This window comes from Bradyrhizobium sp. SEMIA (assembly GCF_014844175.1).
Classification (GTDB): domain Bacteria; phylum Pseudomonadota; class Alphaproteobacteria; order Rhizobiales; family Xanthobacteraceae; genus Bradyrhizobium; species Bradyrhizobium arachidis.
The window spans coordinates 4937762-5053104 of record NZ_CP046601.1 but is presented as its reverse complement, the minus strand read 5'-3'; the positions used below and the strand labels follow the sequence as shown (position 1 = coordinate 5053104).

Genomic DNA, 115343 nt, shown 5'->3' with positions numbered 1-115343 from the left:
CGAGGGGAGCCGCAAATGCCCGTACCGCAACACGTCTTTGAGCCGCCGTTCAACATCATCCGCTCCAGCCACGTCGTGCTCGACGTGACCGATCTGAAGCTGAGCCGCGAGTTCTACGAGTTGACTGTCGGCATGCATGTCGAGGACGCCGACGACAAGGTCGTCTACCTGCGTGCCGCCGAGGAGCATCAGCATCATTCGCTGGTGCTGCGGAAAGCGGCCGTGCCGGCCTGCAACCGGCTCGGCTTCAAGGTCGGCAACGAGAAGGATCTCGACAAGGCCGCCGCGTTCCTCTCCGAGAACAGTCTTGGCTATTCCTTCGTCGACCAGCCCTTCCAGGGCCGCACGCTGCAGTTCACCGATCCCTTCGGCTTCCAGATCGAGCTCTACGCATCGATGGACCGCCGGCCGCATCTGTTGCGCCGCTATGATCTCTACCGCGGTTGCCACCCGCAGCGGCTCGACCATTTCAACGTCTTTGCCGCCGAGGTGCAGGACACCGTCGATTTCTATGCGCGGCTCGGCTTCCGCCTCACCGAATATGCCGAGGAGGACGGGCCGAACGGCCGCATCGCCGCGGCCTGGATGCATCGCAAGGGCAACGTCCACGATTTCGCCATCACCAACGGCAAGGGCCCGCGGCTGCACCATTTTGCGTACTGGACGCCGACGGCGATGAACATCATCCATCTCTGCGACGTCATGGCCTCGCAAGGGTTCGTGAAGAACATCGAGCGCGGCCCCGGACGCCACGGCATCTCGAATGCGTTCTTCCTTTACGTGCGCGATCCCGATGGCCACCGCCTCGAGCTCTACACCAGCGATTACTTTACCGGCGATCACGACCATGAGCCGCTGCGCTGGTCGCTGCGCGATCCGCGCCGCCAGACGCTGTGGGGCGCACCGGCGCCGCGCTCCTGGTTCGAGCAGGGCTCGCCGTTCACAGACCAGGCCGTGCGCGAGCCGAAGTTCGTGGCCGACGTGCTGGTGGCGGACTGATGCTGACAGACAAAGCCTCTCTCCCCGTCGTCCCTGCGAAAGCAGGGACCCATAACCACAGGGCGGAGTTTGGCGAAGACCCGTTGTTCGGTACTCCTGCCTCATCCAATCGATAGATTCCGCGGTATGGGTCCCGGCTTTCGCCGGGACGACAGAGAGATAGATCGCCAATGAAACTCCCTCGCCTCACCACCTATTCCGTCAAGGGTGATGTCAGCTACGGCGCCGTCCTGGAGGGCGGCATCGTCGATCTCTCCGCGCGCTACGCAAGAGACTATCCGACGCTGCGCGAGGTGATCGCGGCCGGAAAGCTCGCAAGCCTTGCGGAAGAAGCCGCCAGCCGCGCGCCGGATCACGCGCTCGGCGATATCACCTGGCTGCCGCCGATCCCTGCACCGGAAAAGATCATCTGCATCGGCGTCAACTATCCTGATCGCAACGCCGAGTACAAGGACGGCCAGGACGCGCCGAAATATCCGAGCATGTTCATGCGCTCGCCCCGCTCCTTCGTCGGCCACGACACGCCGCTGGTACGTCCGCGCGCCTCACACCAGCTCGACTATGAAGGCGAGATCGTGCTGGTGATCGGCAAGCCCGGGCGGCACATTGCGGAAAGCGCCGCGCTCGACTACATCGCCGCGCTGACGCTCTGCAACGAAGGCTCGGTGCGCGATTGGCTCCGCCACGCCAAATTCAACGTCACGCAGGGCAAGAATTTTGATTCCAGCGGCAGCCTAGGGCCGTGGCTCGTGCCTTACACAAAGGAATCCCAGATCGCCGACATCCGCCTCACCACGCATGTCAACGGCGAGCTGCGCCAGGACGACCGCACCAGCCGGCTGATGTTTCCGTTCCGCTACCTCATCAGCTATATCTCGACCTTCGCAACGCTCGTTCCCGGTGACGTCATTGTGACAGGCACGCCGACCGGCGCCGGTGCACGGTTCGAACCGCCGCGTTACCTCAAGCCGGGCGACGTGATTGAAGTCGCGGCCGAGGGCATCGGCTCTTTACGTAACGGTGTCGTCGACGAAGCCTGAACAACAATGGAAGTGGAATAGTGCAATGACCACCCTCACCGGCGGCGAAGCGATCGTCAGCGGCCTTGTCGCTCACGGGGTCGACACCGTGTTCGGCCTGCCCGGCGCGCAGATCTACGGCCTGTTCGACGCATTCCACCAGGCCCAGCTCAAGGTGATCGGCGCGCGGCACGAGCAGGCCTGCGGCTACATGGCGTTCGGCTATGCGCGCGCAAGCGGCCGGCCCGGGGTGTTCAGCGTGGTGCCCGGCCCCGGCGTGCTCAACGCCAGCGCGGCGCTGCTCACCGCCTATGGCTGCAACGAGCCGGTGCTGTGCGTCACCGGCCAGGTGCCGACGCAGTTCCTCGGCAAGGGCCGCGGCCATCTGCACGAGATGCCGGACCAGCTCGCGACCTTGCGCACCTATGTGAAATGGGCCGACCGCGTCGAGACGCCCGGCAACGCGCCGACCACGGTGGCGCGCGCCTTCCAGGAGATGACCTCAGGCCGGCGTGGCCCTGCCTCGGTCGAAATGCCCTGGGACGTCTTCACCCAGCGCGCCGACACCTGTGCCGCACAGGTGCTGGAGCCGCTGCCCGCGCCGCTGCCTGATCCCGACACGATCAAGCAGGCGGCCGCGCTGATCAAGGCCAGCAAGGCGCCGATGATCTTCGTCGGCAGCGGCGCGATCGATGCGGGCGCGGAGATCCTCGAGCTCGCCGAGATGATCGATGCGCCTGTGGTCGCCTTCCGCAGCGGCCGCGGCATCGTCTCCAATGCGCATGAGCTCGGCCTCACCATGGCCGCCGCCTACAGGCTGTGGCCGAACACGGACTTGATGATCGGCATCGGCACGCGGCTGGAGCTGCCGACCATGTCGCGCTGGCCGTACCGGCCCGACGGGTTGAAGAGCATCCGCATCGACATCGATCCCGTCGAGATGCGGCGCTTCATCTCCGACATCGCCATCGTCGCCGATGCCAGGGCCGCCACTGCCGATCTCGCCGCCGCCGTCAGCAAGGCCGGCTACAGCAAGACCGCCGGCCGCCGTGCCGCGATCCGTGAGGCCACTGCCGCCGCGCAAGCCGATATCCAGCGCGTCCAGCCGCAGATGGCGTATCTCAACATCCTGCGTGAGGTGCTGCCGGCGAACGCGATCGTCACCGATGAATTGTCGCAGGTCGGCTTTGCCTCCTGGTACGGCTTTCCGATCTATGAGCCGCGCACCTTCATCACGTCGGGCTATCAGGGCACGCTCGGCTCGGGCTTCCCGACCGCACTTGGCGCCAAGGTCGCCAATCCCGACAAGCCGGTCGTCGCGATCACCGGCGATGGCGGCTTCATGTTCGGCGTGCAGGAGCTTGCCACCGCCGTGCAGTTCAACATCGGCGTGGTGACGCTGGTGTTCAACAACAACGCCTATGGCAATGTCCGCCGCGACCAGCGCGAACGTTTTGATGGTCGCGTGGTGGCGTCGGATTTGGTCAATCCGGATTTCGTCAAGCTCGCGGAGTCCTTTGGTGTGGCGGCGGCGCGCGTGACGGCGCCGGAGCAGTTCAAGGCGGCGATGGAGAAGGCGCTTAGCCACGGTGGGCCGTATCTAATCTCGGTCGAGGTGACCAGGGATTCGGAAGTCAGCCCGTGGGCGTTCATTCATCCGCCGAAGCCGTAGTTTCTGTCATTCCGGGGCGCGCGTAGCGCGAGCCCGGAATCCATAACCACGATCGGGAGTATGGATTCCGGGCCTGCGCCTTACGGCGCATCCCGGAATGACGGAAAAGCTTCACCGCGTCCTGCGAAACGTCAGATTGATCCGCTTCCGTCCAAGCAGCGCATGCTCGCCCTCGGCGAGCGGCGCGACGCCGTGATAGGCGAGCCTGCTGGCGCCACCCCACACCACGACATCGCCGTGGACGAGGCGGAAGCGGCGCGGCTTGTCGCTGCGGGCGAGGCCGCCGAACAGGAAGGTCGCGGGCAGGCCCAGCGAAACCGAGACGATCGGCGCCGAATAATCCAGCTCGTCCTTGTCCTGATGCAGCGACAGCCGCGTGCCGGGCTCGTAGCGATTGACGAGGCAGGCATCGGGCGCGAAGTTCTGGAAGCCGCCCTGCTCCGCCGCGTTGCGGGCGAGATCACGGAGCACTTGCGGCATCGCCGGCCACGGCGCGCCGGTCCGCGGATCGATCGGATCATAGCGATAGCCGGTGTGGTCGGTGATCCAGCCGCGCTCGCCGCAATTGGTCATCGCCACCGACATCAAATGGCCGCCGGGCGTGGTCATCCGCCGGAACGGCGATTGCGCCACGATGGCGCGCACGGCGTCGATCAGCTCACTCTCGATCGGCTTGACGAAGCCGCGCAGCAGCACGGCGCCGTCGGCGATCTCCTCGCGCGACGGCTGCGCCTCGGCAACGCTGTCGAACAGATCACCAATCAATCGTAGCGCTCATTTGGCATCATGGAAGATCACACCCACCGTGTGGCGCTGCCCCGAACGAAGCCGGCTGACGCCGTGGCGCAGATTAACGCGATAGGTGCCGCGTGTCCCCTGCACCGGGCGGTGATGCACAGCGAAGGCAACCGCGTCGCCCTGCGTGAGCGGAACCACCTCGGCGCGCGACTGCATGCGCGGCCGCTGCTCTGTCAGCACAAACTCGCCCCCGGTGAAGTCGCGGCCCGGCTCGGACAGCAGGATCGCGACCTGGAGCGGGAAGACGTGCTCGCCATAGAGGTCCTGGTGCAGGCAATTGAAATCGCCGGCTTCATATTGCAGCAGCAGCGGCGTCGGCCGCGTCTGGCCGGCCTCATGGCAGCGCTTCAGGAATGCCGGATGGCTCGCGGGATAGCGGATGTCGATCCCCATCGCCTCGTTCCAGCGATTGGCGACGGCTTGAAGATGCGCGTAGAGCGCCGGGCGCAGCTGCGCGATCAGGTCGGCAGCGGATAGGAGAAATATTTGTACTCGCCGCGGCCAAAGCCGTGGCGGCCCATGACGATGCGGCTGCGGAAGTGCGCGTCGTCCGGATAGAGCGCGGCGACGGCGCCGCATTGGTCCGGCGTGAGCAGGCCCTTCAGGACGGCGCAGCCCTGGCTGTCGAGCTCGGCGGTGATCTGCGGCCAGTCGAGGGTGTCGACGTGGGCGGTGAGGTCGGTCGCGTCATCGACAGCGGCGGAAACACGTTTCGCGATAGCCATTAGCGCTCATCCTATCCACTCCGTCATTCCGGGGCGCGCCACTTGGCGCGAGCCGGATCCGATCACTCCACTCGTGGTTATGATTCCGGGCTCGCGACTACGTCGCGCCCCGGAATGACAGGAGTGGGTGTGGCAGATCGCGGCAGCCACAGCCACCCGATTTCCGGATGGGAGCTAGCCCCGCACCGGCAGCGTCAACACGTCGTAGCCGTGCCTGATCGTCCGCTTCAGCACGGGGTCCTCCAGCTCGAAGTCGAAGCGATCAGCCGAGCGGATGCCGCCCTTGGCGGCAAAGGTCCCGCCAAACATGGCGCAGCCGTCGGGCAGCTTGCCGCCCTCGAAACCTCGCGCGATGAGGTCATTCACCGGCAGCATCGCGTCCAGCGTGCCCTCCTGGTAGAGCACGCGCTCGCCCTTGATGGTGGCGTAGGAGCGCAGGATCATCTTGTCCCAGTGGCCGAGCACGTCCTCCAGCTCCCACAGCGTGGAGGCGACCGGCTTGTCGCACATCTGCTTGGAGACCGTGACGTTGTAGGCCTCGACCTTGCGGTCGGTGTGGTCGGAGCCGCAGCCGACGAAGATGCGGCCCTGCCAGCCGATCAGCACGAACTCGACCTCGCCCGAGGAATCGCCGCCGGTGCATTCGATGCGGTCTTCCATGGTGAGCCGCCGCGCCGAGGCGCGGTAATAGATCGGCGTCGAGGCCGGCGGGGCGATGCCCATCTCCTGCAACTCGGCGATGTGCTTGTCGCGCGCGACGGGATCGCGGCCGGTCCAGCCGGCGATGACCATTTGGTCGATCGCCAGCGTCAGCGGCGTGGTGGTGTCCTGGGCGTCGACGGTGAAAGTGAGATCAAACACGAATGACGGCCTCCATGCCGGCAGCAAGTTCAAAGATACGGCGATCGGAACCGCCCGCCCCCGCCAGCATCAGACCGACGGGAATGTCGCCCTCGCGATGACACGGCAGCGAGATGGCGCAGCCGTCGATCATGTTGATCAGGGTGCAGTTGCGCAGCGCGCGCAGATTTTGCGTGGCGAACGCCTTGTCGTCGGCCAAATCTGAAATCTTCGGCGGCGTGTTGGCGGTGGTCGGCAGCACCAGGGCGTCATAGGGCGCGATGCGCGCGTTGACGCGGGCGATCAGCGAGCGGCGCTCGTTGAGGAGATCGATGTAATCGGCCGCGCTCTGCGCCTCGCCGCGCATGATGCGCACGAAGACCCTGGGATCGTAGACGTCACCCTTGGCGGTGATGAGATAGCGGTGCCAGGCGTAGCTCTCGGAGGCGGCAAAGCCGCCCTTGGCGTTCATCGGCCCGACGTCGTGGAACTCCGCCATCTCGATGCGCTCGATGCTGGCGCCATGATCAGAAAGTGTCTTCAACGCGCGCTCGAAGGTCCCGGCGACAGCCGCATCGAGATCATCGAGCGCGACCGTGGTGGGCACCGCGAGCCGCATGCCCTTCACCAGGCGCGGCTTGAGCGGAACGATCGGCTCGTTCGCGAGCACCGCATCGAGAATGGCACAGCAGCTGACCGATCGCGCCAAGGGCCCAATGCTGTCGAGCGAGTACGACAGCGGCACGGAGCCGTCGAGCGGCACCCGCCGCTGCGTCGGCTTGTAGCCGACGATGCCGTTGAAGGCCGCCGGAATGCGGCAGGAGCCGCCGGTGTCGGTGCCGAGCGCGCCATGCGCCATGCCGTCGAGCACGGACACCGCCGCGCCCGAGGACGAGCCGCCGGGCACATGGCCCTCGGCCCGGTTCCAGGCGCCCTTCGGCGTGCCGTAGTGCGGATTGATGCCGATGCCGGAATAGGCGAACTCGGTCATGTTGGTGCGCCCGATCAGCACGAAGCCGGCGTGGCGCAGCCGCGCGACCGCCGCCGCGTCGTGCTCCGCCGGATCGGAATCGTCGAGCGCACGGGAGCCGGCGCGCGTCGTCTGCCCCCTGATGTCGAAGAGATCCTTGATCGAGATCGGGATACCCGCATAGGGCGACGGCGCCGCCTTGACCTTGCGCAAGGCGTCCATCGCATCCGCGGTCGCGAGCGCGGCGTCCTTGTCGACATGGATGAAGGCACGCTGGCCCTCGCCGGCGGGGTCGGCGATTTTGGCGATGCACGCCTCGACCAGCTTGCGGGAGGTGGTGCGGCCGCTTTCGAGGTCTTCGGCCAGTTTCGCCAGTGTCGGAAAATCGGGCATGTCTGTCTCACGGAATATTGGCGCGCGCAATCTATAGCGCTGGCTCAGTTCGACACAAGCATTGTGCGCATGATGGCATGCATGCGCATTGCTGGACCGTTGACGCGCCATGGTCGATTGTCGCATCAAGACCGAAACAGGCGGGCGTCAAGCCTGCCCTTGTCAAAAGAAATCCTGGGAGGGCGTTCCGAGATGGCCGAACCGCAGCGCGCGCGACCGAAACCGACGCCGGAAACCCAGCATTTCTGGGACGGCACGAAAGCCGGCGAGCTGCGGCTGCAGCGCTGCGACGCCTGCGCGCATGTCTATTTCCCGCCGCGCCCGTTCTGCCCATCCTGCGCCTCGCGCAAGGTCAGCATCTTCAAGGCGAGTGGCAAGGGTTTCCTCTACAGCTACGTGATCAACCACCGGCCCGCCGCGCCCGGCTTCACGCCGCCTTACGCCATCGCGGTGGTCGAGCTCGACGAGGGCCCGCGGATGATGAGCAACATCATCGACTGCCCGCAGACGCCGGAGGCGCTCGAGCTCGACATGAAGCTCGAGGTCGCGTTCCAGGAGCTGGACGACAAGATCACCCTCCCCGTCTTCCGTCCGGCGAAGGGGTAAGACCATGCGCAAGAACCAGGTTGCCGTCGTCGGCGCGGCCGAGACCACCGAGCTCGGAATCATCCCCAATATGTCGCAGCTCCAGCTGCACGCGGATGCGGCGCTCAATGCCATCGCCGATGCCGGGCTGAAGCTCTTGGACATCGACGGTTTCGCCACCGCGGTCGAAACGCCGCAGCAGGTCTGCCACTATCTCGGCATCAAGCCGACCTGGGTCGACGGCACCTCGGTCGGCGGCTGCTCGTTCATGCTGCATGTCCGCCACGCGGCCGCAGCGATCGAGGCTGGTCTCTGCAAGACCGTGCTGATCACCCATGCCGAAAGCGGCAAGTCGATGATCGGCAAGCAGCCACGTTCGACGCCCGCGGACAGCCTCAACGGCCAGTTCGAGGCGCCCTATGGCGTCTACGGCCCGCCGAGCATGTTCCCGATCCCCGTGCTGCGCTTCATGAAGACCTACGGCATCACGCACGAACAGCTCGCCTCGGTGGCCGTGGTGCAGCGCGAATGGGCGGCGAAGAACCCGCGCGCGATGATGAAGGACCCGATCACGGTCGCCGATGTCCTCAATTCGCGCATGATCGCCTATCCGTTCCGGCTCCTGCAATGCTGCCTCGTCACCGACGGCGGCGGCGCGCTGATCCTGACTTCGGCCGACCGCGCCAGGGATTTTCCAAGGAAGCCTGTCTACATCATGGGTACCGGCGAGAGCGTGGAAACGCCGATGGTCAGCCAGATGGAGACGTTCAATTCCTCGCGCGCGTTCAAGACCGCGGGGCCGCTGGCCTTCAAGGAGGCCGGTATCGCCCACGGGGATGTCGATCATCTCATGATCTACGACGCGTTCGCGCATCTACCGCTGTTCGGGCTCGGCGACCTCGGCTTCATGCCGTATGAGGAAACCGGCAAATTCATCGCGGACGGCAATACGCGACCCGGCGGGAAGCTGCCGCTCAACACCAATGGCGGCGGCCTCTCCTACATGCATTCGGGCATGTACGGCATGTACGCGCTCCAGGAGAGCGTGCGCCAGATGCGCGGGATCGCACCGGCGCAGGTGGCTGGCGCGAAGATTTCGGTGTGCCACGGCGTCGGCGGCATGTTCGCGGCGAGTGGCACGATCGTGTTTACGAACGAGAGGTAGTGGCTGTCATTCCGGGATGCGCCGTCAGGCGCAGGCCCGGAATCCATAACCACGATCGGGAGTATGGATTCCGGGCTCGCGCCAAGAGGCGCGCCCCGGAATGACGGCGGAAATTGGAACGGCTAGCGGAGAACCCACATGAGCAAATCACTGCAGGACAAGGTCATCATCGTCACCGGCGCAGGCCGTGGCATCGGGCGCGAGATCGCGCTGCTCTGTGCCGCCGAAGGCGCCAAGGTCGTCGTCAACGATCCCGGCGGCGCCGCCGACGGCGCCGGCACCAGCGCCACCCCCGCGGAAGAAGTGGTCGAGGAGATCAAGAAGCGTGGCGGCATCGCAGTCCCCAACTTCGAGTCGGTGGCAGAAGCCGTGCCCGCCAGCAAGATCGTGAAGACCGCGACCGATCATTTCGGCAAGCTCGACGGCGTCGTCAACAATGCCGGCATTTTGCGCGACATGATCTTCCACAAGATGAGCGTGGAAGCGTTCGAGGCCGTCATCAAGGTGCATCTGATGGGCTCGTTCTATGTCAGCCATGCCGCGGCGCGCATCTTCCGCGAGCAGGAGAGCGGCTCCTTCGTGCACTTCACCTCGACCTCGGGCCTGATCGGCAATTTCGGCCAGGCCAATTACGCCGCCGCCAAGCTCGGCATCATCGGGCTGTCGAAGTCGATCGCGCTCGACATGGGCCGCTTCAACGTCCGCTCCAACTGCGTCTCGCCGTTCGCCTGGACCCGCATGATCGGCACCATCCCGACCGAGACCGAAGCCGAGAAGGCGCGCGTCGAGAAGATCAAGCAGATGGGGCCGGAGAAGATCGCGCCGATCTGCGCCTATCTGCTCTCCGATGCCGCCAAGGACGTCACCGGGCAGATCTTTGGCGCGCGCATGAACGAGCTGTTCCTGTTCAGCCAGAACCGCCCGCTGCGCTCGGTGCACCGGAGCGAAGGCTGGACGCCGCAGTCGATCGCGGAACACGGCATGCCGGCGCTGAAGGGCTCGTTCTACAAGCTCGACCGTTCCGCCGACATCTTCCCCTGGGACCCCGTGTAAGGATTTCCGTCTAGCCACATTTTTGGCATCCCTGCGCTGCGATCCCTGGTTGTCTTGTCCAGAGATCGCCCCGTTTTATGCCTGAATGCGGGCGAATGGTGTCCTCCCAACAAACTTTGGGAGGAAACCATGACAAGAATACTGACCAACTCCGACGACACGATTGCAACCGGCGGTCTCGGTCGCCGCACGCTCCTCAAGGGCGCGGCGACCGTCGCCGCAACCACACTGCTCGCCTCGAAGGCCGACGCCCGCGACTTCGGCGCCAATGCCGAGCCGCAGCGCTATCCCGACCCCGACATCCTCGTCATCGACCCCAAACGCTTCAAAGCCAAGGTCGGCAACACCACGATCAAGCGGCTCTACACCGGCTGCCTGTGGGCGGAAGGACCGGCATGGAATGCGCAGGGGCAATATCTCGTCTGGAGCGACATCCCCGCCAACCGGCAACTGCGCTATCTCGACGACGACGGCCACATCTCCGAGCAGTTCCACAAGCCGTCGAACGAGGCCAACGGCAACTCGTTCGACACCGAGGGACGCCAGATCACCGCAGAGCGGACCCGCCTCGTCCGCTACGAGCACGACGGCGCGGTGACGACGCTGGCCGAGCAAGCGAACGGCAAGCCGCTCAACGGCCCGAACGACATGGTGGTGCATCCCAACGACAAGGCGATCTGGTTCACCGATCCCGGCTATGGTGCGATCAGCATCTACGAGGGCAAGCTCGCCAATACCGGCTCGCTCCAGCCGTACCAGAAGGAAGCGGTCTACCGGCTAGACGCACAGACGGGGCAAGTCGCGAAAGTCGCCGACGAGCCGTTCAAGCCGAACGGCATTGCGTTCTCTCACGACTACAAGAAGCTCTATGTCTGCGACACCGGCATCACGCATTATCCGCAAGCGGAGAATGTCGTGTGGTCCTACGACATCGACGGACCCAAGCTGTCGAACCCGAAGAAGCTGATCGACATGAAGCTCGAGGGCAAATCAGGCTTCCCGGACGGATTGCGCGTCGACACCGAAGGCAACATCTGGGTCGGCGCCGGCTGGGTTGGCCCCGGCTATGACGGCGTGCAGGTGTTCTCGGGGGCCGACGGCGCGCGGATCGGACAGATCCTCTTGCCGGAGACCTGCGCCAACCTCTGCTTCGGCGGCAAGAAGCGCAACCGCCTGTTCATGACCGCGAGCCAGTCGCTGTATTCGGTCTATGTGGAGACGCAGGGGGCGCATTTCTGTTGAGTGAGGCGAATGGTGAGTAGCGAATGGCGAGTGGACTCCATTCGCTATTCGCCATTTCGCTATTCGCCCTACCCCGTATTCCTTAGCCCCGCCGAGATGCCGTTGATGGTGAGCTGAATCCCGCGCAGCACCTGCTCGTCCGGGTTCTGCGCGCGGTGCTCCTTCAAAAGCTCGACCTGCACGTGGTTGAGCGGATCGAGATAGGGGAAGCGGTGGCGCACCGAGCGCTCCAGCAACGGATTGCCTTGCAGCAGGCGGTCCTGCCCCATGATGTCGAGCAGCGTCTCGATGCAGGAATGCCATTCACGGCGGATGCGGCCGAAGATCTTTTCGCGCAAGCCCTCGTCCGGCACCAGCTCGGCATAGCGCGAGGCGATCGCGATCGAGCTTTTCGCCAGCACCATGTCCATGTTCGACAGCAGCATGCGGAAGAACGGCCATTCCTTGTAGAGCTCTTTCAGGAACGGCATGCCCTGTTGCGGATGCGCCGCGATCCACTGCTCGACCGCGCTGCCAAAACCGTACCAGCCCGGCAGCATCAGGCGGCATTGCGCCCATGAGAACACCCAGGGGATGGCGCGGAGGTCCTCGATCGCGCGGGTCTTCTTGCGCGAGGCCGGACGGCTGCCGATGTTCAGCGTCGCGATCTCGTTGATGACAGTCGAGGCCCAGAAGTAATCGACAAAGCCCTCGGTCTCGTAGACGAGGCCGCGATAGGCCTTGAACGCAAGGTTGGAAAGTTCGTCCATCGCGGCGAGATATTCGCGGCGCGGCGCGCTCTGGCGCGGCTGCAGCAGGCTCGCATCCAGCGTGGCGGCTGCGAGGATCTCCAGATTGTTGCGGCCGACTTCGGCGTTGGAATATTTCGACGAGATGATCTCGCCCTGCTCGGTGATGCGGATCTGGCCGTTCACCGCGCCGCCGGGCTGCGCGACGATGGCATCATAGCTCGGACCACCGCCGCGGCCGACTGAGCCGCCGCGGCCGTGGAAAAGACGAAGGCGCACGTGATGGCGCTCGAACACCTCGACGAGCCCGATCTCGGCCTTGTAGAGCTCCCAGCCCGAGGTGACGAAGCCGCCATCCTTGTTCGAGTCGGAATAGCCGAGCATGACCTCCTGCACGCTGCCGCGGCTGTCGACCAGGCGCCGGTAGTCGTGCAGCGACAGCATCCGGTCCATGATGCCGGAGGAAGCCTGCAGATCCTCGATGGTCTCGAACAGCGGCACGACGTTGATGGCGCTGCGCCCGGAGGGATGGACGAGCCCCACTTCCTTGAGCAGGACCGCGACCTCGAGCATGTCGGACATGCCCTTGCACATCGAGATAATGCATTGGGGAATCGCGTCCGAGCCGAACTTCGCATGCGCTTCGGCGGCGGCATGGAAGACGTTGAGCTCGCCCATGGTCTCGTCGCTGTATTTGACGAAGGGCGAGACCAGTGCGCGCGTCGAGCGCAGCTCATTGGTGAGCAGCGAGATGCGGGCGTCCTCGCCGAGCGCGAGATAGGACATGCCGGGGTTGGCGGCGTCCATCAGCTCGGCGATGGTGCGCTCGTGCACAGCCGAATTCTGGCGGATGTCGAGCCGCGCCAGATGGAAGCCGAAGCAGTCCACCGCGCGGCGGAGCAGCCGCAGCCGGCCGCGGGCGATGACGCGGGCGTTGTTGGAGATCAGGGAGCGATGCAGCACGTCGAGATCGGCCTGCAATTCCCTGACGCTCTCGTAAGGCTTGCCCTTGCCGACCGGCCGGCGCGTGATCTCGACCTCGAGCTTTTCGGCCGTGGCTGTCAGGCGCGCATAGATGCCGGAGACTGCGAGACGATAGGGCTCGCCGCTCCGGTGCGGCGAGGTGTCCGGCGAGCGCTCCGCGAGCGTACGCAGCTCCTCGGAGACGTCGGCGAGATGCGCCGCGATCGACAGTTCCGAGCCGAGCACGTGCAGCTCGTTCAGATAGAACTGCATCACCCGGCTCGACTGCAGCCGCAGCGTGCCGCGCATCACGTCGGCGGTGACGAAGGGATTGCCGTCGCGGTCGCCGCCGATCCAGCTGCCCATGCGCAGGAACGAGGCGAGCTCGCTCGCGGCCGCCTCGCCGCCCTCCTCCAGCCGGTCTTCCAGCACGTTGACCAGCCGCGGCACCTCGCGCAGGAAGGTGTAATCGTAGAATGACAGGCCGTTGGCGACCTCGTCGAGCACGGTGAGCTTGGTGCGGCGGAGCAGATTGGTCTGCCACAGCGTCAGCACCTCGCGGCGGAGCTGCTCATCGCTGGCGGCGGCCTCGTCCGCGGTCAGCGCGACCCGCTCGCGGCGGTCGAGCAGCGCGGCCACCTCCATCTCGCGGTCCATGGTGCTCTTGCGGCGGACCTCGGTCGGGTGCGCGGTCAGGACCGGGCTGACCAGCGCACTCTTGAAGAAGCTGCGCAAGGTGTCGGAGTTGATGCCCGCGGCCCTGGCATGGGCCAGCGTCTCCGCCAGCACACCGGAGCCGCCGCCCTTGCCGGCGCGCATCTGGCGGATGTTGTTCTGGTCCTCGGCGATATTGGCGAGGTGGGAAAAATAGCTGAAGGCGCGGACGATCCGCACCGTCTCGGAGGTCGACATGCTGTCGAGGATCTGCTCGAGCTCGCGGCGGGCAAGCCGGTCCTCGTCGCGGTGGAACCGGATCGAGGTCTGCCGGATGCGCTCGACCAGGTCGAACACGTCGGCGCCCTCCTGGTCGCGCACGGTGTCGCCAAGAATGCGCCCGAGCAGGCGGATATCGTCGCGCAGCCGCGCGTCCGCCTCCAGCGCCTGAACGTCCTCAGGGCGGTTGGAGCGGTGATCAGGCGCGTCGGATGGTATGGTCTGGAGGGACATTGGCTCGCTCCCCTTAAGTAGAGCTCCCTATGGCTCCCCGGCTGACCGAGTGTGCAAGTTTTTTGCCGCAGCGCAAGACGAAGTTGGGGGCGGCGCACACCTAGAGGGCTAGAGCGCGAAGATAATCGTCCTCGCGCTCTAGGTCGTTGTTTAGGCATGATCTTTTCGGAAAAACGCGTCGCACTTTTCCGGATCATGCCCTAGGCCGGCACGATGACCTTGCCGATCGGCCAGAGCGCGATGCCGGCGAGCTTCAGATGGGCCCATGCGAAGGGGATGCCGATGATGGTGATCGCCAGCACCAGCGCGGTCACGAGGTGGCCGAGCGCCAGCCACCAGCCCGCGAGCACGAACCAGATGATGTTGCCGATCACCCCGAGCGGGCCGGTGCCGATATCGCTCTCGCCGGTGACGTCGTAGCGATTGACCGCGCGCGAGCCGAACGGCAGCAGCGTGTAGACGGCGATGTTGAACGCCGCCCGCGCCCAGGGCAGGCCGATGATGGTGACGGCCATGATGACCGCAGCCACCAGCCAGCCGAACGCCATCCAGGCGCCGCCGATGAGAATCCAGAGAATGTTGAGCAGGATGGAAACGGGGGACATGGCTTTATCCGCGGGTCGATGACCCCGCCTATATAGGTGCGAAAGTCATCGCTGCGAAGACATTGCCTCAAAACGCGTCACCCGCTCTCGCTTCATTGAATTGACGCACGTAGCGCCCAGAATGGCACGCCGCTTGAAACATTCGGCAGGCGATGGCGTTGGCGTCGCGGCCATCGGGGCCTGGGGATTCACATGTCCGATTTCATCATCGAGGAAGGCCTGCCTTATCCGCTGGGTGCGCATTGGAGCGGCAGGGGCACGAATTTTGCGGTGTTCTCCGCCAACGCCACCAAGGTGGAGGTCTGCCTGTTCGACGGCGAGCGAGAAACACATCGCTTCGAGCTGCCGGAATATACCGACCAGGTCTTTCACGGCTACATCGCCGGCATCGGTCCCGGCACCTTCTACGGCTACCGCGTCTACGGGCCCTATCAGCCGGACGGCGGTCATCGCTTCAATCCGAACAAGCTGCTGCTCGACCCCTATGCCCGCGCGCACGCCGGGAGCCTGAACTGGAATCCGGCGGTGTTCGGCTACAAGATGGAGAGCGGCGACGACCTCACCTTCGACGAGCGCGACAGCGCGCCGTTCATGCCGAAATGCGTCGTAGTCGATCCCGATTTCGACTGGCAGGCCGAAGCGGCGCGGCAGAACGTCCATTGGGACGAGACCATCGTCTACGAAACCCATGTCAAAGGCTTCACGAAGAAGCACCCGGGTGTGCCGGAGAACCTTCGCGGCACCTATGCCGGTTTCGCTGCGCCTGAGCTGATCGCCTATCTGACTTCGCTCGGCATAACCTCGATCGAGCTGCTGCCGATCCATTCCTTCGTCAACGACGACAATCTGCTGAAGAAGAACCTCGTCAATTACTGGGGCTACAACACCATCGGCTTCTTCGCGCCCGATCCGCGCTATGCCTCCGATGTGCCGAACAGCCTGCGCGAATTCAAGGAGATGGTGTCGAAGCTGCACGGCGCCGGGCTCGAGGTGATCCTCGACGTCGTCTACAACCACACCGCCGAAGGCAACGAGCTCGGGCCGACGCTGTCCTTCAAGGGCATCGACAATGCGAGCTACTATCGCCTGCTGCCGGACCGTCGGCGCTACTACATCAACGACACCGGCACCGGAAACACCGTCAATCTCTCCCATCCGCGCGTGATCCAGATGGTGATGGATTCCTTGCGCTACTGGGCCGGCCACATGCATATCGACGGCTTCCGCTTCGACCTCGGCACCATTCTCGCCCGCGAGGTCTACGGCTTCGACGAGGAGAGCGGCTTCCTGAAGGCAATGGACCAGGATCCGCTGCTGTCGACCGTCAAGCTGATCGCCGAACCCTGGGATTGCGGACCCGGCGGCTACCAGGTCGGCGGCTTCCCGCCCGGCTGGGCGGAGTGGAACGACAGATTTCGCGACACCGCGCGCGACTATTGGCGCGGCGAGGCGCCGCCCTCCGCGCTCGCAACGCGGCTGCTTGGCTCCGGCGATATCTTCGGCCGCTGGGGCGGCCGCCGCTCCTGGGCCAGCGTCAACTTCATCACGGCGCATGACGGTTTCACGCTGAACGACTGGGCGAGCTACAACGACAAGCACAACGAGGCCAATGGCGAGGGCAACCGCGACGGCAATTCCAACAACCGTTCCTGGAATTGCGGCGTCGAGGGCCCGACCGACGACAAGAACGTCATTGCGCTACGCGAACGGCAGAAGCGCAATATGCTGGCAACCCTGCTGCTGTCGCAGGGCACACCGATGCTGCTCGGCGGCGACGAGTTCGGCCGCACCCAGCGGGGCAACAACAACGCCTATTGCCAGGACAGCGACATCTCCTGGTTCGACTGGAGCATGGGCGAGGATTCGCAGAAGCTGCTCGCCTTCACCAAGCGCGTGATCCAGCTCCGCCGTGACTATCCGATCCTGCGCCGCAGCCGCTTCCTCACCGGCGTGCACGACACCAAGCTCGACATCCGCGACGTGGTCTGGGTCAATGCCAATGGCAGCGAGATGTCGAGCGCGGACTGGCAGACCGGCTGGCTGAAATGCTTTGGCGTCGTGCTCGACGGCCGCGCGCGAAAAACCGCGATCCCGCGCCGCGGTGAGGACGACAGCGTGCTGATCATCCTCAACAGCTATGAGGGCGAAGTCGACTTCAAGCTGCCGCACACTTCGGCCGGCCCGTGCTGGTCATTGCTGCTCGATACCAATGTCGGCGACGGCGGATCCGGGGCACGGTTCGAGTTCGACAGCATCTACAAGGTGCCGGGGCGGTCGTTCCTGCTGTTCGTGGGCGGGGAGCTGGTTTAGGGGCGCCGGGCACGGCCCTCGCTCCTGTCGCCTGCGCCAAATCTTCCGTCCCGCCTTCTCCCAATAGGGATCGCGCAGTCTCGTAGGGTGGGCAAAGGCGCGCTTGCGCCGTGCCCACCATCTGTCTCCGTAAGCGAATTTGGTGGGCACGCTTCGCTTCGCCCACCCTACGGGTTCTCGTTGAATTGTCAGATCTTCCGCCCGGCCTGCTCCCAGTAGGGATCGCGCAGGCGGCGCTTGAAGATTTTTCCGGAGTCTTCGCGCGGCAGCCCGCTGCGGATCTCGATGTGCTTGGGCACTTTGTAATCGGCGAGCGAGGTCTTCAGCCGTGCGCGGACATCGCCGGCATCGAGCGCGACGCCAGCCTGCGGTTCCACCACCGCCATCAATGCCTCGCCGAACTCGGCATCGGGGATGCCGAACACCGCGCAATCATGCACGCCGGGCACGGCATGCAGCACGGATTCGATCTCGGCCGGGTAGATGTTGACGCCGCCCGAGATCACCATGTCGCGCTTGCGGTCGCAGATGAAAACGTAGCCGTCCTCGTCGATATAGCCGACGTCGCCCGAGGTGATGAAGCCGCCGCGATCGATCTCGGCGCGTTTGTCCGGCTTGTTGTGGTAGGTGAAGTCGGCTAGCTCCGCCATGCGGGAATAGATCTCGCCGATCTCGCCGACGCCGCGCTCGCTTCCGTCCTCGCCGATGAAGCGCAGCTCGGCGCCGGGCGAAATCTTGCCGACCGTGCCCGGCTTCCTCAACGCGTCCTCGGAAGTCGCGAAGGTGACGGCGCTCGATTCCGTCGAGCCGTAGAATTCGTAGATCACCGGCCCCCACCATTCGATCATGGCGCGCTTGACGTCGGCCGGGCACGGCGCGGCGGCGTGGATGACATGGCGGAGCGAAGAGACGTCGTATTTCCTGCGCACCTCTTCTGGTAGCTTCATCAGGCGGATGAACATGGTCGGCACCGTGAAGATGGTGTCGATCTTGTATCTCTCGATCAACGCGAGAAACTCCTCCGCCTCGAAACGCGGCATCAGCACCAGCGCGCCGCCGAGCTTGCCGGCGCGGACGCGAACGAGTTCGGCGCGGAATGATAGAGCGGCCCCGGCAGGATCGCGCGGGCGCCGAGCTTCAGCCCATAGATCATCGCGCGCATGCGCTCGCCGGCGGCCTGCTGATCCGGCGTCGGCGCGTTGCGCCGCACGCCCTTGGGATGGCCTGTCGTGCCTGACGTGTAGATCATGTTCATCGGCTGCGGCACGACCGGACCCTCATAGGGCTGGAATTGCGCGAGCCAGGGTTCGAAATCGATGGCGAAGTCCGGCGTCTTGAGGTGATCGGGATCGATCTTGTAGTTGGACAGGATCTCCGGCGGCGTCGGCACGCTGAGCACGGTGACGGCTTTCGGAACCGCATCGCGCAAGGCGTGCAGCATGTCGGCATGCCCGATCAGCACGGAGGTGCCGGTGTCATCAAGGATGTAGTTGATCTCCTCCGGCTTGAAGTGCCAGTTGATCGGCACGCCGTAGGCACCCAGCCGCATCGCGGCGTAGGCGGCTTCCAGGAAGGCGATGTCATTGCGCATCAGCATGCAGACGCAATCGCCCTGTCGGACGCCGATTTTGGCAAGGCCGGAGGCGATGCGGTCGGCGCGATTGGCGACTTCGGCGTGGCTGCGACGACGCTCGCCGGAGACGATGCCGAGGAATGGGGACGTTTCGCTCATTATTGTTTTCCGATCTTTCGTCGGGTTAGAACAGTAGCCACAACCACGCTCGTCATTCCGGGATGCGCCGAAGGCGCAGGCCCGGAATCCATAACCACGAGGCCGGGTTATCGGATTCCGGGCTCGCCGCTCACGCGGCGCCCGGAATGACGGGAGACTAATCCGCATACTTCGCCGCGCGCTTCTCCAGATTCGACCGCACCGCCTCGGTCTGGTTCGCGCTGCCGATCAGCTTCTGCTGCTCGACGGACTCGGCGAGCAGCGCAGGACCCGGATCGACCGAGAGGTTGTTGAACAGGCGCTTCGCCGCGCGGATCGCATCAGGGCTCTTGCCGGCGATCTCGCGCGCGACTTCGAACGCGGCAGCGCGCGGATCGTCGCAGATGCGCGTCGCGAGACCGTAAGCCATCGCCTCCTGCGCGGAGAAGATGCGACCGGTGAAGGTGAGATCTCGCAGGATATCATCGCGCACCAGCGAAGCGAGGATCGGCGTGCCCGCCATATCGGGGACGAGGCCCCATTTGATTTCCATGATCGACATGCGCGCATCTGCGCTGAGGAAGCGCATATCTGCACCGAGCGAAAGCTGGAAGCCGCCGCCGAAGGCAACGCCATGCACGGCCGCGATCACCGGAACCGGAAGCTGGCGCCATCCCCACACCGCCTGCTGCGGAAAGTTCGCCTGGCCATGAGTCCGCTTGGTGAGATCGCGATTTTCGCCACCCGGAATTCCGTTGCCGCCCTTCTCCTTCATGGCGGCAAAACGCCCCATGTCGAGACCGGCGCAGAAGGCGCGGCCTTCACCCGACAGCACGACGACGCGCAGGCCTTTTTCCTTCGAAAGCCGCTCGGTTGCCGCGACAAGGGCCTCGAACATGGCCTGATCCAGCGCATTCATCTTGTCCGCGCGCACCAGCCGCACGTCGGCGACGCCTTCCGAGATCGAAATCGAGACGCGCTCTTCCATGGACGAATTCTCCCCTGTTCTTGTTCAGTGCCGCTTTACAGGAAGCTGGCGGCCGGATTTAGTCAATCGACCAATTAACTGACAATCCGTACGGGAGAAACAGCCATGTTCAAGGAAAATCTTCTGGCCGGGCGGCGCATTCTCGTGACCGGCGGCGGCACCGGGCTCGGCAAGTCGATGGCGGCGCGCTTCCTCCAGCTCGGCGCCGAGGTGCATATCTGCGGCCGGCGCAAGATCGTGTGCGACGAGACCGCGACCGAGCTGATGGCCGAGTATGGCGGCCGCGTCACCAGCCACGGCGTCGACATCCGCAACGCGCTCGCGGTCGAGGAGATGATCGAGAACATCTTCCGCGACGGACCGCTGACCGATCTCATCAACAACGCCGCCGGCAATTTCATCTCGCGCAGCGAGGAGCTGTCGCCGCGCGGTTTCGATGCGGTCGCCAACATCGTCATGCACGGTACGTTCTACGTCACGCATGCGGTCGGCAAGCGCTGGATCGCCTTGAAGCAGCCCGGCAATGTCGTGTCGATCACGGTGACCTGGGTGCGCAACGGCTCGCCCTACGTGGTGCCGTCGGCGATGAGCAAGTCGGCAATCCATGCCATGACGATGTCGCTCGCCACCGAATGGGGCCGCTACGGCATCCGCCTCAACACCATTGCGCCGGGCGAAATCCCGACCGAGGGCATGAGCAAGCGCATCAAGCCCGGCGATGAGGCCGGTGCACGGACCAAGGCGATGAACCCGATGGGCCGCGTCGGCACCATGGAGGAATTGCAGAACCTCGCGGTGTTCCTGATCTCCGGCGGCTGCGACTGGATCACCGGCGAGACCATCGCCATGGACGGCGCGCAGGCGCTCGCGATGGGCGGCAATTTCTACCAGCTGCGCGACTGGAGCGACGACGACTGGAAAGCCGCGCGCGAGAGCATCATGGCGCAGAACGAGAAGGACCGGGCGAAGCGGGGGTAGATGTGCGAAAGCTTGTAAGTGGCTGACACTTTCGCCCCACCCGCAATTGTCGTCCCTGCGAAAGCAGGGACCCATAACCACAGGGAAGAGTTGTAGTGCGAGACAGGCAACTGCGAGTCTTCGCAAAACCACTCCCTGTGGTTATCGCGACGAGCGCAAGCGCTCGCGCGGAGGTCCCGGATCGGCGCGCGCTAAGGCGCGCTTGTCCGGGACGACAGTGCGGCCCATCTTGTCTTCGCCCGCGGATGACGCCACACTCGGCGGCATAAAAAACAAAACGCCACGGGAGAAACATGTCCACACAGCCATTGGCGAACCTCGCCGACATGGTGCGCGAGCGCGCGACGAGCCGCGGCGATGCCATCGCCTATGAGTTCGAAGGCCGTATCACCAGCTTTGCCGAGTTCGACATCAAGACCAACAAGGTCGCCAACGCGCTTCTCGCGATGGGCGTGAAGAAGGGTGACCGCATCGCCTATCTCGGCAAGAACAGCGATCTCTATTTCGAGCTTCTAATGGGCGCGATGAAGGCGGGCGTCGTGATGGCGCCGGTGAACTGGCGGCTCGCCGGGCCCGAGGTCGCCTTCATCGTCGCCGATTGCAAGGCGCCGGTGCTGTTCGTAGGACCCGAGTTCATCACACTGGTCTCGCAGATCAGGGACCAGATACCAGGCGTGCGCACGGTCATCACGACCGAAGGCGGCTCGCCGGAATGGCAGGATTTTACAGCCTGGCGGGATGCGCAGAGCGGCACCGATCGGAAGGTGCCGATCGACACCAAGGACATCGCGATCCAGCTCTACACCTCGGGCACCACGGGCAAGCCGAAGGGCGCGATGCTGAGCCACGCGAACTTCCTCAACCTCGTGCAAACTGGCAATGCCGAGGACAAGCCGGAGTGGAACCGGTGGTCGACCGACGATGTCTCGCTGGTCGCGATGCCTATCTTCCATATCGGCGGGTCGGGCTGGGGCGTGATGGGCCTCTATCACGGCGCGCGCGGCGTCATCGCGCGCGAGTTCGATCCGACCAAGGTGCTGGATTTCTTCGAGCAGTCCGGCATCACAAAGCTGTTCATGGTGCCCGCGGCGATGCAGTTCGTGGTGCGGCAGCCGCGCGCGAGGATGGTCGATTTCTCCAGGCTGAAATACATGCTGTACGGCGCCTCCCCGATTCCGGCGGCGCTGCTGAAGGAATGCATCGAGGTCTTCAAATGCGGCTTCGTGCAGATGTACGGCATGACGGAGACCACCGGCACCATCGTCGCGCTGCCGCCGGAGGATCACGTCGAGGGGCTTGAGCGGATGCGCTCGGCCGGCAAGGCGCTGCCGGGCATCGAGATCGCGATACTTGATGCGAACGGCAGGCCACTGCCGCCGCGTGAGGTCGGCGAGATCGCGACGCGCTCGGGCTCTAACATGGCCGGCTACTGGAATCTGCCGGAGGCGACCGCCGCGACGCTGCGAGGCGACGGCTGGCTGCGCACGGGTGATGCCGGCTACCTGGACGAGGACGGCTACCTCTACATCCACGACCGCATCAAGGACATGATCATCTCCGGCGGCGAGAACATCTACCCCGCCGAGGTCGAGAGCGCGCTGTGCGATCACCCTGATGTCGCGGAAGCTGCCGTGATCGGCGTGCCCGACGATAAATGGGGCGAGGCAGTGAAAGCCGTCGTGGTGATGAAGCCGGGCAAGCAGGCGAGCGCCACCGACATCATCAACTTCACCCGCGAGCGCATCGCCGGCTACAAGACGCCGAAGAGCGTGGAGTTCTTGCCGGCCCTGCCGCGCAATCCGTCAGGCAAGATTTTGCGCAGACAGTTGCGCGAGCCGTATTGGGCGGGGAAGGATCGACGGGTGAATTGATCCCCGCTGTCGTCCCGGGGCGCGCGCAGCGCGAACCCGGGACCCATAACCACAGGATCGGGTTTTGCGAAGACTCGGAGTTACCATCTCGCCTCAAACTTCTCGCTGGGGTTATGGGTCGCCGCGTTCGCGGGGACGACTCGGGAGAGATATGTGCGCAATCCCGTAGGGTGGGCAAAGGCGCAACGCGCCGTGCCCACCATCTCGTTCCGTATTCGAGGGATCGTGGGCACACTTCGCTTTGCCCACCCTACGGCACCGGTGCAAGTCTCAGTGCTTGTTCGGCCCCATATAGCCGAACAAGAACCCCGCCACTTTCCGCATCTGGATCTCCTCGCTGCCTTCGGTGATCCGGTAACGACGGTGGTGGCGGTAGATGTGCTCGAACGGCTTGTGGCGTGAATAGCCCATGCCGCCATGGACCTGCATGGCGCGGTCGGCGGATTCGCAGCAGAGGCGGTTTGCCCAGTAGTTGCACATCGAGACGCGGTCGGAGAGCGTGCGCTCGACTTGCTCCTCGGTGAGCTGGTCCATCTCCCAGGCGGTCTTGCGGATCAAGAGGCGCAGCATCTCGGCTTGCGTGGCGAGCTCGACCAGCGGAAACTGGATCGCCTGGTTCTCGGCGAGCGCCCGGCCGAACGGCTTTCGCTCGCGCGCGTATTTGACGCTCTCGTTGATGCAGTAGACGGCGGCACCGAGCGAGCTCGCCGCCTGGCGGATGCGGTTCTGGTGGACAAAACATTGCGCCAGCGACAGGCCGCGGCCAACCTCGCCGAACTGCGCATCCTCCGGCACGAACACGTCGGTGAAACTGACGCGCGGATGGTCGGTCGGCATATTGAAGGTCCACATGTACTCTTCGACCTTCACGCCGGGGCTCTTGGCCGGCATGAGAAAGCAGGTGATGCCGCGGGCATCGCCGTCATTGCCCGACGTGCGTGCAAACAGCGCGCAATGCGTGGCGACGTGCATGCCTGTGGTCCACATCTTCTCGCCGTTGATGATCCAGCCCTTGACGTTGTCGCGGGTCGCCGGCACCGCGCGTGTCTCCATGTGGGTGGCATCCGAGCCGTGATGCGGCTCGGTCAGGCCAAAGGTGATGCGGTACTTGCCCTTGATCGACCCGTCGATCATCGCCTTCTGATCGTCGCGACCGTAGCGGTCGAGCATGGTGACGACGGGGAAGTTGCCGACGATGGAGTGCTCGTTCTGGAGATCGTTGTGCAGGCCGAGGCCCTTGGCGGCAAAATGCTCGCGGATCACGGCCATCCAGAGGTTGGAGCCGTCCTTGCCGCCATATTGCTTCGGCACCGGAAAACGCAGATGGCCGGCGGCGTCGGCGAGATCCTTGGCCTTGCGCAGCAACGCTTCCCATTCATGGCGCGGCAGACCGCCATTCTCGAAATCGGTGCGCGCCCATTCGCGGCGATGATCGAAGAAGCGGATGTTGTCGTCGGCCTCCTCCAGCGGCTTGATCTCACGTTCGATGAAACGGTCGAGCTCTCCGAGATAGGCGACGAGATCGGCAGGCAATGAGAAATCCACAGGTTCTCTCCCGGATTGATTTTATCGTTTTGTGTTAAGGCGCTAGGCGCGATCTTGCTTCGCACGATTAAGGTGAGAAGAGCGGGCTCAAGTCAAGCAAGCAGAAATCAAGCAAGGCGAGACGTGCCAGATGCGCAAGGCGTGCCCGCGCAATTCGATGGTGCTCTGGCGCCAACGCGCGGTAGTATGACGCCAATATTCATTTCAGAAGAAAATGCGGGAGCGCGCGATGGAGCTGAAATTTTCGAAAGTGGAACGCAAGGGGCCGATCACGATCATCACGCTGTCGCGGCCGGAGGTCTACAATGCGCTGCATACCGATGCGCATTTCGAGCTGCAGAAGGTCTTCGACGATTTCTCCGCCGATCCCGATCAGTGGGTCGCGATCGTCACAGGCGCCGGTGACAAGGCGTTCTGCGCCGGCAACGATCTGAAGTGGCAGGCGGCCGGCGGAAAGCGCGGCTGGGACAAGGGCGGCTTCGCCGGCCTCACCTCGCGGTTCGATTGCGACAAGCCGATCATCGCGGCGGTCAACGGCGTCGCCATGGGCGGCGGCTTCGAGATCGCGCTCGCCTGCGACCTCATCATCGCCGCGGAGAATGCGACCTTCGCCCTGCCCGAGCCGCGCGTCGGCCTTGCCGCGCTCGCCGGCGGCCTGCACCGGCTGCCGCGCCAGATCGGCCTGAAGCGCGCCATGGGCATGATCCTCACCGCCCGCCATGTCAGCGCCAAGGAAGGCCATGAGCTCGGCTTCGTCAACGAGGTGGTGCCGCAGGGCGAAGCACTCACCGCCGCGCTGCGCTGGGCGGAGATGATCACCAAGAATTCGCCGATGTCGATCCGCGCCTCGAAGCAGGCCATCCAGCGCGGGCTCGGCGTGTCGCTGGAACAGGCGATCGCGGAGCAGCGCGACTATCCGGCCGTGCAGGCGATGGCGGCCTCGCAGGATTACATCGAGGGCCCGAAGGCGTTCTCGGAGAAGCGGCCGCCGAAATGGATGGGGAAGTGACCGCGCTTTTGCGCGGTCATTCCGGGGCGCGCCCACTTGGCGCGAACCCAGGATCGATCGAGCGTCAGTGAAAATGGATGAATGGATTCCGGGCTCGTCGCTACGCGACGCCCCGGAATGACGGAGGATAGAGTGCGTAGGATGGGTAGAACGCAGCGAAACCCATCGATGACAGCGCAAGGTGCGAGATGATGGGTTTCGCTGCGTTCTACCCATCCTACGGATTGCGGCCAAGCTCCCGCTTGTAGGACGCGTAATTCGGCTGATCGACGGCGAGCTTGTCCATCGTGGTCGCCCACAGGTGCTCGGCTAGCCCCGGCGTGGCGAGATCGACCTCGCCCTTTGCAATACGCTCGGCGAGTACGCGGTTGAGCTCCGTGACGGAGCCATCCATGCCGAGCAGCGCGCGCAGCCGCTCCGCCTCCGCAGCATCGCTCCCCTCTTCCCGCGTCAGTTGCCGCGTGACGAGATCGAGGATGTTGATGGCGACGCGCAGCTTGAAGGCCTGGTGGCCGGAGATCAGCGGCGTGATGTCGCTCCGGAGGAAATCGGCGACCGCCTTGGTCAGCTCGATCGGCGTCGGTTCATCCTGCATCTCTCAGCTCCCGCGCGGCGCCAGCAGCCGCAACAGATCGATCTCGGTCTCGGAGGCGCGGCGGCCGATCATGGCGCGCTCCATGGAATGGTCCGGCCCCTCGCGGAACCGTTGCATCATGCCGCCGCACATGATGCCCCAGCGCAGCGTCCCCATCACTTCCCAGAATTTGACGCGCGCCGCATCGACCTTGCGGCCGGCGGCCTCATAGCCCGCGAACAGCTCCTCGCGCGAACCAAAGCCGCCGACGGGCTTGTCGATCTCACCGAACCGCCAGGAATTGACGCAGACCCAGCCGAGATCCTCCATGGGATCGCCGAGATGGGCGAGCTCCCAGTCCAGCACCGCGCGGACACCATCAGATCCGATGATGAGATTGCCGTTGCGGAAATCGCCATGCACCAGCGTGGTCTCGACTGACGGCCCAGGATCGTGGTCGCGCAGCCAGCGCAGCGCCAGCTCGAATACGGGCTTTGGCCAGTTCAGACTGCGATAGTCGCGCTCGAACTCGGAGATCTCCTGGGTCGCGCCGCGGCTGCGCAGCTCAGGCAATTTATCCTGCGGCAACCGATGGAGGCCGGCGAGCACGCCGCCGATCTGCCGCGCGAGCAGCGGCCGCGCCGCTGCGAACTCATCATCGCGAAGGATCTTGCGCGCGATGGTCTCGCCCTCGACGCGCTGCATGATGAAGCCGGTGCCGAGGTCTTCGTCCGGCGTCAGCACATGCATCACGCGCGGCGACGGCACGCCGGCCTCGTAAGCGAGCTGCATCAACTGCGCCTCAGCCGCGAGACCCGCCGCACGCGTGGGAGCCGCGCCATAACCTTTCGGCGAGCGGCGCAGGATCGCACCGATCGGCCCGTCAGGATGCGTGATGTCGAAGCGCCAGGTCTCCTGACTGGCGCCGCCCGACAGTTTTGCCGCGCCGGTGACGCCGGTCGCGCCCTTACACCAGCGCGCGACGCTGCGCGAAAGCTCCGCCTCGATCATTTGCCTTTGAACTGCGCGGGGCGCTTCTCCAGGAACGCGCCGACGCCCTCACGGAAATCCTGGGTGTCGCCGGCACGCAGCTGGCACTGGAATTCGAGATTGAGCTGGTCCTCGAAGGAATTTTCCGGGCTGTCCCAGTAGAGCTTGCGGATCAGCGACAGCGCCACTGTCGGCCCGCTGGCGAGATCGCGCGCGAGCTTCATCGCCTCCTCCATCAGCACGCCGTCGTCATAAACGCGATTGACGAGGCCCCATTCCAGCGCCTTCTCGGCCGGCAGCCGCTCGCCCATCAGCGACAATTCGATCGAGCGCGCCCGGCCGACGAGGCGCGGCAGCAGCCAGGTCGAGCCGCAATCCGGCACCAGGCCGATGCGGCGGAACGCTTGCAGGAAATACGACGAGCGCGCGCAAAGGATCATGTCGCCGAGCAGAGCGAAGCTCATGCCGGCGCCCGCCGCCGGCCCGTTGACCGCGGTGACGATCGGACAGTGCAGATTGCGGATGCGGCGGAGGAAGGGATGAAAGCCGGTCTCCAGCGTCAGGCCGGCCTTGGTCTTCTTCGACTGGTTGTTGCGCCCTTGCAGATTAGCACCCGTGCAGAACGCCCGCCCCGCGCCGGTTAGCACGACGCAGCGCACATCGTCCTTCTTCTCCTCGATCGCGTCGAGCGCCTCGGCAAGGCCGCCCAGCATGTCCACGGAGACCGCGTTCATCACCTCCTGATGGTCGAGCCGGAGGATCGCAACCGAGCCATCGAAATCGAGCGTGACGTGTTTGAACTGCATGGTTTCCTCGTCAGTTGCGGACCGCGCCAGTTTCGCAGACCGGAATTTAGTTTTGCCGGGGCGCATATTTGATTTTTGTCGCGGCCTTGTCCATGGTGATCACAGCATAGCAAGCAATCTTGTGCGCAGCGGCTGATGCGCCTCATATCAAGAACAGGAAACGCGCCATGAACATTTTCGACCTCACCGGACGCGTCGCCGTGATCACCGGCGGCAATGGCGGCATCGGGCTCGGCATCGCGCAGGCCCTCGCCGGCCAGGGCTGTAACGTCTCGATCTGGGGCCGCAATGCTGACAAGAACAAGGCCGCTGCCGCGAGCATGGCGGGGCTATCAGGCAAGGTCGATAGCCGCGTCTGCGACGTCACCGATCCCGCCTCGGTCAACGCCGCGATGAAGGCAACGCTCGACACGTTTGGCCGGGTCGACGGCTGCTTCGCCAATGCCGGCATCGGCGGCGGCGGCCGCAGGTCTTTCATCGAGCGCACCGAGGACGAATGGCGCACGATGTTCGCGACCAATCTCGACGGCGTGTTCCACGCGTTCCAGGCCGCCGCAAAGCACATGACCGACCGCGCCAATGCCGGCGATCCGTTCGGCCGGCTGGTTGCCACCTCGAGCCTCGCCTCGATCTTCGGCACCGCGCGCAACGAACATTATGCCGCGACCAAAGCCGCCATCAACGCATTGGTGCGCGCGCTCGGTGTCGAGCTCGCCCGCCACGGCGTCACCGCGAATGCGATCCTGCCCGGATGGATCAAGAGCGACATGACATCAGGTCTCATGGCCAACGAAAAATTCGTCGCCAATGTGATGCCGCGGATTCCGGTAAGGCGCTTCGGCGAGGCCTCCGATTTCGGCGGCATCGCCGTGTATCTGATGAGCAAGGCGTCGTCGTATCACACTGCGGACACGTTCGTGATCGACGGCGGCTATACCGCGTTTTGAGATTTCGTAGGGTGGGCAAAGGCGCGCCTGCGCCGTGCCCACCAGAAGCATTTTTCATTGTCGTGGTGGGCACGCTGCGCTTTGCCCACCCTACGGTTTTCCGAGTTTGTAAGCGCAGAGGGGAACAGGGCAAATGTTTTCACACGTGATGATCGGCACCAACGATCTGGACAAAGCCAAGGCGTTCTACGACAGCCTACTGAGCACACTCGAGGTGCGGCCGGCCAGGGTCGACGGGCACCGCATCTTCTACATCACCAAGACCGGCGTGTTCTCGGTGACGAAGCCGATCAACGGCGAGCCGGCGACCTGCGCGAACGGCGGCACCATCGGCTTTGCCGCCAACTCGCCTGAGCAGGTCGACAAGTGGCACGCCGCCGGCGTCGCGGCCGGCGGAACGCCGATCGAGAATCCGCCCGGCATCCGCGAGGGCGCGGGGAACAAGCTCTATATCGCCTATTTGCGCGATCTCGACGGCAACAAGATCTGCGCGATGCACCGGATGCCGAATTGATTTAGCGGCAACCACTGTTGTCATGCCCCGGCTTGACCGGGGCATCCAGTACGCCACGGCTTCTCTGTGAATCACCGCTGTCTCTGGAATACTGGATCGCCCGAACAAGTCGGGCGATGACAGCGGAGAGTGACGCACGCGCCCGCCGTCTCTCGCCCGCCTCCCATTCAAACAACATTTCAAACGCCCTCGCGAAATTCCATCACATGGCATGGCTCGCGTGAGAAAATACGCGCTCGCACTTTGGCGTCGCTGCGACTATTGTTGCGGCCAACACGATCTCAGCGCCTTCGGGAGGAACAATGACAAAGCACGCCTACATTCCCCGCACCACCAACTACACCCTCAATCCCGGCGACGAGCTGAACGACCTTCGCATGTCGGACCAGGTCCGGCCGCTCTATGATCACGTCAAGAAATTCATCCGCGACACCGTCGAGCCGATGTCGATCGAGTTCGCCAAGGCCGGCGAAGGCAAGGAGGATCGCTGGAGCTTCACGCCGAAGCAGCTCGAGGTGCTGGAGAAGGCCAAGAACAAGGCCAAGCAGGAAGGCCTCTGGAATTTCTTCCTGCCCGATGACGAGACCGGCCAAGGCCTAAAGAATCTCGACTACGCCTATATCGCCGCCGAGCTCGGCAAGAGCCCGCTGGCCTCCGAAACCATGAACTGCTCGGCGCCCGACACCGGCAACATGGAGGTGCTGGAGCGCGTCGGCACCAAGGAGCAGAAGGAGAAGTGGCTCAAGCCCCTGCTCAACGGCGAGATCCGCTCGGCCTACGTCATGACCGAGCCGAACGTCGCCTCCTCCGACGCCAAGAACATCTCGACCACCGCAAAGCTCGTCGGCGACGAATGGGTCATCAACGGTGAGAAGTATTACATCTCGGGCCTTGGCGATCCCCGCTGCAAGATCCTCATCGTGATGGTGAAGACCAATCCGGATGCGGCGCCGAGCAAGCAGCAGTCGCAGATCCTGGTGCCGCGCGACACGCCCGGCGTCGAGGTGCTCGGGCCGATGTACGTGTTCGGCCAGGACCATGCGCCGCGCGGCCACATGCACATGCGCTTCAACAATGTGCGCGTGCCGAAGGAGAACATGCTGCTCGGCGAAGGCCGCGGCTTCGAGATCTCGCAGCTCCGCCTCGGACCGGGCCGCATCCATCACTGCATGCGCACCATCGGCAAGGCCGAGAAGGCGCTCGACCTGATGGTGCAGCGTGGCCTCACCCGCGAAGCCTTCGGCAAGAAGATCGCCCATCTCGGCGGCAACATGCAGATCATCGCGCAGGCCCGCTGCGAGATCGAGGCGATGCGGCTGATGGTGCTGAAGGCGGCGAAGGCGATGGACGTGCTCGGCAACAAGGAAGCCCGCGTCTGGGTCTCCATGGTCAAGGCCATGGTGCCCGAGCGCGCCTGCAAGATCATCGACCAGGCCATCCAGATGCACGGCGCCACCGGCATCTCGCACTGGACCCCGCTCGCGGAGATGTATCAGGACGTGCGCCATCTGCGCTTCGCCGACGGTCCGGACGAGGTGCACTGGATGGTGGTCGGCCGGCACGAGCTGAGCATGGCGTGAAGACTCCCTCCTCCCCCTCTCCCCGTTCTTACGGGGCCGCGACGAGCTTCGCTCGCGCTGAGAGGGTTGACCGAGCCGGCTCACGGCGTCAAGCGCCAAGGACCCAACGGCTTCCCGCCCAACCTATCCTGACAGACTTCCAAGACACAGGGACCCATAACCCCGGGGAGCGGTTTGGCGAAGACTCGGAGTTATCAGCTTCGCGCAACAACTACTCCCTGGGGTTATGGGTCCCCGCCTTCGCGGGGACGACAACTGAGCGAGCAACAAAAAAGCCCCGGCTTTCGCCGGGGCTCTGATGTCAGCAAAACGAACGTTTCGCTTACTTGCTGTCGCGGTTCTTGAGCGCGGTGCCCAGGATGTCGCCGAGCGTCGCACCCGAATCGGAGGAGCCGTACTGCGCGATGGCTTCCTTCTCTTCGGCGACTTCGAGCGCCTTGATCGACACCTGGACCTTGCGGGCCTTCTTGTCGAACTGGATCACGCGGGCATCGACCTTCTCGCCGACGGCGAAGCGTTCGGCGCGCTGGTCGTTGCGGTCACGCGCGAGCTCCGAGCGCTTGATGAAGGTGGTGAAGTCGGTACCGGCGATCTTCACCTCGATGCCGCTCTCCTTCACTTCGAGCACTTCGCAGGTCACGACCGCGCCCTTCTTGACATCGCCCGGCTCGGCGAAGGGGTCGCCTTCGAGCTGCTTGATGCCGAGCGAGATACGCTCCTTCTCGACATCCACATCGAGCACCACGGCCTTCACCATGTCGCCCTTCTTGTAGTTGTCGATCACCTGCTCGCCCGGAAGCTTCCAGTCGAGATCGGAGAGATGGACCATGCCGTCGACGTCGCCCTCGAGACCCAGGAACAGACCGAACTCGGTCTTGTTCTTGACCTCGCCCTCGACCACCGAACCGGTCGGGTGACCTTCGACGAAGACCTCCCAGGGGTTGCGCATGGTCTGCTTGAGGCCGAGCGAGATGCGGCGCTTGACGGAATCGACTTCCAGCACCTGCACGTCGACTTCCTGCGAGGTCGACACGATCTTGCCGGGATGCATGTTCTTCTTGGTCCACGACATCTCGGAGACGTGGATCAGGCCTTCGATGCCCGGCTCGAGCTCGACGAACGCACCGTAGTCGGTGATGTTGGTGACACGGCCGGTGAAGCGGGCACCCAGCGGGTACTTGGCTTCGATGCCCTGCCACGGATCGTCCAGCAGCTGCTTCATGCCCAGCGAGATGCGGTGCGTCTCGTGGTTGATCTTGATGATCTTGACCTTCACGGTCTGGCCGATCGAGAGCACCTCGGTCGGGTGGTTGACGCGGCGCCACGCGATGTCGGTGACGTGCAGCAGGCCGTCGATGCCGCCGAGATCAACGAACGCACCGTAATCGGTGATGTTCTTGACCACGCCGTCGATGACCTGACCCTCTTCGAGGTTCTGCACCAGCTCCTGGCGCTGCTCGGCGCGGGTCTCTTCGAGAACCGTGCGGCGGGACACCACGATGTTGCCGCGGCGGCGGTCCATCTTGAGGATCTGGAACGGCTGCGAGTTGTTCATCAGCGGCGCAACGTCGCGGATCGGACGGATGTCGACCTGCGAGCGCGGCAGGAACGCCACGGCACCGTCGAGGTCGACGGTGAAGCCGCCCTTGACCTGGTTGAAGATGACGCCGTTGACCTTCTCGTTGTTCTGGAACGCCTTCTCGAGCTTGCCCCAGCTCTCCTCGCGGCGCGCCTTGTCGCGCGACAGCACGGCTTCGCCGAGGGCGTTCTCGATGCGATCGAGGAACACTTCCACCTCGTCGCCGACCTTGAGTTCAGAGTCACGGCCGGGGCCGGAAAATTCGCGCAGGGCCACGCGGCCCTCGGTCTTCAGGCCGACGTCGATGACGGCCATGTCCTTTTCAATTGCAACCACCTTGCCCTTGACGACGGAGCTTTCCTGCAGGTTGCCACCTGCGAAGGACTCGTCGAGCATCGCGGCGAAATCATCGCGCGAGGGGCTATAGGTATCAGCAGAAGTCGAAGCCATTTGTTCTCCAGTTGCGGATGTCTTGCCGGCCGTTGGGTTCAAGGGCGCATCGCACACGCAGTGTCGGAAGGTCCGCAAAACCTTCGAGCGACCGCTCGTTGCCCGGGCCTTGCGGCCAGAACAACGGAAACGGGCCGGCTGAGGCCCGCGCATTCGATACGTGGAATTCTTGTGTCCGGAGCCTGGATCGCGCCGGTCCCCAAACCAGGGACCGAGGGTATCGACCTCAAAGAGCGGGAGCGGGCACTTCCTCCAATGACGGCGGCGGCTTAACCCCGCGACCGGCCCGCTCGGACAGCCTCGATAATGTCGATGGCGGCCCGGACGCCGCCTTCTATATCCAGTTGGGAGTTATCTAGCAAGTAAGCATCCGGGGCCGGTTTTAAAGGCGCAATCGGCCGGTTCTTGTCGCGTTCGTCGCGCTGGATGATGTCGGCAAGCACGGCCGCCTCGTCCGCGTCTTCGCCCCTCGCCCTTGCCTCCATGGTCCGTCGCCGCGCACGGACCTTGGGGTCGGCAACCACGAAGATCTTCACGTCGGCATGCGGGCAGATCACGGTTCCAATGTCCCGGCCGTCCAGCACCGCACCGGGCGGATCGGCGGCAAATTGCCGCTGGAAATTGAGCAGGACTTCGCGAACCCTGGGAATGGCCGAAACAATGGACGCGCCCTCACCGGCCTCCTGGGTCTTCAGCGCGGGGTTGCCGAACTTTTCGGGGTCGAGTTCCAGCGCCGCCTGCACCGCCGCTGCCTCATCCCGGAGATCATGACCCGACTGCATCAAGGCATAGGCCACCGCGCGATAGATCACGCCGGTATCGAGATGACGGTAGCCGTAATGATGGGCAAGGCGCTTGCCGAGCGTCCCCTTGCCCGAGGCGGCGGGCCCGTCGATGGCGATGATCATGAAAACTCGGCCCCTAGCGAACGCATCATGGAATGAAATCCGGGAAACTGGTGGCGATGAACGCGGTGTCGTCGACCGTCACGGGCTGGTCGGAGGCGCAGCCCATCACCAGCGCGGACATCGCGATGCGATGGTCCATATGGGTCGCGACTGTGCCGCCGCCGGGGACATGGCCGCGGCCCTCGACGATCAGATCGTCGCCGGCGATTTCGACCTTGACGCCGTTGACGCGGAGCATGTCGGCGGTGGCCTCGAGACGGTCGGACTCCTTGACGCGCAGCTCCTGCAGGCCGCGCATGATGGTCGTGCCCTCGGCGAAGGAGGCCGCCACGGCCAGCACGAGATATTCGTCGATCATCGAGGGCGCGCGTTCCGGCGGTACCTCGACGCCGCGCAGTTTCGACGCGCGCACGCGCAATTGCGCCATCGGCTCGCCGGCATCGCCCCGCACGTCGCTTTCCTCGATCGAGGCGCCCATTTCGCGCAGCGTGGCGAACAGGCCGGTGCGCAGCGGATTGGTCATGACGTCCGACAGCACGATGTCGGAGCCTTCGACGATCAGCGCAGCGACGATCGGGAATGCCGCAGAAGACGGGTCGGCGGGCACCACGACGTTGGCACCATGCAGCTCGGGCTGACCGACGAGCGTGATGCGGCGGCCATGCTGGCCTTCCTGCACCGAGGTGATGTCGGCGCCAAAATGCTTCAGCATCAGCTCCGTGTGGTCGCGGCTGGCCTCGCTCTCGACCACGGTCGTAGTGCCCGGCGCGGCGAGGCCCGCCAGCAGCACGGCCGATTTGATCTGGGCCGAGGCAACCGGGGTCTTGTAGGTGATCGGCAGCGGATCGCGTGCGCCCTGGACGGTCAGCGGCAGGCGGCCACCCTCGCCGCCGGAGACGACCCTGGCGCCCATCTTTTCCAGCGGATCGAGGATCCGGCGCATGGGGCGGCTGCGCAAGGAGGCGTCGCCGTCGAAAATCGCCGAGATCGGGCAGCCGGCGACGGCGCCCATGACCAGCCGGCAGCCGGTGCCTGAATTGCCGAAATCCAGCGCCGCCTTGGGCTGGGCAAAGCCTCCGACGCCCACGCCCTGGACCTTCCAGGCGAAATCGCCGGTGCGCTGGACCTGGGCGCCGAGCGCCTGCATGGATTTGGCGGTGTTGAGGACGTCCTCGCCCTCGAGCAGGCCCGAAATCCTGGTCTCGCCGACCGCGAGTGCGCCCAGGATCAGGGCGCGGTGGGAGATCGACTTGTCCCCGGGCACCCGTACTTTCCCGGTCAGTGGACCGCTGGCGCGCGACCGAAGGGGCGTCGGCTTGTCGGAATGGGTCACGTTATGTCCTTGGATTGGCCCGAAATATCCCTGCGGGGCTCGCGGGGCAGGTACCACATGGTCTCCCCGCCGTCACGGGCATGTCTTTCTCCCGTAATGCGCTATTGACAGCGGGCCGCCAACTAGCCAAGTGAAGCACCGCTTTTCAGACATTCCCAGGATTCCTGCCGTGGCCAAGTCCGAACTCGGAACCAAACGTATTTGCCCGACCACGGGCAAGAAGTTCTACGACCTCAACAAGAATCCGGTGATCTCGCCCTATACCGGCGAAGTGGTTCCGATCGCCCCGGTTGCCCCTGCTCGCGCGCCCCGTGGCGCAGAAGCCCGCAGCATGGCCCAGGACACCGCGCCGGAGCCGGCCGAAGCCGAAGAGATGGTCTCCCTCGAGGAGGCCGATGCCGAGGAGAACACCGGCAAGGTCAAGGCCGTGGTGCCCGAATCGGAGGACGATATCGAGGTCGACGAGACCATCGATGACGACGATGACGATGATTCGACCTTCATTGCCGACGAAGAAGAGGGCGATGAGGACGTGACCGACATCATTGGTGATGTCGGAGGTGATGAAGAGACTTGAGATCAGCCCTGATCTGTGAAAAAGGGTGCACCGCGCGAGTCGCAAGGCTCGCCGGTCGGGAGTGATCCCCCAGGATCATCCCAGGACTTAAGGGGCCATAGCTCAGCTGGGAGAGCGCTTGCATGGCATGCAAGAGGTCGGCGGTTCGATCCCGCCTGGCTCCACCACGCTTCGCCCTTCGGGCTACGCGTGGCGCAGCCACGACGGAGCCTGAAGGGCGAAGCGTGGTGTCCGGCGTAGCCCGAAGGGCGAAGACGGACAGGTGACATTCCCGATCAAACTATCGACGATCCAGTTGGAAGCCGCCAATATAGCGCGCTGGCTTGTTCGGGCTACGCGTGGCGCAGCCACGACGGAGCCTGAAGGGCGTGGTACGTCTACATCATCCAAAGCATCGAATTCCCCGATGAGGAATACATCGGCGCGACCGAGAATTTGAAGCGACGGCTTCCTGAGCACAATGCCGGTAAATCGGCTCACACCGCCAAGTTCAAGCCATGGAAGCTGATCTGGTACTGCGCTTTTCCCGACAAGATGAAGGCCTTGGCATTCGAGAAATATCTCAAGTCACACTCAGGCCGCGCTTTCTCGAAAAAACGGCTCTGCTAACCCCTACTCCCCGATTACCGCATTCAGCCGGTCCCTCAGCGCGACGATCTCGTCCTTCATTGCGACCAGCTCCGACACCGAGCAGTCCGACGCTGCCAGGATCGACTGCGGCACGCTGCGCGCCTTGTCCTTCAGCGCGTGGCCCTGCGGCGTCAGGGCGATCAGCACTTGCCGCTCGTCCTCGCTGGAGCGGGTGCGTCTGACGAGATGCGCGGCCTCTAGCCGCTTCAGGAGCGGCGTCAGCGTGCCCGAATCCAGGAACAGCTTCTCGCCGATGTCCTTGACCGGCACGTCGTCGCGCTCCCACAGCACCAACATCACCAGATATTGCGGATAGGTCAGTCCGAGCCGGTCGAGCAGCGGCTTGTAGACGCGGTTGAAGGCATGCGCGGCCGAATAGACCGCAAAGCAGATCTGATTGTCGAGGCGCTGCGGGTCCAGCGCCGGTATCTTCCGAGGCATAACGAATCTCACGAGGTTTTTCCCATTCTGGGGCCGGCCGGCGGCATATTCAATTGCGGACAATTAAATGTGAGGCCGCGTAATTTCAATTGCGCACAATCTAATTGTCTGCGATATGGACCGGGTCCTAACCCGGAACCCCCAAGGGAGACGAAAATGTCCGTAAACGTCCTCTACAAGACCAGCGCAAAAGCCACCGGCGGCCGCGACGGCCATGCTGCGACCCTCGACGGCGCGCTCGACGTCAAGCTGACCACGCCGAAGGAGCTCGGGGGTGGCGGCGGCGCCGGCAACAATCCCGAGCAGCTGTTCGCGGCCGGCTATGCCGCCTGCTTCATCGGCGCGATGAAGTTCGTGGCCTCGCAGGGCGGCCCGAAGGTTCCGGCTGACGCCTCCGTCACCTCGACCGTCGGCATCGGCCCGCGCTCCGAGGGCGGCTTCGGCCTCGACATCGACCTCGCCGTCTCGCTCCCGGGCCTTGCCCGTGCGGAGGCCGAGGCGCTGGTCGCGAAGGCGCACCAGGTGTGTCCGTACTCCAATGCCACGCGCGGCAATGTCGACGTTCGCCTGACGGTCGTCTGATCCAATGGCGGATTGGCTGGCCCGGGATCCCCCTCGGGCCGGCCGCTTCCGCTTGATTTGCCACCCCGCGGGATTGCCGCGCGGCAGTGCATGCGGCCCTACGCCCGGCGCCATTGCTGGCGCAAACAAACCTCGCTAGGCCTGTGATCAAACGACCGACACAGGGGAAGCGAAGGCATGACTGAAGCAGCATTGGGCGCAATGAGCGGACTGCGCGTCATCGATCTCACGCGCGTGCTCGGCGGTCCCTACTGCACCCAGATCCTCGCCGACCACGGCGCCGACGTGATCAAGGTCGAGCCGCCCGCAGGCGACGAGGTGCGCGAATGGGGCCCTCCCTTCCACGAGGAGGATGCGGCCTATTTCGTCGGCATCAACCGCAACAAGCGTTCAATCGGCCTCGACCTCGCCTCCGAGGGCGGCCGAACCGTGCTGCTCAAGATGCTGGAGACGGCCGACGTCCTGATCGAGAATTTCAAGCCGGGCACGCTGGAGAAATGGGGCATCGGCAACGAGGTCTTGCGCGAAAAATTCCCGCGCCTCGTGCATTGCCGGATCTGCGGCTTCGGCGCCGACGGCCCGCGCGGCGGCAATCCCGGCTATGACGCCATCATCCAGGCCATGACCGGCATGATCGCGGCGACGGGATCGCCCGAGAGCGGACCGATGCGGATCGGCGTGCCGCTGGTCGACATCACCACCGGGCTTTATGCCGCGATCGGCATCCTGATGGCGCTCTCCGAGCGGCAGCGCTCCGGCAAGGGCCAGTTCCTGGAAACGACGCTGTACGAGACCGGGCTTGCCATCATGCATCCGCACACCGCGAACTATTTCATGCATGGCAAGCCGCCATCGCTCACCGGCAACGAGCACCCGAACCTCGTGCCTTACGCGATCTTCCCGACCAAGACCGACAACATCTTCATCGGCGTCGGCAATGACGGCACCTTCCGCAAGCTCGCCAAGGAGATCGGCAAGCCCGAGCTCGGCACCGATCCGCGCTTTGCCCGCAACAAGGACCGCATCGCCAACCGCGAGGCGCTGCGCGCCGAGCTGGCCGCGGTGTTCAGCCAGCACGAGGCCGAGCCGCTGTGCAATCGCCTGCTTGCGGCCGGCCTGCCCGCAGGTCCCGTGCAGAAGATCGACCAGGCGTTGACCAACCCGCATACGATCGCGCGCGGCGATGTCATCGAGAAGGACTGGTACAAAGGCGTCGCCTCGCCGATCCGGCTCGATCGCAGCAAGCCAAGCCTGCGCCGCGTGCCGCCGAAATTCAGCCAGCACGCGGCCGAGGTGCTGGGCGAGTTCGGCTATTCCAAGTCCGAGATCGACGCGATGGTCGAGAAGGGCACCGTCTGCGGCCCCGAGCGGAAACGCTAGCGCAAGCTGAGATCAAGCGCATTTGCACGTCGCAATGGCGGTGCGCTCCCTCCCCCGCTTGCGGGGGAGGGTTGGGGAGAGGGTGTCTCCGCAGTGAGACTCCCCCAGAGGATGGAGCCCTCACCCGGATCGCTTCGCGATCTCCCGCAAGCGGGAGAGGCTAAGGGAGCCCGGAGCCGCATCCGTTCTACCCAACTCCATTCCGCGCTGACGGTGCTCTCCTTCCCTCATCATCCAATGCCGCACTGCGGCGCGAGGCGTGCATGCGCACCGGCCGTCCGTGGCGCGTTCGCCTATTTGACGACTTCCCTTTTGGCCGCGCTTGCTGCTTTCGTTTCTCCCGCTTACACAGTCATGTGAACGTCATATGGCGCTGCTAGCGCAAGCGCCTCTTCATTGACGGGCAAGGGAGGTTTTCTTGATGGCTCTTCGACACTTTGGCGCGGCTGCCGCTATTGCAGTCACGGTTGGCATGACGGCTTCGCCGGCCCTGGCCGTGACGGAAATCCAGTGGTGGCACGCGATGACCGGCGCCAACAACGACGTCATCGTCAAGCTCGCCAACGACTTCAACGCCGCGCAGAGCGACTACAAGGTGATCCCGACCTACAAGGGCAACTACGCCGACACGATGAACGCCGGCATCGCCGCGTTCCGCGCCGGCAACGCCCCGCACATCATGCAGGTGTTCGAGGTCGGCACCGCCACCATGATGGCCGCGACCGGCGCCGTGAAGCCGGTCTACAAGCTGATGGCCGAGACCGGCGAGAAGTTCGATCCCAAGGCCTACCTGCCCGCGATCACCGGCTACTACTCGACCTCGAAGGGTGAGATGCTGTCGTTCCCCTTCAACTCGTCGTCGACCGTGATGTGGGTCAACCTCGACGAGCTGAAGAAGGCCAATGTCGAGATCCCCAAGACCTGGCCCGAAGTGTTCGAGGCCGGCAAAAAGCTGAAGGCCGCCGGTCACGACACCTGCGGCTTCTCGGGCTCCTGGGTCACCTGGGTCAATCTCGAGCAGCTCTCGGCCTGGCACAACACGCCGCTCTCCAGCAAGGCCAACGGCCTCGACGGCTTCGACACCGTGCTCGAATTCAACGGCCCGCTCCAGGTCAAGCATCTCGAAAACCTGGTCGAACTGCAGAAGACCAAGGTCTACGACTATGCCGGCCGCACCAACACCGGCGAAGGCCGCTTCACCTCGGGCGAATGCCCGATCTACCTGACCTCGTCGGCGTTCTTCGGCAACGTCAAGGCGCAGGCCAAGTTCGCCTTCACCGCGGTGCCGATGCCCTATTATCCCGACGTCAAGGGCGCACCGCAGAACTCGATCATCGGCGGCGCCTCGCTCTGGGTCATGGGCGGCAAGTCGGCCGACGAATACAAGGGCGTCGCGAAGTTCCTGACCTTCCTCTCGGACACCGATCGTCAGGTCTACATCCACAAGGCCTCGGGCTATCTGCCGATCACCAAGGCGGCCTATGAGAAGGCCAAGGCGGAGGGCTTCTACAAGGATCAGCCCTATCTCGAGACCCCGCTGCTCGAGCTGACCAACAAGGAGCCGACCGAGAATTCGCGCGGCCTGCGCCTCGGCAACATGGTTCAGCTGCGTGACGTCTGGTCGGAAGAGATCGAGCAGGCGCTGGCCGGCAAGAAGACCGCCAAGCAGGCGCTCGATGCCGCCGTCGAACGCGGCAACACGATGCTGCGGCAATTCGAAAAGACCGCCGTAAAGTAAGGCGATCAGCGGCAGGCCGGTCGCCCGGCCTGCCGCTCCCCGGGGCATCATGCAAAAGCAAGCCATTTTCCAGTCAAAGCTATTGCCCTACGCGCTGGTTGCCCCGCAACTCGCGATCGTCCTGATTTTCTTCTACTGGCCGGCCCTGCAGGCGGTGATCCAGTCATTCCTGCTCCAGGACGCCTTCGGCCTGTCGTCGAGCTTCGTCTGGTTCGACAACTACATCGAGCTGTTCAAGGACCCCGCTTATTTCGCGGCGATCGTCCGGACCTTCTTCTTCTCGTTCGCCATCGCAATCTCGTCGCTGTCCTTCGCGCTGCTGCTCGCCGTGATGGCAGACAAGCCGCTGCGCGGCTCGATGCTCTACCGCACGCTGCTGATCTGGCCCTATGCGGTGGCGCCGCCGGTCGTCGGCGTGCTCTGGATCTTCATGCTGCATCCCTCGCTCGGCGTGCTCTCGCGCTACCTGCGCGGCCTCGGCATCGACTGGAATCCGCTGCTCGACGGCAACCAGGCCGCGGCGCTGGTCATCCTCGCCGCCGCCTGGAAGCAGATCTCCTATAATTTCCTGTTCTTCCTCGCCGGCCTCCAGAGCATCCCCAAAAGCGTGATCGAGGCCGCCGCGATCGACGGCGCGCGTCCGATGCGGCGGTTCTGGACCGTGATCTTCCCGTTGCTGTCGCCGACGATCTTCTTCCTGCTGGTGATCAACATCGTCTACGCCTTCTTCGACACGTTCGGCATCATCGACACCATGACCCGCGGCGGTCCCGGCACGTCGACCGTCACGCTGGTCTACAAGGTCTATTCCGACGGCCTGCTCGGCGGCAATCTCGGCAGCTCCGCGGCGCAATCGGTGATCCTGATGATCATGGTCATCGTGCTCACGGGAATCCAGTTCCGCTTCGTCGAACGCAAGGTGACCTACTGATGGTCGAGGAAGAGGGCTTTCGGCGCTACGTCGCGCACATCATCCTCTGGATCGGGATCGCGATCGTCGCGTTCCCGGTCTACATCGCCATCGTCGCCTCGACCCAGGACAACGCGCTGATCGCCAACGGCCAGATGTCGCTGCTGCCGGGCGGACACTTCTTCGAGGTCTACTACCAGACCATCTTCGTCGGCACGAGCGGCTCGACCCGCGAGCCGGTCGGCAACATGATGCTCAATTCGCTGGTGATGGCGCTGGCGATCGCAATCGGCAAGATCGCGATCTCGATCATCTCGGCCTATGCGATCGTGTATTTCCGCTTTCCGTTCCGGATGGCGATATTCTGGATCATCTTCATCACGTTGATGCTGCCGGTCGAGGTACGCATCTATCCGACCTACAAGATCGTCGCCGACCTGCACATGCTCGACAGTTATGCGGGCCTGGCGCTGCCGCTGATCGCATCGGCCACCGCGACGCTGCTGTTCCGCCAGTTCTTCATGACCGTGCCGGACGAGCTGCTGGAAGCCTCGCGCATCGACGGCGCCGGTCCCTTGCGCTTCTTCTGGGACACGTTGCTGCCGCTGTCGCGCACCAACATGGCGGCGCTGTTCGTGATCCTGTTCATCCTCGGCTGGAATCAATATCTCTGGCCGCTCTTGATCACCACGCGCGACGACATGCAGACCATCCAGGTCGGCATCCGCAAGATGATCACCACCACCGACGCGCTGACCGAATGGCCCATCGTGATGGCGACCGCCGTGCTGGCGATGCTGCCGCCGGTGTTCGTCGTCGTCGCCATGCAGAGATTGTTCGTGCGCGGCCTGGTCGAGACGGAAAAGTGAGAGGGCGAATGGCGAATTGCGAATGGCGAACGGTTCGCCGGCGGTCGAGCGGCGCTGGCATGCCCGCTTGTTCAACTACTCACTATTCCCTACTCGCCATTCGCGCGAGCGGAGCTCGCAATGGCTAACGTCACCCTGCGCAACGTCCGCAAGACCTATCAAGGCGGCTTCGAAGCAATCAAAGGCGTCAACGTCGACGTCGGCGACGGCCAGTTCTGCGTGCTGGTCGGCCCCTCCGGCTGCGGCAAGTCCACGCTGCTGCGCATGGTCGCAGGGCTCGAGACCGTCACCGGCGGCGAGATCGACATCGGCGGCCGCGTCGTCAACCAGGTCGAGCCCGCCGATCGCGACATCGCGATGGTGTTCCAGAACTACGCGCTCTATCCGCATATGAGCGTCTTCAACAACATGGCCTACGGCCTACGCAACCGCGGCATGGCCGAGGCCGAGATCAAGACCCGCGTCGAGCAAGCCGCGCGCGTGCTCGAGCTCTCCGCCATGCTGGAGCGCAAGCCGCGCCAGCTCTCCGGCGGCCAGCGCCAGCGCGTCGCCATGGGCCGCGCCATCGTGCGCCAGCCGAAGGTATTCCTGTTCGACGAGCCGCTCTCGAACCTCGACGCCAAGCTGCGCATCGCGATGCGCGTCGAGATCCGCAAACTGCAGCGCCGGCTCAACACGACGTCGATCTACGTCACCCACGACCAGCTGGAAGCCATGACGCTCGCCGACGTTCTCGTCGTGATGAATGGCGGCCAGGTCGAGCAGGTCGGCAATCCCCTCGCGATCTACGAGAAGCCGGCGACGACCTTCGTCGCCTCCTTCATCGGCGCACCGCCGATGAATCTGATGTCGACGCGTCCCGAGGAGATCGAGTCGCAGCTCGGCGGCAGCGCAGACGGAGTCGGCATTCTGGGCATCCGCCCGGAGGATTTCCTCATCACCGACGAGACACCAGCCGGCGGCGTGGCGCTGCCGTTAACGGTCGAGGCCATCGAGCGCGTCGGTGCCGAGACCTTCGTCTACGGCTCGCGCGAGCAGGACGACCAGCGCGTCGCCGCCACCCCTGGTGAGCTGCCCCCCGGCGAGGTCATCGTCCGCATCCCCGGAACCGAGGCGCCCGCCATCGGCGCGAGGATCCGCGTCGCGGCGGTCCGGGCGAAGCTGCATTTGTTCAGCGGCGACGGGCGGACGCGGATCGAGGCCTGACGGGTTCCGAGGGCCGCCTGATCAAGACCGCGAAAACAACCCCATGCACAGTAGAGGGGGTCCCTGTTTTCATTGAGATAAATCGCCTGCCAATTCGTCATGCCTGCGCCCCCGCGGCTATGACGAATTGTAAGCATTTTATGCGATGGCAGGGCCGCGGGCGGCAGAACGCCCCATCCACAGCCCCCCGCTACGTCCTTGAACCGACACGGGGATATGACCATATTGCTGACCAAGGGGTGCCTTGATCGGGCCCCGAAGCACCAAAGTCGCTTCGAGAGGACTTTGTAAACTATGTCTCGTGTTCCCACGCTTTCCAGTCCGTTCCTTCTGGGCTTCGACGAGATCGAGCGCGTGCTCGACCGCGTCGTCAAAGGCGCCGACGGCTACCCTCCCTACAATATCGAGAGGTGCGGCAGCGCGGACGGCCAGCCCGAGCGGTTGCGCATCACGCTGGCGGTCGCCGGATTCACCCGCGACCAACTCGATGTAACCATTGAGGAAAACCAGCTCGTGATCCGCGGGCGGCAGCAGGACGACAAGGCCCGGCAATACATCCATCGCGGCATCGCCGCGCGCCACTTCCAGCGCACCTTTGTGCTGGCGGAGGGGATGCTGGTGCTGGGTGCGGATCTGAAGAACGGGTTGTTGTCGATCGACCTGGCCCGGCCTGAACCGGAGAGGATCGTTAAGACAATCGCTATCAATGAGCACGAATAATGGAACGAGTAGCGGACTCGACCGCTTAGTTCGTTAGAGGAGTCGAGACCATGAGTGAAGGTCACGTTGCGTTCGAATACGAAGCCAAGAATGTCTCCCCGGAGACGCTGGCAACCCTTGGCGAAGGCCATATCGCCTATGTGAAGCAGATCCGCTCCGAGGATGTTCCGGGCCTGTTTCCCGAGGCGCCGAAGATTGCGCCGGGCCTCAAGCTGTTCGCCCTCCACGCCGCCGACGGCACGCCGATCATGCTGACCGACAGCCGCGAAGCCGCGATCGCTAACGCCTGGAGCAACGAGCTGCAAGCCGTCAGCGTGCACTGAGCGCGCGCGTCGCACGAAAAGAGTTTTGCGGGCATGCCTTCAGACGAAGGCATGCCCGTTTTCATTTGTGAGGTGCTGCTGCTAGACGGTGGTCATGGACCAGCACATGCCCATCCCGATTGCGATATCCGAGTTGTCATCCGGCGAAGCGCTGGCCGAGACGATGCTGTCTCTCAACAACAACCATGCAGAGGAATTGTCGTGGCTTGAGCGCGAGCGGCTGCAAGACCTCGTCGCGCAAGCGTTCTACGCCTGCAGGATCGGCGACCTCGATGCTTTCCTGATCGCACTCGATCAAGACGGGCAATACGACAGTCCGAACTTCCTGTGGTTTCGATCCCGCTACGCGCGCTTTGTCTACGTCGACCGGATCGTGGTCGCAGCATCCGCGCGCGGCATGGGATGCGCGCGCCGGCTTTACGCCGACCTGTTCGATCGCGCGGCCGAGGCCGGACACGATCGCATCGTCTGCGAGGTCAACCAGCATCCTCCGAACCCGGCGTCAGACGCTTTCCATGCCGCCCTCGGATTTACCGAGGTCGGAAGCGCGAGCATTCACGACGGAAGCAAGACGGTCCGCTATCTCTCGCGCCGGCTGTAGACAGACGAAACGGCCGCCGCTCTTACCACGCGTAGCGCACCACGCCCTTGCCGGCAAAGCTGCGCGTAACGTTCGAGAATTCTCCTTCGAACGTTGCAGCAGCGGCCCAGCCGTTCAGCCATGTCTTTTCGACGGACGCCGTCACGAGCACGGAGTCGGCGGCTTGCGCCGCGCCGTTGACGACGAAGCTCGAACCGGGCAGCGCCTGGAAGGTCGCGCCGATCGCGCGGTCGGGATTGAAATCATGGGCCCAGGCGAGGCGGCCGCGCAGCGTGGTGATGCCGTCGGCCATGGCGAAGGATTGGTCGGTGCGCAGGCCGAGCTCGCTCCGGGTGTCGGTGACGCTCCTGGCGCCGTAAGTCAGAGCAAACGCGTTGTTGCCGGTGATCGCCTGCTCCGTATAGGCCGGCAGATCGAACGTGGTGAACTGCGCGGCCGCATAGGGCGTGAAGCCGATGCCGCCGATCGCGGGCGTAACGAAGCGATAGCCACCTTCCAGCGGCCGGAATACGCATTCGCGTTGAAACGCGCCTGGAGATGATCGAGGCCTGCAATGGTGACATTGCGATCGGTGGTGATGTCCTGCCAGCCATAGGCAAGTGCGCCCGCGACATAGGCGGCGCCTGCATTGTGGCGCACGAAGGCGCCGGCCTGGAACAGGTCGGAGCGGCCGGTGCCGCCATTCGCCACCGAGAAGCTTGTGCCACCGCCGGCGAGCGCGAAGCCAGCCACGGTGTTCGGCGAGAACCAGTAATCGGCGCCCGCGGTCGCACCCGCAATGCGGCTGGTAGCGGCGTTGGCGCCGAGCGTTGCGTTGGCATCGGTGGTTTGCGAGCCGCCGAAGCCAGCAGCCCACACATTCCAGCGCTGCTCGAAGGCCTGCACCGGAGCTTTACGATAGATCGCGGCGTAGGCGTCACGCTCGGCGCCGGTGCGCTTGCGGCCGGCGGCATAAGCGAGCGCGTCGCTGTCCTCAGCCGCATAACCCGCAGCGCCACTGGGCGAACGCGGATCGCCGCGACCGGCGACGAACGGATCGGTCAGCACGCCCATGAACATGTTCATGGCGTTGAACGTGGTCTGCTGCGTGCCGGTCGCCGTCTCGCCCGAGACCTGCGTCAGCGCATTGAGCAGAGGGGTGCCCGACAGCGCGAACAGGGCATTGAAGCTAGCCGACATCGCAGCGCCGCCGAGCAGCGCACCGTCGATTCCGGCCGCGACGCTCCTCTGATTGATGTTGGCATTGCCCGGCAGCGAGGGCGAGAGCGTGCCGGCATCAAGCGTCAGCAGCACGTCGCTGCCGACATAGCTCAGCCGCGCGTTACGGGCAAAGCTGTTGGCGGTGAGGAATTCGGCGCCGGTGAAGCTGCCGCTCACCGAGCCCGCGCTCATGATCGTGTAGGTCGTCGTCGCCGACACCCGCGTCAGCGGATCCACCACCACCTTGCCATTGATGCTGGCGACGCCCGTGACGATGGTCTTGTCGGAGGTCGCGCCGGAGACTTGCACCAGATAGGTCGAGGCCGCCGTCATGGTCAGGCTCGCCGTGGTCAGCGTGCCGATCGAATTGCCCGGCGCCAGCGTGCCGCCATTGATGGCGACGGCACCGAGAATGCCGTTGCCACCGAGCGTGCCGCCTGCATTCACCGCGAGGCTGCTGACTGAGGAGAGATCGCCGTTCACCGCCAGCGTGCCGCCGTTCACCGTCACCGGTCCGGCATAGGTCGCGGCGCCCGTGAGCGTCCAGCTCGACGACCCCGTCTTGTCGAGCAGCGCCCAACCGGTCGAGATCTGGCTGACGTCGAAACTGTTGCTCCCGCTGCCCGCGAAACGGAAGGTGTCCGTGCCATGGCCGATCGCGAGGCCGACGAGCTTTGCGTTCGGCCCGTCCATCACGAGAAGGTTGTTGCTGCCGGAACCGAAGCGCACCGCGGTGCCGGTGAGGCCCGTGATGCTGCCGGCATTGATGACCGTCGAGACGCCGGCCGTGAGCGTGCTGACACCAACCACGTTACCGATGATCGTGCCGCTGTTCGCGATCGTGACATTGCCCGTCGAGGAAAATGCTCCAATGCCGACACCGCCGCCACTGTTCCATGTGCGCAAGGTCGCGCCCGATCCGATCGTGACGTTGATGTCGCCGCTGCTCGACCCCACACTGATGGCGTTCGAGCCGGGAAAGTTCGAGCGAACCGTGCCGCTGGTGACGGTCACCGTATTGGTTCCGGCTTGCGTGATGGCCAATACGCCTTCGCCAGCGCTCGACGTCACGTCCCTGGAGGTGGTCACGGTCGACGTACCCGCACCGACGACCGACGTCACGATGGCAATCCCGCCGGAGGAGATGACGCCGTCACGTGCGATCACGATGTTGCCGTTGCCGCCGGATGCGGTCGCGTGAATGCCCTGGCCGCCCGCCGTGATGTTGCCGCTTCCGGTCACCGTCACGTCGCCGCCACCGGTTGCTCCTGCACTGATGCCGAGGCCCGACGTCACGTTGCCGCTGCCGGTGACGGTCACACCGCCGGTGCCGCTGGTCGCAGCGTCAATGCCGATGCCCCCGGCGCCGGTGGTCACGCTGCCGTCGCTCGTGACAAGCACGGAGCCGCTGCCCGTATTCGAGGCACTGAGGGCCGTGCCAGCGGCCGTGTTGATGACGCTGCCGCCACCCGAATAGCTGACGGCCCCGCCGTTGCCGACAAGGCCGATTGCGGAGACGGCCGCCTGGTTCGTCGTCACGACGCCGTTGTTGGTCATCGTGATGGTCCGGCCGGAGCCGGTCGGAGCAAGCTGAAGACCGAACCCGTTGACGGTGGTGTTGGCGGTGACGGTGCCGATCGTATCGGCATTGAACGATTGCACCCGGTCGTTGGTCGCGGCGTTCGGGCTGGTGCTGTTGGTCGTATTCGCGGTCGTGATCGTGCTGCCGGGCGCGTCGCACAGCACGATGACCGGGCTGGAGCCGCTGGTCGAGCAGGATTGCGCCAGCGCGCTCCCCGGATAGCCGGCGATCGCTGCAACGAACACGCCTGCAAAGGCCGTGCTCGCGAGCAACGAGCCACGCCGCTTCGGCGCATCAAGATCAATCGGCGATGAAAGGACGCGCGGCGCGCCATGCGCCGGAATCTGTTTCGACATGCCCCCACCAACTTTTTTGCCGCCGTATCGGCTGAATATTGGAGGCCTTGCCGGCAGATCACTGGAGATTGCAGGGGGCGCATGACGCCCGCAAGGTGTGCCGCCAGCTCCGCCACCAATTCACTTTTTCTGTGTCCGACCGGACACAGTGTTACCGGCGCGCGTTCGTCCGGGGGCGGCGCATTCCAGGTGGCGGCCAGCCTTTGCCCTAAAGCGCGATGAGATTGGGATGAATCTTCATCGCGCTTTAGGTTGTTGTTTGCGCATGATCTTTTCGGAAAACCGCTGCGCACTTTTCCGGATCATGCTTTAGACGTGCGTAGCCCGGTGCTTATTCCCAACTCACGAAGTCGTTTTCTATTTGACTGAGGCGCGTGCAATCGTCGCAAATACGAGCCGGAAGGGCGGATTCGACGGCCCCGCATCGAACGTGACCAAGAATTCAGTCGGGCCGCTCGTGACCTCTGCTCCGGACAGGGCAGCTGGCGATCACGGAGCGTTCGACCCGCATCAGCTTCACACCAGCTTCGCGCCAGAAACTGCCGCAACGGGACGCTACGGCCGTACTCGGTGGATTCCGCACACATAGCGCGGTCAGCAATTTTTACCTGGTTCCTTCTGGTCACCACATGAATCGCCAAGAGCGCCGGGCTGCGGCCAAGCAACAGTTAAAAACGGTCGCACCACGAGCCTTGCCGCAGCATTTCGAGGCCTTGAAGCAAGGCCAATCGCTGTTTCATCTCGGCCGCTACGCCGAAGCGCTGGAATGCTTCGACCTGTTCGAGCGGCACAATCCTGGCATCGCGCCGCTGTATCAGACGCGCGGGCTTTGCCTGCAGCGGCTGGGCCGGTTCGCGGAGGCGCAGGCCGATTTCGAGCGGTCGATTGCGCTCGCCCCCCTCGAGGCGGAGACGCACAAGAACCTCGGCACTCTTCATTCGCGGCTGGGCCGAATGGAGCAGGCCTTTGCCTGCATCGATCGCGCAATCGCGCTTCGTCCGAATTTCCCCGCAGCGCTGACCGAAAAGGCGCGGGCGCTGTGGAGCATGCAATTGCTGGACGAAGCTTTCGCGGCCCTCGGCGCGGCGCTTTCGGCCGATCCGGTCAATGCGCACACGATCTGGCATCTCGCGCTGCTCCAGATGCTGACCGGAGATTTCGAGCGGGGCCTGTTGGGACGCGAGGCGCGCTGGAAAGCCTCGCTCGGCCTCGTCGATCGCGGCTTTTCCGCACCGCTCTGGCTTGGTGACACGCCGATCGCAGGCAAGACCATCCTGCTGCATGCCGACGAGGGATTCGGCGATTCGATCCAGTTCGCGCGCTATGCGCCGATGGTGGCCGCACTCGGGGCTCAGGTCATCCTGGAGGTGCCGCCGCCGATCCAGCCGCTTCTGCAAGGCATCAGCGGTGTCGCAGCATGTATCGGCCGATCGGCCGCGGCTTCGACCGCGTTCGACCTGCACTGTCCGCTTGGAAGCCTGCCGCTGGCGCTCGCAACGCGGCTCGACACGGTTCCGTTCGCGGACGCTTACCTTCCTGCCCCGCCGGCGGCGCGGGTGAGGGCGTGGGAAGACCGGCTTGGCGCCCGCGATCGCCTCCGCGTCGGCCTCGTCTGGTCGGGCAATCCGGATCACAACAACGATCACAATCGATCGATCGCGTTCAACACGCTCGCGCCCCTGCTCGACTGCGACGTCCAGTTCGTCTCGCTGCAAAAAGGCGTCCGGGATCAGGACCGGGCCTTCCTCGCCGAACGCGGTGATATCTTTGACCTGACGGATCATCTCACGGATTTCAGCGAAACCGCGGCGCTGATCGGCTGTCTCGACCTAGTGATCGCAGTCGACACCAGCGTCGCTCACCTCGCCGGCGCGCTGGGCGCGCCGGTCTGGACCATGCTGCCCTTCAACCCGGACTGGCGCTGGTTGCTCCATCGCGACGACAGCCCGTGGTACCGGTCGATGCGGCTGTTCCGACAGCCGAAGCGGGATGACTGGGCCAGCGTCGTGGACTGCGTTCGGCGCGAGCTCGATGGGCGGGTTTCCGAATGGCGGTCGGAAGCACGGCAACTCCAGAGCAAGGCCCCGATCGCCAAACCGCTGGATGCAGTCGTCGCGAACTACCTCGGCCATATGCACCGGCAACACGGGCGCACGGACGAGGCTGTGCTGCACTTCCAGCGGGCATTACAGCTGTATCCGCAATATCTGGAAGCGGCGAACAGCTGCGGACGCCTGTTGTTCAGTCTCGGACGGTATGCGGAAGCGCTCGAATGCCTTGATGTAGCCGGGAAGCCGGACCCGAATTTCGCACTCCTGCATCAAATTCGCGGCGATTGCCTCCAGGAGATGAAGCGGTTCGAGGAAGCGGAGGCCGCCTACGAAACGTCCATTGCGCTCGACGCCAGCCTGGCGGACACGCACAACAAATTTGGCGTGCTTCATGTGAAGCTCGGCCGAATGGACCAGGCCTTGGCGTGTTTCGATCAGGCGCTCGAGCTTCAACCGGCTTTTTCCGGAGCCCTTTCCAACAGGGCATTGGTATTGCTGAATCTGCAATTGCTGGATGAAGCTTTCGCGACCTTTGGCAGATCGCTGACGGTCGACCCGGGCAATGCGGTGGCGACCTACAATCTTGCGACACTACAGTTGCTGACGGGGGACTTCGAGCAAGGCTGGCTTGGACGCGAAGCGCGCTGGAAACTTCCTGTCGGTTTGCTCAATCGTGGTTTTTCCCAACCTGTTTGGCTTGGCGACCAACCGATCGAAGGCAAGACCATATTGCTTCATGCCGACGAGGGATTCGGCGACGCCATCCAGTTTGCGCGCTATGTCCCCATGGTGGCCGCGCTCGGAGCACGGGTCATCCTGGAGGTCCAGCCTCCGATCCAGCAGCTGCTGGCCGAGGTCTCCGGCGTCGCAATGTGTGTCGGCCGACCGTCCGCGGCGTCGCTGCCGTTCGACCTCCACTGTCCCCTTGGAACCCTGCCATTGGCGCTCAAGACACGGCTTGATACGATCCCGAGCCCGGAGCCGTACCTTCCTGCGCCCCCCCTGGCGCGCGTGAAAGCGTGGGAAGACCGGCTTGGCGGGCGCAATCGCTTCCGCGTCGGTCTCGTCTGGTCGGGCAATCCGGCGCACAAGAACGATCACGACCGATCGATCGCACTCGAGACGCTTGCTCCCCTCCTCGATTGCGATGTTCAGATCGTCAGCTTGCAGAAGGGCCCCCGGGATCGGGACAAAGCCTTCCTCGACGAACGTCCTGATATCGTCGACCTCACGGATCATCTCACGGATTTTTGCGACACAGCGGCGCTGATCGGCTGTCTCGATCTGGTGATTACGGTGGACACCAGCGTCGCTCACCTCGCCGGCGCGCTTGGCGCGCCGGTCTGGACCATGCTGCCTTTCAACCCGGACTGGCGCTGGCTGCTCCACCGCGACGACAGCCCGTGGTACCGCTCGATGCGGCTGTTCCGGCAGCCGAAACGAGACGACTGGGCCAGCGTCGTGGACAGCGTTCGGCGCGAACTGGAGCACCTGGCGTCCGCGTGGCGCAGCCGCGACGTAGCGAACGACGAAGGGCTAAAGCATGATCCGGAAAAGTGCGAAGCGGTTTTCCGGAAGGATCATGCGTAAACAACAACCTAAAGCGCGATGACGATTCATCCAAATCTCATCGCGCTTTAGCTGCACGCGCAGCCCTCAGCCCTCCACCCGGTACAGCCGCCACCGCTCCGGCACGCCCTTGAGCTGATGGCTGCCATGATCCCTGAAGCGGATCGTGGACGGCGTCTTCATCAGGTCCTTGACCGCGCTCGACACCAGGACTTCGCCGGCGCGCGCCTTGGCCGCGACGCGCGTGCCGATGTGGAAGGCGAGACCGACCATCTCGCCGCCGCTAATGGTGTACTCGCCGGCATGCAGCCCCACCCTGATCTCGAGGCCCAGCGTGCGCACGGCCCTCTGGATCGCGGTCGCGCAATTGATGCCGGCGGCCGGCGCCTTGAAGGTCGCGAGCACGCCGTCTCCGGTCGTCGTCACCTCCTTGCCGCGCGAGCTCTTCAGCTCCTTGCGCACCGCGGCGTAATAGTGGCCCATCACCTTGGTCCAGCGGGCATCGCCGAGCTTTGCTGCTTTCGCGGTTGAGCCGACGATGTCGACGATCAGGATGGTGGCGAGCGCCTGCTTGAGCTCGGGGCTGGACGCGGCCGATCGGGGACGGTTCGTGATGGACCCGCTGAGCGGCTCATAGCGATGGCTGCGGCGCCGCGCGATCGCGGATTTCGCGTAATCCTGGGCGCGCTCTGCGCTGCCGCAACGGACCGTCTTCTCCTGCGGCGTACGGCTCCAGTAGACCTTGCGCCCCTTGCCAGCGCCGTCCACCTCCACCGCGCCCCATTTCAGGAAGATCATCGAGCCGACGCGCCTGACACACCACGCCTTCGACGTGTACCCGGAGACGTTCGACTGATGGAGACCGATGCGAAGGAATTTTGGCATGACCATGCGGCCGATCGCAGGAACGTCTGGCTGACCTGGGCCAAAACGTAATCGGACATTGCCGCGTTGGCAACGGTGCTTGCCGGCACGCTGCTCGGGTCTCCGCAGCCTAGGCTCCCTTGCCGTCGCCTCGCCCGCCGATCGTGCAGCGCCAGGCGGCCAGACGTTCGGCCGGGTGCTGCGCCATCCATTCGGCGAGCTGCGGCGCGCCCATCAGGCAGGACTGCATCGTCACATCGGCGAAGTCCGAGGTCGTGACGATCTGTTCATGGCAGTCCGCCGGAGAGGCAAGACGACAGAGCACGGCAATGATCCGGATCATCTCACGCGAGCTCCTTCGACCAGTCGTACCCGCTTCTGGCGGCCGAGCGCGTCACCGGCCGCGCTGCATCGGCGGTCGAAGCCTTTTCGGCGCGGCGCTGATAATCCTCGGCCAGCATCTTCAGCCGTGCCGCAACCGCATCGTCAGTCATGCTGCGGGCCGCGCGGAGCAGGCTCTGCGCCGTTTCCATATATTCCTTGCCTCGTCGTGACATCTGGAGCGTCATGGGATCCTCATAGGGTTTTCTGCAGGCCTGCCGAAGGCGATCGGGAAACGGCCCACCCAGTTTCGATCATCCTGACGGCGCGCCGCGAAACGTTCGACGCACCTCTTCGAGCAAAGAGGCCTGTGCCACGCGTAGTACCGGACGAGGCCGAATTTGCCGTCGCAGACTGCGCATCGCCCGGTTCGACTGTGAAGGGTTTCGGAGCAGGTTGGCATTGAAGCCTCCTCTGTTGTCACGCCGGATGTCGCCAACGAAACCACCTTAGGAGTCCTGCGCGGCAATCTCTTTCAACCGGGCCTCTCCATTTGCCCATCCGCACGACGTGCCGCCTCGCTGATGAAGGGCGAGCCGTGCAAGCGTGCGTTTGCGCAACCGGCAGAGCAGAAAACGCCCGGCGTCCGGATTTTCGTTCGATCTCGGAAAATGCCGCGACAAGGCAGGCCTGATCGCGGGCGCAGGCATTCAAGCCGGCCCTGACCGAACATGAAGATAAGTGAACGAGGACCGGCCCGACCTCGCGCGTGTCAGCCGGGAAACGCGAACAGCTCGATCGGATCGCTGAAGCCGCGCACCTCGTATTTGCCGACGCGCTCCAGCTCGAATTTCGGCTGGACCAGCTCGGCGAAGTCGCGCGAGAGCAGCACGCTTCGCCCGATCTGCTTGGTCAGCGCTTCCAGGCGCGAGGCCATGTTGACGGCGGGGCCGATCACGGTGAAGTCGAGCCGGCTCATTGATCCGATATTGCCGTACATGACATCGCCGACATGGACGCCGATACCGTAGTTCAGCGGCGCGCGGCCGGTGCCGTTGTTGCGCGCGTTCAGCGCGGCCATGGCGTCGCGGGCTTCGTTGACGGCATGCAGCAGGTTGGCGCAGGCACCAGGCTGGCTGAGCGGGAAGATCGCGAGCAGGCCGTCGCCGATAAATTTCAGGATCTCGCCGCCGTGCTTGGCGATCGGCTCGGACATCGCGTCGAAATAATCGTTGAGGAGGTCGATGACGTCGTCGCGCGGCCAATTGTCGGAGATCTTGGTGAAATCCCGCAAGTCGCAGATCATGATCGCGGCGCGCACCGTGGTGCCGGTGCCGCGCCTGGTGGCACCGGCGAGGATCAGCTCGCCGGCATGGGAGCCGACATAGGTCTCGAGCAGCGTTCGCGCCAGGCGGTTCTTGATGCGGATCTCGCTGACCAGCGCCAGCACCGGCAACACATTCTTCAAGGCCGCGACATGCGCGTCGTCGAAACCGCCGGGCCGGTCGGTCGCGAAGGTGACGAAATGTCGCTTGCCAAGGGTGTGATGGAGCGGCCAGACGACATAATCGGTCAGGCCCTTCGCGCGCATCTCGTCATAGATCGCATGCTTGCGGCCGAGCGACGGATCGCCCTCGAGCCTTTCGCGTAGCTCGGTCGCGCCGTCGATCATTTCATTGATGGGGCTACCGATGAACTCGGATCGCTCGACGACGTCGAAGTCCACCCGCGTGATCGTCGCCTCACGCATGCCGTCCGACCACAGGAAGCCGGCGCCGAGCCATTGCGGATGCTGTATCCGGACGTGCATCGTCGCCCGCTTGAGCGGAATGCCCGCCTGCTGCAGGCGGATGCACATCTCGGCGAAGATGTTGTCGATAAAGCGCTGGTCGCGCGTGCCGTTGATCAGCCAGTCGACGACGCCGTCGGACAACGTGGCGGAGGGTTTTGTGTCTGGCGCGCTCATATCCTGCCCTTCGCGGCGATCCTGCATCAGGGCAGATATCGTGCTCCGGCGACGCGGCGTCAACCTGGCCAGTTGCGTAGATTGTACGCAGCGGCCGGGGCGCTGGCCGTTCAGCCGACGAGCTGGATCGACGCCAGCACCGCAAGTCCCGACACGAAGGCCAGCCTGGCCGCCCTGGTCAGCTCGACCTTCAGCGTGCAGCCCCCAGGGATGACGAAATCCTCGCTATTGAGACGAATGCCGCAATCGCCGGAAACCGCGTAAACCAGATGCGTGCCGGCGGCAAGCTCGCGTTCGCCGGGTTCCCTGAGCGCCACAAGCGCGATCTCCGCCGCACCGCGCCGCGCCATCAGATTGACGACTTCGACGGGCCCCGCCTCGAGCGCGGTGACGATCTCGAGCTCACCGGCGAAGCGCACGGTCGTGAAGGGTTCACGCTCGTCGAACTCCTGCCCCGGTGCTTTCAGCACCAGGCCGCGTCCGGCGACCACCATCTGCAAGCGGTCGATGCCGGGCATGTAGGAGAAGGGACCGGGCGCCACGATCGGCGTCGAGGCGAAGCGCCACAGCAGGCTGCTCCAATCCTTCACCGGCGCGTCGGTGCGGTGCGCCCCCGCGATGTCGGTGAAGATGCCGCCGCCGTTCTTCCAGGGCGAGCGGGTATAGTCTTCGGAGGTCAGCAGCGTGGTTTTCATGGGGTGAAGCTGTCTTGGAAAAGCGGGTGAGCCGATGTCATCCGCGCACCATGCGCGGTGAAACTCTCAACCCGCTATAGGCGCAACTCGCCCTACGGACAAGGCGTGCCGGCGCTGCCCCACTCCTCAATGAGCTTGCCGAGCTGCTCCGCCGAATAAGGCGGCCTTCGCACCGGCTCCACCGTCCATGCCCAACGTACCAGAGGCTCCGTCGTGACGTGATGAACGAGATCGGCGATCGTCTTGCGATCGCCGTTGCTCTCGGGGTCCTTGAATTGCTTGCAGATCTCGGCACTCGACTTGCCGAACCACTGCATCTTGACCGGCGCGAGCTGCCACTCCGCCTCGCCCTTTGGGCTCGTGGCCCCCGGCGGACCGTGCGGCGTCAGCGAGTTTTGCTTCGAGTGGCACGTCGTGCAGGCGAGATAGTTGATGCCGTCGTCGCCGCCTTCGGCACTGATGTGCATGCCGTGCGGCCGCGGCGCGGCTCCGTATTCAGGCCCGGACCACATCGGCACCCGATCGGGTCCGACGTGACAATTGGCGCAGCGCGGGTGCGAGAACACCTCGTGGATCTTGCCCCAAAGCGCGAGGCCAGGCGCGGACTCCTCGGCCAGCGCCTGCGCGGGACCCGCAACCAGCAGGATGGCGAGCGCGTAGCGGATCATCGGCCCCTCCCCTCAGACGAACCTGATCTTCGGATGCCTGATCAGCGGCAGCTCGTACGCCCGGTTATTGGTCGCGGCGAAGATGGCGTTGGCAAGCGCGGGCGCGGCCGGCGGAACGGCCGGCTCGCCGATGCCGCGGATGTGTTCGAGGCCGGTGTTTTCCAGCGGCTTGACCTCGATCTGCGGCGCCTGATAGAGGCGCATGCCTTCATATTGGTGGTAGTTCGTTTGCATCGCCTGGCCGTCCTCATAGGTCAGCTCGGCATTCATGGCGTGGCCGAGCGCCCAGATCACGGCGCCCTCGACCTGGTTCGTCAGATTGTCGGGGTCGAGCACCTTGCCGACCTCGGCGGCGACGAAGACGCGCCTGATCGCGATGGCATCGCCAACCTTCTCGACCTCGACCACTTCGGCAACCGGCACGCCGAAGGACAGCGTGAAGGCGAGCCCGCGGGCGCGGTTGGCGCCGGGATTGCTGCCCCAGTTCGACATCTCGCCGACGGCCTTGAGCACCTTGTGCGATGGCGCGTACACAGGATTGTTCGCGCACAGCCGCAGCCGCTCCTCCAGCGGATCAGCGCCCGCGGCATGGATCAGCTCGTCGAGGAAGCACTCGTGCATGAAGGCGTTGCCGGACGCACCGACCGAGCGCCAGGAGCTGACCGGCACCAGCTCAGGCACGCGATAGCCTCTCACACGGTAATTCGGGATCGCGAACGGCTGATCCCAGGCGCCCGCCACGATCGCCGCATCGGGCAAAGGAAACGGCAGGTTCAGCCGGCTGAATTGCGAGGCGTTCACGGACGGCGCGGCGATGGCGAGATCATAGGCCTCGACCTGGCGATTCTTCACCGTCCCGCGCATGCGCGCGACGGCGAGCGGCCGCGGGAGGTCGTGGGTCATGTCCTCCTCGCGCGTCCATGTCATCTTGATTGGCGGCCCCTGATAGGCCATCGCGAGCTCAATGCTCTGGCGCACATAATCGTCCTCGAGGCGGCGGCCGAAGCTGCCGCCGCAGAGCTGCGCGTGAACGTGAATGTCGTCTTCCGGCAGCCCGGTCATCTCCCGCGCGGTCTTGACCAGGAACGCCGGAATCTGCGTCCCCGTCCAGATGTCGAGGCGACCGCCCCTGAGCTGGACCACGGCATTCATCGGCTCGAGCGGGGCGTGGGCGAGATAGGGCACGCGGTATTCGGCCTCGATCGGCTTGACGGCGGCGAAAGCAGCATCGACGTTGCCGTCGTTCCTGGAGATGATCAGGCGGCGCTCCGGGACGAAGGACGCCCGCACCGCGTCGAACATCGCCGCGCTGCTGGCCGGATAGGGCGCGTTGCCCCAACGGCATTCGATCTGCCTCGCAGCCTCGAACGCGCGCCAGGTGTTGTCGGCGATGACGCCGACGCCGCCCTTGACCGGCACGATCTTCAGCACACCCCTCGCCTTCAGAGCCTTCGAATCGTCATAGCTGCGCAGGACGCCGCCGAGGCGCGGATTGGTGCAGACCGTGGCGTAGACCATGCCGGGCAGGCGGATGTCGATACCGAAGGTCGCGGTGCCCGTGCACTTGGCCATCATGTCGATCCGCTGCATCGGCTTGCCGAGATAGCGCCAATCCTTCGGATCCTTCGGCACGATGCCGGACGGCACCTCGATCGTCGCCGCCGTCTCGGCGAGAGACGCGTAGCTGAGCGCGCTTCCGTCCGGCAGGATCACCGTGCCGTCCCGCGTCGCGAGCTTGGCTCTCGCAACGCCAGTCTGCTTCTCAGCCGCAAGCAGCAGCACCTCGCGCGCGGTCGCGCCGGCCACACGCAGCTTCTGACAAGCGTCGGCGACGGTCGATGAGCCACCCGTCAGTTCGAGACCCAGAATCTTGCCGGCACCCTGGCCAATGATCTCCGCAACGGAATTGAAATGACCGAGCACCGAGAACGGCACGCCCTCCCGGACCACCGTGGTATTGGCATAGGCCGAGCTCGGCGCGCCCGGATCGACCTTGATGTCGTTCCAGGCGATGTCCAGCTCCTCGGCAAGCAGCGCCGCCTGCACCGAATAGGCGCCTTGGCCGAGATCGGCGCGCGGCGTTATGAGGGTGACGCCGCTCTGGTCGATCCGCACATAGGGCGTCAGCATGTGCTCGCCCTTTTTGAGGCCGTTCGTGAGGCGCCGGTTCACGCGGAACGGCTCGGTATAGTAGAAGCCGAACACGAGGCCGCCCGCCACGCTGGCCGCTCCGAGTAGCGCAAGGCGCCGCGAGATCGTACCGCGCGCGCGCTTCACGACTTTTGTCCTTGCAGCCGGGCGGCAGCGGTCCTGATCGCCGCGCGGATGCGCGTGTAGGTGCCGCAGCGGCACAGATTGGCCGACATCACGTGATCGACCGTCACGTCGAAATCCTTTTCGGCGAGCGGCGGATTGCCTTCGACCAGCCTGGCCTGCAGCAGGGCGGCCGCGGCCATGATCTGCCCGGGCTGGCAATAGCCGCATTGCGCCACCTGATGCTCGATCCACGCCGCCTGCACCGCATGAAAGGCCTGCGTGTCCAGCCCGGCGATCGTGGTGATCTCGGCGTCGTCCTTGACGTCGCCGATCCTGAGCGAGCACGACCGCACCGGTCGGCCACCGACATGCACCGTGCAGGCGCCGCACGTCGCAATGCCGCAGCCATATTTCGGGCCGGTTTTGCCGAGCTCGTCGCGCAGCCACCACAACAGCGGCATGTCGCCCTCGACATTCACATCATGCGGCTTTCCGTCCACCTTCAGCTGGCGCATGACCGCTCCGGAAAACAGATGGTTCTGACGAAATCAATCGCCGGCTAACCGGCGTAGCTCAACTTCAGGCTTCAATATGCGGGTCATTATCGCGCGGGATGGACTCCCTGGCAAGACGTGGCTTGGTGGTCTTTCACGCTGAATTCACGCGAGGTGCGGGGCGCGGCTCACTCCTTCCCGCCCTTCAGCTTCGGCAGGGTCTCCACGATCTTCTGCTTGCCGTCGACGATCTCGGCGAGGAAGCTGGCGCGGTCGATGTCGCCGTTCTGGTCCCAGCTTGCCTCCATCAGCATGCCCGGCGCCTTGTCGGGCGTCAGCGTCAGGCCCTTCATTGCAGCGCCAAAGGCCTTGCTGTCGAACTTGCCGATCTTCTCGGTGACGTATTTGACGAGATAGACAGCGGTGTAGCCCTTGATGCCGTTGTGGTCGGGCCGGTATTTGAAGCGCTCGGTGAATCTCTTGGTGAACTCCTCGATCGCCGGCACCGGCGCGTCGGCGGACAGGCCGACATGGCCGCGCACGCCGTTGGCGGCGGGACCGGCGAGCTCGACCACCTTCTGGCTCAGCAGCGTGGTCTCGCCGAACAGCGGCGTCGACAGACCCTGCCGCCTGGCCTCGATCAGGAAGCGCGCGCTCTCCTCCTCGTTGGTGTAGACGAACACGGCATCCGCCTTGGCGCCCTTCAGCTTGATGACGTCGGAGCCGAAATCGACCTGGCCCTGCTCGGTCGAGATATCGGCCGCGACCTCGATATTGCGCGCCTTCATCTCCTTCAAAAAGTTGTCGCGGCCGCCCTTGCCGAAGTCATTGTTGACCCAGACAAGCGCCACCGACTTCACCTTGAGCTTGTCGTGCAGATAGTTGGCGATCTTCGGCATCGAAAATTGCTGACCGAAGGCGGTGCGGAACACCCAGGGGTTACCCTGCGTGGTGATGTCGGCGGCCTCGGCACCGACGATCTGCGGGATCTCGGCTTGTTGCGTCAGCGCCATGTTGACCTTGACCGAGCCGGAATAGATCGGCCCGAGCACGACGTAAGGGTCCTTGTCGAGGACCTTCTGCACCTGCGCGCGCGAGATGCCGGGATTGCTCTGGGTGTCCAAATGCTCGGTCTGGATCGTGCGGCCGAGAATGCCGCCCGCATTGTTGATCTCGTCGATCGCGAGCGCGACGCCGTCGCGCCAGTTGGTGCCGGAGACCGCGCCGGGGCCGGAGAGCTCGATGACGTCGGGGATGTAGACCGTGCTCTGTGCCTGCGCAGCACCGGTGCCCATCGCCGCTGCGATCGCGACGGCGAATGTCCCTAAAAGATGCCTCATGATGTTCTCCTCCCCTTCGCTTTCTTTTTATGATCCGTCGAAGCCGAGCAGTTTCGCCGGCGTTCGCCACAGCAGGCGATGCTGGTCGCCCGCGTCCGGAAACAGTTTTGGCAGCACCGCGAGCAGCGGGCCGTAGTCGAGCCTTTCGGCTGCGCGCAGGAACGGATAGTCCGAGCCCCAAACGCAGCGGTCGAGGGTGAAGGCATCGACCAGCGCTGCGATGAACGGCCAGGTGTCCTCATAGGGATGCGGCAGCTGCGAGAATTTGTAATAGCCCGACAGCTTCACATGCGCGTCGCGCTCGCGGCCGATCGCGAGCAGCGTCTGGAAGGCCTTGCCTTGTGACCCTTGCGCGACCGAGGGCCGCCCGCAATGATCGAACACCAGGCGCACATTCGACTTTTCAATGAGCGGCAGCAAGGCGAGCAACTGGTCGTGCTCGACCTGGACCTGAAGAAACAGGTCGAGGCTGACCAGCTTCTCCAGCAGCGGCGCCGCCTTGAGATAATAGTCGGCGCCGTGGAACGGCACGTTGAAGGCGATGCCGATGACGCCGGCGGCCTTCAACCGTTCGAGCTCCTTGATATCGACGTCGTTCTCGACGACGGCGACGCCTTTGAAGCGGCCGCCGCCCTGCTTCAAGGTGTCGAGTAGGATGCGGCTGTCGCTGCCATAGCCGGTGTTGGTGGCGACGACCAGCGCGTGCCTGACATCGAAGGCATCGAACACGCGGAGAAGCTGCGCCGCGGGCGCGATCTCCTGCCCACTCGGCCGGTACGGCGTGTCGTCCGAATAGGGAAAGCGGACGGGATCGATGGCGTGGATGTGGCAATCGATCCTGGGGGACGCCGGCAGTGTCATGGCGCGAACTCCCGGCCTGCGGTTCAGAACGTCGCCTCGATCGCCTTGATCAGCTCGGGCGTCACGTCGGGCATGACACCGAACCAGGCCTTGAAGGCGAGCCGGGCCTGGTTGAGCAAAAGGCCGAGCCCGTTCACGGTGACGCAGCCGCGCGCGCGGGCCTCGGCCAGGAACGGCGTCTCGAGCGGGGTGTAAATGAGATCGGCGGTGAGTGTCGTAGGATTCAGGCGCGACAGGTCGATCTCGAGCGCGCTCTTGCCGACCATGCCGCGGTCGGTGCAGTTGACGAGCAGTGCGACATCGCCGAGCGCGGCGGCGCGATCATCCCACGCAATGGTGCTGACGGCGGCGCCGAATTCCCTGGCGATCGCCTCCGCCTTCTCGGCCGTGCGATTGGCGATCCGGATCTCGCGCGCGCCGTTCTCCAGCAGCGCCACGACCACCGCGCGCGAGGCGCCGCCCGCGCCGAGCAGCAGGATCGGCCCGGCATCGCCGCGCCAGTCCGCCCTGGCATCGCGCAGGCTCTGCACAAAGCCGTTGCCGTCGTTGTTGAACCCGGAGAGCGTGCCGTCCTGCTCGACCACGATGGTGTTGACGGCGCCGATGCGCTTTGCCGTCTCGTTGACGCGGGCGAGCAGCGGCATCGCCGTCTGCTTGTGCGGCATGGTGACGTTGCAGCCGCGGAAGCCGAGCGCAATCAGCCCATCGAGCGCATCCTCGAGCCGCTCCGGCTTGACCGCGAGCGGCACATAGCTGCCGCGGATGCCGTGGGCCTTCAGCCAGTAATTGTGAATGACGGGCGAGCGCGAATGCGCGACCGGCATGCCGATTACACCTGCCAGTCCAAAACCACCCTGCGACATGCCTGCGCTTCCCTTCCTCGTCATGCGACCATTTTCTTTGGTCATTTGTCCAAGACAATTAGAGGGAATGGCTAGCAGGCGCAATGTGAATCTGGGGTGGCGCGGCACCTACACCCAGCGACGTCATCTTGAGGTGCGCGCTTTTGCGCGCCTCGAAGGATGGGCTGCGAGCGCGCCTGTGGCCCATCCTTCGAGGCTTCACCTTGCGATGCGGGTGCATCGCAAGGTGAGCACCTCGGGATGAGGTCGGGTGATTGTGGCGACGATTGAAATTCGTCATGCCCGGGCTTGACCCGGGCATCCACGTTCTTGGTGCTGCGAATAAGTCGTGGATGGCCGGGTCAAGCCCGGCCATGACGATAAGAGCTACATCCCGCTCAGGCCGCTATCCACCGCGAGCGTCTGCGCGGTGACGTAGACGCTTTCGTCCGACAGGAAGAACAGCACGGCGTAGGCGATCTCCCAGGCAGTCGCCTGACGGCCGAACGGGACGTGGCCCTTGCCGCGGTTGGGGCGCCCGGCGCCGGCTTCGCGGCCGTTGGGGGTGTCAACGAGGCCGGGATAGACGAGATTGGCGCGGATGCCGCGGCGCGCGCCGAGATGGGCGATGTTGCGCATGAGGCCGCCGAGCGCTGCCTTGGATGAATCGTAGACCGCCATCTGCGATCCCGCCTTCAGCGCGGCGATGGAGGAGATGAAGACGACCGAGCCGCCGTTGTCGAACTTGGGCATCGCGGCGCGGCAGCACAGCATGGGACCGCGGACGTTGACGTCGTAGATCCTGTTCCACTCCTCTGGGCTGACATTATCGAGCCCCGTTTTGCCGAAGGTGCCGATGTTCAGCACCATGCCGTCGAGGCCGCCCATGGCGCGGTGCGCTTCCTCGATCATCCGCGTCACGTCGGCTTCGCTCGTGACGTCGGCCGTGATGGCAAAGCCCTCGCCGCCTTCATCGGTGATGTGCTTGACGGTCTGCTGCGCGGAGGTGCGGTTGAGGTCGGCAACCGCGACTTTCGCGCCCTCGCGCGCGCACAGAATGCTCATGGCGCGGCCGTTGCCGATCGGATCCGTGGCCGCGTCGAACACTCGCTGGCCGCCACCGACGATCAGGATGCGGCGGCTCTTCAGGCGGCCTCTGCCCGGCGCTTCGCCCAACGACTCCGCGCTCGGCGGACGAACGTAGCGCTCCGGCTTGCTCTCGGTCTCGCTCATCCCAGCCGCCTATTTCTTGCCGCCGTCATAGACCTTCATGCCGGCCGCGGGATCGAGATCGGTTTCGGTGGCCTCGGTGAGCCGCGCCATCATCATGTAGAAGCCGAGCGCGACGATGGCTTCGACGATCTCCTGGTCACTGAAATGCGCGCGAGCAGCCGCGAAGGTCGCTTCGGGCACGCGGACATTCTCGACCACCTCGCGGCCAAACTTCAGCAGCACGCGCTCGGCCTCGTTCAATGCGGCCGCGTCGTAGTCGCTCCGCTCGACCGCATCGACCTGCGCCTGCGTACAGCCGACGCCGAGCGCGATCGGCACGTGCTGGCGCCATTCATAGGCGCCGCCTTCGAGCTGCGCGGCCTGGAGGATCAGCAGTTCGCGGTTGACCGCGCTGAGCTTCTGCTTGTGCAGGATCGAATTGCCGAGCCGCATTGCCGGGATCATGTTGGCCTCGGCATGGGCCATCATGCGGAAGATGTTGAGCTTGACCGGCATGCGGTCGAACGAGGCGCGGATGTCGCCGCTCGTCGTCTCCGGATCAATCAGGGGCAGCCTTGCCACGCGCCTCTCCCTTTGTTTTTCGTTTCTTGTTGTCGTCGTTGCCACCGTCCGCCGAAATCAGCGACAGGAAGAAGGCGAGATAGCGGTCGATCGCCTCGAGCACCTTCGACCGCGGCGACGGCGCTGCGCCCATCACGTAGTGCTCGAGGCGGATGTAGATGAGACCGGCCGCGAACAGCCGTGCGGTCTCGCGCGGATCGGTGGTCGAGACCAGGCCGGCGAGCGCAAAGCCGCGAAAATAGTCCGTCATCATGCTCTGCTCGCGCGCGTAGAAATGATCGGCGAATTTGGCGCGGATGCCGGGCACGCGGTTGCGTTCGGCGGTGATCACCTTCTGGAACTGGTGCTCGCGCGGGTCGGACCATTGCTCGACGAGGTCGAGCGCGAACTGCCGGCAGAACGCAGCGGGCTGGCGCGCGAGCTGCTTGTAGCGCGGCTCCTCCAGCCGGCTCGCTGAGCTTGCGGGGCCGTGCTCGCTGACGATCGCTTCCAGGATCGCGGCCTTGCCCGAAAAATGATTGTAGAGGCTGCTCTCGCGGATGCCGACGCGGCGGGCGAGCTCGCGCATCGAGGCGCCGCCATAGCCGCTCTGCGCGAACAAATTCAGCGCTTCAGACAGGATGCGCTCGCGGGTCGTGGGCGCAGCCGCTTCCGCCGCGCTGGAGGTGTGGACAGCCATGACGGCTTGACTAACGAACGATCGTTCGCTAGTCAACCGTGCGAACGATCGTTCGTTTCGCCAGTCTGGCGGCAACGGTCGCGGCCCGCAAGTCTACTTCGGGCGCTGTTCTCGCGTTTCAACTCCGCACCAATGAGAGGCGGAGAGCAAATTTGGGGAGACGACGTCATGGCGCGCTTTGCCCGCCTTCGCTTGTCCGCGGCCTGCATCCTGTTGCCGCTGCTCGCGGCCAGCACCGCGTCTGCTCAAACCGCGAAATACGATCCCGGCGCCGACGACAAGACCATCAAGATCGGCACCACCGCACCGCTGAGCGGCCCGGTGTCGGCCTTCGCCCAGATCGCAAAATCCGCCGAAGCCTATTTCCGCAAGGTGAACGACGACGGCGGCGTCAACGGGCGGCGCATCCAGATGATCATTGCGGATGATGCCTACAGCCCGCCGAAGACGGTGGAGCAGACGCGCAAGCTAGTCGAGAGCGACGAGGTGCTGCTGATCTTCGGCGGCGTCGGCACGCCGACCAACAGCGCCGTGCACAAATATCTCAACGACCGCAAGGTGCCGCAGCTCTTCCTCGGCTCGGGCGCGGCGAAGTGGGACGACCCGAAGAATTTCCCCTGGACCGTCGGCTGGCAGCCGACCTATCGCGACGAGGCGATCGCCTACGCCAGATACATCAAGGCGAGCCACGCCACTGCGAAGATCGGCGTGCTCTACCAGAACGACGATCTCGGCAAGGACTATCTGAAGGCGCTGGAAGAAGGGCTCGGCGGCGGCGAGGCCATCGTCGCGCGCGCGGCTTACGAGACCTCGGCACCGACGGTCGACACCCAGATCCTGCAACTGAAGACCGCGGGCGCCGATGTGGTGCTGGTGGCGGCGACGCCGAAATTTGCGGCGCAGGCGATCCGCAAGATCGGCGAGATCGGCTGGAAGCCCACGACCATCATCTCCAACGTCTCCGCCTCGATCAGCGGCGTGCTGGAGCCGGCCGGCAAGGACAATGCCACCGGTGTCATCTCCAGCCAGTACCTGAAGGACGCGACCGATCCGGCAAACAAGGATGACCCCGGCTACAGGGAATGGCTGGCGTTCATGGACAAGTACCTGCCGGACGCCAACAAGAGCGACTGGCTCAATGTCTATGGCTACACCATCGCCCAGACGCTGGTGACGGTGCTGAAGGCCTCCGGCAACGACCTCACCCGCGCCAATGTGATGAAGCAGGCGACGTCACTCAAGGACGTGCACCTGCCGATGCTGATCAACGGCACCGCCGTGAACAACTCGCCGGAGCGCTATACACCGATGACGAGCCTGCAGCTGATCCGTTTCGACGGCTCGCGCTGGGTGCCGTTCGGCGACCTCCTGAAGAATTGAGCCGATGCGGCAGGTGACAATCGGCAGCATGCGGGTGGATCTCGTCAGCGAGATCCCTTCGCTCGCCTTCGACAAGACATGGTTGTTCGCCAACGTCACCGACGAGGTGATCGCCGAGAACCGGAGTTGGCTCGATCACCGCTATATCGAGCCGGAGACCGGCCGCTTCATCCTCAGCCACCATTCCTATCTCGTCCGCACGCCGCGCTGGACCGCCATCGTCGACACCTGCTGCGGCAATCACAAGCACCGGCCGCGCGTGCCAGCGTGGAATAATCTGAACCAGCCTTACCTGGAGAACATGCAGGCGCTGGGCGTTGCTCCCGAACAGGTCGACTTCGTGATGTGCACGCATCTGCATGTCGACCACGTCGGCTGGAACACGCGCCTCCTCGACGGGCGCTGGGTGCCGACCTTCCCCAATGCGCGCTATCTGATGGGACGCGAGGAGTACCGGCATTTCGAAGCCGCGCACAATGCCGCGCCGAAGAGCCCGGTGAACCACGGCTCATTCGAGGATTCCGTGCTGCCGGTGGTCGCGGCGGGCCTCGCCGAGCTCGTCGAGACCGACCATCGCCTGTTTGGGGATCGCGACGCCGCCTTGCGCTTCGCCGCGGCGCCAGGCCACACCGCCGGCAACATGCAGATCCATCTCAATGGCGGCCACGATCATGCGGTGATGTCGGGCGACGTCATCCATCATCCGATTCAGTGCGCGGCGCCGTGGCTCTCGAACGCCGCCGATGTCGATCCGGCTGCCGCGGTCGCGACGCGGATGGCGCTGCTGGATGAGCTGGCAGACACGCCGAGCTATCTGCTCACCGGACATTTTCCGGCGCCGACCGCAGGCCGCGTGATCCGGCACGGCGATGCCTACCGATTTCGTTTCGAGGATTAGGGAATGCCATCATGATGCTGCGCACCGTCACGCTTTCGTTTCTCGCATTGCTGTCGGCGACGATGCCATCGCGCGCCGAGGATCCGGCCGCCTACCCCACCCGCAAGATCCGCATGCTGCTGCCTTACGCGGCGGGCGGTGGCGGCGACGTGATCGGCCGGCTGCTCGCCGACAAGATGGGCAAGACGCTCGGGCAGAGCATCTATATCGAGAACCACACCGGTGCTGCCGGCACGCTCGGCACGCAGATGGTCGCGACATCAGCGAATGACGGCTACACCATCACCGTCGGCGGCATGACCACGCACGTGCTGGCGCCGGCGATCTATCCGAAGCTGCCCTACGATTCGATCAAGGACTTTACGACCATCGGCCGCATCGGTACGTCCTCGATCATGCTGGTGGCGACCAAGGATTTTGCCGCCAACGACATCAAGGGGCTGATTGCCCTTGCGAAGAAGGGCGAGCCGATCCAGTACGGTAGCTGGGGGATCGGATCGACCGGGCAATTTTGCGCGGAGATCCTGATGCAGCAGACCGGCATCAAAATGGAGCAAGTGCCGTTCAACGGCATCGCCAAGCTCGCCGGCGATTTGCTCGGCGGTCATATCTCGCTGGCGACGCTCGACATGGCGACCGCAACGCCGCTGGTGAAGGACGGCTCGATCAAGGCACTGGCCGCCTGCGGCGAGCGCTCGCCGAGCCTGCCGGATGTTGCAACCTACCAGGAGCAAGGCGTACCGTTCGACCGCAGCCTGTCGTGGGCGATGTATGCGCCCGCGCGCCTTGCGCCGCCGATCGCCGCGAAGCTGTCGGCGGCGCTCAAGGACGCGCTCGGCGATGCCGAGGTGAAGGAGAAGCTCTTGGGCCTCGGCATCACGCCGCAATTCGTGCCCGGCGACGAACAGCGCGACATCAACGCCCGCGACATCGCGGCCTGGAAGCAGGTTGCCAAGGACGCCGGCATCGAGGTGAAGTGAATAGCAAAGCTATTGCATGTGAAGACAAACGTGACGGGAGACTCGCGTGCGGCCATCCTTCGAGACGACCGCTACGCGGTCTCCTCAGGATGAGGTCCCGTTGTGCGGCGGGATATCAGACCCTCATGGTGAGGAGCCCGCAAGGCGGGCGTCTCGAACCATGCAGGCCCCGCTCGTCCAGCGGCCTCCCGCTGTCGCATGCGATAGCCTAGAGTGACTAGGTTGAGAACAGGAGCGCGGGCATGAGCCGCATCTTTGGCGCGGTGCGCCAGAACGGATATGTGGTGCGGGACATCCAGGCCGCGATGAAGCACTGGATCGAGGTGATGGGCGTCGGTCCCTGGTACTACATGGACCGCGTCAAGACCGACTGGTTCCGCCATCGCGGCCAGGATTCCGCGGTGGAGATGAGCATTGCGCTGGCGAACTCAGGCGATCTCCAGATCGAGCTGATCCAGCAGCGCAACGACGCGCCCTCGCTCTACAAGGAATTCCTCGACGCCGGCCACGAAGGCCTCCAGCACATGTCCTACTGGAGTCACGACTATGAGTCGCTCTACGACAAGGCGATCGGGCTCGGCTACAGGATCGGCCACGAGGGTCAGATCGGCGGCGACAAGGGACGCTTTGCCTATTTCGACACGCAGGCCCATCCGGGAACGATCATCGAGATCTCCGACATCAGCGGCACCAAAGGGCCGTTCTTCGAAAAAGTCCGGCAGGCGGCGTTGAGCTGGGACGGTACGCGGCCGATCCGCGAGGTCGTAGCAAGATCGTAGGCGCTTTCGCCGGCGGGGTCACCTCGCTGCTCGCGCGGTAGAGCGCAATCTGTGGTACATCAGCCTCGTGTCCGAACCTTCAGCGAGGCAAGCATGTCCAGCACTGACAAGGTTTTTGCCGGATCGATTCCAAAAATCTACGACGAATATCTGGTCCCGATGATCTTCTCCGTCTATGCGGAGGACATCGCAAGACGCGTCGCGGCGCGCTCGCCCTCCGTGCTGCTCGAGATCGCCGCGGGCACCGGTGCGGTCACGCGCGCAGTCGCGGCGGCGCTGCCGCGCGGCATCCGTTATGTCGCGACCGATCTGAACGAGCCGATGCTCGCGGTCGCGGCGAAGCGGCAAGGCGACGATGACCGCATCACCTGGCGCCAGGCGGACGGCATGGCGCTGCCCTTTGGCGATGCCGAGTTCGACGTGGTCTGCTGCCAGTTCGGCGCGATGTTCTTTCCGGACCGCGTCAAGGCCTACGGCGAAGTGAAGCGCGTGCTGAAGGACGACGGCACGTTCGTGTTCAACGTGTGGGACCGCATCGAGGACAATGTGCTCAGCGACGAAGCAACGGCCGCGCTCGCCAGGATGTTTCCCGACGACCCGCCCCGTTTCATGAGCCGAACGCCGCACGGCTATCACGACAAGGCGCTCATCAGATCCGACCTCGAGCGTGCCGGCTTTCGCGACATCTCGATCGAAACGCGAACTGAAACCAGCCGCGCGCCGTCGGCGGAATATGCCGCGACCGCGCTCTGCCAGGGCACGCCGCTGCGAAGCGAGATCGAGGCCAGGGATGCGAGCAAGCTGCAGGCCGCGACGGATCTCGTTGCCGCAGAACTCCGGTCGCGCCACGGCTCCGGCGCGGTTGACGGCAAGATCCAGGCGATCGTGATCGAAGCGCGGCCGTAGGCGCGGACCGTCAGCGCAGGTTTGCGCGAAGCTCGCGCACGCCGCGTCCGAGGCGCTCCCGCAACAGCGTCCGGAGCGTCGCGCCATCCTCATAGCCGACCTCGGCGGCGATCGCATCGACGTCGAGACCGCTGCCATGGAGCAGCGACTGCGCGCGCTCGACCCTGAGGTCCTGGAAGTAGGACAGCGGAGACTTGCCGAGCACCGCCTCGCAGCGGCGCTGCAAGGTTCGCGCGCTGGTCGCAAGTGCGCTTGCGGCCTCCTGCAACGAAAAACCCTGCTTCAGATGCTCGCGCGCCCAGCGTTCGAAACGCTGGATGAGCGGATCGGCCTGCGCCAGATGATTGGGAATGATGAAGGGCGCCTGCAGGGAGCGCAGATCGGCCAGCAAATAACGCGACACCACGGCGGCAAGCTCGGGGCTGGCCTGACGTATGAACCACAGCGCGAGATCGAGATGCCCCATGGCGGCGCCCGCCGTGACAACGCGATCCGACGTCACCAGCATGCGTTTCTCATCGAGCCTGACATTCGGGTAACGCTGACGGAACAGCGGTGACAGCCACCAGGTGGTCGTCGCTCCCTGTCCATCGAGCAGCCCCGCCTCCGCAAGCACGAACGTCCCGATGCAGGACGCGGCGATGCGCGCGCCATTGGCGTACCAGGACTGGAGCTGCTCCACCGCCTGCCTGACGTCGCGGCGGTCAAGCGCCGGAATCAACAGTTCCGGCCGACTTGTATTCAACGCCGGTACGATGACCCAGTCCGGCTTCAGGTCGGGCGTCACGGGTTTGACGGGGAGCGCAAAGCCCTGCCCGGAGCGGACTTTTCTCCGCACGCCGACGATCGACACGTCGAAATGGGGCGCACTACCCGCCTGGGCGGCCGCGAAATTGTTGGCGATCGTGAATGCATCGAGCGTCACGGTCAGCCCGGTGTCCCAAAATCCCTCGAGGGCGAGCAACGCGATGTGCATGGCGGAAATGCTCTCAAAGTTGTCGTTTACGACAATACCGCTGATGCGGAGGGCGGCTTAGCTTGGTCCCCATCGGCGCTCGGTCCGAAGCCCACACCGCGAGCGAGAGATAGTCGTAGCGATCTGAGAAAACAACGTTTTTGCGGACGATCGGCACGATTATCGATGGCGTAAATGCCTCCAAAGATGGCGTTTTCGCCCCTCTTTGCGGAGCCTTCGGACTGGACGCCGCCCCTTGACGAGCACCAATCCAAAAGGAGAGCCCCATGAAAATCATCGCCATCGGCAACATCACCAAGGCGCCGACGCCGGAGCAGCGGCAGCAGATCATGCCGCGGGAAGTGCCGGCTACGTTGAAGCACTATCTCGACGGGAAGATCGAGCAGTTCTGGTTTCGCCAGGACAAGCCCGGCGTGGTCTTCCTGATGAACGTCGAGTCCCTCGAACAGGCCAAGGCGACCGTGGAGGCACTGCCACTCGTGACCGACGGTTTCTGCACCTACGAGCTGATGCCGGTCGGCCCGCTCGCGCCGCTGGGTCTTCTGATCCAGGGCAAGTGAATCAAGGCAAGTGACCACGCGCCGGACCTGCGCCTGACATTCGAGCCTGCATCGCCGCCGCGCGGCGGCGATGCAGCACGCACCCTATGTGGTTGAACAGCGTAAACCTCAGGGCAAGGAGAATACGAATGAAGCCTACGCTCGCTGCCGTCTTGGTGACTTTGATCCTCTGCCTGGCATCCGCGGTCCCGGGACGCGCGCAGTCACCGACGCCGCCGACGCCAACCACCCGAATTCTTGCGATCGGCACGATCAACCCCGGCGCCGATGCCGCCGCCGCGCGCGCGATCCTGCCGAAGGAAGTGCGGGAGACGGTGAAGCTCTATCTCGAGGGCAAGATCGACCAGTGGTACTCGCTGCAAGATCGCGTCGGCGTCGCGTTCATCCTGAACGTCACGGATGTCGCGGCTGCTCACGACATGCTCGAAAAGCTGCCCTTGGGCGAAGCTCATCTCATGCGCTTCGAGCTGATCCCGCTCGGCCCGCTCAATCCGCTTCGACAGCTGCAGGGCATGTCGACGGGGTCACCCTAAAGCGCGATGAGATTTGGATGAATTCATCATCGCGCTTCAGGTTGTCGTTTACGCATGATCTTTCCGGAAAACCGCTTCGCACTTTTCAGGATCATGCTTTAGAGCGCTCTGCTACCAGAAGCTCCGCGGCATCGGCTGCGCCGGCTGATAATATTGATACTGGCCGCGGCGACGCGGATTGACGGGCTGCGGGTTCGGCTGCTGGAAGAAGAAGCCGAAACCGTTGCCGCCGTTGCCGCCATTGTCCCAGTAGCCGTCATCGCTGGCAACGGCCATCGGCGGCGCGGTCGGCTTGCGCGTGATGAAGCCGCCCTGCGGATGGTTGCTCAGCACCGCGACGAACTCGGTGCGGTAGTTGGTCTCGCTGCTCAGCGGCTCGTCCGAGATGATGATCGACGAGCGCGGCAATGCGGTCGGCCCGATGCGATCCCACACCTCCTGCGGGATGGTGATGCGGTCGAGCGCGTTTTTGGCATTGTCGCCGTCGTCGATCGTGACCACGCTCCAGCGCAGGCCGGTGCCGTTCCTCGCCATCGCCGTGAAGATGTGCGTGCCGAGCGGCTGGTCGGGATTGCGGATCGTGACGGGGACCTCGATGCTGGTGTCGAACACCTCGCCGCCGCCGTCCGGCGCCGGCTTGTGCGTGTTCCGCCGCACATAGAGTTTCTGCGTCGAGCGGCTGATGTAGACCGAGACCGGTTCGAGCGCGAGCTTTGCGTCGAGTTCCGCCTTGACGGCATCGGCCTTCCTGGTCGCCGCGACCTTCGCGGCTTCCTTGGTGGCGGCGACGGCATCGCGCTTCGGCTGCGCGGCGGCCTTGGCGGCATCGAGCTGGGTTGCCGCATCGGCAGCCTTGGCAGCCACCTTCTGCTTCAGTTCCTCGGCCTTTGCCTTGGCCTGGTCGGTCTTGGCATTCGCAATCAGCTTGTCGGCATAAGCGTTCTCACCGTCGGCGCGGGTCTTCTGCTGCTCAAGCTTGCGCAGCGTCGCCGGAAGCGATTGCGCCTCTTTCGCCGCTGCGGTGGCGGCCTTTTTGGTCTCGTCGGCAGCGCGCGTCGCCTCCTCGGCTTCAGCGGAGAGCTTGCCGATACGGCCTGGGGCCGCCGCGATGGCCTCCGGCTTCGGCACGAACAGCGAGGGATGGGAGAAATCGACCGGGGCTGCGTCGTTCGGCGAGATGATCACCCGCATTCCGATGTTGGTCTTGTCGAACAGGCCCTCGGCGAAGTTGAAGGGCATGCGTACGCAGCCGTGCGAGGCGGCATAGCCGGGCAGTGGCCCGCCATGCAGCGCGATGCCGTTCCAGGTGATGCGCTGCATGTTCGGCATCCAGGCATCGTCATACATGGTCGAATGGTGGTCCTTGTCCTTCTCGATGATGGCGAAGACGCCGGCCGGCGTCTCGCGGCCGGTGGTGCCGGTCGAGACCGGCGCGCGCAGGATCCAGCCGTCCGCATCGTAGAAGGTGACCTGCTGGCTCTTGATCGACACGATCGCCATGATCGGCTCGCCGGCCTCGCGCGGCGCCACCGCCTCGGCCACCTGGCGGGCCTGCTTGGCCGCGTCGGCGCTGGCAGTCAGCCCGGTCAGGGCGGCGATCGTCGCGAGCGCAACAAGTCCGGGAGTCCGCCAACGCCGCGTCGCCATCGTGGATTGCGCCGTCGTCATCTGGTCTTTCATGCCATACCCCGGTCCAATGCCAGTCCGTGCCTGTGTGTCGATCGCATGTCAGATTGCGATCTGTGGATTAAGAATTCGCGGCCACCTTGCGTTCCGTATCTGGCGATATTCGGTCCGGTCCGGCGGCAAATCTCTCATATACGACGGCCCGGAAAGGCGGAAGATGGCCCGGGGCCGGGGCTGGTCCGGGGCTGGCGTCGAATCACTGCGGCAGAATGTCCGGGCTAATGGGTCCGGCGTCCGATCAGCCGGGTCATTGCAGCGCCGAACTGGCCGAACAGCGCAAAGACCATGAGCGGCAGAGCACGCGCTGCGGCCTGCGCAGCCAGCTCATGCTGCATGATCAGCAGCACTGCGAACACGGTGAGGCTCAGGAGCGCGCAGATGAGAGCTGCGGCAAGACCCAGCTTGCGCAAAACGGAGGCAAAGTCGGTGACGGTCATGACCTGAACCGGGCGAAGATGAACACATCTGTGCTAGCCCCGCTGGAGGCCGCACGATGTGACCCTCATCACACAGAGCTGTGTCATACGGCTGCCATGCCGGCAGCCCGGGTACTCGCTATCGGAACGCCAGCGGATGTCTCGTCCTGTGGGGCGTCAGACTTCGAGCCACTCTTGCCGCACGGCGGCGTTGGCTTTGAGCTCATCGGGCGTGCCTTCGAAGACGACGCGGCCGTGGCCCATGATGTAGACGCGCTTCGAAATCCGCATCGCGATCGACAGCTTCTGCTCGACGAGCAGGATCGCGACACCGGCCTGTGCGATGCGCGCGATGAGATCACCGACCTGCTGCACGATCAGCGGCGCGAGGCCTTCGGTCGGCTCGTCGATCATGATGAGATCCGGATCGCCCATCAGCGTGCGGCAGGTCGTGAGCATCTGCTTCTCGCCGCCGGACAGCACGCCTGCGGCCGTATCAGCCCGCGCGGCGAGATTGGGGAACATGTCGAGCATGTCCTGCAGCCGCCACTTGCCGGGACGGCGCGTGTCCTTGACCCCGAGCAGCAGGTTCTGGCGAACCGTCAGGCTCGGAAAGATGTCGCGATGCTCAGGGACATAGCCGAGGCCGAGCCGCGCGATCTTGTAGCTCGGAAGACCCGCGATGTCCTTGCCCTTGAAGCGGATCGTGCCTTGCGGCGCGACCTCGCCCATGATCGCCTTGACCGTGGTGGAGCGGCCGACGCCGTTGCGGCCGAGCAGGCTCACGACCTCGCCGGCGGCGACGTCGAGATCGACGCCCTGAAGAATGTGGCTCTTGCCGTAGTAGGCGTGGAGATCCCTGACCTCGAGCATCAGTGCGCTTCCTCGCCGAGATAGGCTTCCTTGACCTTCGGGTCGCGCCGGATCTCTTCCGGCGTGCCCGAGGCGATGATGTGGCCGTAGACCAGCACGGAGATGCGGTCGGCCAGACCAAACACGACGCTCATGTCGTGCTCGACGATGACGAGGGTCTTGCCCTCGGTCAGCCGGCGGATCAGCGACACCGCGCGATCGGTTTCGGCATGGCTCATGCCGGCGGTCGGCTCGTCCAGCATGACGACCGTGGCGCCGCTCGCGATGGTGATGCCGATCTCGAGCTCGCGTTGCTCGGCGTAGGTGAGAAGCCCAGCCGGAACGTCGCGCCGATGCGTCAGATGGATGTCGTCCAGGATCTGCGCGGTACGCTCGCGCACCTCAGGCAGGCTGTCGACGTTCTTCCAGAAGGCGTAGCGATGCCCCGTCGCCCATAGCACGGCGCAGCGGACGTTCTCCCAGACCGACATCCGGGCAAACACGTTGGTCACCTGGAACGAGCGCGACAGGCCGCGCCGGTTGATCTCGAAGGGCCTCAGGCCCGAGATCAGGTCGCCATTCAGCCTCACCTCGCCCGCGGTCGGCTTGATGTGGCCGCTGATCAGGTTGAACGTCGTGGACTTGCCGGCGCCGTTCGGGCCGATGATGGCATGACGCTCGCCTTGGGCGACGCTGAGGTTCAGGTCGCGGATGATGCCGACATTGCCGAAGCGCTTTTCGACGGCGCGGACTTCGATGGCTGCGCGCTTTCCAGATACCGCTCCGCTCATGCGAGATACCCCCGGTCACGGGCGACCGTCGCAGCCCTGTCCCACGCGTCCGCGATCCGCCGCCAGGTCAGCCGCGCGACGAAGGCGCCGCCGATCACGAGAACCGCGGCAGCGACCCAAGTCACCGGTGATGTCGGCTTGAAGCCGATCCCGAACAGGTTGATGACTTCCCCGCCCGAATAGCGCGCGATGGTCTCGATCGTGAGAATGATTCCGCAGGCGAGTGCCACGGTCGGCACGACAGCGACGAGATAGGACGGGATCACCGTCCACAGCGTTCCGGCGCGCACCAGCGGACGGTGCATCATCACCAGGCCCGCTATACCGCCCGGCGAGAACATCACGATGCCGATGAAGATGATGCCGAAATAGAGCTGCCATACGCTGGTGACACTGGTCAGCCCGAGCTGGAGGTACGTCACCAGGATCGCGCCGAGGATCGGGCCGAAGAAATAGGCGGTGCCGCCGATGAAGGTCGAGAACAGCACGAGGCCGGACTGGATCGCGCCGAGATAGGCGGAGTTGGCGATCTCGAAATTGATCGCGGCAAGACTGCCCGCGACGCCGGCAAAGAATCCGGCAAAGCAGAAGGCGAGATAGCGGACGACGTGCGGATCATAGCCGATGAACTGGACGCGCTCCGGATTGTCGCGGACGGCATTGCTGATCCGGCCGAGCGGCGTCCGGGTCAGCGCGTACATCGCGATCGCCGACAGCACCAGCCAGAACGCGATGAGGTAGTAGACCTGAAGCTGCGGCCCGAACGACCAGCCGAACATTTTTGGCAGCGCGGTTCGGTCCGTGGTGATGCCAGACTCGCCGCCGAACACCGAGCGCAGGATCAGCGAGGACGACGCGACCAGCTCGCCGATGCCGAGCGAGATCATCGCAAAGACAGTGCCGGCGCGCTTGGTCATCACCCAGCCGATGATGATCGCAAAGACGAGGCCGCCGAGCCCGCCGAACAGCGGAATGAACGGCAGCGGGATCGGCCAGCCGTGCGAGACCACGGCGTTCATCATGTGGCAGGCGGCGAAACCACCGAGGCCGTAATGCACGGCATGGCCGAATGACAACAGCCCGGTCTGGCCGAGCAGGATGTTGTAGGACAGCGCAAAGACGATCGCGATGCCGATCAGGCTGAACGACGTTAGCGAGCCGCCGGAGGAGAAGACGATCGGCAGGACGATCAGCGCGGCAATGCCGATCAGCCAGACGCCGTAGAAGCGCAGGCCGTCGCCGGCGGGCTTGTCTGCAATCTTGGATGTCGAGGTCTTCGTGGTGGTCATGACTCGCGCGTCCCCATCAGGCCCATGGGGCGTACGATCAGAATGATCACCAGCAGAAGATAAGGCACGATCGGCGCGACCTGCGCGATCGTGACGTTCCAGACGTCGGTGAGGACGGACGGCCCCGCCGACGGATCGAGCGGGCCGAAGGCGCTGGCGAGCGAGCCGTTCAGCGCGACAGCAAAAGTCTGCACCAGGCCGATCACCAGTGAAGCGACGAAGGCGCCGGGCAAGGAGCCGAGGCCACCGAACACGATGACCACGAACAGGATCGGCCCTAACGCCGCGGCCATGTCGGACTGCGTCACCAGGGCGGGACCGGCGATGACGCCGGCAAGGCCGGCGAGCGCGCTGCCGACGCCGAATACCACCATGAACACACGGCCGACGTTGTGGCCGAGATGCCCGACCATGTGCGGATGGGTCAGCGCCGCCTGCACGATCAGGCCGACGCGGGTGCGCTTGAGCACGATCAGCAGGGCGACGAAGATCACGACCGATACGGCCAGCATGAAGATCTTGTAGGCGGGGTAGTTGGTCGAGAACACCGTGAAGGCCGGGAAGTCGAGCAGCGTCGGCACGCGGTAATCGACCGGGCTCTTGCCCCATATCATCGACACGATCTCTTCGATCGCGAACGCGAGGCCGAAGGTTAGCAGCAATTCGGCGACATGGCCGTGCTTGTGGGTGTTGCGCAGGCCGTAACGCTCAACGGCCATGCCGATGGCGCCGACCAGCAGCGGCGCCAGCACCAGTGCCGGCCAGAAGCCGATCCACTTGGTGAGCTGGAAGCCGAAGAAGGCGCCGAGCATGTAAAAGCTGGCATGGGCGAAGTTGAGGACGCCCATCATGCTGAAGATGACGGTGAGCCCGCTCGACAACAGGAAGAGCAGCATGCCGAACAGCACGCCGTTCAGGGTCGAAATGACAATGAGTTCAAGCACAGCGCACTCATGGATATCCGGGGCCTGATGGCCCCGGTGAACATCGCCCAATCAAGAATCGTCCGGCTGCCGTCACCCCGCAGCCCATGATGGCCGCGGGACAACGACAAGCTCAGTGATTACGGCCGCGCCATCTTGCAGGTCGTGGAGACCATCGCCTGCGGCGTGTCGATCTTCGACACCAGATGCCAGCCCCAACCGGTGCTCTCCTCGTCGAATGGCTCGCTCTCGGTCAGCTTGCCGAAGGAGGAGATGTAGATCGGCTGCAAGAACTGGTGGTCGTCCTTGCGCATGATGCCCTGGCCACCATCGAGGACCTCGAACTTCAGATCCTCAAGCGCCGCTGCGACCTTCACGGGGTCGATCGAGTTGGCCTTCTCGGCCGCCGCCTTGAACATGCGCATCTCGTTGACTGCGCGCGGATACCACAGCGACAGATTGACCTTGGCGCGGAACGCCTTCTCATAGTCCATCGCAGCCTTGTTGCCGGAATTCGCAAAGCCTTCGGTGATCTGGAAGACCTGATGATCCAGACCGGTCTGCTTGACGGCAGTTGGACCGCCGGCGCCACCGGCATAATAAGTATACCAGTTGACCTTCAGACCGGCATCAGCCGCGGCCTTGAGCAGCAGCGCAAAATCCTGGCCCCAATTGCCGGTGACGACGCTGTCGGCGCCGGACGCCTTGATCTTGGCGATATAGGGCGAGAAATCGGTGACCTTGAGCAGCGGATGCAGCTCGTCGCCGACGATCTGGATATCAGGACGCTTGGCGCCCAGCATCTTGCGCGCATCGGTGCGTACCGACTGGCCGAACGAATAGTCCTGGTTGATCAGGTACACCTTTTTGATCGACGGGGTGTCCTTCATGTAGTTGGTGAGCGCTTCCATCTTGATGTCGGAGCTCGCATCCCAGCGGAAATGCCAGTAGCTGCACTTCTCGTTGGTCAAGCTCGGATCGACGGCGGCGTAGTTGAAGTACAGGACCTCCTTGCCGGGATTGCGCGTATTGTTCTTGGTGACGAAGTCCGAGAGCGCGGCGGCGACGGACGAGCCGTTGCCTTGCGTGATGTAACGCACCCCGGCATCGATCGCCTTCTGGGCCTGCACCAGGCTCTCCTGCGGATTGGTCTTGTTGTCGAGCCCGATGATCTCGATCTTCTTGCCGAGGATGCCGCCCTTGGCGTTGAGCTCGTCGGCCAGATACTGGAAGGTCTTCAGACCACCCTCGCCGACGCTGGCACCGCCGCCGGAGAGCGGATCGATATAGCCGATCTTGATGGTGTCCTCGGCCGACGCTGGTTGACCGAGCATCGGGGCGATCACGGCAATGGCCAATGTGAGCTTGCGCATTGTTTGTTTCCTCGCTGGCTATCGACTTTAGTCGATGGGCTTTTTGCGCATGTTGCAGCGCAATTTCAAACCCCTAATGAGCAGAACGAACTTTGCTTTTCAAGCGCGACAGGGCATGGCTCCGGCCGCCGCTATGAAATGTGATCCGGCCGGCCAACCCGTCCTCAGCATTCCGCGACAAGGAATAGAACGCAAGGGGAAACTCGCATGCGGCGGACGGCGGTACCGCGGAAGATGCTCTCCACCTAAAGCCGGTCGATCGGATCCGTGCTGTCCGGCACATCCGTCCCTGTCGCCAGAATGGAGCAGGCAACCGCCGCGAGCGGCGCGGCTAATCCGAATGTCCAGGCTCCGAACCCTCCAAAGACAATGGCCAATGCCAGACTCGATGCGACGAGTGCGCTGATCCCGGCGACGACCGCACGCTCCCAGGCGCGCGCATCCTTCAGCGCGCCGTCAATGACGGCGCAAAGAAGAAATGGCAGCAGTTCGACGATATAGATCGCAGGCTGCGGCCACCACCACCTTTCGGCATGTCTCACAAGCAAATAGAAGCCGAGATGCGTCGCCGCGGGACCGAGCAGACCGAAGATCGCAATCCGGATCACATATCGTCGCATGCGTCAGATCTGTCTCCGGTTGCCATGAGCCCGGCTAGACCCCCAGCGCCTTCCGATTGAAGGTCCGCAGCAAACGCAGCGACAGCGTCCGCACATTGGCGACGTTCAGCAGCCAGGCGGCGGCAACGTAGGCAAGACCGCCGGCAAGACTGACGATGATGAGAGAGACGAGGCCGGTGCCGCCGGCCTGCGATCGCGCGACCAGGATTGCAGCGGCCATTACGGCGGCGGAGGCGGCAACGCCGGCGAGGCGGTTGAAGTCGAACGGGACCGGATGGGCGCGGTGCATCAGCACGACGGCGACGAGGAAGCCGACGGCCTCGGTCGCAAGCGTCGCCAGTGCCGCACCGTAGAGGCCGTAGCCGGCGACCAGGACGAACATCAGCGCTACGCTCAGAACGAGCGTAAGGAAGGACTGCGCCGCCAGCATGAACGGCCGCTCGGCGAGCTGGAAGCTGATCTGGACATAGAACTGGTTGGCGATGCCGAAGAAGCGCGCGAGCACGAGGGTCGGCAGCAACGCCGACACGCCGGCGCGGAAGTCGACGCCGACGAGCGTGCCGGCGACCTGGTCGGCCGCGAGCGCAAGCCAGACCGCGACCGGCGCGACGACGACAAGCAGCAGCTCGAGACTTTCGGTCAACCGCTCCCGCGTCGTCTCCTTGTTGTTCTCGGACAGTGACCGGAACACCAGCGGTACGGTCGCCGCGGCAACGCTGGAGGCGATCATGACCATGAACTGACGCGGCAGATCGGCGGCGACGCCGAAAATGCCGGCAGCGTCCTTGCCAAGGAGATAAGCCACAATGAGTCGGTCGCAGGCGGAATAGACCGCGACGGACAGTCCGGCCAGCGTCAGCGGCAGCCCGTAGCGCGCCAGCTGCATGAACTGGCTGCGCTGGAAGCCTGCGATCTTGGTGCGGTCGCCGACAAGGTTGAGAATGATGCCGGTGAGCGAACCGAGGCCGAAGGCCGCAAGCAAGCCGAGGCCGCCCCAGCCGAGCCAGATGCCGACGAGGCCGAAGCCGACGCTGGAGACGCTGCGCACGATCGAGATCGCGGCGAACCGATAGGGGCGCAGCTTGGCGCGCTCGAACTCCTGGCCGACATCGACCGCATTGGCCATGATCGCGACGAACATGCTGGCGAGCAGCAGCTCGACGCTGAGATCGCTGCGGAACAGGAACACCAGCGGCGTGGTGGCGCAGAGCACCGCTGCCGTCAGCGCAAAAGCGACCATCGCCGTGCCGCGGAAATCCACCTCCGCCGACATCGCCTGATAGCGCGACACCGACAGCTTGATCCAGGCGAAGAAGATCGCGCCCAAAATGCCGGCCAGGCTGATGCCGACGACATAGACACCGTATTCCGCAGGCGTCAGCAGCCGCGTGTAGGCCGTGACGGCAAAGAAGCCCACCGCCGCAGGCAGGATATAGGCGACGAGATAGATCGAGAAATGGCGGTTCAGCATTGCAGGACCGTTGGGATGATGACGGCCGTTAAATCAATGGGCCTTGCGGGGCGAATGAATTGCGCCGCAGCATCTCGCAAGAGTGTCACATAAGTCTGGAGATCGGGCGGCGAATGAGGGTTTGACACCGCTTTCACCCGTTAGCGTTAAATTTGCCCTTTCGCTGAAGCGGTTTTCGCCATCACGAATGAAACCATGATCCAGGCTGGCACATCGGCCCCAGCGTCACGTGCATCGACGCAACAGGCATCCGGCAAGGGTTAACCCAACAACAGGAAACCCCCGGCGTCGCAGGGCGACGCTTGGTACCATAGCGCGTTGGTTCCCAAAGGAAGATTCCGACGTGACCAGGCTCGACAGACGCGAATTTCTTCTCGGCGGCGCCGCAGCACTGGCGGCGGGTGCAACGGCATCGGCCGCGCCGGCGTCAAAGCTCGCCCAGCGCCGTCCCGGCTATGGCGCAGCCGCGACACTGTGGGACCTGCAAGCCGATCCGCGGCTTGGCGAGGCCATCAGCACCTATTGCACCCAGGTGGTGCCGGTGCTCGAGCTGAAATGGCCGATGCTGCGGCCGGATGCGCATACGTTCGCGTTCGAACGCGCCGACGCCATCTATGAATTCGCGCAGAAGAACGATCTGACCATGCGCGGCCACGCCCTCGCCTGGTATCACGACATTCCGGACTGGACCAAGCAGATCAAGGACGCCAAAGGCGTCGAGCGCGCCTATGTCGATCACATCGGCACCGTCGTCTCCTATTACAAGGACAAGCTGACGTCGTGGGACGTCGTCAACGAGCCGATCCCCGACAATCCCCGCAGTGTGAAGGACCGGCGCGACACGTTCTGGACGCAGCATCTCGGCGAGCGCTGGATCCCGCTGGCCTTCCGCACGGCGGCCGCGGCCGATCCCTTCGTCAAGCTCGCGATCAACGAATACGACATCGAATCGGCGAAGGACTCGTTCATCGCCAAGCGCGCGGCGTACCGCACCCTGATCATGGACCTGCTCGACCAGGGCGTGCCGCTGCATGCAGTGGGCCTGCAATCGCATCTGCATGCCGAGCTCGAGATCGATACGCACGGCCTCGCCGAGTTCGTCACCGAATTGCGCTCGTGGGGGCTCGAGGTCTACGTCACCGAGCTCGACGTCGACGATCAGAAGCTGGCGGGCAGTCCGGCAGAGCGCGATGCCATCGTCGCCAAACGCGTCGATGATCTCCTGACGGCGATCTCGACCAGCGGCCCGGTGCGCTCGATCCTGACCTGGGGCATATCCGACCGCTACAGCTGGATCAACGGCGTCTTCGCCCGCAAGGACAAGCAGCCGAACCGGCCCTTGCCGCTCGACGGCGAGTTCAAGCCAAAACCGTTCATGGACGTCATCAGCAAGTTCACGAAGGAAGTTTGAGGGCGGCGGCGCCTAAAGCGCGATGAGATTGGGATGAACCGTCATCGCGCTTTGGGTTGTTGTTTGAGCATGATCTTTTCGGAAAACCGCTTCGCACTTTCCCGGATCATGCTTCAGCGCGTCTTCGGCACTTCGAATTCCGCCGCATCGCCGATGTGATCCGGCGACAGACTCGGGCCGCGGCGATCGCGCGAACTGAAGCGGAACACGTCGCGGATGTCGTCGATCGAGGTCGACGAATAGGACTGGATGCACAGCGCAACCTGCTCCGGCGAAGCGGCCCGCATCATCGCTTCGATCGCGGCGCGGTCGAGGCAGGTGTCGTCCCAATGCGAGACGGCGATGCTGTCCTCGGTGACCTGATGCCTCGCCAGATGTTCTGGTGAGTTCGCGACGAAGTTTCCGTAAAGCAGGTATTCGGAGAACTTCTTCTTCCGGCACAATGCCAGCGCCCAGCTCAGGCCCGTCGCCGACTTGATGGCGGCGGTCATCGCCCGCGCGCTGTCCTTGTCCCAGACCAGCGCGTTGCCGACATAGTCGTCTGCGGGGAAGGACCGGTCCTTGATGCCGAGGAGCAGGTCGACGGTGCGCAGCCACAGCACATGCAAGGGGTGACTAGCGTCGATCCCTTTGCGCGTGACGAACAGCGGCGTCTTCTCGCCGCCGGCATACTGGCCGACGTCGAATTCGCGGAAGAACAGATTGTCGGAGTCCAGAATGCAGACGCGCTGCTCGGGCGCGTTGAGGACGCCGGCGATCTTCAGGATCTGCTGGATGTGCCAGCCGTGCACGGGCGACGATAGCAGCGACAGCCAGACCCTGCGGCTGCTGATGAACTGAAGCGCTGGCGGCAGCGCGAACAGCCATTTCGGCAAATAACGTGAGGCCGGAACGATGACGCGCTTGTCGGACGCGAACCGTTCGAACAGCGGCACGTCCTCATCGTTAACAAGAACATAATGCCGCGTGTATCCCGTCAGCCACGTGTCGATGCTCTCGCTGAGCAGCGAGAAGCGTTCGATATCCTTGGCATAGCTGGCAGTCAGCAGTGCAACGGAATGCATGGAGTGCGCCCGAATGGCCATCAAGCCGCAGTCATACAAGCGGTGCGAGACATTGGAAACTTGGATTCGCAATCAAGGTAAAATGAAACGAATTGTTAGCCATCCGAGGGCAGTCCCTGCTCTATCCTCCGAAACCGCAGCGGCGAAAGCGCGGAGGCGCGCTGCCACCAGTCCGCGACGCGGTCGTCGAGCGCGGTCATACCTCGGCCCAGGCCGGGATAGATCCGAATCTGCTGCACCGCCTCGGCTTCGAAGCCTTTGCCCTTGCGCGTGATCTTGATCGCGGCACCTTCGCGGTCCCGCTGGGTCAGCGGCACCAGGAGGCGGCCACGCGGGCGGAGCGACTGGAGCCAGAGCGGATGCGGATGCGAGAAACCGGCGTGGATGATGATCACGTCAGCTGGTTCACGGATCTCCTCGCAACCGTCGCCATGAAACACGATGACGTTGTGATAGCGGCGCAGGAAGCTCGCAGCGCGGTACGCCAGAACCTTATCGCAATCGACCGCCATCACGCGCCCTTTCGGGCCGACCATCTTCGACAGTATCGCGGAGTAATAGCCGAGCCCGCAGCCGATCTGCACGACGCGGTCCTTCTCCTTGATGTCGAGCACGTCGATGAAATGCGCCCACAGGCTCGGCAGACCCACGTCCAGCTTGCGGCGCGCGTCGATCGCGACCAGCACATTGTCATAGAGATGAACCGGATCGGCATCGGGCGTCAGCCAGTAGCTCCGCGCTGCCTCGCTCTTGACGCGCCACGGCCCTCTGGCCAGAAAATCCTCGCGCGGGACGGCAGCCAGTGCTTCGAGCAAGCGCGGTGAGGAAATCCGCTCGCGCTTCGCAATCATCGCGACGTAACGCGCACGCGCGGCGGCAAGGTCATTCATCGCACGGGATCAGCCGGTTCGCGCACGGGTACGTCCGCGCCGAGCTCGTTGACGAGTTGCATCGCCTGCTTCAGGTCGGGCGTATAAAAGCCCTCGCTGAACTTGCCGACGATCGGCACGAGCAGGAGGCTTGCATGCTCGCGCTTGCCGGCCTCGTGCGACAGGCGCGCGAGGCTGACGGCGGTGCGGAGCTCCCAGGACAGCGCGCCCTGCTTGCGCGCGGTCTCCAGCGACAGCGCGAACAGATCCTCGGCCTCCTGCACCGAGGCCGGGTCGCGGTCGAGCAGCGTGATCTCGCCTTGCAGGCGGTAGACCTCGGCGAGGTAGGAATGATCGCCGGTCCGCCGCGCGGTCGCGAGCGCGCCGTCCAGCGCGCGCAAGGCGGCCTCGCGCATCCCGACCTTGGCATAGGCTTCCGCCAGCAGGCAGCGGAACCAGCAGCCGGCGAGCCAGGAATCCATCGCCTCGTATTCGTCGAGGCCGAAGCGCATCTGGCTGATGCCTTCGTCGGCCTCGCCGAGCTGCGCCAGCGCCCAGCCGCGCAGGATCGCGGCCTGCTGCTTCCAGTGCAGGAAATTGTGCTCGGTGGCGATGATCATGGCGCGGTTGGCATAGTCGCGCGTGCCCTCGATATCGCGCAGATGCTGGCAGAGATAGGCGCCGAACACGAGCGCGAAGGCGAGCGAGAAGGGATGGCGGATCTTCTCCGCATGCAGGATCGCCTGCTCGCTGTGCTGGCGCGCCGCGTCGGGCCGGCCGAGGAACCACAGCAGGTAGCCGAGATAGGACAGCGAAACGACGCCGGGATCGGTGCCGTGCCGCTCCATCAGATCGGAATGCAGATCGGGGCTGTAGAGGTTGATGCAGCGGTGCAGATGATGCTGGGACGCGGCGAAGCGGCCGCGATAGAGCATGGTCATCGCGATCGAGCGGTGCGCCTCGATCAGATAGCCAGTCTGCTGCGCCGGGTGGGTCCGGTCGTTGAGCCGCTCGCGCTTGGCGAATTTCAACAGCTCGACGCTGAGATCGTGCGCGCGGGTGAGATCAGCACGGATGAAGTGACACACCCAGAGGCCGCGCGTGGCGGCGAAAGCCTTTTCCTCGTCGTCGAGCTGCTGGCCGAGCTCGAGCGCGCGAGTATAGTTCTCCTCGACCTCCTGCACCGCATAGCCCTTGGCCGCGATCAGCGCGTTGCCGAGCGCGATGCGCAGCTCGAGCTCCATCTCGTCGGCGCCCTGCATGCGCGCATTGGCCTGCACGACGCTGAGGCCGCGCCGGAGATGGCCGATTGCCTCCAGATTGGCGCCGCTCTTGGCCGCCTGCTTGCCGGCCTTGAGCCAGAAGCTGGCGGCGCCCTCGCTCTGGCCCGATTCGGTCAGGTGGTGGGCGAGCAGCTCCGGCTCGCGCTCGGTCTTCTCCGGATACATTTCGCCCAGCACCTGGGCGATGCGGGAATGCAGCTTGCGCCGCTCGCTGTGCAGGAGGCTCGCATGCGCGGCGTTCTGGATCATCACGTGCTTGAAGGAATAGAGCGCATCGGGCGGATGGCCGCGGCGCATGATCAGTCCCGCTTCTTCCAGATGATTGAGCGCGGCCTCGATCTGCTCGGCCGGCGTGTTGGCGACCGCGTGCAGCGTCTCGTAGGAGAACTCGCGGCCGATGGTGGCGCCGATCTGCGCGATCCGCTTGAACGGCCCCATCCGGTCCAGCCGCGCCATCAGCGAGTCGGTCAGCGTTGCCGGGATCGCGAGCTGCCGCCACGGGCCCGACAGCACGTAGCGCCCATGCCGTTCGGTCAACAGGTTGGATTCGAGAACGGTCTTGGTCAGCTCCTCCAGGAACAGCGGTACGCCGTCGGTCTTGACGATGATCTCCTCGACCACCTCCTTGGGAAGCTCCCTGCCGGCGACGCGCTCGACCAGCGTCGTGCGGAGCTGGCGGCTCAGGCGATTCAGCACCAAGGTGGTGATATGCGAATGCGCGTTCCAGCTCGGCTGGAATTCGGAGCGCGCGGTGATGATGACCAGGACCGGCCGGTTCTGCACCCGATCGACCAGAAGGTCGATCACCTCGCGCGAGGTCGGATCGATCCAGTGCAGATCCTCGAACGCGATCACCAGCGGCATCTCGCGCGCAAGGCCAAGGAAGTGATTGACCAGTGCCGCGACCGTCGCGTCCTTCTGCTGCTGCGGCGACAGCTCGAGCGGGGGATAGCGATCGCCGGTCGGAATCGACAGCAGCGCGGCGAATAGCGGCGTGACCTGCTCGATGTCGCCATGTGCGGCGGCGATCGCGGTCTCCAGATTCGCCAGCGACAGCGCGGAAGCATCCTCGCGGTCGAGGCCAAGCGAGAATTTGAGCTGCTCGGCAAACGGATAGAATGCGGTGGAGGTGTAATAGGGCGAGCACTGGAACGAGACCTGGCCATGGCGGTCGCCCGAGATCCGTTCGAAGATCTCCTGGATGATGCGCGACTTGCCGATGCCGGGCTCGCCGAACTTGACCACGACCTGGCCGTCGCCGTCCTTGGCCTGCTGCCAGCGGCCCATCAACAGCGCGATCTCCTCCTCGCGGTTGACGAGCGGCGTCAGCCGGCCGCCCATGGCGGCGGCAAAGCGGGTCTCCACCCGCGTGGCGCGCACCACGTGCCAGGCCTGCGCCTTCTCCGAGATGCCCTTCAGGACATGGACGCCGAGATTGCGGTAGTCGAATTTCCCCTTCAGCAGCGAATGGGTCGAGGAGGAGATCACGACGCCATTGGGCGGCGCCAGGGCTTGCAGGCGCGCGGCGAGATTGACGGTCTCCCCGACCGCGGAGTCGCGCTCCTCGGTGCCCTGTCCGACGAGGTCGCCGACCACGACGAGCCCGGTCGCGATGCCGATGCGGACGGCGGGCGAGTGGGTGAGCGCCCCGCGCGGCTCGATCGCGCGCGCGGTCGAGAGCACGCGCACGATCTCGAGCCCGGCACGCACCGCGCGCTCGGCGTCGTCCTCATGCGCGGTCGGATAACCGAAATAGACCAGAATGCCGTCGCCGACGAAGCGTGCGGCGAAACCTTCGTAATGCTTCACCACGCGGACGCAGGTTTCGCGAAAACTCGCGATCATGTCGCGCACGTCTTCCGGATCGAACTGCACCGAGAGCGAAGTTGAATCTACCATGTCGCAGAACATGGTGGTGAGCTGGCGCCGCTCGGCGCCGACTTCCGTCCGTGCTTGCGGGCGCGCCGCTGGCGCCGGCGTCTCCGCGGTTTCCGCCTTGAACAGCGCGGCCATCGCCCGCTGGAGCCGCTTGCGATCGCCGAGCGGCAATCCGAGTCCGACCAGATCCGATTCGGTCAGATCCGGCATGACATCGAGATCGAGGCGGTGCTGCGCGAAGAGATCGCTGTAATGGCCGAGGCCAATGGCCTCGAGCCAGCGCTTCAGCCCGCCTTCCGCCCCGATGTCCGGCTCGTTCTCCAGCATGGTGATTTCTGCCCGACCCTCACTCCGTCGAAGGGCTTTGGGTCCCTCAACCACAGATTTTGGGGCCCGAACTTCACCTCAGACTGGACGCGTTCCCTAAGTCTTGGGAAGAATAGCCCAATCAGATCAAAAGGGAATGGCGTTGTCCGACATTGCATCCGGAGCGGGAGAGGGATCGGACGGCGAAAGTGCCGAAACCGGAACCTTTGCCCATATCGGCGGTCTTCTGGAGCATTATGCGCGGAAGACGCCATCAACACCGGCCCTCCTCGCCCCTGACCGGCCGGCCCTCACCTATGGCGGACTGGACGAGCTGATCCGGCATCTGATCCGTAACCTGCGCGGGTCTGGCATCGGCCCTGCCGACCGCATCGCCGTTGCATTGCCGCGCGGTGCCGACAGCGCGCTGGCGCTGATCGCGGTCGCATCAAGCTGCACCTGCGTTCCCGTCAATCCCGATCTGACCGCGGACGAGCTGCAGCGCTATTTCAGCGAACTGGAGCTGACCGCGCTCGTCACCCGGGCCGACATGAACTCACCGAGTCGTGACGTCGCCAGGGCGTTCGATATCGCGGTGATCGATTTCGTGCCGGGACCGAAAGACAATCTCGGCGGCTGCGCATTCATCGGCCCGACGATCGGTCCGGCCAGCAGCAGCGGCGCGTCGCGCGGCGACGACGATGCGTTCATTCTGCTCACGTCGGGCACGGCGGCGCGGCCTAAAATGGTGCCGCTGACACAGCGCAATGTGTGCCTCTCCGCGCGCAATGCCGGCCGCGTGCTGTCGCTCGCGCCGAACGACCGCCTGCTCAACGTTCTGCCTCTGTTTCACGCCCATGGCCTGATCTCCGGCCTGCTGACGGCGCTGGCCGCAGGCTCCAGCGTGATCTGCACCGAAGGTTTCGATGCCGCGTCCTTCTTCGGCTGGATGCGGGAGCTGCAACCGACCTGGTACACGGCGGTGCCGACCATCCATCGCGCGCTGCTGACGGCGGCGGAAGCCGACCCGGACCGCGCCCGCTCGTCGTCGCTGCGCGTGATCCGTTCGGCCTCCGCCTCGCTCGCGCCCGCGATCCTGAACGGATTGGAAGCGACGTTCGGCGTTCCCGTGCTCGAGACCTACGGCATGACCGAAGCGGCCTCGCAGATCGCGGCCAATCCGTTCGAGCTGCGCAAGGTCGGATCTGTGGGGCGCGCCGCAGGCCCCGAGATCGCGATCATGGACGAGACCGGCCGGCTGCTTGCGAGTGGCGAGCGCGGCGAGATCATGCTGCGCGGCCCCAACATGAGCCGTGGCTATTACAATGACGAGGCGGCGACGCGGGCCGCGTACCGCGACGGCTGGTTCAGGACCGGCGATCTCGGCTATCTCGATGCCGACGGCTACCTCTTCATCGTCGGGCGCATCAAGGACGTCATCAACCGCGGCGGCCAGAAGATCTCGCCGCTCGAAGTGGAAGAGATCCTCTTGAGCCATCCCGCGGTGTTGGAGGCCGGCGTGTTCGCCGTCCCGCACCCAAAGCTCGGCGAGAACGTCGCCGCCGTCGTGGTGCTGCGGCCGAATTCCGAGGCGACCTCGGACCAGCTGCGCCAGTTCGCGCGCAAGCGTCTCGCCGCCTACAAGGTGCCGAGCCTGATCCGCAGCGTGGCGGCGCTGCCGAAAGGCGCCAGCGGCAAGGTCAAGCGCAATGCGCTAGCCGAGCTGATCGCGACGGCAAAGGACGCCGACGAGGAGCAACTGCCGCGGAACATGCTGGAGACCCAGCTCGCGGAGATCTGGGCCGGCCTGCTGGAGCTGTCGCAAGTCGGTATCGATCAGGACGTCTTCGCGCTCGGCGCGGATTCGCTTGCGGTGACGCAGATGCGCTCGCGCCTGCGGGAGCGCTTCAATGTCGACTTCTCGTTCGAGGACATCTTCGATTGCGCCACGGTCACTGCGCTTGCGGCGCGGATCGAGACCGCCGCAAGCCGTCGTGAAGCGGCACTCCCGGCCTGGCGCCAGGCCAGAGAAACCGACGCGCCGCTGTCGTTCCAGCAGCAACGGATGTACGTGCTCTCGCGGCTCGATCCGACGCACTACAACTATAATGTCGTCGAAGTCGCGCTGCTGAAGGGGCAGGTCGACGTCGCCTCGCTGTCTGCGGGGCTCACCGCGATCTGCGCGCGCCACGAGGCGCTACGCTCAGTTTTCGTCGAGCAACAGGGCGAGCCGGCACAGCGGGTACTGCGATCGCCCCCTCGATTCGATCGGGTCAAGCTCAAGCCTTGCCCTGTCGGCAAGCGGGCCGAGGTCATCAGGCGCGAGGCGCTCAAGCTCGCGCAATATCCGTTCGATCTGTCGCGCGAGCCGCCGCTGAAGGTCACGCTGCTGTCGTTCGGCGCATCCAGCCACGTGCTGGTGGTCAATGTGCATCATCTCGTCACCGACGGCTGGTCGCAGCGGCTGTTCTGGGAGGAGCTTGCCGCCCATTACAGTGCCGCGCGCAAGAAGAGCGTAGCGGCGCTTCCCTCGCCCACCTTCCAGTATCGCGACTTCGCGCTGTGGCAGCAGAGCTGGGCGCAGACGCCGGCGGCACAACAGCAACTCGACTACTGGAAAAACCAGCTCGACGGCGTCACCACGATGCCACTACGGACCGACCGGCCGAGGCCGGAGATCTGGAGCGGTCACGGCGCCCGTCATTATTTCGAGTTCTCCACGCCGCTGTCGGGCGATATCCGCGCGCTGAGCCAGGACCAGGGCGTCACGCCGTTCATGACGCTGCTCGCGGCGTTCCAGTGCCTATTGTTCCGCCACACCGGGCATGAGGACGTCGCGACCGGATCGCTGATCGCCAACCGCAACCAGATCGAGAGCGAGCGCCTGATCGGGCTGTTCGCCAACACGCTGATCCTTCGCAACGATTTCGGCGGCGATCCGAGCTTTGGCGAAGTGCTGCGGCGGGTGCGGCAGGTCACGCTCGATGCCTACCGCAACCAGGATCTTCCGATCGAGGAGGTGCTGCGCGCCTTGCAGGTGGCGCGAAGGACGGATGGCAATCCGCTGTTCCGGATCATGTTCATCCTCCAGAATGCCTCGATCGAGGCGGCGCGCTTCCCCGGCCTGTCGACGCGGCGGATCGAGATCGATCCAAAGGTCGCGCGCTTCGACATCACGCTCGAGCTGGTCGAGGCCGACGGCCTCTTCACCGGCTTCTTCGAATACGCGACCGATCTGTTCGACGCGGCGACGATCGAAGGTATGGCTGCGCAATTCAAGACCCTGCTCAAGGCCGCGATCGCCAATCCGGAGCAGCACATCTCGCGCCTGCCGCTGCTGGCTGAGGCCGAACGCCGGCAGTGCTGGCGCAAGGCCGCGGAGCCCGCGTCATTTTTGGCAAGCGCGGCAAACTCAGCGAACGCTTCGACGCCCTGGCGAGGAAGACACCGAACGCGATCGCCGTGTCCGATGGTCGAACGTCCCTGACCTATCGCGAGCTGGCGCGCCGCAGCGAGGCGGTGGCGGGCTGGCTGGCGCGCGAAGGCATCGGTGCCGAGAGCGTGGTTGCCCTGCTTGCAGAGCGCGGGCCCGACTTGCTGGCCGCGATGATGGGTGCGCAACGCGCCGGCGCGGCGTTCCTGAATCTCGATCCCGAGCAGCCGCCGGCGCGGCTCGCGACCATTTTGGGATCAAGCTGCGCCCGGATGCTGCTGGCCGGTCGCGCGCAATCGCCGATGGTCGAGGCGCTGCTCGAACCGCTGGTCGCGCGCATCCATGTGGCCGAGCTCGAAGACGCGATCGCGCCAGGCGCGACCAAGCCGGCCCGTGCCGCGCGGCGCGACGCCGCAAGCCTTGCCTATCTCGTCTACACCTCCGGCTCCTCCGGCGCGCCGAAGGGCGTCATGATCGAGCAGCGCGGACTGTCGAACCATCTGGCCTCGCTCATCGCCGAGCTCCGCCTTTCGGCCAGGGACGTGATCGCCCAGACCGCACCGCAGAGTTTTGTCATCTCGGTCTGGCAGTTCCTCGCCGGCCCCATGGTCGGCGCGCGCGTCCATGTCTGTGCCAATGCGGTCGTGCAGGACCCGATCCGACTCGCGCAGGAGATCACGCGCGAGGGCATCACGGTGCTGGAGATCGTGCCGTCACTGCTGCGCGTGATCCTCGATCGCATGGACGAGGCGCAGATCCGGCGCGCCTTCGCAAAACTGCGGCTACTGATCTCGACCGGCGAGCCGCTGCCGGTCGATCTCTGCCGCGCCTGGTTCGACCGCTGCCCGAAAGTGCCGCTGGTCAACGCCTATGGCGCGTCGGAATGCTCCGACGACGTCTCCCTGCATCGCCTGACCAAGGCGCCGCCGACCGCGACGAGCAACGTCGCGGTCGGCGCGCCGCTGCCGAACACGCAGCTTTACGTGCTCGACGCAAATCTCGAGCCGCAGCCGGTCGGCGTCGTCGGCGACTCTGCATCGGCGGCGCCGGCGTCGGCCGCTTCTATGTCAACGATCCCGCACAGAGCCGGCAGCGTTTCCTGCCCGATCCGTTTGCGCGCCAGGCCGGCAGCCGTCTCTACCGGACCGGCGACCTCGCCCGCCGCCGCAGTGACGGCACGATCGAGTGCCTCGGCCGCGCCGACCAACAGGTCAAGGTCCGCGGCTACCGTATCGAGCTCAAGGAGATCGAGGCCGCGCTGGCCGAGCATCCGGCATTGCGCGCCGGCATCGTCGAGCCGCGCCGCGAGGCGAGCGGCGATGTCAGGCTGATCGCCCATATTGTCGCAAAACCGGGCAGCCGGAGCAGCGCCAGCGAGCTGCGCGAGTTCCTGAAGAGCCGGCTACCGGTCCACGCCATTCCGTCGGCGTTCCTGTTCCTGGAGCAGGTGCCGCTCAATGCGCACGGCAAAATCGACCGGTCTGCGCTGCTGGCACCCGCCCAGGTGGACGCGTCCGGACCGGATGCGGCCGTGCCGGCGCGGCGCTTCACCGAAAAGGTGCTGTCGGACATCTGGACCGATTTGCTGAAAGTCGAGAGCATCGGTGTCACCGACAATTTCTTCGACCTCGGCGGCCATTCGCTGCTGGCGGGCCAGGCGATGGCGCGAGTCGCCCGTGCGCTCGGGGTGTCGCTGCCGATCAAGACCATCTTCGAGGCACCGACGATCGAAGAACTCGCCCGGTGGGTCGACGAGGCCGTGGCTGCAAAGCCGCGCAAGCCTGCTGCAACGGCGCCGCTCCTGACCGAGCGCGGACCTCCGACACTCTCGGTCGCGCAGGACCAGATGCTGCGGATCGAGCAGAACCTGCCGGGACTCCCACTGTTCAACCTGCCCTTTGCCTTCCATCTCCAGGGCCCGCTCGATCCGGCCGCCCTGGCGCAGGCGATCGATGATGTCGCGGCCCGGCACGAATCGCTGCGGACCACGTTCGGCTGGAACGGCGAGGAGCCGACCAGCCGCATCATTCCGCCCGGCAAGCTCCGCCACTTGGTGACCGTCGAGACGATCGGCGACGGTCATCCCCACAACAACAAGCGCCGCAAGGCGCTGGAGCTCAGGAAGATCGACCTCCTGATCGAACAGGAGACGTACACCCCGATCGACACCACACAGGCGCCGCTGCTGCGAGCCCGGTTGTTGCGGCTCCACGCGAACGATCACGTGCTGCTGCTGACGTTGCATCACGCCATCGTCGACGGCTGGTCGATCGGCGTGCTGTTCGAGGAATTGTCGAGCCGTTATGCGGCGCTGGCCGGATATCCGTCGGTGCCGCTGCCGAAATCGCCACCGGCTTTCGCGGATGTCGCACGCTGGCAGCGCTGGTGGTGCGGCACCGACGCCGCCCGCCGCCAGGCCGCCGACTGGACCGAGAATCTGCGCGGCGCGGTCGCTCTGTTCGACGGCGAATCAAGCCCGGGCCCATCCACCGGCCATCATCCGATCAATCTCGAGCCCGACCTGATCGCACGGCTCACAGCCTTTGCCGGCCAGCACAATGGCACCTTGTTCATGTGCCTCCTCACCGGCCTGAAGGCCCTGCTGCTGGCGCGAACCGGCCATAGCGACATCGCGGTCGCCACCGCCATGGCCAACCGTGCCCAGCCGGACACCGACCGAATCGTCGGCCCGTTCGAGAATACGGTGATCGTCCGCACGAAAATCACGCCGGAGCTGTCGTTCGTGGAAGCCCTGGCCCGGGTGCGCCAGAGCGTGCTCGATGCGCATGCGCGGCAGGAGCTGCCGTTCAACCTCGTGGCCGACCATCTGGAGCAGGAGGGGATCGATACCGCCGCCCTGCTCCAGGTTTATTTCACACTGCAAAATCCGCTGCGCCAGCCGCTCGACCTGCCCGATCTCATCACCGCCTCGATCGGCAACATCGCGCGCGAAGGCCAGCCGGTGCTGCCGATCGACCAGACTTGGCTGTCGCTGATGCTCAAGGAGCGCCCAACCGGAATCACGGGGTCATGCAATTACAAAAGCGAATTGCTCGACGGCGGTATGGTCGGCGAATGGATGGAGGATCTCGTCGCGCTGCTGGTGGCCGCTAGCGCCCAACCCAACGCACCGCTCGGCCGATTGCTCGCGCGCCGGGCGGCATGACCAGCTATACAGCACGGACGAATACGGGTTCACTCGCCAAAGCTGTGAATGGGCAAGTTGCATCTTGATTATTTGACGCCACCGCGCAAGATTATTCCCGCGTTTTGATTTGGACGATCATTTTCAACCGGGGGAGTGTGTTATGGGTTTCATCAAATTTGCCAAGGGTACCTCGTTGAGCGACAAGGACCGAAAGGCCCTGCAAAAGCTGCTGAGCAACGAGAAGAAGAAGCTCCAGGCCGCGCTGAAGGACGTCGACGCCAGCCTTTCGGTGCTGGGCGGCGCGAAGAAGGCCAAGAAGAAGAAGAAGTAAGGATCCTCGGCCGGGAGGCCGCACGAATCTTCAGGCTTCATTTACGGAAATCGGCCGCTCGCGCGTCGAGTTGGGGTCTCGCACAAGCTTGCGCCTGTAAACCGGCCTGCAAATCGACAAGAATTTGCCCGGGTGGACCGTTACAAGCGGTCCGCTCAGTTGATTCTTGCTCAGTTGTTTCTTCCGTCGGGACCGGCAATCCAGCCTCCGCCCGATGCCAAAGGCCCAATTGATGGCAGACGACAAAATTGAACTGTTTGTCGGATTGATCGAGACCATTGACGCGCCGGGCGCCGCCGATGCGTGCCGTCGCCTACTCTCGGTCGACGAACGGGTCCGCGCCGACCGCTTCGTGTTCGAGCGGCACCGGCGGCAATATATTTTCGCGCACGCGATGCTGCGCCTGGCGCTGTCCCAGGTCGCGCCAAACGTCGCGCCCTCCGACTGGTCGTTTGGTGCCGGGCGATACGGACGGCCGTATGTCGCAGCGCCGAAGACCTCGACCGCACTGCATTTCAGCCTGTCACATGCCGACGGCTGCGTCGCCTGCGTCGTGTCCCGGCATGAGGCCGTCGGTGTCGACGTCGAAACCGTATCGCGGCGGGTTGCGCCACTGTCGACCGCGCTTCGCTTCTTCGCGCCGGAAGAGGTCGAAACCTTGCGCGGGCTGCCGGAACCTGCGGCGATCGAGCGCTTCTTCGATTACTGGACGCTCAAGGAGGCCTATCTCAAGGCCAGGGGGTTTGGCCTCAATCTGCCGCTCGACGCCTTTGCAATGCAGGTTTCGCGCGAGGCGATCGAGATCAGCTTCAAGCCCGATATTGCCGATGATCCCCAGGGCTGGCGCTTTTCGCTGTGCTCGCCCTCCCCCTCGCATCGCCTTGCGATCGCCGACGGCTCCCGTGCGGACGGCGGCCTTCCCATCAGCCGCAACGCCTGGCCGTTCCAGGAAGCGGCGGAATGACGCTACCGCGGCTGCGCGTCTTTCCGGCGATCTCGCGCAACCGCGACCCTAAAAAATATGTCGGCGAGCTGATGGGCGTGGCGCAGTTCGCCGACCGCAACGGCTTCGAAGGCATTCTGCTGTTCGAAGGCAACGACGTGTTCGTCGAGCCCTGGGCGATGGCCCAGCACATCATGGCGGAAACAGCGCGGTCTTCGCCACTGATCGCGGTCAACCCGGTCTACATGCACCCGTTCACGGCGGCGAAGTTCGTCTCCTCCTTCGCGCAGCTCTACGGCCGCAAGGTCTATCTCAACATGATCACGGGGACCGCAGTCAGCGACTTGCAGGGGCTGGGCGACGAGCAGTCGCATGGCGATCGCTATATCAGGCTCGGCGAGTTCGTCGCGCTGATGCGCCAGCTGCTCTCGAGCCCGCGCCCGGTGACTATCGAGGGCCGGTTCTACCGCGCCAGCAATTTGCAACTGCGTCCGCGCCTGCCGGCGGAGCTGATGCCGGAATTTTTGATCGCAGGCCAGTCCGAGGCGGCGCAGCGCGTGGCAAGGGAGACAGGCTGCATCAAGATGCAGATGCTGCCGCCCGATCTCGATCACGGTCTCGATGCGCCGGGCATGAACTTTGGGATTTTCGCCCGCGAGAGCCGCGACGAGGCGCGGCGGGGGGCGAAGGCGCGCTTTCGCGATAATGTCGATGATCGCAAGCTGCTGGCGCTCACGGTCGAGAACAGCGACTCCGTGTGGAAGCGGCGGCTGTATGAAGGACAAAGCGGCGAGCTTCAGGACAATGGCTATTGGCTGTTGCCGTTCCTGACCTTCCAGGCCGACTGCCCCTATCTTGTCGGCAGCTACGCGGAGATCGGCGCGAAGCTGAAAGCGTTCGCCGCGAAGGGCCTGACCACGATCATGCTCGACATGGTCGCGGATGAGAGCGAGATGCAGCACGTCTGCAAGGCGCTCGCGGCGAGCGGGATGTTTTAGAAGTTGCCTTTTCTCCCTCTCCCCGTTCTTACGGGGCCGCGACGAGCTTCGCTCGCGCTGAGAGGGTTGGGGTGAGGGGCCCCTTCCCACACGTGAGATCGTCGAGGGACCTGTACCCCCTCACCCGAATTCGATCTTCGATCGAATTCGACCTCTCCCCGCAGGCGGGGAGAGGTGAAGAACGCAAGCCCCTCCAGGAGCCACCATGGACTACGCCGCCAGCGAGCTGACGCCCCGCGAGCGCTACAAGGTGCTGACGTCCTTCATCCTGCCGCGGCCGATCGCGTGGGTGACGTCAATCGGGCCGACCGACGTCGTCAATGCCGCGCCGTTCAGCTTCTTCAACGCCTTCTGCGAGGATCCGCCGCTCTGCATGTTCGCGGCGAACCGCAAGCCGAATGGCGAGGACAAGGATACCTTCCTCAACATCCAGCGCACCGGCGAGTTCGTGGTCAACATCGCCGACGAGCCGCTGGCGCGGGCCATGCACGAGAGCAGCGGCGATTTTCCGCCCGAGATCGGCGAACCCGATTATCTCGGCTTGAGGCTCGCACCATCGTCGAAGATCGCCGTGCCGCGGCTCGCCGACGCGCCCTGGGCGATGGAGTGCAAGCTCTGGAAGCTGATCGACGTCAACGACGATCGCCGCCTGATCATGGGCGAAGGCATCCACTTCCACATCCGCGACGAGCTGTGGGACGACACGGCGATGCGGGTGCACATGGACCGCTATCACCCGATCGGCCGCATGTTCGCCGACCGCTACTGCCGCACGGACGACCGCGTGGTGTTTCCGGCGGCGGAGGGGGTGAAGGGGAAGTAGCGCCGCGGCGGAGGTACGCTCCCTCGCCCCGTTCTTATGGCGCCGCGACAAGCTTCGCTCGCGCTGAGAGGGTTGGGGTGAAGGGCTTCTCTCCCCACGCGAGATGCTCGAGAGAGCTGTACCCCCTCACCCGGATCGCAAGAGCGATCCGACCTCTCCCCGCAAGCGGGGAGAGGTGAAGAAAGGCACCTACGTCGCCGGCTCGATCTTGTCCTGAGTCTTCGTCTCGAAATCGCTGGCGTCGTGCCGCTCGTGGAGCTGGCTCGAGGGATCGCCGGAGACACGGTTGACCATGCGGCCGCGCTTCACCGCGGGGCGCTGCGCGATCTGGTCGGTCCAGCGCTGCACGTTCTTGTAGTCCTGCACCGACAAAAATTCGCCGGCGCCGTAGACCAGCCCCTTGGCGAGCGCGCCGTACCACGGCCACACCGCCATGTCGGCAATCGTGTACTCCTTCCCCGCGAGGTACTCGTTGTCGGCGAGGCGACGGTCGAGCACGTCGAGCTGCCGCTTCACCTCCATCGCGAAGCGGTCGATGGCGTATTCGATCTTGAACGGTGCGTAGGCATAGAAATGGCCAAAGCCGCCGCCGAGATAGGGCGCGCTGCCCATCTGCCAGAACAGCCAGGACATGGTGTCAGTGCGGGCCTTGATCTCCTTCGGAAGGAAGGCGCCGCCGAATTTCTCGGCGAGGTAGAACAGGATCGAGCCGGATTCGAACACGCGGATCGGCTCCGGACCCGAGCGGTCCATCAGCGCCGGGATTTTCGAGTTCGGATTGATGTCGACAAAGCCGCTGCCGAACTGGTCGCCGTTGCCGATCCTGATCAGCCAGGCGTCGTATTCGGCGCCCTTGTGGCCGAGCGCCAGCAGCTCCTCCAGCATCACCGTGACCTTCACCCCGTTCGGGGTCGCCAGCGAATAGAGCTGGAGGGGATGCTTGCCGATGGGCAGCTCCTTGTCGTGGGTGGGGCCGGCAATGGGCCGGTTGATGCTGGCGAACTGCCCGCCATTCTCCTTGTTCCAGGTCCAGACTTTGGGCGGCACGTAGGCGGGGGCGTCGGTCATGCGGGGGCTCCGGCAAAAAGATGCGCGTGCATTAATTAGACCGCGGATGGCCGATAGCAAGGCCTCCGAAATGCATTGCCCGGCGGGGCAACTCTACGTTTCGTCATGGCAGGCGCCCTCCCCACGGTCATTCCGAGGCGCCCGCGGGGCGAGCCCCGGAATGACAGCCTCTATGACGCTGCCGCCTGCGGCCGCAGTTCCGCCTCCATCACAAAACCCTCATATCCCTTCGCTGCGACCTCGTCGCAGATGCGGCGGTAGACGCCGACGCCGCCGATATAGGGCATGAAGATGCGCGGCTTGCCCGGGATGTTCGCCCCCATGTACCAGGAATTGGCCTGCGGATAGAGCGTGCCATGGGCGACCTCGTTGACATGGGCGACCCATTTGTCCTCGGCGCCGCTATCCGCCTCCATCGTCGCAAGGTCCTGCCCGCGCATGTGGACGAGGCAATCCGCGATCCAGTCGACGTGCTGCTCGATCGACACGATCATGTTCGAGAGCACAGACGGGCTGCCGGGACCGGTTACGATGAAGAGGTTGGGAAAACCCGCGCTCATCAGGCCGAGATAGGTTTTGGGACCCTCCGCCCATTTCTGGTTCAGCGTCTGCCCGCCACGGCCGTGGATGTCGATCTTCGCGACCGATCCGGTCATGGCGTCGAAGCCGGTCGCCATGACCAGCGCATCGACCTCGTGATCCCGTCCTGCGACACGGACCGCGTTCGCGGTGATCTCCTCAATCGGGTTGGTCTTGATGTCGACCAGCGAGACGTTCGGCCGGTTGAAGGTCTTGAAGTAATCCGTATCGATGCAGATCCGCTTGGTGCCTATCGGATGGCTGCTCGGCTGCAGCAGCCTTGCGGTCTCAGGGTCCTTCACGATCTCCGCGATCTTGCCGCGGACGTAGTTGGCGGCGGTGTCGTTCGCGGCCCGATCGAGACCGAGATTGTTGTAGACGTACATGAAGGTGAGCCCGCCATGATCCCACCGCGCCTTGTATTTGGCGCGCCTGACGTCCTCGGCATCGTCGAGCGCGCCGCGGTCGGGCTGCTCGGCATAGATGCCGTTGCGAGCGACCTCGCGGGCGAAGCGGCGGATCTCCGGATAGTTCTTGCGGAACGCATCGCGCTCCTCGTCGGTGAGCGCGGCGTTGCGGGCGGGAATCGAGAAGTTCGCGGTGCGCTGAAACACGGTGAGATGTTTCGCCTGTTCGGCAATGATGGGCGCCGACTGGATGCCTGACGATCCCGTGCCGATGAGACCGACGCGCAGGCCGGTGAAGTCGACGTCTTCATGCGGCCAGTTGCCGGTGTGATAGACGGGCCCCCTGAAGTTTTCGATGCCCTTGATGTCGGGCCTGCGCGCGTTCGAGAGACAGCCGGTGGCGAGCACGACGAACTGCGCCTGAACGATCCTGCCGTCGGAAGTCGTAACCGACCAGCTGTTCGCACGCTCATCGAACACGGCGCGCTCGACGCGGGTGTTGAACTGGATGTCGCGGCGAAGGTCAAAACGGTCGGCGACGTGATTGGCGTATTTCAGGATCTCCGGTTGCGGCGCGTAGCGCTCGCTCCAGTCCCATTCCTGCTGGAGCTCTTCGGAGAAGGAGTAAGAATACTGCATGCTCTCGACGTCGCAACGCGCGCCGGGATAGCGATTCCAGTACCAGGTGCCGCCGACGCCGCCGCCCTGCTCGAAGACGCGTGCCGAGAAGCCGAGCCCGCGCAACCGGTGCAGCATGTATAGGCCGGCAAAGCCTGCACCGACGACGACCACGTCGTAGGCTTCCGCACCCTGAGCCGGATTCGCTTGCGCTGACGACATCTCTTGGCGCTCCCTGATTTGTTTTCTGTTGCTGCGAGCCAGCATTCTCTCAAGGAGACGAAAGCGCAAGGGGCAAATCGGACGGCGCTGGTCCGCTTATTTTGTAGAGCGGAATGGTGCGTCCACTGCGCGGCGCCTGCACGCAAGATGCGGGGTCGAATCCGGCATGGCATCGCAGGCGACGATGGGCTAGCGTCGCGCAATCTCGCACGCAAAGCGACAACAGCAACGAAGGCGGCTGCCGGGAGAGAGCCATGAAATCGCCGATCTGCGACATGCTGGGCATCGAGTTCCCGCTACTCGCCTTCAGCCATTGCCGCGATGTCGTTGCCGCTGTCAGCCGCGCCGGCGGCTTCGGCGTGTTGGGTGCCACCGCGCACACGCCCGATACGCTCGAACGCGAGCTGAAATGGATCGACGACCACGTCGACGGCAAGCCCTATGGCATCGACGTGCTGATCCCCGAAAACATCTCGACCGCCGGCGAGAAGGACGTCACCTGGAAGAGCCTGGAAGCTCGCGTGCCGCAGGAGCACCGTGCCTACACGCGCGACCTGCTGAAGAAATACGATATCGAGCTGACCACCACTGATGTCGCCGACAACCGGCCGCAGCCGTTCGACGCCAAGACGGCGCTGGAGCTGCTCGAAGTCTCCTTCAATCATCCGATCCGCCTGATCGCGAATGCGCTGGGCGTGCCGCCGAAGGCGATGATCGAGATGGGCAAGACGCACGGCGTCCCTGTGGCCGCGCTCGTCGGCGCCAAGGAGCACGCGCTGCGCCAGGTCGCGGCCGGTGTCGACATCCTCGTGGTGCAGGGCACCGAGGCCGGCGGCCATTGCGGCGAAGTCTCGACCATGGTGCTGGTGCCCGAGGTGATCAAGGCGATCAAGAAAATCCGCGACGTACCAGTGCTGGCGGCCGGCGGCATCATGACGGGGCGGCAGATGGCCGCCTGCATGGCGATGGGCGCCGCGGGCGCATGGACCGGCTCGGTGTGGCTCGCGACCGTCGAAGCCGAGACCAGCGAGATCTTTCGCGAGAAGATGATCGCTGCGTCCTCGCGCGATGCGATCCGCTCGAAGGGCCGCACCGGCAAGCCGGCGCGCCAGCTCCGCTCGGTCTGGACCGATGCCTGGGACCGCGCGCCGGAAAGCCCGGGCGCGCTGCCGATGCCGCTGCAAAGCATCATCAGCCGCGATGCATTCAATTCGATCGATCGCGCGGCCGCAAGCGGCAATGCGAAGGCGCGTGATCTCGTCAGCTATTTCGTCGGCCAGGGCGTGGGACTGATCGACAGCGTGAAGTCGGCAGGCGCCGTGGTGCAGGAGTTCAAGGAAGATTTCGCCGAAGCCGTCGAGCACATGAATGCGCTGGTGGCGGAGTGATGGTGTGTGTGGCCAGAGCAGCGCCCGCGGCCCATCCTTCGAGGCTCGGCCGGCGGCGCAAATGCGCGGCCGACCTCGCACCTCAGGATGACGCTGTCCCCGTAGCCGTCACCCTGAGGTGCGAGCCGCGCGGTGCGTAGCGCCGCGCAGCGAGCCACGAAGGGCGACGGCGTGCCCAAGATCCGAAACGTAAAGCAAGAAGAAATGACCAATTCCCTTACTCCCGAAGAGCGCATCCCCGTCATCGTCGGCATCGGCGAGATCGTCGACCGCCCGAAAGAAATAACCGAAGGCCTCGAGCCGCTCGATCTCCTCGAACAGGCATTGCGACGCGCAGAAACTGATGCCGGCGCAAGGCTGCTCGGTGAGGTGCAGTCGCTCGACGTCGTCAATTTCTTGAGCTGGCGCTATCGCGATCCGGAAAAGCTGCTGGCGCAGCGCCTCGGCGTCTCGCCGGCGCATTGCTATTACGGCCCGGTCGGCGGCGAGAGCCCGATCCGTTACATCCACGAGGCGGCCAAGCGCATCGCGCGCGGCGAATGCACCGTGGCGGCGGTGTGCGGCGCGGAGGCGCAGTCGACCGCGACCAAGGCCGAGCGCGCGGGCGCAAAGCTACCATGACGCCGTTTGCGCATGACGTCGAGGAGCCCAAGCGCGGCGCGGCGTTCCAGAAGCCGCTAGCGGTGAAGCTCGGCGTGTTCCGGCCCGTCACGGTCTATCCGTTCTATGAGGCCGCCTCCTCCGCGCATTGGGGCCAGACGCCGCGCGAGGCGATGGCGGAGTCAGGCACGCTGTGGTCGCGCTATTCGGAAGCGGCCGCGCAAAACCCCAATGCCTGGCTGAAGCGGCGCTATGCGCCTGAGGAGATCACGACGCCGACCGCGGACAACCGCCTGATCGCGTGGCCCTACAACAAGCTCATGGTGGCCAATCCCAGTGTCAACATGGGCGGTGCGCTGCTGCTCACCAGCCTTGCCAGGCGCGCGCGGCAGGCGTCGCGGAAGACAAGCTGGTCTATCCGCTCGGCGGCGCCTCCGCGGAAGAACCGCGCGACTATCTCTTGCGCGACCAGTTTTACGAGAGCCATCCGCAGAATGCGGTGCTCAGGAGCGTGATGGACCTCGCCGGCGGCGACGGCAAGAAGTTCGACGCGATCGAGCTCTACAGCTGCTTCCCCTGCGTGCCCAAGATGGCGCGGCGGACGCTGGGTCTTTCCGACGACGTCCAGCCGACCGTGACCGGTGGCCTCACCTTCTTCGGCGCGCCGCTCAACACCTATATGACGCATGCCGCCTGCGCGATGGTGCGGCGGGTGCGCGATGGCGCCAGTCTCGGCCTGCTCTATGGCCAGGGTGGCTTCGTCACCAAGCACCACGCGCTGGTGGTGTCGAAGGCGCCGCCGCGCGAGGCGCTGGCGCAGGAGACGAGCGTGCAAGGCGAAGCCGATCGCAACAAGCGCGCGGTGCCGGAGTTCGTGACGGAGGCCTCAGGCAAGGGCAAGGTCGAGAGCTTTACGGTGCTCTACGGCCGTGGCGGCGAGGTCGAGCACGGCGTGGTGATGCTGCGGACGGAAGACGACCGACGCACCTTGGCGCGGATTCCGGCGGGCGATAGCGCGACGCTGACCCATCTGCTGAACATGGATCGCACGCCGGTGGGTTCGATTGGCGAAATCACGATAGCCGCGGATGGCGTGCCGGAGTGGCGGGTGGCGTAGGTCTTGTAGGGCGGGCAAAGGCGCTCTGCGCCGTGCCCACCATTCTTTCCGGATCACATAAGATGGTGGGCACGCTTCGCTTTGCCCACCCTACGAGACTGGCGTCCGGGGCACGAGACCGCCTCAGCTCTTCGGCTGCTGCTTCTCCGACGCCGTGGCCGGCTTGCCGCCGGCGCCCACGACCCGCACCGCATCGCCGTCGGAGAGGCCGTCCGGCGGAGCGGTGATGACGCGGTCATCAGGGGCAATGCCCGAGGCGAGCTCGATCTCGCGGCCGAGGTCGCGGGCGATGGTCACGGTTTTGAACAGCACCTTGTCGTCCGCGCCGACGGTCGCAACCCGCAATCCGCTGCCGTTGAAGATCAGGGCGCTGGCGGGGATGCTGAGCGGCGCAGTGTCGCGCTGCAGGTTCAGCTTCACGCTGGCATAGCCGCCGGGCATCAGTTCGCCGGAGGAGTTGTCGAGGCCGAGCTGCATGCGCGTGGTGCCCGAAGCAACATCAACCGCTTGGGATGAGGCTTCCACCGTCGCCTGGAAGGTCCGGTTCGGATACTCCGGCAGCGCGATGGTGGCCTTGGCGCCGATCTTGATCGCCGGCACGTAGTTCTGGGGCACGTTGACATAGACGCGCAGCTTGGTGATGTCGGACACCACGAACATCGCCGGACCCGAGCCGCCACCGGCATTGATCAGCGCGCCGACGTCGGTGTCGCGCGAGGTCACCACGCCGTCGAACGGCACCGTGATCTTCTTGTAGCCGGCGAGCGCTTCGAGCCGCTCGACATTGGCCTGGCCCGACTTGACCGCGGCGTTCTTGTTGGAGAGGTCGGCGGTACGCTCGTCGATCTCCTGCGCGGAGACGAAGTTGGAAGCGACCAACGTCTTGCGCCGGTTCAGCGTCGCCTCCGACAGCCTGGCGCTGGCCTGCTGGCTGGCGAGGTCGGCGCGGGCCTGGAGCAGTTGCTGGTCGAGGTCCGGCGCCTCGATCTCGGCGATCACCTGCCCTGCCTTGACGCGGGCGCCGATGTCGGCGCTCCAGCTCTTCAGATAACCTTGGACACGGGCAAAGATCGGAGCGCGGTAATAGGCCTCCAGCCGGCCTGGCAGATCGATGGTCGCATTGAGGGACTTGGCGTTGGGCAGGGTCACTGCAACGCTGGGGACGGCCTGGTCGTCGGTCCATTCCTTCAGCTTGGAGCCCTGCTCCTCGCGGGCCCGGATGCCGGTGCCGACGGCGAGGCCTGCCGCGATCAGCGCCACCACGCCGAAGATGCCCAGTTTCCGGTGCGACACCGGGGAGCGAGGTTCAGTGGGCGACATGCGGGGTCTCCGATGAGGCGGCGGCTTTGGCGCCTTGTTTCTTGTTTACCATACTGAACACCACGGGAACAAACATCAGCGTGGCGAAAGTTGCAAAGATCAGGCCGCCGATCACGGCGCGGCCAAGTGGCGCATTCTGCTCGCCGCCCTCGCCCAGGCCTAAGGCCATCGGCGCCATGCCGATGATCATGGCCAGCGCGGTCATCAGCACCGGGCGGAACCGGACGAAGCCTGCTTCGCGCGCGGCCGCGACGGGATCGCCGAGCTCCTCGTAGCGCTCGCGAGCAAAAGAGATCACCAGCACGCTGTTGGCGGTGGCAACGCCCATGCACATGATCGCGCCTGTGAGCGCCGGCACCGACAGCGTTGTCTCCGTCATGAACAGCATCCAGACGATGCCGGCGAGCGCGGCCGGCAGCGCGGTGATGATCACAAACGGATCGGACCAGGACTGGAAGTTCACGACGATCAGGAAGTAGATCAGCACGACGGCACCTAACAGGCCGAACAACAGGCCGGTGAAGGCGCTGTTCATGGTCTGCACCTGGCCTAGCAGCACCACGGACGAGCCCTTCGGCACGTCCTTGGCGGTGTCGGCGATCACCTTGCGGATGTCGGCGGCGACCGCGCCGAGATCGCGACCCGAGGTCGTCGCGAAGATCTGCACCATCGACTGGATGTCGTATTGCGACACCACCGCGCTCGAGGTCGAGCGCTTGATGTCGGCGATGCCGCCGAGGATCGGCGACTGCGAATTGCCTGCTGCCGTGATCGGCAGCGTCTGCAGCGCGCTGAGCGAGTCGATCTGATATTGCGGCGTCTGCATCACGATCGAATAGGACACGCCGTTGTCGGGGTTGAGGTAGTAGGTCGGCGCGACCTGCGAGGAGCCGGCGAGATTGACCACGAGGCTGTTGGTGACGTCGCGCTCGGTCAGGCCGACATATTGCGCGCGGGTGCGGTCGACGTCGATGTTGAAGGTCGGATTGTTCGGCGATTGCTGGATGCGCGCGTCGGCAACGCCCGGGATTTTGCGGACCTTGGCCAGCAGGTTGTTGGCATAGGCGAAGTTGGCGTTGATGTTGGCGCCGCGGATCTGCAGGTCGATCGGTGCCGGCGCGCCGAAATTCAGGATCTGGCTGACGATGTCGGCGGGCAGGAACGCAAAGCTGACGCCGGGGAACAGCCGCGGCAGCTGCTCGCGCAGAATCTTCACGTGCTCCTCGGTCGGCTTGTGGCCTTCCTTGAGCTTGATCTGGATGTCGCCGTCCTGCGGGCCGATCACGCCGGTGTTGTTGTAGGTCATGTTGATGCCGGAGATCGGCATGCCGATGTTGTCGGTCATGGTCTCGATCTCGCCAGGGATCAGCTTGCGCACCGCCTTCTGCACGTCGGCGAGCTGGTTGGCGGTCTCCTCGACGCGGGTGCCCACTTGCGTGCGAACATGCATCAGGATGTTGCCGGCATCGACGGCCGGGAAGAAGTTGCGGCCGAGGAACGGCACCAGCGCGAAGGAGGCCCCGACCACGCAGAGGAAGCCGATCACGAACACCGCGCGGTGCGCCAGCGCAAGGCCAAGGAAATCATGATAGCCGCCGCGAATGCGCTCGAACCGTTTCTCGAAACCACGCTGAAACCAGACGAACGGATTGCGCGATTTCGGCGGCTCGCCCTCATGATGGACATGCGCCTGCAGGAGGTAGTTCGCCATGGTCGGCACCAGCGTGCGCGACAGGATGAACGACCAGATCATCGCGAACATCACCGCTTCCGCCATCGGCACGAACAGGAAGCGCGCGACGCCGGTGAGGAAGAACATCGGCACGAACACGATGCAGATGCAGAGCAGCGAGACGAAGGCCGGCGTCACGATCTGGTTGGCGCCGTCGAGGATCGACTGCTCGACCGGCTTGCCCTGCTCCAGATGGTAGTTGATGTTCTCGATGGTCACGGTGGCGTCGTCGACGAGGATGCCGACCGCGAGCGCAAGGCCGCCGAGCGTCATGATGTTCAGCGTCTCGCCGATCGCCGACAGCATGATGATGGCGCCGAGAACGGAGAGTGGGATCGACACCGCGATGATGATGGTCGAGCGCCAGCTGCCGAGGAACAACAGGATCATGACGCTGGTGAGCAGCGCGGCGATCACGCCTTCGAAGGCGACGCCCTCGATCGCGCCGCGGACAAACACCGACTGGTCGCCGATGAAGCCGATCTTCAGCGCATCCGGCAGCTGATCCTTGACTTCGATCACCTTCTGCTTGATGCCGGCGATGATGTCGAGCGTCGAGGTCGCGCCCGCCTTCAGCACCATCATCAGCACGGAGCGGTTGCCGTCGACATGGACGATGTTGGTCTGCGGCGGATTGCCGTCGCGCACGGTCGCGACATCGCGGACATAGACCATCGCACCGTTGACGGTGCGGATCGGCAGATTGCCGAGCTCGTCGATCTTCAGCGGCGAGTTGTTGAGCTGGATGTTGTACTCGAACTGGCCGATCTTCTGGGTGCCGACCGGCGTGATCAGGTTCTGGGCTGCGAGCGCATTGGCGACGTCCTGGCCGGACAGGCCGCGGGCCTGGAGCGCGGTGGGATCGAGGTCGATCTGGACCTGGCGCTGCTTGCCGCCGAACGGATAGGGGATCGCCGCGCCCGGCACGGTGACCAGCGGCGTGCGGAGCTGGTTGATGCCGATGTCGGCAAGGTTCTGCTCGGTGAGGCCCTCGCCCGACAGCGCCACCTGGATGATCGGCACGGTCGAGGCGGAATAGTTCAGGATCAGGGGCGGCGTCGCGCCCGGCGGCATCTGCTTGAGCAGCGTCTGCGAGATCGCGGTGACTTGCGCGTTGGCGGTGCGGATGTCGACGTTCGGCTGGAAGAAGATCTTGATGATGCCGAAGCCGTTATAGGAGTTGGCGGTGATGTGCTCGATGTCGTTGACCGTCGTCGTCAGCGCGCGCTGGAACGGCGTCGTGATGCGGCCGGACATCTGGTCGGGCGGCAGGCCGGTGTACTGCCAGACCACACCGATCACGGGGATGCGGATATCAGGGAAGATGTCGGTCGGCGTCCGCAGCGCCGCCAGCGGCCCGATGATGAGCAGCAGGAGCGCGAGCACGACAAACGTGTAGGGTCGGCTCAGGGCAATACGGACCAGAGCAATCATTCTCAGGTAATTCCAAATCAGGGGACACGGGAACACGCCCCTACGGTTCCTAGCGCTGATTTACCTGAACACCGCCGAAATGGCTAACCACGGCGCGTTACGAGGCGGTCACTTCCCTGCTATCGCACAGCGAAATCGCATTCCAGATATGCAGCGCTCGCCCGGAAGAAGATCGAAACGGCTTACCCCGACGTAAAAAAGCGGCGCCCGCGGGCGCCGCTTCCACGATTTCCACGGCCTCGCGCCTCAGGCAGCGCGGACGTTGGTCAGGAATTTGCTGACCTCGGTCTTGAGCCGGCTCGAATCGTTGGACAGCATCTGCGCCGCCGACAGCACCTGCGAGGAGGCCGTGCCGGTCTCGGTGGCGCCGCGCTGCACGTCGGTAATGTTCGACGAAACCTGCTGGGTGCCCTGCGCCGCCTGCTGCACGTTGCGGGCGATCTCCTGGGTCGCGGCGCCCTGCTCTTCCACCGCAGCCGCGATCGCCGACGAAATCTCCGAGAGGCGCTCGATGGTCGAGGAGATCTCCTTGATCGCGCCGACCGAGTCGTTGGTCGCCGCCTGGATGCCGGAGATCTGCTGGCCGATCTCGCCGGTCGCCTTCGCGGTCTGCTCGGCCAGCGCCTTCACTTCGGACGCCACCACGGCGAAGCCGCGGCCGGCTTCACCCGCGCGCGCCGCCTCGATCGTGGCGTTGAGCGCCAGGAGGTTGGTCTGGCCGGCGATGGTGTTGATCAGCTCGACGACGTCGCCGATGCGGGACGCCGCCTTGGAGAGCTCGCTGACGCGCTCGGTGGTGGCGCGGGCCTGGCCGACGGCATCGCCCGCCATCCGCGCCGATTCCTGCACCTGACGGCTGATCTCGCCGACCGACGAGGCCATCTCCTCGGTCGCCGAAGCCACCGACTGCACGTTGGTCGAGGCTTCCTCCGAAGCTCCGGCAACCGTGGTCGCAAGCCGCTGGGAGCGGTCGGCAGTCGAGGTCAGCGTCGAAGCGGAGGCCTCTAGCTGGGTCGAGGCCGACGACACGGTCTGGACGATCTCGCCGATCATCGATTCGAATTCGCGGGTGATGTTATCGACGCGGCGGCCGCGCTCGATCTTGGCTTCGGCATCGGCCGCGGCAGCCTCGTCGGCGGCCTTCTTGGCGATCAGTGCCTCCTTGAAGATCTGGAGCACGTCGGCCATGGCGCCGATCTCGGTCTTCTCGCCGCGATGCGGGACCTCGGCGGAGAGGTCGCCCTTGCCCAGCGCCTGCATCGGCAGGGTGATCGAGTTGATGCCGCTGGAGACGTCTTGGACCAGATAGAAACCGACGCCGATGCCGACGATGACGGCAGCACCGAGGATGATCGAAAGCAGCATGAAGGCGGAGGCATAACTGTCGCCCGCGTCCTGCGCTGCCTGATCGCCGCCCTTGGTGTTCAGCTCGATATCCTTGGCCAGGATGGAGTCAGCCTCGAGCCCGATCTTGTTGACCGTCTTGGTGTTCAGCTCGTGCGCCTCGTGGGGGATCTTGCCGGCCTCCTGGCGCGACAGCGCCATGACTTCCTGGGTACCCTTCTTGTAGGCCTCCCAAGACCTGGACCACTGGTCGTAGAGCGCGCGCTCCTCCGGCGAGGTGATCAACGCCTCATATGTCTTGCGGAACTTGGTGTTGGACTCGACGACGGTCGCAAGCGTCTTCTCGGCCGCGAGCTTCTCTTCCAGCGTTTCCGACAACATGTGCTCACGGATCACGTTGCGGTAGGTGATCACGCCGGCACGCAGATCGCCCAGCACCCGTACGCTCGGCATCCAGCTCATGGTGATGTCGACCGTATTGGCGTTCATCGACCGCATCTTCATGACGGCGAGCAGGCCCATGCCGGCCATCGCGACCAGCAGGAACGCCACGACACTGATGATCTTGGCGCGGATGGAAATCTTGGCGAGCATAAGCGGTCTCTTTGCGTTGGCGCGGCGGCGCGTCCGGAAATGGTCATCAACCAAACGGTGCGGCGCCGATATCCAACAACAAGGCGACTGAGCAGTGGTTAACTACGACTCCGCACAAGTACGGAAACCGAAAGAAATGAACGAGGGGCTAAGAATGCTCTGCGCTCAGCGCATGAGCCTAAGCGCATCGGAGAAAAACTCCGCGCCGCCGAAATTTCCGGACTTCAACGCGAGCAGCATATCGCCGCCAGCACCGACCGCGCGCAGCACCGGAACGCCCGCGGCGATTTCCACTCCCACGAGAAACCCGGGAATTCTCAACCGGTCAACGACCGCGCCGGATGTCTCGCCACCGGCAACGACCAAGCGCCGGACACCTGATTTAACAAGGCTTTCGGCGATATCGGCCATCGCCTGCTCGATGGCATGGCCCGCCGCGTCGCGGCCGTGACGCGCTTGAAGCGCGGCGACCTGATCGGGTGTCGAGCTCGATGCGATCAGCACCGGACCTTCGGCCAATCGCGGCCTTGCCCAGTCCAGCGCACGCTGCGCCTCGCCCGCTTCCGTAAGAATACGGTCCGGATCGAGATGAAGCACGGGCATGACCTTTTCGGCATTCGCGATCTGCCGAAGCGTCGCCTGCGAGCAGCTTCCGGCAAGGCAGGCCGCCGGTCCGCCGACCGCGGCACCGGCCTCTGCGCTCGTCGCTGCCGATTTGACCTTGCCGGTCGACACCAGCGCCCGCGCCAGCCCAAGGCCGATGCCGGAGGCGCCGACCGACAGCCGATGTCCGGCGGCGACGAGGCCGATGGTCTCGAGGTCACGGTCGAACACGGCGTCGATGATCGCTGCCCCAATGCCCTTGCCCGCGAGCTCGGCCAGCCGCGCCCGCACGGCATCCGCGCCGCGCGTCACGGTGGCGAGATCGACGAGGCCGATTTGGGTCCGGCTCTGGCGCGCCAGCACGCGCACCAGGTTGGAATCGTGCATGGGGTTGAGCGGATGGTCCTTCAGCGGGCTCTCGTTCAGCGGCACCGCGCCGACGAAGAGGTTGCCCTGGTAGACGGTGCGGCCGGTCTCGGGAAAGGCCGGCGTCACCAGCACGACGCCCTCGCCGCCATCGGCGCGTAAGGCATCCATCACCGGGCCGATATTGCCGGCATCGGTGGAATCGAAGGTCGAGCAGATCTTGAACAGCACATGGCTCGCGCCGCGGCCCCGCAGCCATGCCTCCGCCGCACGCGAGCGCGATACGGCAAGGCCAGCCTCGATCGAGCGGCTCTTCAGCGACACCACGACGGCATCGACATCGGGGAGCGCGAGGTCGTCGGCGGGAATGCCGATGGTCTGGACGGTCCGCAGGCCCGCGCGCGTCAACGTGTTGGCGAGATCGGAGGCGCCGGTATAGTCGTCGGCGATGCAGCCAAGCGAAAGCGTCACGGCTTCACTCCAGCGTAAGGCTTGAACCAGGCGAGCCCATCCGTGGTCTTGCCGCGCGGATTGTATTCGCAGCCGACGAAGCCGGGATAGCCGAGCCGGTCGAGCTCCTCGAACAGGAACGGATAGTTCAGCTCCTCGCCGTCGGGCTCGTTGCGCGATGGGATGCTGGCGATCTGGATATGGCCGATGATCGGCATCATCTCGCGCAGTCGCATGGTGACGTCGCCATGAATGATCTGGCAGTGATAGATGTCGAACTGGAGCCTCAGGTTCGGAAGCCTCAACTCCTGGATCAGGTCGCGCGCGAAGCCGAAATCGTTGAGGAAATAGCCGGGCACGTTGCGGGAGTTGATCGGCTCCAGCACGATATCGATGCCGTGCGGGGCGAAGAACTCCGCGGCCCAGGCCACCGATTTGTAGAAGGCCTCGATCGCGACGCGCTCGCCGCGGTTGGCGATGCCGGCCATCAAATGCAGGCGCTTGACGCCGGTTGCTTGGCGTAAGGCAGCGCCGTCTCGAGGCTCGCCTTGAGATCATTGAAGCGCGAAGGGAGCGCGGCAAAGCCCTTCTCGCCGGCATTCCAGTCGCCCGGCGGCAGGTTGAACAGCGCCTGGGTCAGGCCGTTGCGCTTGAGCCGCTCGCCGACCACCTCGGCCGGATGCTCGTAGGGAAACAGGAACTCGACGGCGGTGAAGCCCGCTTGCGCAGCGGCATCGAAGCGGTCGAGGAACGGCACCTCGGTGAACATCATCGAGAGGTTGGCGGCGAAACGGGGCATTGGAGATCCTCTTACTTGTCGCCGGGAAGCTTGACGCCGGTGACCTGCGCATACATGCGCGCCACCGAGGCGTCGTCGTCGCGGCCCATGCCGGCGGCTGCCGTCATCAGGAACATCTGAAGCGCGGCCGCGGAGACCGGCACCGGGAACCTGGCACTGCGCGCCATATCCTGGATGATGCCGAGGTCCTTCACGAAAATCTCGACGGCGCTGCGCGGCGTGTAATCGCCGTCGAGCACATGCGGCATGCGGTTCTCGAACATCCAGGAATTGCCGGCGGAGGCGGTGATCACCTCGTAGACCTTGCGGATGTCGAGGCCCTGCTTGGCCGCGAATGCCATCGCTTCCGACGCGGCGGCGATGTGCACGCCGGCGAGCAACTGGTTGATCATCTTGAAGGCGGCGCCCTGCCCTGCGGCATCGCCAAGCTCGTAGAGTTTTGCGGCCATGGCATCGAGTGCCGGCCGCGCCTTCGCGAAGGCCGCCGCACTGCCGGAGGCGAGGATCGTCAATTCGCCCTGCGCGGCGCGCTGCGCGCCGCCCGAGATCGGCGCGTCCAGATAGTGCCGGCCGGTCGCTCGAGCTGCTTTGCGAGGCGCCGCGCCACGTCCGGATCCATGGTGGCGGAGGAAATGAAGACGCCGTCCTTTGGCAGGGTCTCGGCGACGCCGTCCTTGCCGAACAGGATCGCTTCGGTCTGCGCGGCATTGACGACCACGCTGACGACGATGTCGGCGCCCTTGGCCGCCTCGGCCGGCGTCTTAGCGCCCGCGCCGCCGTCCTTCACGAAACGCGCCACAGCGTCCGCCGAGACGTCGCAGCCGGTCACGGTGTGGCCGGCGCGCTTCAGCGAGGTCGCCATGCCAAATCCCATCGAGCCGAGCCCGATGACGGCGATGCGCTGATTTTGTGACGTGGAGGCAGACATGCAACTGACCCTTGAACGTTTCCCGAATAGCCGCCCTTTGCGGCGACTTGGCAACCGAATAACACGGCTTGGCCGCGCTGCCAAAGCGTGAGACAAGCGGGCATGACGGCCATGAGAACTGAAACGAGCCACGAGACAAGGCTGCGTGAGGATATCTGCCGGTTCGGACGGTCCCTGTTCGAGCGCGGGCTGACGCCGGGCTCCTCCGGCAATATCAGCGTGAGGCTGGACGGCGGCGGCTGGCTGGTGACCCCGACCAATGCCTCGCTCGGCTTCCTCGATCCGGCAAAACTGTCCCGGCTGGATGATCAGGGCCGGCTGGTATCGGGCGATGCGCCGACCAAGGAAGTTCCGCTGCACACCGCGCTCTACGACACGCGCGGCAGCGCACGCGCGATCGTGCATCTGCACTCCACCCATTCGGTCGCGCTCTCGATGCTACCCGAGATCGACCCGCGCGCCGCGCTGCCGCCGATGACGGCCTATTACCTGATGAAATGCGGCGCTACCGCGCTCGTGCCCTATTACCGCCCCGGTGATCCCGCGGTGGCGGATGCGATCAAGGGCCTGGCGGGAAAATACTCATCCGTGCTGCTCGCCAATCACGGCCCGGTGGTCGCGGGCGACACGCTGGAAGCGGCGGTGTTCGCGACCGAGGAGCTGGAGGAGACGGCGAAGCTGTACCTGCTGCTGCGGGGGATGAACCCGCGGTATCTGTCGCCGGAGCAGGTGAAGGATCTGGTGAAGGTGTTCGGGGTGAGCCTGCCGGAGCATGGGCACGAGCACTAGCGCCGTGGTGTCATGGGCGGGTTAACGCCGCGCCCCCACCGCTGTCATTCCCCGCGAAGGCGGGGAATCCAGTACGCCGCGGCCTCTCCGTATTCCTCTGACGTCTCTGGAATACTGGATCGCCCGCCTTCGCGGGCGATGACACCGAACATGTTGCGCCAGCGCGCCCAACGTTCCGCGGCTACAGCCCCAGATACGCCTTGCGCACGTCCGGATTGCCCTTGATCTCGGCCGACGGGCCCTGCATCAGCACGCGGCCGGTTTGCAGGATGTAGGCGCGGTCGGCGATCTCGAGGCACTCGGCCATGCGCTGCTCGACGATCAGAACGGTCATGCCGGCGTCGCGGATGCGTTTCACGGCCTGAAAAATCTCGTCGACCAGTTTCGGCATGATGCCCTGCGAGGGCTCGTCCAGCATCAACAGCCGCGGACGCGTCATCAGGGCGCGGCCGATGGCGAGCATCTGCTGCTCGCCGCCGGAGAGCGTCTCGGCGCGCTGCTCGAGACGCTCGGAAAGACGCGGAAACAGGTTGAAGACCAGGTCGAGCGGCCCCTCGCGATTCGCCTCGCCGCGATAGAGGTAGCTACCGAGGCGGAGATTGTCGCGCACCGACAGGCGCGGGAACAGGCGGCGGTTCTCCGGCACATAGGCGATGCCGGTGGCCGTGATGTGGTGCTGCGCCATGCCGTCGAGGCGCTTGCCGTCGAACGTCACCGTGCCCGAGCGCGGACGCTCGGCGCCGGCAATGGATTTCAGCAGCGTCGACTTGCCCGCGCCATTGGCGCCGGCCACGCAGACGATCTCGCCCTTCTGGACCTCGATCGAGACCGCGGAGATCGCGACCAGGCCCTGATAGGCGGTCGTGACTTCATGCACGCTGAGCATGACGATCTCCCAGATATGCGCTGATCACCTTGGGATCGCGGACGACATCGACGGGCTTGCCCTCGACCAGCACCTTGCCGAGGTCGAGCACGATGGCGCGGTCGACCAGCGGCATCACGATCTCCATGACATGCTCGACCATCAAGACGGTGATGCCGGCATCGCGCACCTTGCGCACCAGCGCCACGCCAGTCTGCGCCTCGGTCGGCGTGAGGCCGGTGAGGACCTCGTCGAGCAGCAGCAGTTTCGGTTCGGTCGCGAGCGCGCGCGCGACTTCGAGGCGGCGCTTCTCGGCCGGCACGAGATCGCTCGCGAGCACGTCGGCGCGCGCAGCCAAACCGGTGAACTCCAGCACCTCATGCGCCTTGCGGCGCGCCTCGCGCATCACGGTGTTGCGCACGAGCGCACCGACGATGACGTTGTCGATGACGCTCATGGTCTCAAAACTCTTGACCACTTGGAAGGTGCGTCCGACGCCGCGTTGGCAGCGCGCGGCCGCCGGCATGTGGGTGACGTCCTCGCCGTCGAACCAGATCGAGCCTTGCGTCGGCGGCAGCACGCCGGCGATGAGATTGAACAGCGTCGACTTGCCGGCGCCGTTGGGGCCGATCAGGCCGACGATCTCACCGCGCCCGACCGAGATCGAG

At 64.7% G+C, this 115343-nt stretch carries 88 protein-coding genes, 1 tRNA gene and 8 pseudogenes (1 of these 97 cut by a window edge); 43 read left to right on the top strand and 54 right to left on the bottom strand.

The annotated features are described in order from the left end of the window. Positions 1-15: 15 nt before the first annotated feature. The 3 genes from hpaD (at position 16) to FOM02_RS24645 (ending at position 3690) form a co-directional block, all read left to right on the top strand. Entirely contained in the window at positions 16-999 is a 984-nt protein-coding gene (gene hpaD / locus FOM02_RS24655) for a 3,4-dihydroxyphenylacetate 2,3-dioxygenase (protein ID WP_027558657.1), read from the top strand. Positions 1000-1169: 170 nt separating this feature from the next. Then, positions 1170-2039, top strand: coding sequence for a fumarylacetoacetate hydrolase family protein (locus FOM02_RS24650; protein ID WP_027558656.1), 870 nt, complete (start codon positions 1170-1172; stop codon positions 2037-2039). A gap of 25 nt (positions 2040-2064) precedes the next feature. Continuing rightward, entirely contained in the window at positions 2065-3690 is a 1626-nt protein-coding gene (locus tag FOM02_RS24645) for a thiamine pyrophosphate-dependent enzyme (protein WP_027558655.1), read from the top strand. Between the two features lie 111 nt (positions 3691-3801). On the opposite strand, the gene alkB is transcribed toward FOM02_RS24645, so the two are convergent. The 4 genes and pseudogenes from alkB to FOM02_RS24625 form a co-directional block, all read right to left on the bottom strand. Then, entirely contained in the window at positions 3802-4455 is a 654-nt protein-coding gene (gene alkB, locus FOM02_RS24640) for a DNA oxidative demethylase AlkB (protein ID WP_027558654.1), read from the bottom strand. A gap of 9 nt (positions 4456-4464) precedes the next feature. Then, positions 4465-5213 (bottom strand): annotated as a pseudogene (locus tag FOM02_RS24635) (2OG-Fe(II) oxygenase). 174 nt (positions 5214-5387) lie between these two features. Continuing rightward, the gene (locus tag FOM02_RS24630) at positions 5388-6074 is read right to left on the bottom strand and encodes a DUF2848 domain-containing protein (protein WP_027558652.1); all 687 of its coding nucleotides are present in this window, start codon (positions 6072-6074) and stop codon (positions 5388-5390) included. Next, complete coding sequence (locus FOM02_RS24625; protein WP_027558651.1) at positions 6067-7416, bottom strand: amidase; 1350 nt, start codon at positions 7414-7416, stop codon at positions 6067-6069. The genes FOM02_RS24630 and FOM02_RS24625 overlap by 8 nt, the downstream gene beginning before the upstream one ends. 192 nt (positions 7417-7608) lie before the next feature. On the opposite strand from FOM02_RS24625, the gene FOM02_RS24620 reads away from it, so the two are divergent. From FOM02_RS24620 to FOM02_RS24605, 4 genes are all read left to right on the top strand, one after another. Beyond that, positions 7609-8022, top strand: coding sequence for a Zn-ribbon domain-containing OB-fold protein (locus tag FOM02_RS24620; RefSeq protein WP_027558650.1), 414 nt, complete (start codon positions 7609-7611; stop codon positions 8020-8022). 4 nt (positions 8023-8026) lie between these two features. Then, positions 8027-9166: a thiolase C-terminal domain-containing protein gene (locus FOM02_RS24615; protein ID WP_027558649.1), complete on the top strand. Its 1140-nt coding sequence runs from the start codon at positions 8027-8029 to the stop codon at positions 9164-9166. 138 nt (positions 9167-9304) lie between these two features. Continuing rightward, a complete protein-coding gene (locus tag FOM02_RS24610) occupies positions 9305-10219 on the top strand; it encodes an SDR family oxidoreductase (protein ID WP_027558648.1) in 915 nt (304 codons plus the stop codon). A 129-nt stretch (positions 10220-10348) separates the two neighbouring features. Then, the gene (locus FOM02_RS24605; protein WP_027558647.1) at positions 10349-11461 is read left to right on the top strand and encodes an SMP-30/gluconolactonase/LRE family protein; all 1113 of its coding nucleotides are present in this window, start codon (positions 10349-10351) and stop codon (positions 11459-11461) included. Positions 11462-11529: 68 nt separating this feature from the next. On the opposite strand, the gene ppc is transcribed toward FOM02_RS24605, so the two are convergent. Beyond that, complete coding sequence (gene ppc, locus FOM02_RS24600; RefSeq protein ID WP_027558646.1) at positions 11530-14319, bottom strand: phosphoenolpyruvate carboxylase; 2790 nt, start codon at positions 14317-14319, stop codon at positions 11530-11532. 200 nt (positions 14320-14519) lie between these two features. Beyond that, a complete protein-coding gene (locus tag FOM02_RS24595; RefSeq protein ID WP_027558645.1) occupies positions 14520-14924 on the bottom strand; it encodes a YccF domain-containing protein in 405 nt (134 codons plus the stop codon). 192 nt (positions 14925-15116) lie between these two features. On the opposite strand from FOM02_RS24595, the gene glgX reads away from it, so the two are divergent. Beyond that, complete coding sequence (gene glgX / locus FOM02_RS24590) at positions 15117-17234, top strand: glycogen debranching protein GlgX (protein ID WP_027558644.1); 2118 nt, start codon at positions 15117-15119, stop codon at positions 17232-17234. A gap of 188 nt (positions 17235-17422) precedes the next feature. Here the strand turns inward: glgX and FOM02_RS24585 are convergent. Continuing rightward, positions 17423-18966, bottom strand: a pseudogene (locus FOM02_RS24585) (acyl-CoA synthetase). 157 nt (positions 18967-19123) lie between these two features. Next, on the bottom strand, positions 19124-19933 hold the full coding sequence (locus FOM02_RS24580) for a crotonase/enoyl-CoA hydratase family protein (protein ID WP_027558642.1): 810 nt from the start codon (positions 19931-19933) through the stop codon (positions 19124-19126). Between the two features lie 105 nt (positions 19934-20038). On the opposite strand from FOM02_RS24580, the gene FOM02_RS24575 reads away from it, so the two are divergent. Beyond that, positions 20039-20911 carry an SDR family oxidoreductase gene (locus FOM02_RS24575; protein ID WP_027558641.1) on the top strand — a complete coding sequence of 291 codons (873 nt, stop codon included), beginning with the start codon at positions 20039-20041 and terminating at the stop codon, positions 20909-20911. 293 nt (positions 20912-21204) lie between these two features. After that, entirely contained in the window at positions 21205-22782 is a 1578-nt protein-coding gene (locus FOM02_RS24570; protein ID WP_027558640.1) for a fatty acid--CoA ligase, read from the top strand. Positions 22783-23052: 270 nt separating this feature from the next. On the opposite strand, the gene FOM02_RS24565 is transcribed toward FOM02_RS24570, so the two are convergent. Then, complete coding sequence (locus FOM02_RS24565) at positions 23053-24327, bottom strand: acyl-CoA dehydrogenase family protein (protein WP_027558639.1); 1275 nt, start codon at positions 24325-24327, stop codon at positions 23053-23055. A 229-nt stretch (positions 24328-24556) separates the two neighbouring features. Between FOM02_RS24565 and FOM02_RS24560 the strand changes: the two genes are divergently transcribed. Continuing rightward, positions 24557-25336, top strand: a complete 780-nt coding sequence (locus tag FOM02_RS24560; RefSeq protein ID WP_027558638.1) for an enoyl-CoA hydratase-related protein — start codon at positions 24557-24559, stop codon at positions 25334-25336. 217 nt (positions 25337-25553) lie between these two features. On the opposite strand, the gene FOM02_RS24555 is transcribed toward FOM02_RS24560, so the two are convergent. Genes FOM02_RS24555 through FOM02_RS24545 form a run of 3 tightly spaced genes read right to left on the bottom strand, consistent with a single transcriptional unit; the run spans position 25554 to position 27706 of the window. Further along, entirely contained in the window at positions 25554-25931 is a 378-nt protein-coding gene (locus FOM02_RS24555; RefSeq protein WP_027558637.1) for a DUF6285 domain-containing protein, read from the bottom strand. Positions 25932-25934: 3 nt separating this feature from the next. Next, complete coding sequence (locus FOM02_RS24550) at positions 25935-26921, bottom strand: phosphotransferase family protein (RefSeq protein ID WP_027558636.1); 987 nt, start codon at positions 26919-26921, stop codon at positions 25935-25937. Next, the gene (locus FOM02_RS24545) at positions 26918-27706 is read right to left on the bottom strand and encodes an enoyl-CoA hydratase/isomerase (protein ID WP_027558635.1); all 789 of its coding nucleotides are present in this window, start codon (positions 27704-27706) and stop codon (positions 26918-26920) included. Before FOM02_RS24545 ends, FOM02_RS24550 begins: the two co-directional genes overlap by 4 nt. Before the next feature lie 167 nt (positions 27707-27873). On the opposite strand from FOM02_RS24545, the gene FOM02_RS24540 reads away from it, so the two are divergent. From FOM02_RS24540 to FOM02_RS24530, 3 genes are all read left to right on the top strand, one after another. Then, positions 27874-28653 (top strand): SDR family NAD(P)-dependent oxidoreductase, encoded by a 780-nt coding sequence (locus tag FOM02_RS24540; RefSeq protein WP_027558634.1) that lies wholly within the window; start codon positions 27874-27876, stop codon positions 28651-28653. A gap of 133 nt (positions 28654-28786) precedes the next feature. After that, complete coding sequence (locus FOM02_RS24535; protein ID WP_027558633.1) at positions 28787-29167, top strand: VOC family protein; 381 nt, start codon at positions 28787-28789, stop codon at positions 29165-29167. A 302-nt stretch (positions 29168-29469) separates the two neighbouring features. After that, complete coding sequence (locus tag FOM02_RS24530; RefSeq protein ID WP_027558632.1) at positions 29470-30747, top strand: acyl-CoA dehydrogenase family protein; 1278 nt, start codon at positions 29470-29472, stop codon at positions 30745-30747. Between the two features lie 322 nt (positions 30748-31069). On the opposite strand, the gene rpsA is transcribed toward FOM02_RS24530, so the two are convergent. The 3 genes and pseudogenes from rpsA to aroA form a co-directional block, all read right to left on the bottom strand. Further along, a complete protein-coding gene (gene rpsA / locus FOM02_RS24525) occupies positions 31070-32776 on the bottom strand; it encodes a 30S ribosomal protein S1 (protein WP_027561579.1) in 1707 nt (568 codons plus the stop codon). A 269-nt stretch (positions 32777-33045) separates the two neighbouring features. Next, the gene (gene cmk / locus FOM02_RS24520; RefSeq protein WP_027561580.1) at positions 33046-33684 is read right to left on the bottom strand and encodes a (d)CMP kinase; all 639 of its coding nucleotides are present in this window, start codon (positions 33682-33684) and stop codon (positions 33046-33048) included. Beyond that, positions 33681-35017: pseudogene (aroA, locus tag FOM02_RS24515) on the bottom strand (3-phosphoshikimate 1-carboxyvinyltransferase). The gene cmk and the pseudogene aroA overlap by 4 nt, the downstream one beginning before the upstream one ends. Before the next feature lie 169 nt (positions 35018-35186). Between aroA and FOM02_RS24510 the strand changes: the two are divergent. The 3 genes from FOM02_RS24510 to FOM02_RS24500 all read left to right on the top strand — a co-directional run bounded on the left by FOM02_RS24510 (position 35187) and on the right by FOM02_RS24500 (position 36203). Next, complete coding sequence (locus tag FOM02_RS24510) at positions 35187-35594, top strand: TIGR02300 family protein (RefSeq protein ID WP_027561582.1); 408 nt, start codon at positions 35187-35189, stop codon at positions 35592-35594. A gap of 91 nt (positions 35595-35685) precedes the next feature. Then, positions 35686-35761, top strand: a tRNA-Ala gene (locus tag FOM02_RS24505). Positions 35762-35975: 214 nt separating this feature from the next. Beyond that, positions 35976-36203, top strand: a complete 228-nt coding sequence (locus FOM02_RS24500) for a GIY-YIG nuclease family protein (protein ID WP_027561583.1) — start codon at positions 35976-35978, stop codon at positions 36201-36203. 3 nt (positions 36204-36206) lie between these two features. On the opposite strand, the gene FOM02_RS24495 is transcribed toward FOM02_RS24500, so the two are convergent. Continuing rightward, a complete protein-coding gene (locus FOM02_RS24495; RefSeq protein WP_027561584.1) occupies positions 36207-36665 on the bottom strand; it encodes a MarR family winged helix-turn-helix transcriptional regulator in 459 nt (152 codons plus the stop codon). 156 nt (positions 36666-36821) lie between these two features. On the opposite strand from FOM02_RS24495, the gene FOM02_RS24490 reads away from it, so the two are divergent. The 9 genes from FOM02_RS24490 (at position 36822) to FOM02_RS24450 (ending at position 44994) form a co-directional block, all read left to right on the top strand. After that, positions 36822-37247 (top strand): organic hydroperoxide resistance protein, encoded by a 426-nt coding sequence (locus tag FOM02_RS24490; protein WP_018645071.1) that lies wholly within the window; start codon positions 36822-36824, stop codon positions 37245-37247. Between the two features lie 177 nt (positions 37248-37424). Further along, the gene (locus tag FOM02_RS24485; protein ID WP_027561585.1) at positions 37425-38627 is read left to right on the top strand and encodes a CaiB/BaiF CoA transferase family protein; all 1203 of its coding nucleotides are present in this window, start codon (positions 37425-37427) and stop codon (positions 38625-38627) included. Positions 38628-39048: 421 nt separating this feature from the next. After that, positions 39049-40365 (top strand): sn-glycerol-3-phosphate ABC transporter substrate-binding protein UgpB, encoded by a 1317-nt coding sequence (ugpB, locus tag FOM02_RS24480; RefSeq protein ID WP_027561586.1) that lies wholly within the window; start codon positions 39049-39051, stop codon positions 40363-40365. 49 nt (positions 40366-40414) lie between these two features. Continuing rightward, positions 40415-41296: a sn-glycerol-3-phosphate ABC transporter permease UgpA gene (gene ugpA, locus FOM02_RS24475; RefSeq protein ID WP_027561587.1), complete on the top strand. Its 882-nt coding sequence runs from the start codon at positions 40415-40417 to the stop codon at positions 41294-41296. After that, a complete protein-coding gene (ugpE, locus tag FOM02_RS24470) occupies positions 41296-42144 on the top strand; it encodes a sn-glycerol-3-phosphate ABC transporter permease UgpE (RefSeq protein ID WP_027561588.1) in 849 nt (282 codons plus the stop codon). Before ugpA ends, ugpE begins: the two co-directional genes overlap by 1 nt. Before the next feature lie 120 nt (positions 42145-42264). Further along, positions 42265-43350 (top strand): sn-glycerol-3-phosphate import ATP-binding protein UgpC, encoded by a 1086-nt coding sequence (locus FOM02_RS24465; protein ID WP_027561589.1) that lies wholly within the window; start codon positions 42265-42267, stop codon positions 43348-43350. Between the two features lie 294 nt (positions 43351-43644). Further along, complete coding sequence (locus tag FOM02_RS24460; protein WP_027561590.1) at positions 43645-44070, top strand: Hsp20 family protein; 426 nt, start codon at positions 43645-43647, stop codon at positions 44068-44070. A 50-nt stretch (positions 44071-44120) separates the two neighbouring features. Then, complete coding sequence (locus FOM02_RS24455) at positions 44121-44393, top strand: DUF1150 family protein (protein ID WP_007598581.1); 273 nt, start codon at positions 44121-44123, stop codon at positions 44391-44393. Between the two features lie 106 nt (positions 44394-44499). Further along, entirely contained in the window at positions 44500-44994 is a 495-nt protein-coding gene (locus FOM02_RS24450) for a GNAT family N-acetyltransferase (RefSeq protein ID WP_027561591.1), read from the top strand. A gap of 22 nt (positions 44995-45016) precedes the next feature. Here FOM02_RS24450 and FOM02_RS24445 read toward each other — a convergent pair. Continuing rightward, positions 45017-46887, bottom strand: a pseudogene (locus FOM02_RS24445) (autotransporter domain-containing protein). Positions 46888-48761: 1874 nt separating this feature from the next. Between FOM02_RS24445 and FOM02_RS24440 the strand changes: the two are divergent. Further along, a complete protein-coding gene (locus FOM02_RS24440; protein ID WP_084334729.1) occupies positions 48762-51773 on the top strand; it encodes a tetratricopeptide repeat protein in 3012 nt (1003 codons plus the stop codon). A 66-nt stretch (positions 51774-51839) separates the two neighbouring features. On the opposite strand, the gene FOM02_RS24435 is transcribed toward FOM02_RS24440, so the two are convergent. The 14 genes from FOM02_RS24435 to FOM02_RS24370 all read right to left on the bottom strand — a co-directional run bounded on the left by FOM02_RS24435 (position 51840) and on the right by FOM02_RS24370 (position 64532). Then, a complete protein-coding gene (locus FOM02_RS24435) occupies positions 51840-52637 on the bottom strand; it encodes an adenylate/guanylate cyclase domain-containing protein (RefSeq protein WP_027562615.1) in 798 nt (265 codons plus the stop codon). A gap of 109 nt (positions 52638-52746) precedes the next feature. Then, positions 52747-52959 (bottom strand): hypothetical protein, encoded by a 213-nt coding sequence (locus FOM02_RS24430; protein ID WP_027562614.1) that lies wholly within the window; start codon positions 52957-52959, stop codon positions 52747-52749. A gap of 1 nt (position 52960) precedes the next feature. After that, positions 52961-53185, bottom strand: coding sequence for a hypothetical protein (locus FOM02_RS24425; protein ID WP_051378372.1), 225 nt, complete (start codon positions 53183-53185; stop codon positions 52961-52963). 524 nt (positions 53186-53709) lie between these two features. Continuing rightward, positions 53710-54903: an adenylate/guanylate cyclase domain-containing protein gene (locus tag FOM02_RS24420; protein ID WP_027562613.1), complete on the bottom strand. Its 1194-nt coding sequence runs from the start codon at positions 54901-54903 to the stop codon at positions 53710-53712. 110 nt (positions 54904-55013) lie between these two features. Continuing rightward, positions 55014-55598: a HutD family protein gene (locus FOM02_RS24415; RefSeq protein WP_027562612.1), complete on the bottom strand. Its 585-nt coding sequence runs from the start codon at positions 55596-55598 to the stop codon at positions 55014-55016. Between the two features lie 92 nt (positions 55599-55690). After that, a complete protein-coding gene (locus tag FOM02_RS24410) occupies positions 55691-56266 on the bottom strand; it encodes a hypothetical protein (RefSeq protein ID WP_027562611.1) in 576 nt (191 codons plus the stop codon). A 12-nt stretch (positions 56267-56278) separates the two neighbouring features. Further along, a complete protein-coding gene (locus FOM02_RS24405; RefSeq protein WP_027562610.1) occupies positions 56279-58543 on the bottom strand; it encodes a xanthine dehydrogenase family protein molybdopterin-binding subunit in 2265 nt (754 codons plus the stop codon). Further along, the gene (locus tag FOM02_RS24400) at positions 58540-59037 is read right to left on the bottom strand and encodes a (2Fe-2S)-binding protein (protein ID WP_027562609.1); all 498 of its coding nucleotides are present in this window, start codon (positions 59035-59037) and stop codon (positions 58540-58542) included. Before FOM02_RS24400 ends, FOM02_RS24405 begins: the two co-directional genes overlap by 4 nt. Before the next feature lie 167 nt (positions 59038-59204). Beyond that, positions 59205-60356, bottom strand: a complete 1152-nt coding sequence (locus tag FOM02_RS24395) for an ABC transporter substrate-binding protein (RefSeq protein ID WP_027562608.1) — start codon at positions 60354-60356, stop codon at positions 59205-59207. Between the two features lie 27 nt (positions 60357-60383). Continuing rightward, on the bottom strand, positions 60384-61217 hold the full coding sequence (locus FOM02_RS24390; RefSeq protein ID WP_027562607.1) for an amidohydrolase family protein: 834 nt from the start codon (positions 61215-61217) through the stop codon (positions 60384-60386). A gap of 23 nt (positions 61218-61240) precedes the next feature. After that, positions 61241-62080: a shikimate dehydrogenase gene (locus FOM02_RS24385; RefSeq protein WP_027562606.1), complete on the bottom strand. Its 840-nt coding sequence runs from the start codon at positions 62078-62080 to the stop codon at positions 61241-61243. Between the two features lie 366 nt (positions 62081-62446). Beyond that, complete coding sequence (locus FOM02_RS24380; protein WP_027562605.1) at positions 62447-63292, bottom strand: SDR family NAD(P)-dependent oxidoreductase; 846 nt, start codon at positions 63290-63292, stop codon at positions 62447-62449. Positions 63293-63301: 9 nt separating this feature from the next. After that, a complete protein-coding gene (locus FOM02_RS24375) occupies positions 63302-63853 on the bottom strand; it encodes a carboxymuconolactone decarboxylase family protein (RefSeq protein ID WP_027562604.1) in 552 nt (183 codons plus the stop codon). Next, on the bottom strand, positions 63831-64532 hold the full coding sequence (locus tag FOM02_RS24370; RefSeq protein ID WP_265440057.1) for a TetR/AcrR family transcriptional regulator: 702 nt from the start codon (positions 64530-64532) through the stop codon (positions 63831-63833). The genes FOM02_RS24375 and FOM02_RS24370 overlap by 23 nt, the downstream gene beginning before the upstream one ends. Positions 64533-64700: 168 nt before the next feature. On the opposite strand from FOM02_RS24370, the gene FOM02_RS24365 reads away from it, so the two are divergent. The 5 genes from FOM02_RS24365 to FOM02_RS24345 all read left to right on the top strand — a co-directional run bounded on the left by FOM02_RS24365 (position 64701) and on the right by FOM02_RS24345 (position 69475). Next, entirely contained in the window at positions 64701-65912 is a 1212-nt protein-coding gene (locus FOM02_RS24365; protein WP_027562603.1) for an ABC transporter substrate-binding protein, read from the top strand. 4 nt (positions 65913-65916) lie between these two features. Beyond that, positions 65917-66810: an MBL fold metallo-hydrolase gene (locus FOM02_RS24360; protein ID WP_027562602.1), complete on the top strand. Its 894-nt coding sequence runs from the start codon at positions 65917-65919 to the stop codon at positions 66808-66810. A gap of 11 nt (positions 66811-66821) precedes the next feature. Then, positions 66822-67790, top strand: a complete 969-nt coding sequence (locus FOM02_RS24355; protein WP_027562601.1) for a Bug family tripartite tricarboxylate transporter substrate binding protein — start codon at positions 66822-66824, stop codon at positions 67788-67790. A 242-nt stretch (positions 67791-68032) separates the two neighbouring features. Continuing rightward, on the top strand, positions 68033-68569 hold the full coding sequence (locus FOM02_RS24350; protein WP_027562600.1) for a VOC family protein: 537 nt from the start codon (positions 68033-68035) through the stop codon (positions 68567-68569). Between the two features lie 93 nt (positions 68570-68662). After that, on the top strand, positions 68663-69475 hold the full coding sequence (locus tag FOM02_RS24345; RefSeq protein ID WP_027562599.1) for a class I SAM-dependent methyltransferase: 813 nt from the start codon (positions 68663-68665) through the stop codon (positions 69473-69475). A 10-nt stretch (positions 69476-69485) separates the two neighbouring features. Here FOM02_RS24345 and FOM02_RS24340 read toward each other — a convergent pair whose 3' ends face one another. Then, positions 69486-70451: a GlxA family transcriptional regulator gene (locus FOM02_RS24340; protein WP_027562598.1), complete on the bottom strand. Its 966-nt coding sequence runs from the start codon at positions 70449-70451 to the stop codon at positions 69486-69488. Positions 70452-70717: 266 nt separating this feature from the next. Between FOM02_RS24340 and FOM02_RS24335 the strand changes: the two genes are divergently transcribed. Continuing rightward, complete coding sequence (locus FOM02_RS24335; protein WP_027562597.1) at positions 70718-71011, top strand: hypothetical protein; 294 nt, start codon at positions 70718-70720, stop codon at positions 71009-71011. 128 nt (positions 71012-71139) lie between these two features. Next, positions 71140-71544: a hypothetical protein gene (locus FOM02_RS24330; RefSeq protein WP_027562596.1), complete on the top strand. Its 405-nt coding sequence runs from the start codon at positions 71140-71142 to the stop codon at positions 71542-71544. A gap of 111 nt (positions 71545-71655) precedes the next feature. On the opposite strand, the gene FOM02_RS24325 is transcribed toward FOM02_RS24330, so the two are convergent. The 9 genes from FOM02_RS24325 to FOM02_RS24285 form a co-directional block, all read right to left on the bottom strand. Continuing rightward, positions 71656-73224 (bottom strand): L,D-transpeptidase, encoded by a 1569-nt coding sequence (locus FOM02_RS24325; RefSeq protein ID WP_027562595.1) that lies wholly within the window; start codon positions 73222-73224, stop codon positions 71656-71658. Between the two features lie 224 nt (positions 73225-73448). Beyond that, entirely contained in the window at positions 73449-73667 is a 219-nt protein-coding gene (locus FOM02_RS24320) for a hypothetical protein (RefSeq protein ID WP_027562594.1), read from the bottom strand. 156 nt (positions 73668-73823) lie between these two features. After that, positions 73824-74519 (bottom strand): ABC transporter ATP-binding protein, encoded by a 696-nt coding sequence (locus FOM02_RS24315; protein ID WP_014497636.1) that lies wholly within the window; start codon positions 74517-74519, stop codon positions 73824-73826. Further along, on the bottom strand, positions 74519-75289 hold the full coding sequence (locus FOM02_RS24310) for an ABC transporter ATP-binding protein (protein WP_027562593.1): 771 nt from the start codon (positions 75287-75289) through the stop codon (positions 74519-74521). Before FOM02_RS24310 ends, FOM02_RS24315 begins: the two co-directional genes overlap by 1 nt. Next, entirely contained in the window at positions 75286-76578 is a 1293-nt protein-coding gene (locus tag FOM02_RS24305; protein ID WP_027562592.1) for a branched-chain amino acid ABC transporter permease, read from the bottom strand. The genes FOM02_RS24310 and FOM02_RS24305 overlap by 4 nt, the downstream gene beginning before the upstream one ends. Continuing rightward, positions 76575-77522 (bottom strand): branched-chain amino acid ABC transporter permease, encoded by a 948-nt coding sequence (locus FOM02_RS24300; protein WP_027562591.1) that lies wholly within the window; start codon positions 77520-77522, stop codon positions 76575-76577. Before FOM02_RS24300 ends, FOM02_RS24305 begins: the two co-directional genes overlap by 4 nt. 119 nt (positions 77523-77641) lie before the next feature. Continuing rightward, a complete protein-coding gene (locus FOM02_RS24295) occupies positions 77642-78874 on the bottom strand; it encodes a branched-chain amino acid ABC transporter substrate-binding protein (RefSeq protein ID WP_027562590.1) in 1233 nt (410 codons plus the stop codon). A 245-nt stretch (positions 78875-79119) separates the two neighbouring features. Beyond that, positions 79120-79482 (bottom strand): hypothetical protein, encoded by a 363-nt coding sequence (locus FOM02_RS24290; protein ID WP_141263218.1) that lies wholly within the window; start codon positions 79480-79482, stop codon positions 79120-79122. 46 nt (positions 79483-79528) lie between these two features. Further along, on the bottom strand, positions 79529-80965 hold the full coding sequence (locus tag FOM02_RS24285) for a lipopolysaccharide biosynthesis protein (protein WP_027562588.1): 1437 nt from the start codon (positions 80963-80965) through the stop codon (positions 79529-79531). A 343-nt stretch (positions 80966-81308) separates the two neighbouring features. Here FOM02_RS24285 and FOM02_RS24280 point away from each other — a divergent pair, with 343 nt between their 5' ends. Then, positions 81309-82376 carry an endo-1,4-beta-xylanase gene (locus FOM02_RS24280; protein ID WP_027562587.1) on the top strand — a complete coding sequence of 356 codons (1068 nt, stop codon included), beginning with the start codon at positions 81309-81311 and terminating at the stop codon, positions 82374-82376. Between the two features lie 113 nt (positions 82377-82489). Here the strand turns inward: FOM02_RS24280 and FOM02_RS24275 are convergent, their stop codons facing one another. From FOM02_RS24275 to FOM02_RS24265, 3 genes are all read right to left on the bottom strand, one after another. Beyond that, the gene (locus FOM02_RS24275; RefSeq protein WP_027562586.1) at positions 82490-83440 is read right to left on the bottom strand and encodes a DUF6492 family protein; all 951 of its coding nucleotides are present in this window, start codon (positions 83438-83440) and stop codon (positions 82490-82492) included. A 95-nt stretch (positions 83441-83535) separates the two neighbouring features. Next, positions 83536-84330, bottom strand: a complete 795-nt coding sequence (locus tag FOM02_RS24270) for a protein-L-isoaspartate O-methyltransferase family protein (protein WP_027562585.1) — start codon at positions 84328-84330, stop codon at positions 83536-83538. Continuing rightward, positions 84327-87797: an ATP-binding protein gene (locus FOM02_RS24265; protein WP_027562584.1), complete on the bottom strand. Its 3471-nt coding sequence runs from the start codon at positions 87795-87797 to the stop codon at positions 84327-84329. Before FOM02_RS24265 ends, FOM02_RS24270 begins: the two co-directional genes overlap by 4 nt. Before the next feature lie 136 nt (positions 87798-87933). Here FOM02_RS24265 and FOM02_RS24260 point away from each other — a divergent pair. The 5 genes and pseudogenes from FOM02_RS24260 (at position 87934) to FOM02_RS24240 (ending at position 97452) form a co-directional block, all read left to right on the top strand. Beyond that, positions 87934-94375: pseudogene (locus FOM02_RS24260) on the top strand (amino acid adenylation domain-containing protein). Between the two features lie 142 nt (positions 94376-94517). After that, positions 94518-94688, top strand: coding sequence for a hypothetical protein (locus tag FOM02_RS24255; protein ID WP_167336559.1), 171 nt, complete (start codon positions 94518-94520; stop codon positions 94686-94688). Between the two features lie 232 nt (positions 94689-94920). Beyond that, positions 94921-95652 carry a 4'-phosphopantetheinyl transferase family protein gene (locus FOM02_RS24250; protein ID WP_027562582.1) on the top strand — a complete coding sequence of 244 codons (732 nt, stop codon included), beginning with the start codon at positions 94921-94923 and terminating at the stop codon, positions 95650-95652. Further along, a complete protein-coding gene (locus FOM02_RS24245; protein ID WP_027562581.1) occupies positions 95649-96629 on the top strand; it encodes an LLM class flavin-dependent oxidoreductase in 981 nt (326 codons plus the stop codon). Before FOM02_RS24250 ends, FOM02_RS24245 begins: the two co-directional genes overlap by 4 nt. Positions 96630-96834: 205 nt before the next feature. After that, positions 96835-97452, top strand: coding sequence for a flavin reductase family protein (locus FOM02_RS24240; RefSeq protein ID WP_027558631.1), 618 nt, complete (start codon positions 96835-96837; stop codon positions 97450-97452). Between the two features lie 189 nt (positions 97453-97641). Here FOM02_RS24240 and yghU read toward each other — a convergent pair whose 3' ends face one another. Then, entirely contained in the window at positions 97642-98520 is an 879-nt protein-coding gene (gene yghU, locus FOM02_RS24235; RefSeq protein WP_027558630.1) for a glutathione-dependent disulfide-bond oxidoreductase, read from the bottom strand. Positions 98521-98690: 170 nt separating this feature from the next. After that, positions 98691-100346 carry a flavin-containing monooxygenase gene (locus FOM02_RS24230; protein WP_027558629.1) on the bottom strand — a complete coding sequence of 552 codons (1656 nt, stop codon included), beginning with the start codon at positions 100344-100346 and terminating at the stop codon, positions 98691-98693. A gap of 254 nt (positions 100347-100600) precedes the next feature. Here FOM02_RS24230 and FOM02_RS24225 point away from each other — a divergent pair, with 254 nt between their 5' ends. Together FOM02_RS24225 and FOM02_RS24220 are read left to right on the top strand one after the other, a co-directional pair. Further along, the gene (locus FOM02_RS24225; RefSeq protein ID WP_027558628.1) at positions 100601-101734 is read left to right on the top strand and encodes a nitronate monooxygenase; all 1134 of its coding nucleotides are present in this window, start codon (positions 100601-100603) and stop codon (positions 101732-101734) included. A gap of 204 nt (positions 101735-101938) precedes the next feature. After that, positions 101939-103451 (top strand): annotated as a pseudogene (locus tag FOM02_RS24220) (acetyl-CoA acetyltransferase). Positions 103452-103574: 123 nt separating this feature from the next. On the opposite strand, the gene FOM02_RS24215 reads toward FOM02_RS24220, so the two are convergent. The 6 genes and pseudogenes from FOM02_RS24215 to ltnD form a co-directional block, all read right to left on the bottom strand. Then, positions 103575-104771, bottom strand: coding sequence for an efflux RND transporter periplasmic adaptor subunit (locus FOM02_RS24215; protein ID WP_027558626.1), 1197 nt, complete (start codon positions 104769-104771; stop codon positions 103575-103577). Further along, on the bottom strand, positions 104758-107937 hold the full coding sequence (locus tag FOM02_RS24210) for an efflux RND transporter permease subunit (RefSeq protein WP_027558625.1): 3180 nt from the start codon (positions 107935-107937) through the stop codon (positions 104758-104760). Before FOM02_RS24210 ends, FOM02_RS24215 begins: the two co-directional genes overlap by 14 nt. 246 nt (positions 107938-108183) lie before the next feature. Further along, complete coding sequence (locus tag FOM02_RS24205) at positions 108184-109875, bottom strand: methyl-accepting chemotaxis protein (RefSeq protein WP_027558624.1); 1692 nt, start codon at positions 109873-109875, stop codon at positions 108184-108186. A 165-nt stretch (positions 109876-110040) separates the two neighbouring features. Beyond that, positions 110041-111315, bottom strand: coding sequence for a 3-oxo-tetronate kinase (gene otnK, locus FOM02_RS24200; protein ID WP_027558623.1), 1275 nt, complete (start codon positions 111313-111315; stop codon positions 110041-110043). Beyond that, positions 111312-112093, bottom strand: a pseudogene (gene otnI, locus FOM02_RS24195) (2-oxo-tetronate isomerase). The gene otnK and the pseudogene otnI overlap by 4 nt, the downstream one beginning before the upstream one ends. Positions 112094-112104: 11 nt before the next feature. Then, positions 112105-113021: pseudogene (ltnD, locus tag FOM02_RS24190) on the bottom strand (L-threonate dehydrogenase). Positions 113022-113123: 102 nt separating this feature from the next. On the opposite strand from ltnD, the gene FOM02_RS24185 reads away from it, so the two are divergent. Then, positions 113124-113810 (top strand): aldolase, encoded by a 687-nt coding sequence (locus FOM02_RS24185; protein ID WP_027558620.1) that lies wholly within the window; start codon positions 113124-113126, stop codon positions 113808-113810. A 181-nt stretch (positions 113811-113991) separates the two neighbouring features. Here the strand turns inward: FOM02_RS24185 and FOM02_RS24180 are convergent, their stop codons facing one another. Both FOM02_RS24180 and FOM02_RS24175 read right to left on the bottom strand, forming a co-directional pair. After that, positions 113992-114696: an ABC transporter ATP-binding protein gene (locus FOM02_RS24180; protein ID WP_027558619.1), complete on the bottom strand. Its 705-nt coding sequence runs from the start codon at positions 114694-114696 to the stop codon at positions 113992-113994. Then, on the bottom strand, positions 114680-115343 hold the 3' portion of the coding sequence (locus FOM02_RS24175; RefSeq protein ID WP_027558618.1) for an ABC transporter ATP-binding protein. Its footprint extends 68 nt past the window's final position; 664 of the gene's 732 nt are visible here — the last part of the coding sequence; its start codon lies off the right edge, out of view; it ends in the stop codon at positions 114680-114682. The genes FOM02_RS24180 and FOM02_RS24175 overlap by 17 nt, the downstream gene beginning before the upstream one ends.

Excerpts from the sequence above, each read along its gene's own strand:
- FOM02_RS24395 (WP_027562608.1), bottom strand. The coding sequence starts at position 60,356 with ATGAGGCATCTTTTAGGGACATTCGCCGTCGCGATCGCAGCGGCGATG.
- FOM02_RS24440 (WP_084334729.1), top strand. The coding sequence starts at position 48,762 with ATGAATCGCCAAGAGCGCCGGGCTGCGGCCAAGCAACAGTTAAAAACG.
- FOM02_RS24245 (WP_027562581.1), top strand. The coding sequence starts at position 95,649 with ATGACGCTACCGCGGCTGCGCGTCTTTCCGGCGATCTCGCGCAACCGC.
- FOM02_RS24350 (WP_027562600.1), top strand. The coding sequence starts at position 68,033 with ATGAGCCGCATCTTTGGCGCGGTGCGCCAGAACGGATATGTGGTGCGG.
- FOM02_RS24315 (WP_014497636.1), bottom strand. The coding sequence starts at position 74,519 with ATGCTCGAGGTCAGGGATCTCCACGCCTACTACGGCAAGAGCCACATT.
- FOM02_RS24345 (WP_027562599.1), top strand. The coding sequence starts at position 68,663 with ATGTCCAGCACTGACAAGGTTTTTGCCGGATCGATTCCAAAAATCTAC.
- FOM02_RS24355 (WP_027562601.1), top strand. The coding sequence starts at position 66,822 with ATGATGCTGCGCACCGTCACGCTTTCGTTTCTCGCATTGCTGTCGGCG.
- FOM02_RS24550 (WP_027558636.1), bottom strand. The coding sequence starts at position 26,921 with ATGATCGAGGCGGAGCTTTCGCGCAGCGTCGCGCGCTGGTGTAAGGGC.
- FOM02_RS24225 (WP_027558628.1), top strand. The coding sequence starts at position 100,601 with ATGAAATCGCCGATCTGCGACATGCTGGGCATCGAGTTCCCGCTACTC.
- FOM02_RS24485 (WP_027561585.1), top strand. The coding sequence starts at position 37,425 with ATGACTGAAGCAGCATTGGGCGCAATGAGCGGACTGCGCGTCATCGAT.
- FOM02_RS24560 (WP_027558638.1), top strand. The coding sequence starts at position 24,557 with ATGGAGCTGAAATTTTCGAAAGTGGAACGCAAGGGGCCGATCACGATC.
- FOM02_RS24465 (WP_027561589.1), top strand. The coding sequence starts at position 42,265 with ATGGCTAACGTCACCCTGCGCAACGTCCGCAAGACCTATCAAGGCGGC.
- FOM02_RS24535 (WP_027558633.1), top strand. The coding sequence starts at position 28,787 with ATGTTTTCACACGTGATGATCGGCACCAACGATCTGGACAAAGCCAAG.
- FOM02_RS24265 (WP_027562584.1), bottom strand. The coding sequence starts at position 87,797 with ATGCTGGAGAACGAGCCGGACATCGGGGCGGAAGGCGGGCTGAAGCGC.
- FOM02_RS24620 (WP_027558650.1), top strand. The coding sequence starts at position 7,609 with ATGGCCGAACCGCAGCGCGCGCGACCGAAACCGACGCCGGAAACCCAG.
- FOM02_RS24450 (WP_027561591.1), top strand. The coding sequence starts at position 44,500 with ATGCCCATCCCGATTGCGATATCCGAGTTGTCATCCGGCGAAGCGCTG.
- FOM02_RS24540 (WP_027558634.1), top strand. The coding sequence starts at position 27,874 with ATGAACATTTTCGACCTCACCGGACGCGTCGCCGTGATCACCGGCGGC.
- FOM02_RS24285 (WP_027562588.1), bottom strand. The coding sequence starts at position 80,965 with ATGCTGAACCGCCATTTCTCGATCTATCTCGTCGCCTATATCCTGCCT.
- FOM02_RS24495 (WP_027561584.1), bottom strand. The coding sequence starts at position 36,665 with ATGCCTCGGAAGATACCGGCGCTGGACCCGCAGCGCCTCGACAATCAG.
- FOM02_RS24615 (WP_027558649.1), top strand. The coding sequence starts at position 8,027 with ATGCGCAAGAACCAGGTTGCCGTCGTCGGCGCGGCCGAGACCACCGAG.
- FOM02_RS24645 (WP_027558655.1), top strand. The coding sequence starts at position 2,065 with ATGACCACCCTCACCGGCGGCGAAGCGATCGTCAGCGGCCTTGTCGCT.
- FOM02_RS24625 (WP_027558651.1), bottom strand. The coding sequence starts at position 7,416 with ATGCCCGATTTTCCGACACTGGCGAAACTGGCCGAAGACCTCGAAAGC.
- ugpA (WP_027561587.1), top strand. The coding sequence starts at position 40,415 with ATGCAAAAGCAAGCCATTTTCCAGTCAAAGCTATTGCCCTACGCGCTG.
- FOM02_RS24365 (WP_027562603.1), top strand. The coding sequence starts at position 64,701 with ATGGCGCGCTTTGCCCGCCTTCGCTTGTCCGCGGCCTGCATCCTGTTG.
- FOM02_RS24335 (WP_027562597.1), top strand. The coding sequence starts at position 70,718 with ATGAAAATCATCGCCATCGGCAACATCACCAAGGCGCCGACGCCGGAG.
- FOM02_RS24595 (WP_027558645.1), bottom strand. The coding sequence starts at position 14,924 with ATGTCCCCCGTTTCCATCCTGCTCAACATTCTCTGGATTCTCATCGGC.
- FOM02_RS24390 (WP_027562607.1), bottom strand. The coding sequence starts at position 61,217 with ATGACACTGCCGGCGTCCCCCAGGATCGATTGCCACATCCACGCCATC.
- FOM02_RS24545 (WP_027558635.1), bottom strand. The coding sequence starts at position 27,706 with ATGCAGTTCAAACACGTCACGCTCGATTTCGATGGCTCGGTTGCGATC.
- FOM02_RS24425 (WP_051378372.1), bottom strand. The coding sequence starts at position 53,185 with ATGACGCTCCAGATGTCACGACGAGGCAAGGAATATATGGAAACGGCG.
- ugpE (WP_027561588.1), top strand. The coding sequence starts at position 41,296 with ATGGTCGAGGAAGAGGGCTTTCGGCGCTACGTCGCGCACATCATCCTC.
- FOM02_RS24380 (WP_027562605.1), bottom strand. The coding sequence starts at position 63,292 with ATGAGCGAGACCGAGAGCAAGCCGGAGCGCTACGTTCGTCCGCCGAGC.
- FOM02_RS24230 (WP_027558629.1), bottom strand. The coding sequence starts at position 100,346 with ATGTCGTCAGCGCAAGCGAATCCGGCTCAGGGTGCGGAAGCCTACGAC.
- FOM02_RS24240 (WP_027558631.1), top strand. The coding sequence starts at position 96,835 with ATGGACTACGCCGCCAGCGAGCTGACGCCCCGCGAGCGCTACAAGGTG.
- FOM02_RS24455 (WP_007598581.1), top strand. The coding sequence starts at position 44,121 with ATGAGTGAAGGTCACGTTGCGTTCGAATACGAAGCCAAGAATGTCTCC.
- ugpB (WP_027561586.1), top strand. The coding sequence starts at position 39,049 with ATGGCTCTTCGACACTTTGGCGCGGCTGCCGCTATTGCAGTCACGGTT.
- FOM02_RS24360 (WP_027562602.1), top strand. The coding sequence starts at position 65,917 with ATGCGGCAGGTGACAATCGGCAGCATGCGGGTGGATCTCGTCAGCGAG.
- FOM02_RS24330 (WP_027562596.1), top strand. The coding sequence starts at position 71,140 with ATGAAGCCTACGCTCGCTGCCGTCTTGGTGACTTTGATCCTCTGCCTG.
- FOM02_RS24385 (WP_027562606.1), bottom strand. The coding sequence starts at position 62,080 with ATGTCGCAGGGTGGTTTTGGACTGGCAGGTGTAATCGGCATGCCGGTC.
- FOM02_RS24295 (WP_027562590.1), bottom strand. The coding sequence starts at position 78,874 with ATGCGCAAGCTCACATTGGCCATTGCCGTGATCGCCCCGATGCTCGGT.
- FOM02_RS24215 (WP_027558626.1), bottom strand. The coding sequence starts at position 104,771 with ATGTCGCCCACTGAACCTCGCTCCCCGGTGTCGCACCGGAAACTGGGC.
- FOM02_RS24435 (WP_027562615.1), bottom strand. The coding sequence starts at position 52,637 with ATGCCAAAATTCCTTCGCATCGGTCTCCATCAGTCGAACGTCTCCGGG.
- glgX (WP_027558644.1), top strand. The coding sequence starts at position 15,117 with ATGTCCGATTTCATCATCGAGGAAGGCCTGCCTTATCCGCTGGGTGCG.
- ppc (WP_027558646.1), bottom strand. The coding sequence starts at position 14,319 with ATGTCCCTCCAGACCATACCATCCGACGCGCCTGATCACCGCTCCAAC.
- FOM02_RS24410 (WP_027562611.1), bottom strand. The coding sequence starts at position 56,266 with ATGATCCGCTACGCGCTCGCCATCCTGCTGGTTGCGGGTCCCGCGCAG.
- FOM02_RS24420 (WP_027562613.1), bottom strand. The coding sequence starts at position 54,903 with ATGAGCGCGCCAGACACAAAACCCTCCGCCACGTTGTCCGACGGCGTC.
- FOM02_RS24320 (WP_027562594.1), bottom strand. The coding sequence starts at position 73,667 with ATGACCGTCACCGACTTTGCCTCCGTTTTGCGCAAGCTGGGTCTTGCC.
- FOM02_RS24310 (WP_027562593.1), bottom strand. The coding sequence starts at position 75,289 with ATGAGCGGAGCGGTATCTGGAAAGCGCGCAGCCATCGAAGTCCGCGCC.
- FOM02_RS24250 (WP_027562582.1), top strand. The coding sequence starts at position 94,921 with ATGGCAGACGACAAAATTGAACTGTTTGTCGGATTGATCGAGACCATT.
- FOM02_RS24580 (WP_027558642.1), bottom strand. The coding sequence starts at position 19,933 with ATGGAAGAGCGCGTCTCGATTTCGATCTCGGAAGGCGTCGCCGACGTG.
- FOM02_RS24210 (WP_027558625.1), bottom strand. The coding sequence starts at position 107,937 with ATGATTGCTCTGGTCCGTATTGCCCTGAGCCGACCCTACACGTTTGTC.
- FOM02_RS24460 (WP_027561590.1), top strand. The coding sequence starts at position 43,645 with ATGTCTCGTGTTCCCACGCTTTCCAGTCCGTTCCTTCTGGGCTTCGAC.
- FOM02_RS24610 (WP_027558648.1), top strand. The coding sequence starts at position 9,305 with ATGAGCAAATCACTGCAGGACAAGGTCATCATCGTCACCGGCGCAGGC.
- FOM02_RS24340 (WP_027562598.1), bottom strand. The coding sequence starts at position 70,451 with ATGCACATCGCGTTGCTCGCCCTCGAGGGATTTTGGGACACCGGGCTG.
- FOM02_RS24325 (WP_027562595.1), bottom strand. The coding sequence starts at position 73,224 with ATGAAAGACCAGATGACGACGGCGCAATCCACGATGGCGACGCGGCGT.
- FOM02_RS24305 (WP_027562592.1), bottom strand. The coding sequence starts at position 76,578 with ATGACCACCACGAAGACCTCGACATCCAAGATTGCAGACAAGCCCGCC.
- FOM02_RS24205 (WP_027558624.1), bottom strand. The coding sequence starts at position 109,875 with ATGCTCGCCAAGATTTCCATCCGCGCCAAGATCATCAGTGTCGTGGCG.
- FOM02_RS24370 (WP_265440057.1), bottom strand. The coding sequence starts at position 64,532 with ATGGCTGTCCACACCTCCAGCGCGGCGGAAGCGGCTGCGCCCACGACC.
- FOM02_RS24415 (WP_027562612.1), bottom strand. The coding sequence starts at position 55,598 with ATGAAAACCACGCTGCTGACCTCCGAAGACTATACCCGCTCGCCCTGG.
- FOM02_RS24185 (WP_027558620.1), top strand. The coding sequence starts at position 113,124 with ATGACGGCCATGAGAACTGAAACGAGCCACGAGACAAGGCTGCGTGAG.
- FOM02_RS24180 (WP_027558619.1), bottom strand. The coding sequence starts at position 114,696 with ATGCTCAGCGTGCATGAAGTCACGACCGCCTATCAGGGCCTGGTCGCG.
- FOM02_RS24570 (WP_027558640.1), top strand. The coding sequence starts at position 21,205 with ATGTCCACACAGCCATTGGCGAACCTCGCCGACATGGTGCGCGAGCGC.
- yghU (WP_027558630.1), bottom strand. The coding sequence starts at position 98,520 with ATGACCGACGCCCCCGCCTACGTGCCGCCCAAAGTCTGGACCTGGAAC.
- cmk (WP_027561580.1), bottom strand. The coding sequence starts at position 33,684 with ATGATCATCGCCATCGACGGGCCCGCCGCCTCGGGCAAGGGGACGCTC.
- FOM02_RS24275 (WP_027562586.1), bottom strand. The coding sequence starts at position 83,440 with ATGCATTCCGTTGCACTGCTGACTGCCAGCTATGCCAAGGATATCGAA.
- FOM02_RS24270 (WP_027562585.1), bottom strand. The coding sequence starts at position 84,330 with ATGAATGACCTTGCCGCCGCGCGTGCGCGTTACGTCGCGATGATTGCG.
- FOM02_RS24530 (WP_027558632.1), top strand. The coding sequence starts at position 29,470 with ATGACAAAGCACGCCTACATTCCCCGCACCACCAACTACACCCTCAAT.
- FOM02_RS24430 (WP_027562614.1), bottom strand. The coding sequence starts at position 52,959 with ATGATCCGGATCATTGCCGTGCTCTGTCGTCTTGCCTCTCCGGCGGAC.
- FOM02_RS24575 (WP_027558641.1), top strand. The coding sequence starts at position 20,039 with ATGTTCAAGGAAAATCTTCTGGCCGGGCGGCGCATTCTCGTGACCGGC.
- FOM02_RS24555 (WP_027558637.1), bottom strand. The coding sequence starts at position 25,931 with ATGCAGGATGAACCGACGCCGATCGAGCTGACCAAGGCGGTCGCCGAT.
- FOM02_RS24650 (WP_027558656.1), top strand. The coding sequence starts at position 1,170 with ATGAAACTCCCTCGCCTCACCACCTATTCCGTCAAGGGTGATGTCAGC.
- FOM02_RS24490 (WP_018645071.1), top strand. The coding sequence starts at position 36,822 with ATGTCCGTAAACGTCCTCTACAAGACCAGCGCAAAAGCCACCGGCGGC.
- FOM02_RS24605 (WP_027558647.1), top strand. The coding sequence starts at position 10,349 with ATGACAAGAATACTGACCAACTCCGACGACACGATTGCAACCGGCGGT.
- hpaD (WP_027558657.1), top strand. The coding sequence starts at position 16 with ATGCCCGTACCGCAACACGTCTTTGAGCCGCCGTTCAACATCATCCGC.
- FOM02_RS24255 (WP_167336559.1), top strand. The coding sequence starts at position 94,518 with ATGGGTTTCATCAAATTTGCCAAGGGTACCTCGTTGAGCGACAAGGAC.
- FOM02_RS24400 (WP_027562609.1), bottom strand. The coding sequence starts at position 59,037 with ATGCGCCAGCTGAAGGTGGACGGAAAGCCGCATGATGTGAATGTCGAG.
- rpsA (WP_027561579.1), bottom strand. The coding sequence starts at position 32,776 with ATGGCTTCGACTTCTGCTGATACCTATAGCCCCTCGCGCGATGATTTC.